The 85,370-nt window shown below is 37.7% G+C and carries 112 protein-coding genes, 2 tRNA genes, 2 rRNA genes, 2 pseudogenes and 1 riboswitch; of the genes and pseudogenes, 20 read left to right on the forward strand and 98 right to left on the reverse strand.

The features are described from left to right. Positions 1–28 precede the first annotated feature (28 nt). Positions 29–2,077, reverse strand: coding sequence for a methyl-accepting chemotaxis protein (locus NST02_RS23110; protein ID WP_340949881.1), 2,049 nt, complete (start codon positions 2,075–2,077; stop codon positions 29–31). Positions 2,078–2,217: 140 nt separating this feature from the next. On the opposite strand from NST02_RS23110, the gene NST02_RS23115 reads away from it, so the two are divergent. Further along, positions 2,218–2,445 (forward strand): hypothetical protein, encoded by a 228-nt coding sequence (locus NST02_RS23115; protein ID WP_340949882.1) that lies wholly within the window; start codon positions 2,218–2,220, stop codon positions 2,443–2,445. Positions 2,446–2,555: 110 nt separating this feature from the next. Then, a riboswitch (adenosylcobalamin (AdoCbl) riboswitch) is annotated at positions 2,556–2,706 on the reverse strand. A gap of 196 nt (positions 2,707–2,902) precedes the next feature. Here the strand turns inward: NST02_RS23115 and NST02_RS23120 are convergent. From NST02_RS23120 to NST02_RS23155, 8 genes are all read right to left on the reverse strand, one after another. Next, positions 2,903–4,027: a 3D domain-containing protein gene (locus NST02_RS23120; protein ID WP_340949883.1), complete on the reverse strand. Its 1,125-nt coding sequence runs from the start codon at positions 4,025–4,027 to the stop codon at positions 2,903–2,905. 234 nt (positions 4,028–4,261) lie between these two features. After that, entirely contained in the window at positions 4,262–5,695 is a 1,434-nt protein-coding gene (locus tag NST02_RS23125) for a glycoside hydrolase family 1 protein (protein ID WP_095312920.1), read from the reverse strand. Between the two features lie 40 nt (positions 5,696–5,735). After that, entirely contained in the window at positions 5,736–6,647 is a 912-nt protein-coding gene (locus NST02_RS23130) for an ROK family protein (RefSeq protein WP_095312922.1), read from the reverse strand. A 73-nt stretch (positions 6,648–6,720) separates the two neighbouring features. Further along, positions 6,721–7,737, reverse strand: coding sequence for a LacI family DNA-binding transcriptional regulator (locus NST02_RS23135; protein ID WP_095312924.1), 1,017 nt, complete (start codon positions 7,735–7,737; stop codon positions 6,721–6,723). 93 nt (positions 7,738–7,830) lie between these two features. Further along, on the reverse strand, positions 7,831–8,679 hold the full coding sequence (locus NST02_RS23140) for a carbohydrate ABC transporter permease (RefSeq protein ID WP_095312926.1): 849 nt from the start codon (positions 8,677–8,679) through the stop codon (positions 7,831–7,833). Then, positions 8,672–9,628 (reverse strand): carbohydrate ABC transporter permease, encoded by a 957-nt coding sequence (locus NST02_RS23145; protein WP_095312991.1) that lies wholly within the window; start codon positions 9,626–9,628, stop codon positions 8,672–8,674. The genes NST02_RS23140 and NST02_RS23145 overlap by 8 nt, the downstream gene beginning before the upstream one ends. A 285-nt stretch (positions 9,629–9,913) precedes the next feature. Next, complete coding sequence (locus NST02_RS23150; protein ID WP_095312993.1) at positions 9,914–11,200, reverse strand: ABC transporter substrate-binding protein; 1,287 nt, start codon at positions 11,198–11,200, stop codon at positions 9,914–9,916. Positions 11,201–11,806: 606 nt separating this feature from the next. After that, entirely contained in the window at positions 11,807–12,466 is a 660-nt protein-coding gene (locus NST02_RS23155; RefSeq protein ID WP_095312928.1) for an OmpA family protein, read from the reverse strand. Between the two features lie 98 nt (positions 12,467–12,564). Between NST02_RS23155 and NST02_RS23160 the strand changes: the two genes are divergently transcribed. From NST02_RS23160 to NST02_RS23170, 3 genes are all read left to right on the forward strand, one after another. Continuing rightward, on the forward strand, positions 12,565–12,711 hold the full coding sequence (locus NST02_RS23160; protein WP_340949888.1) for a hypothetical protein: 147 nt from the start codon (positions 12,565–12,567) through the stop codon (positions 12,709–12,711). 151 nt (positions 12,712–12,862) lie between these two features. After that, on the forward strand, positions 12,863–13,381 hold the full coding sequence (locus tag NST02_RS23165) for an RNA polymerase sigma factor (protein ID WP_212934322.1): 519 nt from the start codon (positions 12,863–12,865) through the stop codon (positions 13,379–13,381). After that, positions 13,378–14,193 carry a hypothetical protein gene (locus NST02_RS23170; RefSeq protein WP_340949889.1) on the forward strand — a complete coding sequence of 272 codons (816 nt, stop codon included), beginning with the start codon at positions 13,378–13,380 and terminating at the stop codon, positions 14,191–14,193. Before NST02_RS23165 ends, NST02_RS23170 begins: the two co-directional genes overlap by 4 nt. A 133-nt stretch (positions 14,194–14,326) precedes the next feature. On the opposite strand, the gene NST02_RS23175 is transcribed toward NST02_RS23170, so the two are convergent. The 5 genes from NST02_RS23175 to NST02_RS23195 all read right to left on the reverse strand — a co-directional run bounded on the left by NST02_RS23175 (position 14,327) and on the right by NST02_RS23195 (position 19,852). Continuing rightward, complete coding sequence (locus NST02_RS23175) at positions 14,327–16,072, reverse strand: methyl-accepting chemotaxis protein (protein ID WP_340949890.1); 1,746 nt, start codon at positions 16,070–16,072, stop codon at positions 14,327–14,329. Between the two features lie 383 nt (positions 16,073–16,455). Continuing rightward, complete coding sequence (locus tag NST02_RS23180; protein ID WP_212934325.1) at positions 16,456–17,148, reverse strand: ABC transporter permease; 693 nt, start codon at positions 17,146–17,148, stop codon at positions 16,456–16,458. Beyond that, on the reverse strand, positions 17,141–18,064 hold the full coding sequence (locus NST02_RS23185) for an ABC transporter ATP-binding protein (protein WP_095312938.1): 924 nt from the start codon (positions 18,062–18,064) through the stop codon (positions 17,141–17,143). The genes NST02_RS23180 and NST02_RS23185 overlap by 8 nt, the downstream gene beginning before the upstream one ends. A gap of 158 nt (positions 18,065–18,222) precedes the next feature. Further along, positions 18,223–19,158, reverse strand: coding sequence for a sensor histidine kinase (locus NST02_RS23190; RefSeq protein WP_340949893.1), 936 nt, complete (start codon positions 19,156–19,158; stop codon positions 18,223–18,225). A gap of 1 nt (position 19,159) precedes the next feature. Next, positions 19,160–19,852 carry a response regulator transcription factor gene (locus tag NST02_RS23195; RefSeq protein WP_212934352.1) on the reverse strand — a complete coding sequence of 231 codons (693 nt, stop codon included), beginning with the start codon at positions 19,850–19,852 and terminating at the stop codon, positions 19,160–19,162. A gap of 841 nt (positions 19,853–20,693) precedes the next feature. Between NST02_RS23195 and NST02_RS23200 the strand changes: the two genes are divergently transcribed. Next, on the forward strand, positions 20,694–21,260 hold the full coding sequence (locus NST02_RS23200; RefSeq protein WP_137744714.1) for a TetR/AcrR family transcriptional regulator: 567 nt from the start codon (positions 20,694–20,696) through the stop codon (positions 21,258–21,260). Positions 21,261–21,402: 142 nt separating this feature from the next. Next, positions 21,403–21,828 (forward strand): YvaD family protein, encoded by a 426-nt coding sequence (locus NST02_RS23205; RefSeq protein ID WP_137744715.1) that lies wholly within the window; start codon positions 21,403–21,405, stop codon positions 21,826–21,828. A 438-nt stretch (positions 21,829–22,266) separates the two neighbouring features. Here the strand turns inward: NST02_RS23205 and NST02_RS23210 are convergent, their stop codons facing one another. Continuing rightward, complete coding sequence (locus tag NST02_RS23210) at positions 22,267–23,001, reverse strand: DUF6060 domain-containing protein (RefSeq protein WP_137744716.1); 735 nt, start codon at positions 22,999–23,001, stop codon at positions 22,267–22,269. Between the two features lie 162 nt (positions 23,002–23,163). After that, positions 23,164–23,616, reverse strand: coding sequence for a hypothetical protein (locus NST02_RS23215; RefSeq protein WP_137744717.1), 453 nt, complete (start codon positions 23,614–23,616; stop codon positions 23,164–23,166). A gap of 298 nt (positions 23,617–23,914) precedes the next feature. Between NST02_RS23215 and NST02_RS23220 the strand changes: the two are divergent. Beyond that, positions 23,915–24,046, forward strand: a pseudogene (locus tag NST02_RS23220) (DUF4372 domain-containing protein); the annotation flags it as partial. Between the two features lie 396 nt (positions 24,047–24,442). On the opposite strand, the gene cydS reads toward NST02_RS23220, so the two are convergent. The 10 genes from cydS to NST02_RS23265 form a co-directional block, all read right to left on the reverse strand. After that, positions 24,443–24,550 carry a cytochrome bd oxidase small subunit CydS gene (gene cydS / locus NST02_RS23850; protein ID WP_373315148.1) on the reverse strand — a complete coding sequence of 36 codons (108 nt, stop codon included), beginning with the start codon at positions 24,548–24,550 and terminating at the stop codon, positions 24,443–24,445. Positions 24,551–24,562: 12 nt separating this feature from the next. Next, complete coding sequence (locus NST02_RS23225; RefSeq protein ID WP_212934354.1) at positions 24,563–25,588, reverse strand: cytochrome d ubiquinol oxidase subunit II; 1,026 nt, start codon at positions 25,586–25,588, stop codon at positions 24,563–24,565. Positions 25,589–25,590: 2 nt separating this feature from the next. Beyond that, complete coding sequence (locus NST02_RS23230; protein WP_340949894.1) at positions 25,591–26,931, reverse strand: cytochrome ubiquinol oxidase subunit I; 1,341 nt, start codon at positions 26,929–26,931, stop codon at positions 25,591–25,593. Positions 26,932–26,944: 13 nt separating this feature from the next. Next, a complete protein-coding gene (locus NST02_RS23235; protein ID WP_170943635.1) occupies positions 26,945–27,085 on the reverse strand; it encodes a hypothetical protein in 141 nt (46 codons plus the stop codon). Between the two features lie 289 nt (positions 27,086–27,374). After that, positions 27,375–28,079 (reverse strand): ferredoxin--NADP reductase, encoded by a 705-nt coding sequence (locus NST02_RS23240; RefSeq protein ID WP_340949895.1) that lies wholly within the window; start codon positions 28,077–28,079, stop codon positions 27,375–27,377. Between the two features lie 207 nt (positions 28,080–28,286). Continuing rightward, a complete protein-coding gene (locus tag NST02_RS23245; RefSeq protein ID WP_212934332.1) occupies positions 28,287–29,039 on the reverse strand; it encodes an iron ABC transporter ATP-binding protein in 753 nt (250 codons plus the stop codon). Further along, on the reverse strand, positions 29,036–30,097 hold the full coding sequence (locus tag NST02_RS23250) for an iron chelate uptake ABC transporter family permease subunit (protein ID WP_340949897.1): 1,062 nt from the start codon (positions 30,095–30,097) through the stop codon (positions 29,036–29,038). The genes NST02_RS23245 and NST02_RS23250 overlap by 4 nt, the downstream gene beginning before the upstream one ends. Continuing rightward, complete coding sequence (locus NST02_RS23255; RefSeq protein ID WP_340949899.1) at positions 30,094–31,110, reverse strand: ABC transporter permease; 1,017 nt, start codon at positions 31,108–31,110, stop codon at positions 30,094–30,096. The genes NST02_RS23250 and NST02_RS23255 overlap by 4 nt, the downstream gene beginning before the upstream one ends. Positions 31,111–31,129: 19 nt before the next feature. After that, complete coding sequence (locus NST02_RS23260) at positions 31,130–32,158, reverse strand: siderophore ABC transporter substrate-binding protein (protein WP_212934335.1); 1,029 nt, start codon at positions 32,156–32,158, stop codon at positions 31,130–31,132. Positions 32,159–33,153: 995 nt separating this feature from the next. After that, positions 33,154–33,417 (reverse strand): YolD-like family protein, encoded by a 264-nt coding sequence (locus tag NST02_RS23265; protein WP_340949900.1) that lies wholly within the window; start codon positions 33,415–33,417, stop codon positions 33,154–33,156. A 103-nt stretch (positions 33,418–33,520) separates the two neighbouring features. Between NST02_RS23265 and NST02_RS23270 the strand changes: the two genes are divergently transcribed. From NST02_RS23270 to NST02_RS23280, 3 genes are all read left to right on the forward strand, one after another. Next, positions 33,521–33,859 (forward strand): YolD-like family protein, encoded by a 339-nt coding sequence (locus NST02_RS23270; protein WP_340949901.1) that lies wholly within the window; start codon positions 33,521–33,523, stop codon positions 33,857–33,859. A gap of 329 nt (positions 33,860–34,188) precedes the next feature. Next, the gene (locus NST02_RS23275; RefSeq protein WP_137744526.1) at positions 34,189–34,368 is read left to right on the forward strand and encodes a hypothetical protein; all 180 of its coding nucleotides are present in this window, start codon (positions 34,189–34,191) and stop codon (positions 34,366–34,368) included. A 1-nt stretch (position 34,369) separates the two neighbouring features. After that, on the forward strand, positions 34,370–35,380 hold the full coding sequence (locus NST02_RS23280; protein WP_137744527.1) for an SDH family Clp fold serine proteinase: 1,011 nt from the start codon (positions 34,370–34,372) through the stop codon (positions 35,378–35,380). Positions 35,381–35,427: 47 nt separating this feature from the next. Here NST02_RS23280 and NST02_RS23285 read toward each other — a convergent pair whose 3' ends face one another. From NST02_RS23285 to NST02_RS23435, 31 genes are all read right to left on the reverse strand, one after another. Further along, a complete protein-coding gene (locus tag NST02_RS23285; protein WP_340949363.1) occupies positions 35,428–36,216 on the reverse strand; it encodes an N-acetylmuramoyl-L-alanine amidase in 789 nt (262 codons plus the stop codon). Positions 36,217–36,331: 115 nt separating this feature from the next. Further along, on the reverse strand, positions 36,332–36,817 hold the full coding sequence (locus NST02_RS23290) for a phage holin family protein (protein WP_137744824.1): 486 nt from the start codon (positions 36,815–36,817) through the stop codon (positions 36,332–36,334). 91 nt (positions 36,818–36,908) lie between these two features. Next, positions 36,909–37,016: a CD1375 family protein gene (locus NST02_RS23295; RefSeq protein WP_340949365.1), complete on the reverse strand. Its 108-nt coding sequence runs from the start codon at positions 37,014–37,016 to the stop codon at positions 36,909–36,911. After that, positions 37,016–37,342 (reverse strand): hypothetical protein, encoded by a 327-nt coding sequence (locus NST02_RS23300; RefSeq protein WP_340949366.1) that lies wholly within the window; start codon positions 37,340–37,342, stop codon positions 37,016–37,018. Before NST02_RS23300 ends, NST02_RS23295 begins: the two co-directional genes overlap by 1 nt. A 10-nt stretch (positions 37,343–37,352) precedes the next feature. Continuing rightward, entirely contained in the window at positions 37,353–38,408 is a 1,056-nt protein-coding gene (locus tag NST02_RS23305; protein WP_340949902.1) for a hypothetical protein, read from the reverse strand. Between the two features lie 158 nt (positions 38,409–38,566). After that, complete coding sequence (locus NST02_RS23310; RefSeq protein ID WP_340949903.1) at positions 38,567–39,679, reverse strand: siphovirus ReqiPepy6 Gp37-like family protein; 1,113 nt, start codon at positions 39,677–39,679, stop codon at positions 38,567–38,569. Between the two features lie 2 nt (positions 39,680–39,681). Further along, positions 39,682–40,572 carry a phage tail domain-containing protein gene (locus tag NST02_RS23315; RefSeq protein WP_340949904.1) on the reverse strand — a complete coding sequence of 297 codons (891 nt, stop codon included), beginning with the start codon at positions 40,570–40,572 and terminating at the stop codon, positions 39,682–39,684. Between the two features lie 13 nt (positions 40,573–40,585). Then, positions 40,586–44,272 carry a tape measure protein gene (locus NST02_RS23320; RefSeq protein WP_340949906.1) on the reverse strand — a complete coding sequence of 1,229 codons (3,687 nt, stop codon included), beginning with the start codon at positions 44,270–44,272 and terminating at the stop codon, positions 40,586–40,588. Next, positions 44,273–44,839: a Gp15 family bacteriophage protein gene (locus tag NST02_RS23325; protein ID WP_340949908.1), complete on the reverse strand. Its 567-nt coding sequence runs from the start codon at positions 44,837–44,839 to the stop codon at positions 44,273–44,275. Positions 44,840–44,847: 8 nt separating this feature from the next. Next, on the reverse strand, positions 44,848–45,300 hold the full coding sequence (locus tag NST02_RS23330) for a hypothetical protein (protein ID WP_340949909.1): 453 nt from the start codon (positions 45,298–45,300) through the stop codon (positions 44,848–44,850). A 113-nt stretch (positions 45,301–45,413) separates the two neighbouring features. After that, positions 45,414–45,866 (reverse strand): phage tail tube protein, encoded by a 453-nt coding sequence (locus tag NST02_RS23335; RefSeq protein WP_340949910.1) that lies wholly within the window; start codon positions 45,864–45,866, stop codon positions 45,414–45,416. Between the two features lie 2 nt (positions 45,867–45,868). Then, positions 45,869–46,267, reverse strand: coding sequence for a phage tail terminator protein (locus NST02_RS23340; protein ID WP_340949911.1), 399 nt, complete (start codon positions 46,265–46,267; stop codon positions 45,869–45,871). Next, positions 46,267–46,593, reverse strand: coding sequence for a minor capsid protein (locus NST02_RS23345; RefSeq protein ID WP_340949912.1), 327 nt, complete (start codon positions 46,591–46,593; stop codon positions 46,267–46,269). Before NST02_RS23345 ends, NST02_RS23340 begins: the two co-directional genes overlap by 1 nt. Then, positions 46,593–46,928 carry a putative minor capsid protein gene (locus tag NST02_RS23350; protein ID WP_340949913.1) on the reverse strand — a complete coding sequence of 112 codons (336 nt, stop codon included), beginning with the start codon at positions 46,926–46,928 and terminating at the stop codon, positions 46,593–46,595. Before NST02_RS23350 ends, NST02_RS23345 begins: the two co-directional genes overlap by 1 nt. Continuing rightward, positions 46,928–47,332 (reverse strand): hypothetical protein, encoded by a 405-nt coding sequence (locus NST02_RS23355; protein ID WP_340949915.1) that lies wholly within the window; start codon positions 47,330–47,332, stop codon positions 46,928–46,930. The genes NST02_RS23350 and NST02_RS23355 overlap by 1 nt, the downstream gene beginning before the upstream one ends. Before the next feature lies 1 nt (position 47,333). After that, positions 47,334–47,804, reverse strand: a complete 471-nt coding sequence (locus NST02_RS23360; protein WP_340949917.1) for an Ig-like domain-containing protein — start codon at positions 47,802–47,804, stop codon at positions 47,334–47,336. 73 nt (positions 47,805–47,877) lie between these two features. Further along, on the reverse strand, positions 47,878–48,768 hold the full coding sequence (locus NST02_RS23365; protein WP_340949918.1) for a phage capsid protein: 891 nt from the start codon (positions 48,766–48,768) through the stop codon (positions 47,878–47,880). Positions 48,769–48,785: 17 nt separating this feature from the next. After that, the gene (locus NST02_RS23370; RefSeq protein WP_340949920.1) at positions 48,786–49,358 is read right to left on the reverse strand and encodes a phage scaffolding protein; all 573 of its coding nucleotides are present in this window, start codon (positions 49,356–49,358) and stop codon (positions 48,786–48,788) included. A gap of 126 nt (positions 49,359–49,484) precedes the next feature. Beyond that, positions 49,485–49,820 (reverse strand): phage minor capsid protein, encoded by a 336-nt coding sequence (locus NST02_RS23375; RefSeq protein WP_340949922.1) that lies wholly within the window; start codon positions 49,818–49,820, stop codon positions 49,485–49,487. A 132-nt stretch (positions 49,821–49,952) separates the two neighbouring features. Then, entirely contained in the window at positions 49,953–50,624 is a 672-nt protein-coding gene (locus NST02_RS23380; RefSeq protein ID WP_340949925.1) for a GIY-YIG nuclease family protein, read from the reverse strand. 138 nt (positions 50,625–50,762) lie between these two features. Continuing rightward, positions 50,763–51,623 carry a phage minor capsid protein gene (locus NST02_RS23385; protein ID WP_340949926.1) on the reverse strand — a complete coding sequence of 287 codons (861 nt, stop codon included), beginning with the start codon at positions 51,621–51,623 and terminating at the stop codon, positions 50,763–50,765. 114 nt (positions 51,624–51,737) lie between these two features. Then, positions 51,738–53,297, reverse strand: a complete 1,560-nt coding sequence (locus tag NST02_RS23390) for a phage portal protein (protein ID WP_340949927.1) — start codon at positions 53,295–53,297, stop codon at positions 51,738–51,740. Between the two features lie 11 nt (positions 53,298–53,308). Then, complete coding sequence (locus NST02_RS23395) at positions 53,309–54,670, reverse strand: PBSX family phage terminase large subunit (protein ID WP_340950042.1); 1,362 nt, start codon at positions 54,668–54,670, stop codon at positions 53,309–53,311. Then, entirely contained in the window at positions 54,660–55,421 is a 762-nt protein-coding gene (terS, locus tag NST02_RS23400; RefSeq protein WP_340949928.1) for a phage terminase small subunit, read from the reverse strand. Before terS ends, NST02_RS23395 begins: the two co-directional genes overlap by 11 nt. A 74-nt stretch (positions 55,422–55,495) precedes the next feature. Next, the gene (locus NST02_RS23405; RefSeq protein ID WP_340949929.1) at positions 55,496–55,915 is read right to left on the reverse strand and encodes a hypothetical protein; all 420 of its coding nucleotides are present in this window, start codon (positions 55,913–55,915) and stop codon (positions 55,496–55,498) included. Positions 55,916–55,930: 15 nt separating this feature from the next. Next, complete coding sequence (locus tag NST02_RS23410; protein WP_340949930.1) at positions 55,931–56,104, reverse strand: hypothetical protein; 174 nt, start codon at positions 56,102–56,104, stop codon at positions 55,931–55,933. A 198-nt stretch (positions 56,105–56,302) separates the two neighbouring features. Further along, positions 56,303–56,737 (reverse strand): LuxR C-terminal-related transcriptional regulator, encoded by a 435-nt coding sequence (locus tag NST02_RS23415; RefSeq protein ID WP_340949931.1) that lies wholly within the window; start codon positions 56,735–56,737, stop codon positions 56,303–56,305. 62 nt (positions 56,738–56,799) lie between these two features. Beyond that, the gene (locus tag NST02_RS23420) at positions 56,800–56,928 is read right to left on the reverse strand and encodes a hypothetical protein (RefSeq protein ID WP_340949933.1); all 129 of its coding nucleotides are present in this window, start codon (positions 56,926–56,928) and stop codon (positions 56,800–56,802) included. Next, a complete protein-coding gene (locus NST02_RS23425) occupies positions 56,928–57,122 on the reverse strand; it encodes a hypothetical protein (RefSeq protein WP_340949934.1) in 195 nt (64 codons plus the stop codon). Before NST02_RS23425 ends, NST02_RS23420 begins: the two co-directional genes overlap by 1 nt. A gap of 41 nt (positions 57,123–57,163) precedes the next feature. After that, the gene (locus NST02_RS23430; RefSeq protein WP_340949935.1) at positions 57,164–57,532 is read right to left on the reverse strand and encodes a hypothetical protein; all 369 of its coding nucleotides are present in this window, start codon (positions 57,530–57,532) and stop codon (positions 57,164–57,166) included. Positions 57,533–57,536: 4 nt separating this feature from the next. Then, positions 57,537–57,677 carry a hypothetical protein gene (locus tag NST02_RS23435; RefSeq protein ID WP_170943584.1) on the reverse strand — a complete coding sequence of 47 codons (141 nt, stop codon included), beginning with the start codon at positions 57,675–57,677 and terminating at the stop codon, positions 57,537–57,539. A 118-nt stretch (positions 57,678–57,795) separates the two neighbouring features. Between NST02_RS23435 and NST02_RS23440 the strand changes: the two genes are divergently transcribed. Further along, a complete protein-coding gene (locus NST02_RS23440; RefSeq protein WP_340949938.1) occupies positions 57,796–58,254 on the forward strand; it encodes a hypothetical protein in 459 nt (152 codons plus the stop codon). Positions 58,255–58,324: 70 nt separating this feature from the next. Here the strand turns inward: NST02_RS23440 and NST02_RS23445 are convergent, their stop codons facing one another. Genes NST02_RS23445 through NST02_RS23455 form a run of 3 tightly spaced genes read right to left on the reverse strand, consistent with a single transcriptional unit; the run spans position 58,325 to position 59,027 of the window. After that, positions 58,325–58,528: a hypothetical protein gene (locus NST02_RS23445; protein ID WP_340949939.1), complete on the reverse strand. Its 204-nt coding sequence runs from the start codon at positions 58,526–58,528 to the stop codon at positions 58,325–58,327. Positions 58,529–58,564: 36 nt separating this feature from the next. Further along, on the reverse strand, positions 58,565–58,783 hold the full coding sequence (locus tag NST02_RS23450) for a hypothetical protein (protein WP_340949940.1): 219 nt from the start codon (positions 58,781–58,783) through the stop codon (positions 58,565–58,567). A 37-nt stretch (positions 58,784–58,820) separates the two neighbouring features. Then, entirely contained in the window at positions 58,821–59,027 is a 207-nt protein-coding gene (locus NST02_RS23455) for a hypothetical protein (protein ID WP_340949941.1), read from the reverse strand. An 86-nt stretch (positions 59,028–59,113) separates the two neighbouring features. On the opposite strand from NST02_RS23455, the gene NST02_RS23460 reads away from it, so the two are divergent. Next, on the forward strand, positions 59,114–59,713 hold the full coding sequence (locus tag NST02_RS23460; RefSeq protein ID WP_340949942.1) for a hypothetical protein: 600 nt from the start codon (positions 59,114–59,116) through the stop codon (positions 59,711–59,713). Positions 59,714–59,717: 4 nt separating this feature from the next. Here the strand turns inward: NST02_RS23460 and NST02_RS23465 are convergent, their stop codons facing one another. The 24 genes and pseudogenes from NST02_RS23465 to NST02_RS23580 all read right to left on the reverse strand — a co-directional run bounded on the left by NST02_RS23465 (position 59,718) and on the right by NST02_RS23580 (position 69,833). Next, positions 59,718–60,188: a hypothetical protein gene (locus tag NST02_RS23465; protein ID WP_095310355.1), complete on the reverse strand. Its 471-nt coding sequence runs from the start codon at positions 60,186–60,188 to the stop codon at positions 59,718–59,720. Between the two features lie 10 nt (positions 60,189–60,198). Continuing rightward, the gene (locus NST02_RS23470) at positions 60,199–61,002 is read right to left on the reverse strand and encodes a DNA adenine methylase (RefSeq protein WP_340949394.1); all 804 of its coding nucleotides are present in this window, start codon (positions 61,000–61,002) and stop codon (positions 60,199–60,201) included. Between the two features lie 33 nt (positions 61,003–61,035). Then, a complete protein-coding gene (locus tag NST02_RS23475) occupies positions 61,036–61,251 on the reverse strand; it encodes a hypothetical protein (protein WP_150948616.1) in 216 nt (71 codons plus the stop codon). Next, the gene (locus NST02_RS23480) at positions 61,244–61,417 is read right to left on the reverse strand and encodes a hypothetical protein (protein ID WP_340949943.1); all 174 of its coding nucleotides are present in this window, start codon (positions 61,415–61,417) and stop codon (positions 61,244–61,246) included. Before NST02_RS23480 ends, NST02_RS23475 begins: the two co-directional genes overlap by 8 nt. Before the next feature lie 49 nt (positions 61,418–61,466). After that, positions 61,467–61,637, reverse strand: a complete 171-nt coding sequence (locus NST02_RS23485) for a hypothetical protein (RefSeq protein WP_340949944.1) — start codon at positions 61,635–61,637, stop codon at positions 61,467–61,469. 266 nt (positions 61,638–61,903) lie between these two features. Next, positions 61,904–62,446 (reverse strand): site-specific integrase, encoded by a 543-nt coding sequence (locus tag NST02_RS23490; RefSeq protein WP_340949945.1) that lies wholly within the window; start codon positions 62,444–62,446, stop codon positions 61,904–61,906. Positions 62,447–62,466: 20 nt separating this feature from the next. Further along, entirely contained in the window at positions 62,467–62,637 is a 171-nt protein-coding gene (locus tag NST02_RS23495; protein WP_340949947.1) for a hypothetical protein, read from the reverse strand. A 5-nt stretch (positions 62,638–62,642) separates the two neighbouring features. Next, a pseudogene (locus NST02_RS23500) lies at positions 62,643–63,026 on the reverse strand (DUF1064 domain-containing protein); the annotation flags it as partial. Then, complete coding sequence (locus NST02_RS23505; protein ID WP_340949948.1) at positions 62,998–63,174, reverse strand: DUF6011 domain-containing protein; 177 nt, start codon at positions 63,172–63,174, stop codon at positions 62,998–63,000. The pseudogene NST02_RS23500 and the gene NST02_RS23505, both read right to left, overlap by 29 nt. Next, positions 63,174–63,695: a dUTP diphosphatase gene (locus NST02_RS23510; RefSeq protein WP_340949949.1), complete on the reverse strand. Its 522-nt coding sequence runs from the start codon at positions 63,693–63,695 to the stop codon at positions 63,174–63,176. Before NST02_RS23510 ends, NST02_RS23505 begins: the two co-directional genes overlap by 1 nt. Then, the gene (locus tag NST02_RS23515; RefSeq protein ID WP_340949951.1) at positions 63,696–63,905 is read right to left on the reverse strand and encodes a hypothetical protein; all 210 of its coding nucleotides are present in this window, start codon (positions 63,903–63,905) and stop codon (positions 63,696–63,698) included. 86 nt (positions 63,906–63,991) lie between these two features. Next, a complete protein-coding gene (locus NST02_RS23520; RefSeq protein WP_340949953.1) occupies positions 63,992–64,252 on the reverse strand; it encodes a hypothetical protein in 261 nt (86 codons plus the stop codon). 12 nt (positions 64,253–64,264) lie between these two features. Next, positions 64,265–64,456 (reverse strand): hypothetical protein, encoded by a 192-nt coding sequence (locus NST02_RS23525; protein ID WP_340949954.1) that lies wholly within the window; start codon positions 64,454–64,456, stop codon positions 64,265–64,267. Between the two features lie 12 nt (positions 64,457–64,468). Continuing rightward, complete coding sequence (locus tag NST02_RS23530; protein WP_340949955.1) at positions 64,469–65,320, reverse strand: DnaD domain-containing protein; 852 nt, start codon at positions 65,318–65,320, stop codon at positions 64,469–64,471. A gap of 3 nt (positions 65,321–65,323) precedes the next feature. Continuing rightward, positions 65,324–65,488 carry a hypothetical protein gene (locus NST02_RS23535; protein WP_340949956.1) on the reverse strand — a complete coding sequence of 55 codons (165 nt, stop codon included), beginning with the start codon at positions 65,486–65,488 and terminating at the stop codon, positions 65,324–65,326. After that, complete coding sequence (locus NST02_RS23540; protein ID WP_235879584.1) at positions 65,481–66,302, reverse strand: PD-(D/E)XK nuclease-like domain-containing protein; 822 nt, start codon at positions 66,300–66,302, stop codon at positions 65,481–65,483. The genes NST02_RS23535 and NST02_RS23540 overlap by 8 nt, the downstream gene beginning before the upstream one ends. Further along, a complete protein-coding gene (locus NST02_RS23545; RefSeq protein ID WP_340949958.1) occupies positions 66,238–67,125 on the reverse strand; it encodes a hypothetical protein in 888 nt (295 codons plus the stop codon). Before NST02_RS23545 ends, NST02_RS23540 begins: the two co-directional genes overlap by 65 nt. Next, a complete protein-coding gene (locus tag NST02_RS23550) occupies positions 67,100–67,297 on the reverse strand; it encodes a hypothetical protein (RefSeq protein WP_095310374.1) in 198 nt (65 codons plus the stop codon). The genes NST02_RS23545 and NST02_RS23550 overlap by 26 nt, the downstream gene beginning before the upstream one ends. An 89-nt stretch (positions 67,298–67,386) precedes the next feature. Beyond that, positions 67,387–67,593, reverse strand: a complete 207-nt coding sequence (locus tag NST02_RS23555) for a hypothetical protein (RefSeq protein WP_095310376.1) — start codon at positions 67,591–67,593, stop codon at positions 67,387–67,389. 258 nt (positions 67,594–67,851) lie between these two features. Next, the gene (locus NST02_RS23560) at positions 67,852–67,995 is read right to left on the reverse strand and encodes a hypothetical protein (protein ID WP_340949959.1); all 144 of its coding nucleotides are present in this window, start codon (positions 67,993–67,995) and stop codon (positions 67,852–67,854) included. Between the two features lie 15 nt (positions 67,996–68,010). Further along, entirely contained in the window at positions 68,011–68,274 is a 264-nt protein-coding gene (locus NST02_RS23565; RefSeq protein WP_340949960.1) for a helix-turn-helix domain-containing protein, read from the reverse strand. 145 nt (positions 68,275–68,419) lie between these two features. Then, on the reverse strand, positions 68,420–68,719 hold the full coding sequence (locus NST02_RS23570; protein WP_340949961.1) for a hypothetical protein: 300 nt from the start codon (positions 68,717–68,719) through the stop codon (positions 68,420–68,422). Continuing rightward, on the reverse strand, positions 68,716–69,513 hold the full coding sequence (locus tag NST02_RS23575; protein ID WP_340949962.1) for a Rha family transcriptional regulator: 798 nt from the start codon (positions 69,511–69,513) through the stop codon (positions 68,716–68,718). Before NST02_RS23575 ends, NST02_RS23570 begins: the two co-directional genes overlap by 4 nt. Next, positions 69,513–69,833 carry a hypothetical protein gene (locus tag NST02_RS23580; RefSeq protein ID WP_340949963.1) on the reverse strand — a complete coding sequence of 107 codons (321 nt, stop codon included), beginning with the start codon at positions 69,831–69,833 and terminating at the stop codon, positions 69,513–69,515. The genes NST02_RS23575 and NST02_RS23580 overlap by 1 nt, the downstream gene beginning before the upstream one ends. Positions 69,834–69,906: 73 nt before the next feature. Between NST02_RS23580 and NST02_RS23585 the strand changes: the two genes are divergently transcribed. After that, positions 69,907–70,149, forward strand: a complete 243-nt coding sequence (locus NST02_RS23585; RefSeq protein WP_340949964.1) for a hypothetical protein — start codon at positions 69,907–69,909, stop codon at positions 70,147–70,149. Here the strand turns inward: NST02_RS23585 and NST02_RS23590 are convergent. Together NST02_RS23590 and NST02_RS23595 are read right to left on the reverse strand one after the other, a co-directional pair. Continuing rightward, the gene (locus NST02_RS23590) at positions 70,130–70,312 is read right to left on the reverse strand and encodes a hypothetical protein (RefSeq protein ID WP_340949965.1); all 183 of its coding nucleotides are present in this window, start codon (positions 70,310–70,312) and stop codon (positions 70,130–70,132) included. The genes NST02_RS23585 and NST02_RS23590 overlap by 20 nt on opposite strands. A gap of 11 nt (positions 70,313–70,323) precedes the next feature. Continuing rightward, positions 70,324–70,554: a helix-turn-helix transcriptional regulator gene (locus NST02_RS23595; RefSeq protein ID WP_340949966.1), complete on the reverse strand. Its 231-nt coding sequence runs from the start codon at positions 70,552–70,554 to the stop codon at positions 70,324–70,326. 152 nt (positions 70,555–70,706) lie between these two features. Between NST02_RS23595 and NST02_RS23600 the strand changes: the two genes are divergently transcribed. The 4 genes from NST02_RS23600 to NST02_RS23615 all read left to right on the forward strand — a co-directional run bounded on the left by NST02_RS23600 (position 70,707) and on the right by NST02_RS23615 (position 73,367). Beyond that, positions 70,707–71,063 (forward strand): helix-turn-helix domain-containing protein, encoded by a 357-nt coding sequence (locus NST02_RS23600; RefSeq protein ID WP_340949967.1) that lies wholly within the window; start codon positions 70,707–70,709, stop codon positions 71,061–71,063. Positions 71,064–71,068: 5 nt separating this feature from the next. After that, entirely contained in the window at positions 71,069–71,539 is a 471-nt protein-coding gene (locus NST02_RS23605; RefSeq protein WP_340949968.1) for a hypothetical protein, read from the forward strand. Positions 71,540–71,629: 90 nt separating this feature from the next. Further along, on the forward strand, positions 71,630–72,136 hold the full coding sequence (locus NST02_RS23610; protein WP_340949969.1) for an ImmA/IrrE family metallo-endopeptidase: 507 nt from the start codon (positions 71,630–71,632) through the stop codon (positions 72,134–72,136). Continuing rightward, entirely contained in the window at positions 72,114–73,367 is a 1,254-nt protein-coding gene (locus NST02_RS23615; protein ID WP_340949970.1) for a tyrosine-type recombinase/integrase, read from the forward strand. Before NST02_RS23610 ends, NST02_RS23615 begins: the two co-directional genes overlap by 23 nt. 86 nt (positions 73,368–73,453) lie before the next feature. On the opposite strand, the gene groL is transcribed toward NST02_RS23615, so the two are convergent. Together groL and groES are read right to left on the reverse strand one after the other, a co-directional pair. Further along, positions 73,454–75,088: a chaperonin GroEL gene (groL, locus tag NST02_RS23620; protein WP_095312959.1), complete on the reverse strand. Its 1,635-nt coding sequence runs from the start codon at positions 75,086–75,088 to the stop codon at positions 73,454–73,456. Positions 75,089–75,144: 56 nt separating this feature from the next. Further along, positions 75,145–75,432 (reverse strand): co-chaperone GroES, encoded by a 288-nt coding sequence (gene groES / locus NST02_RS23625; protein WP_095312961.1) that lies wholly within the window; start codon positions 75,430–75,432, stop codon positions 75,145–75,147. A 339-nt stretch (positions 75,433–75,771) separates the two neighbouring features. Between groES and NST02_RS23630 the strand changes: the two genes are divergently transcribed. Both NST02_RS23630 and NST02_RS23635 read left to right on the forward strand, forming a co-directional pair. Next, entirely contained in the window at positions 75,772–76,509 is a 738-nt protein-coding gene (locus NST02_RS23630) for a CPBP family intramembrane glutamic endopeptidase (protein ID WP_095312963.1), read from the forward strand. Then, positions 76,506–76,715, forward strand: coding sequence for a YdiK family protein (locus tag NST02_RS23635; protein WP_095312965.1), 210 nt, complete (start codon positions 76,506–76,508; stop codon positions 76,713–76,715). The genes NST02_RS23630 and NST02_RS23635 overlap by 4 nt, the downstream gene beginning before the upstream one ends. A 58-nt stretch (positions 76,716–76,773) precedes the next feature. Here NST02_RS23635 and NST02_RS23640 read toward each other — a convergent pair whose 3' ends face one another. Both NST02_RS23640 and moaC read right to left on the reverse strand, forming a co-directional pair. Then, positions 76,774–77,427 (reverse strand): redox-sensing transcriptional repressor Rex, encoded by a 654-nt coding sequence (locus tag NST02_RS23640; protein ID WP_095312967.1) that lies wholly within the window; start codon positions 77,425–77,427, stop codon positions 76,774–76,776. Between the two features lie 46 nt (positions 77,428–77,473). Further along, the gene (gene moaC, locus NST02_RS23645) at positions 77,474–77,968 is read right to left on the reverse strand and encodes a cyclic pyranopterin monophosphate synthase MoaC (RefSeq protein ID WP_137744879.1); all 495 of its coding nucleotides are present in this window, start codon (positions 77,966–77,968) and stop codon (positions 77,474–77,476) included. Positions 77,969–78,166: 198 nt separating this feature from the next. On the opposite strand from moaC, the gene NST02_RS23650 reads away from it, so the two are divergent. Beyond that, a complete protein-coding gene (locus NST02_RS23650) occupies positions 78,167–80,089 on the forward strand; it encodes an ABC-F family ATP-binding cassette domain-containing protein (RefSeq protein WP_340950043.1) in 1,923 nt (640 codons plus the stop codon). Between the two features lie 210 nt (positions 80,090–80,299). Here NST02_RS23650 and tsaD read toward each other — a convergent pair whose 3' ends face one another. From tsaD to NST02_RS23690, 8 genes are all read right to left on the reverse strand, one after another. Further along, a complete protein-coding gene (tsaD, locus tag NST02_RS23655) occupies positions 80,300–81,319 on the reverse strand; it encodes a tRNA (adenosine(37)-N6)-threonylcarbamoyltransferase complex transferase subunit TsaD (RefSeq protein WP_340949972.1) in 1,020 nt (339 codons plus the stop codon). Further along, positions 81,319–81,768 carry a ribosomal protein S18-alanine N-acetyltransferase gene (gene rimI, locus NST02_RS23660; protein WP_150917222.1) on the reverse strand — a complete coding sequence of 150 codons (450 nt, stop codon included), beginning with the start codon at positions 81,766–81,768 and terminating at the stop codon, positions 81,319–81,321. Before rimI ends, tsaD begins: the two co-directional genes overlap by 1 nt. Positions 81,769–81,781: 13 nt before the next feature. Beyond that, complete coding sequence (gene tsaB, locus NST02_RS23665) at positions 81,782–82,489, reverse strand: tRNA (adenosine(37)-N6)-threonylcarbamoyltransferase complex dimerization subunit type 1 TsaB (protein ID WP_212934347.1); 708 nt, start codon at positions 82,487–82,489, stop codon at positions 81,782–81,784. After that, positions 82,486–82,941 (reverse strand): tRNA (adenosine(37)-N6)-threonylcarbamoyltransferase complex ATPase subunit type 1 TsaE, encoded by a 456-nt coding sequence (gene tsaE, locus NST02_RS23670; protein ID WP_095312976.1) that lies wholly within the window; start codon positions 82,939–82,941, stop codon positions 82,486–82,488. The genes tsaB and tsaE overlap by 4 nt, the downstream gene beginning before the upstream one ends. A 316-nt stretch (positions 82,942–83,257) precedes the next feature. Continuing rightward, a tRNA-Asp gene (locus tag NST02_RS23675) sits at positions 83,258–83,334 on the reverse strand. A 32-nt stretch (positions 83,335–83,366) separates the two neighbouring features. Beyond that, positions 83,367–83,440, reverse strand: a tRNA-Met gene (locus NST02_RS23680). Between the two features lie 118 nt (positions 83,441–83,558). Next, a 5S ribosomal RNA gene (gene rrf, locus NST02_RS23685) occupies positions 83,559–83,675 on the reverse strand. Between the two features lie 96 nt (positions 83,676–83,771). Further along, positions 83,772–85,370, reverse strand: a 23S ribosomal RNA gene (locus NST02_RS23690); the annotation flags it as partial.

The following is an 85,370-nucleotide window of genomic DNA, read 5'->3' on the forward strand; positions in this document are numbered from 1 at the left end:
TTGTTTTAAGAAGCTTGTCGCTTTAACATTATACTCGGAATTTGCTTATCGCTTCTTGTAATTCTTGGGCCATGCTGCTTAATACCGAGGCGGAAGCGGTGATATCCTCCATTGAAGCGTTCTGCTCTTCCGATGCTGCCGCTACATTCTGAATATTTTCCGCTGATTGTTTGGCAATATCTGATACAGCTTTAATCTCAGGAACCATATTTTGAGTGCTCGCTTGGACTTCATTCAAAATCGCTGAAACTTCCTCTGAATTATTAACAACATTCACGATCATTTGAACAATTTCTTTAAAAGTGTCCCCTGTTTTATAAACAAGTTCTATGCTATCCTGAACGGATTGTTTATTATCATTCATAGCGGAGACGGTTCTTTCTGTCTCATTTTTTATTTCTTGTATAATGTTAAAAATCTCTTTCGTTGCATCACTCGATTGCTCGGCTAGTTTTTTCACTTCATTTGCAACCACTGAAAAACCTTGTCCATGTTCACCAGCTCTTGCTGCTTCAATTGAAGCATTTAACGCCAGTAAATTGGTTTGCTCCGCAATATTTGAAATCATATCAACGATTTGAGTTACCTGGTTTGATTTTTCTCCCAATCTATCTACACTGCTTGCTGTTTCAGTGGTCGCTTGATGAACAAAGTCGATTTGTTTTAATGTATTGGCGACCACCTCACTCCCCGCATTCGCCTTTTTATTTGTTTCCGTTATTAATTTCGTAATTGTGGCAGTTGCATCCAGGGCCTCCTCAATGACATTTGATATTTCATTCGCCCGATTGGTTGAAATCGTTGTATTTTCAACTTGTTGTTCAGATCCCGTTGCTACATCCTGAACAGCCAACGTAATTTGCTCAGTAGCTTTGCTTGACTCCTCAGCGCTGGCGGATAACTGTTCAGAAGTAGCAGCAACCTGCTGGGACTGTAAACTAACTTTTTGAATAATTTCTGCCAAATTATCTTTCATTCGATTTAAATGCGCTGCCATTTGACCAAACTCATCCTGACTATTCGTCGTTAATGTATAACTCAAATCTCCATCTGCAATTTTTTCGGCCATTCCGTTTACATCGTTTATATTTTTTACGATCCATCTACTATAAAACAGAATAATGACAACTACGAACGCTACTCCTATTAAACTTACAATCATTAGATTTCTAAATAATGATGTCAAAGAAGCGTATAATTCTTTATCTGGAACGACAAGGCCGATTGTCCAATCTGTAAGCGGTTCTTTTTTAAAAAACAGTGAATAATCTCCTGTCTGATCTTGAAAATGGAGAATTCCATCGTCGTTCTCAACTATTTGATTTCCTAATTTTGCAAGCGCTGTGTTCGGATCGTCTTGTATGTTTACTTGCATTGCCTTTTCAGCTTCAAGATCTGCTATATATGTCCCATTCTTATCTATTAAAAAGGAGTAACCGGTTTCCTCTACTTTCGTATCACGAATCATTTTTTGGATTTCACTTAAATCAATGTCGCCTGTTGCGACTCCCATGAAGTTATCCTGATCATCATAAAATGGAGCACTTGCTGTAACCATTGATACATCAACATTCGTATCCAAATAGGGACTTGTAAATACAACACTTTGATCAGTCTCCTTGACAATCGTGTACCAATCCTGCGCCGTATAATTGAACGCTGAATCACTGTACTCCTGAGTTGTTTTTATAGAACCCTCGTCCCAATAAGCAAATGCTGAGAAATACTCAACGTCATTTTTATATTTGAACGGCTCAAAGAATATTCCACCACCGAACGTTGAATCATTTGACGGAATAGCATTTAATAACATTTCTTCATAGGTGCTTAAAGAGTAATCCTTTGGGGATATTTCAACTTGTCTCGCGATTAACTCTGGTATTTTACTATGTGCTACCAAGCTTTTGCCAATTGTCTCTGTAATACTCTCCAGTTGATTATTCATGCGCTCTTCAATTTGCTGCTCCAGTATATTTTTTGAACTGATATAAGAAAAAACAATTATTGCCCCTAATATGAGTAATAATAACGGCAGAATTAATGATAGAGTACGCATTTTCACACTTTTGAATTTCACTATTTTCCCCACTTTCTAAAAGTCATTTCATCTTCTTTAATCGATGTTTCTTTCTAACTTAAATCATGGAGTTTTCATTAGGTTTGCCAATCCCCTTATATTACCACCTTCTTTTCGGCTGAACTTTGAGTTCTCCAATTGTGATAGACGGTTTAATAGTTTGGCCCCCTATGCACTATTTCGGTCTAAATTTACCATCTATTAAACAGGCAAATAGACCTATGCCTTTTAGTCTGCAACTAAAGGTAAATGATAATTTGCAATTGCGTGAAAATAAAAAAAAAGAAGCTTTAATAGAAAGAATTTCTTTCCATAAAGCTTCTTTGCTTTGTTTACACGCCATTGTGCCTAACTCAACTTTACAATAAGGGCCCTTTTTCTGTCAATAATTTGACAGCTGGAAGCATCTTCACTTCATACAAACCACAACATTGTGATTTTAAACAAAAAGGCATAGTGAGGTTCTTTTCACTACGCCGTTAACAAAAAGATCCTACCTCGAGATCATTTTGTTTTTTCTACACGATCTTCAGATAAATGACCTGACTTAAGGCTAAACCTTTCACAGTGGCGGGACCGTGTTGGACTTTCACCAACTTCCTTTACCTGAAACCGTTATATTTTTGTTTATATTTTTATACTAACAAATTCATCCATAAAATTCATCTATAATGATCCGTTTTTCGCAAATCATTCATAAGTTTTTTCCTCCTCCATTTACACCCATACATCATTGCCGCTCCTGGTTGAAAAATGAACAGTTAATCAAACAGTCATATAAACTAAACGACGAGGGCGCTTTTTCTTAAAGCGCCCTCGTCGTTACTAATTTAATATAGAAATTTTAACTACTTTTCGTCCCCATCTTATTGCTTGAGCATCGTTTGGCATTAATACGTCAATTTTATGACCCTTAATAGCACCTCCCGTATCACCTGCGATCGCTTCACCATAGCCTTCCACCCATACTTTGGAACCGAGTGGAATAACAGAAGGGTCTACAGCGATCAATTTCATATTTGGATTTTTTCTAATATTATAACCCATATACGTTAATCCTGTTTTTGAACTTTCATGACTATAGGCAGTAGCGGTGACATACATGGTATTTTTAACGGTGCTATTTTCCTTTGATGCCCTACTTTTAGCCTGTGTTTTATTTTGATTAACGACATTAGCTGTCTTAACTGCATTTTGACGTTCTTGTTTTAACTTGTTTTGAGCTTGAGTTAATTGTTTTTGAAAAAGTTCCTTCTCTTTTTCCGCGAGATGGATCTCATTATTCACCGCATCATATTTTGCTTGAACAGCAGCCAATTCTTGTTGTCTTTTCTGCAAACTGTTATCCAAGGTTGCTTGATTAGCAGCTAATTCGGTATATTGTTTTTCCAAGTTTTCTTCTTGTTGATCAATCGCTATTTTTTCTTCTTCAATCTTTGCAAGATCCGCTCTCTGTTGTTCTAGCAAATCTTTATCCGCTCCCAGGATCGTCGTAACTGCTGACACCCGTTCAAATAAATCAGTAATACTCTCAGCATTGAGTAGAATGGCTACAATCGCATTCACCTGATCATTATGCTGCAAAGAAACCAGCCGATCTTCCATTACTTCTTTACGGGTATGTACCTTATCCTGAAGCACAATGATTTCTTCTTTTTTATCTTCAATTATTTGTTTCGTTTTATTTATTTTTTCTTCAAGAGCATTGATCGTTTCAGTCGTCTTTACGATTTCCGTCTCGATGGCTTTCAACTCTTTTTGAACATTTTGCAGTTCAGCCGCTATTTCCTGCTTTTCAACTTTTTTTTCATTTATCTTTTCAGCATTTTGCTGAAGTTTGTTTTGACTAGAAGTGATCATTCCTTGACTTGTTTCTGCATTTGCCACAATACTTGTTGAAAATAAAACTACACTTGTTAGAGCGATGGCTCCCCTTTTTAAGGAATGCATAAGACAACCCCTTCCTAATACATTATTTATAACATAGGAGCAGGGGTATTTTGATTACAATTATATTAAAATAGCGATACAAATCGTTGCAAATATTAAATTTGAATGTTTACGACACTTATTCTTGCAAAAAAAGCCCCGCAAAAATTCATACCATTTTCGCGAGGCACCATTTAAATATTAACAATCCATAAAGTTTACTTTAAATCCTTTCGCAAAAGCGCTTTTCAATCATTATAGCTTGCGCCCATTCGTTTCAATCACTTCTTTATACCAAAAAAAACTGTCCTTTTTAATGCGGCGGAGATCGTGTTCCCCTTCTTCATGTTGATTCACATAAACAAAACCATATCGTTTTTGAAAGCCGTTCAACCAGCTTAGAAGATCAGTAAACGACCATGTACAGTAGCCAAGGACATTGACTCCGTCGGAAATAGCTTCCTGAACGGCTTTTATGTGTACTTGCAAGTAATTGATCCGATAATCATCCTTGACGAGACCCTCTTCCAGCTTATCGTATTCACCTAAGCCGTTCTCGCTAATTAAAATTGGCAATTTATAGCGATTGGCAATCCGTCTCAAAGCAATCCTGAGACCAGTCGGATCAATATTCCAGTCCCAATTCGTCCTTTCTAAATGGGCGTTTTTAACTGTTTTAAAAAGGCCGGGTACCCCGGTATCTTGAGAGGAACCTTTTTTTCCGGTTGTATTCAATTTTCCTTCGGCAATACCATCAAGCGGATTCTGTTCAAAAGTTGTCGTTTGATAATAGTTTACTCCCATGAAATCCGGTTTCCCATCCTTGAGTAATTCGAAATCCCCGTCTTCAACAGATGGTGTTAAACCTTTCTCCTCTAAATACTTCCACGCAACTTGTGGATAGGTGCCCCACGCATACACATCCATCCACCAATGGGCATTTAGTTCCTCAGCATTTTCCGCAGAAAGAATATCATCTGGTTTTGAAGAAGCTGGGTAAGAGGGTGAATAGGCAAAGCTCGGCCCGATCTTGCCATTTGGTACATACTTTCGAAATTCTTTAATAGCACTAGCATTTGCTAGATTGGCATGATGATTCACCTGATAAAAAAGCTTTTCATTTTTTACCCCTGGAGGATGCAGAGCTGTTCTATATCCAAAACTAGTAAAAATATTTTGCTCGTTTAGACTCACCCAATACTTTACTCGGTCGCCAAAATGCTCAAATAAAGTAATCGCATAGTTTGTGAAATCCTGAATAATTTCCCGCGATTCCCAACCGCCATATTCATCCTGCAATGCTTGCGGCAAATCCCAATGATAGAGTGTTAATATAGGTTCGATCTTATTTTTAATAAGCTCATCTATTAAGTTACTGTAAAAATACAAGCCTTTTTCATTTATATCCCCTTTACCTTGAGGATAGATTCGTGTCCAAGCAACAGAAAAGCGATACGCTTTTAATCCCATCTCTGCCATGAGACGCACATCTTCTTTATATCGATGGTAATGGTCCACAGCGATATCACCTGTTGTCCCTTTAAACGTTTTTCCGGGAATACGGACGAATTGATCCCAATTGGATGGCCCTTTTCCGTCTTCATCCCATGCTCCCTCTACTTGATAAGCGGCAGATGCCGAACCCCATAAAAATTCATGCGGAAATGGTTTTAGTCTTTCATGTATCAATTTCTAACACCCCCGTGCTTAAATTTTGATCGTTCACATTTTACTGGTTAGAAAGATTCGCTGTTCTTCGCAAAAAATGATATAGAGCTCCAATTAAATTGGAGTCATTTCCAAATCGGCATGGTTCAACGTGAATATCCAAGCACTCATGATTCGGTTTCATAAGTTTTAACTTTTCATTAATTTGCTCAATAAGCCCTTCACGTTTGCTAATCGCACCACCGATTAAAATTTTTTCCGGGTCAATAATATACTGTAAATTATAAATACCTACAGCCAGGCGCTTCATAAATTTCTCTATTTCATCCTGCACTTCCTGATCGCCTTCATCCGCCATCTTAAATATTTTTCGCCCATCAAGAGCAGCAGGTTCCAGGCCTTTTCGCTTCGCAACTTGGATAATCAGCCCTCCTGTTGCAGCTAACGCACTCCACGACTCCCCGATTGGCTGGTTTAAATAATCTTCAAGCAACATGTATCCAAATTCCCCGCCGAACAGGTTTTTACCATGGCGAATTTTTTGATCGAGGACAAGCGCTCCTCCAATGCCAGTGCCGATGATAATGCAAATATAATCCTTAATTCCCTTTGCAGCGCCAATCCACCCTTCAGCTAACCCTGCGCAATTTGCATCATTTTCTAGCTCAACACGGAGCTGTGTCCGTTCTTGAATCATTTCTTTTATATTGGGTCCATGAATATATTCAATGGCTGTAATTCCTTTAATAAAGCCCGAATCCACATCTACTGCTCCAGGCATGCTTAAAGCAATGCCGCTTATTTCATGGTTTTTTTGAAAATTTTTAACCGTGGAATCGATAATATCAAGAAAGGAATCAAGCCCGTCCTTCGGAGTAGCAACAGAAGATTTCTCTAAAAATGCGCCTGTCTCATCCATTAGAGAGTATTTTATTGCAGAACCTCCCACATCAAAAACTGCAAAATAGTCCACCAAAAAACCTCCTATCACCCCATACAAATCTTGTTGTTAATGTATAATTAAAAGGTTTGAAGCTTTGAACCAATTACCAGAAGGTTTTATTCGTGCCGCATGATTCCCTAACGATGAGTTCAGAGTCAGTAAACACAGGCTTTAATTTTGATTGTCCTTCAATCAAATCATTCAACATATAAGCTGATAATTTACCGATTTTCTCCTTATCCTGTTTAACTGTAGTCAGTTTTGGGGCGCTGTATCGGCAAGCAGCAATATCATCACATCCAACAATTCGGATATCTCTTGGTGTTTGAAGATCAGCTTCTTCAATAGCCCTTAACGCACCCAATGCCATTAAGTCGGATGCAGCAAAAATAGCTTCTGGATAATTCTTTAACTTGAGCATGTTCTTCATGGAGACATAACCGCTCTCTTCTTGGAAATCCCCATATTGAATCCATTCCTCATGAACTTCCAGGCCAAACTGATTCATAGCATCGGTGAATCCTTTCAATCTAAGATTGGAAATAACGGATTCACGCATTCCACCAATATAGCCAATTTTTCTAATGGAATTCAAATAGAAATGCTCTACCACTTTTCTCGATAAATTGACATTATCTGTCATGACATAACTTGCTCTTGGTCCGGTTAATTCGATATCAATCCCAATACAAGGAAAACCGCTTTCTGCGAGCTCATATGTCGCACTCTCTACTTCTTCACCAGCAATGATTAAACAGCCGTCCAAATTAAAATGCTTACATCTTGCTAAATAGCTGCCTTGAAAATGTTCATTGGAAAACATTAACAAATCATAACCTAACAGACCAATATTTTTTTTAAAGGTCGAAATAACTTCATTGAAATACGGATGGGTCATATCTACATTGATCTTACCAGCGTAGATAAGACCAATGAGATTTGACTTCTTTGTTGCCAGTGAACGTGCAGAAAAATTTGGTGCATATCCCATTTCAGTAATAACGGTCATGACCTTTTTCTTTGTTTTTTCACTGATTCCGCCATAGTTATTTATCACTTTTGAAACCGTTGAACGTGATACTCCTGCCATTTTTGCAATATCATCTATCGTTAAACTCATTATGTTATCCCTTCTATTTCCATCTAAATTCTCTCTTAATGTTAGATTACAGGGAGTTTGAAAATGAAACAATAGCAGGGTAGGAAAAATTGGTTATTTTACAGACCCTTCCGTAATACTAGATATAAATAAGCGGTTAAACAGCAAGAAAATAACTAGTAATGGAACAGTTGCCCAGAAAACACCAGATAAAATCATGCCAAAATCAATATTATTGGTATTGCTCAACTGAGCCAACGCTACCTGAATCGTATACATTTCTGGATCCCTTAAAATGGTGAACTGCCATAAGAATTCTCCCCAAACAGCAGTGAAAACGATAATTCCTAAAGTAGCAAATGCCGGTAAGATAATCGGCAAGACAATGCGCCAGTAAATTTTAAAATTGGAGCACCCATCCAATTTCGCCGCTTCAATTAATTCATCTGGAACACCCTCAGCTATATATTGCCTCATGAGAAAAATTCCTAAAGGATTTAAAAAGAATAGAATCATTACTCCTGGTAATGTATCCAAAAGACCCGCATTAGAAATTAAGAAATATTGCGGAATGAGCCCTAGCTGCGGAGGGATAATCATCGTAACTAAAATTGCTACAAAAAGAGCATTTTTGCCTGGGAATTTAAACTTGGCAAACGCAAAACCAGCTAATGAACTAATGAATAGAACGACAATGGTCACCACAGCACAGAGAATAAAAGAATTCCACATTCCGCCAAAGAAGTCAATTTGATTCAGCACCTTTTTAAAGTTTTCAACCATCATATTTCCCGGTGTAAGAGTTGGTGGAATCGAGTTATAAGCGGCGCTCGGCCTTGTCGCCATCACAAACATCCAATAAAAAGGAAATAGCGAAACAAGGGAAGCGAGCGTTAAAAATAAATAGACGAATATTCGGCCGATGGAGAATTTTTTACGTCTTTGATTGTGTTGTTTACTCATCTGCCCCACCTCTCTTTTTCCTTCCAAATCCTTGTGTTAACTTAAGATTGAAAACAGCAAACACGGTGATGATGACCAATAAAATAATGGCGGTTGCTGACGCAGTACCAAAGGACTGCAATCGAAATGCATCTCGATATAAGTACATAACAATCGTCATTGCTTCGTCCCTTGTAAAGGCATCCCTACCTAAAAACACAGTTGGCTCAGAGAATAATTGCATTGCTCCGACCGTTGAAGTAAATACCGTTAAGATGATAAAAGGCTTTAGCATTGGGATCGTAATATAAAAAAGTTGCTGAAATTTATTGGCTCCATCAACTGTCGCTGCCTCGTATAAATCATTGGGAATGCTTTGAATTCCCGCCAGATAGATAATCGTGTTATACCCGACCCAGCGCCAGAAAACCATAATTGAAATGGCAATTTTTGTTCCCCATTCCGATGCTTTCCATGCGATTGGATCAAGTCCAAAGAAGTTGGTCAACACGAAATTGGCCAAGGAGGATTCATGATTACTGAACAGCACACTAAAAATGAGCGCGACCGCAACCATTGAAGTTAGATAAGGCATAAAAATGGTGACACGGAAAAAACTTTTAAACTTAAGAAAAGCCATATTCAATAAATAAGCGAGGACTAGACCAACCACTAATTGCGGAGCAGTGCCCAGTATCCCCATGATAATCGTATTGTAAACCGACTTCCAAAATAGGGGATCCGTTAATACGGTTTGAAAATTAGCCAACCCGTTAAATGTCATTGGACTTAAACCGTTCCATTTCTGGAAGGCCAAGAAAATGCTAAAAAGGGCCGGATATAGACCAATAAGTGTAAAAATAATGAAGAAAGGCGCTATATATAAATATCCAGAAATCATGTCCTTTTTCTCTTCTGACCTGTATTTCTTTCTTTTAAATATAGTTGCTTTCTTACTAATCGAGTTCATTTTCACGCCTCTTTTCTCTTCGCTGTTTTCGTAATGAATATCGTTTTTTGTAAACGTCCGACTTTTTTCTATGATAGAAAGCAAACATTTACACCTGCATATTATTTAGGTACGGCACTTTTCGCCGCCTCGATGCTAGAGCAACCATTACGAAAAAAGCCTTTCTATTTCAACATAGGACAGTCCTTCCAGTTGTGAAGTTGTCAATGTAAAGATGGTCGGCTTACGTCTCAAGCTTTTTTCAAAGGCTTGCATCTGTAAGCCGACCGCTATCATTCTAGTAAATTATCGATTTAATAAATCTTGAGCGCGCTTCACAGCAGCTTCCCATTCTTTTTCTGGATCTGCTCCTTCATTTTGAACGTTCTTAAGAGCATTCAAAATTTCGTTATGAATCGGGAAGTACTTTTCACCTTTATATGGAATGCCTGCAATGTCTTGTGCAGCTTCAGCAAATACAGGCGCTGTTGCTTGCCCGCCGAAAAATTCATCTGCATTTGACTTGAATTCGTCCATATCATATACCGATTGGGCCGATGGGAATAATCCATGGCTTTGGAATGACTTTAATTGATTTTCCGGTGAAACAAGCCATTCAATAAAGTCATAAGCTGCTTGTGCATGTTTCGTTTCCTTTGGAACAGCAATATAAGAGCCACCCCAGTTTGCAGCAAATTCAGTTGGCAATGTCGCAACATTCCACTTCCCAGCAGCATCAGGGGCATTTCCTTCCATCCAACCTTTTAACCAGCCTGCACCAAGCTCTGCCGCAAACTCACCATTATTAACCGCGTTAGCCCACTCCGGACTCCACATTTCAAATTTTCCTACAATTCCGAGATCATTTAAACGAACCGCATAGTCGTATGCTTTTTTAACCTCACTGTCAGCTCCTAAATTCAATTCATTATCAGGAGTTAAATACGCTGTTCCTGCAGCATCTAAGTACGCTCTGAACGCCATTTCGATACTATCAACAAAAGGCTTTCCAGTTTTTTCTTTCACCTGTAAACCGGCTTTCTCGAATTCTTCTGGAGAATTAATGAGAGTAGCTACCTCTTCTGGATCAGTTGGCAAACCGGCTTCTTCAAATAAATCGGTACGATAGTACAATGCTTTCGGTCCAATATCTGTTGGCAAACCAAATAAGAAGTCACCTTCCGTATTTTCTCCACTCTTCCATTTCCAATCCAAATACTGATCCTTCACATCGTTTGCGCCGAGATCATATAAATTCTCGAATCGATCTTGAGCAACCTTAAAACGGTCAAATTGATCAATCTCTAGCATCGCAATATCTGGTGCGCCACTTCCAGCCGATAATGCAGTAAACAATGCATCATGATGATCGGCTGTTTCAGATGATTTTACTTTAATTTTTATGTTCGTATTTTCCTTCTCATATTCCTTTGCCAATTCTTCATACCCAGTCGCACCAAAAGTCCAGAAATCCAACGTAATTTCTTCATCACTATCCTTAGGATCACTTGTTGCATCCTTATTGTTTCCGCTACAAGCTGCTAGAGACAGCGCCAGCAGTGACGAGATTCCAAATATGGCCATTTTCTTCATACTTTTCAAGTTTATGCCCCCTTAAACAATTTAATATTTTTATAGTTTTTATCCTGTAAAGATTTGTTAAAGAAATGAACACCTCCAATATAAAACCATCACATTTTAGGAAACCGGTTTCGTAAAAGACCAAAACTCAACAAGTAATCGCTTACATTTCCATAATAATGGCATATTATTTAAAAATCAACCCTTAAAATTAAATAAATTAACATAAATTATTTGAAAATAAACAATTCAACATCTTTAAATCTCTTAATTACCTTGATAACCATCATTTTTAAAAAGATTTTTTACATTTTTTTATTATTTTAGAAACCGGTTTCCTTGTTGTCCCAAAAGAAGCCTCTCACCTAATTAATTACCTGCGAGAAGCCCCTCGATTTACTTTATTGACTTACTCCCTAAGAGAAGTTTACTGACATTATTCTTTAACTCTAAAAGTGTCCTTGCTTCTAAACCAGTTTTTGAATCGTATGTAATTCTTCATCACTAATTTCGATTACTTCTTCAAACATCTCCACCGATACCCGTGATATCGATGCTATCTCAACGATTATTGAAGAAGAGGACTTGTCAAACTAATTTTTTAGACTTGAAAAGCCATTATTTTTTCTGCAAAGGTTCTACTACAATCTCCACTCTGCGGTTTTTCTCTCTTCCCTCTTCCGTCTCATTCGATGCAATCGGCATTGTCTGGCCCAACCCTTTTGTTTCAATGCTTATTGTTTCCAAATTTACTTTTTTCTCTAAATAGCTTTGCACTTCTCGTGCTCTCTCTTCCGACAACTTTTGATTATATATTTCGTCTCCTTGACTATCAGTATGACCATTTATCCAGACATTGGCACCTTCATACATATTAAGCTCCTCACTTAACTGATCAAGCGTTTCAATGACATCCGATTTTAATTCACTTTTGTCAAAATCAAATAATAGATTGCTCGGAACTTCAATTACGATTTCACTCTCTTCTACCGAAATCGTTACATTTTCATCAAAATTACCCGGAGAAAACGTTCCCGGTTTGAACGTTCCCGGCTCAAAATCGCCTGGTTCAAACGTGCCCGGTTCGAAGTTGCCTGGCTCAAAATTACCCGGCTCGAATGTGCCTGGCTTAAATTGTGAGTCCTCTTCATCCTCCGCAATTTCGTTCACATTATTAGAACCTTCATTATTTTTAGCTGTTTCTTGGTTTTTCTCACTGCAGCCTGTGATCAAGAAAACAGTAAAAACAAGCAAAAAAATAAAATTGAATAATTTCACGTTTATTATTCCTCCTTAATCATAAAAGCTTAGCTATTTTAATTTTACTTTATTTTCTAAAATAAAATTAAATATTCACCCAAAACAGGAAGGAAGTTATGGTAGTGAACAAATTAAATAGAAGAGAATGGGAGAAAAGTTTGATGAACGAAGACAGGAGGGACGATTGGGCAGTGGCTCCTTATATAACTTCTATCATGCCTTTTGCATTTGCTCCAGTTAACTTTGACTCAACCTTTCATTGACAAGCGAGCAGCATCCACTTAGCAAAAGCTGCTATAAAAATTAAAACTCTGCCATCAATTCTCCATAATGACCATTCTAAAAATCTTTGACACAAATTAATATTTCACCCGTCTAATAAGGTGAATTCAATTATAAGGGGACCCTCACTTTATGACAAATGTTAGAGAGACTATTTCAGAATGGTTTTACCTATACAGCAATGATGTCTACAACTTTTTGGTTTACTACACCTGTACAACAGATGTAGAGGATTTAGTGCAAGAGGTTTTTATAAAAGCTGGGCGCGGTCTTCACTCTTACAAGAATCAAGCCTCACCCAAAACTTGGCTCTTCACCATTGCCCGAAATACAGCGATAGACGAAGCCAGAAAAAAAGAGACAAAGATTAGCAAAAACAGTACAACATTCGATGAGCGCTTTTGGGAGCAGCAAACAAGCGCTAATCCGGAGCATATCCTTTTAAAAAATGAGGAACAGAAAGAGCTTTATCTCACCATCTCTAGATTGAAGAGGAAATTTCGAGAGGTGATGATCCTAAGGGGTATTCAAGGATTATCCGTACGGGAGACAGCGCAAATATTAAATTGTAAGGAAACAGAGGTACGCACAAATTATCACCGCGCCATAAAGGCATTGCGGCAGCAAATCAGTGAGGAGGACCTCAAATGAAAAATAACCAAAATAATTTAGAGGATAAGCTTAGTAAATTACCCACTCATAGCATGAGTAAATCAAAACAAGACCGTATGCATCAGCATATCATGAATGCCCTAAACGATGTAGAGGTCCAACAACCGGAAGGGAGACATCCGCTCATGAAAAGGTTACAAATAGGAGTTGCATCAGCAGCGGCAATTGTTTTAATTAGTATATTAGGTTTAAGCTTTGTGATGAATCATGGAGAGCAAATAGGAGAACAAACTCAAACACCTAACTTGAATGAACGGGAAAATCTGCAGGATCAGGACAAAAAAAATTTGGAGATTACCGAAGAAAAGCAGGTATCCGTTGAAGAAAAAGCAACAGAAATATACGATGCCCTTCGCAACCGAGATATGGATTTATTATCAAGTTTCGTCCATTCAGAAAAAGGGCTGTTCTTATCCCTCTATGACTACATCGAACAGTTTTCCGCTGTTTTTGAAAAGGATGAAGTTCCTGCACTTTTAGAAGATAACACGGAGTATTTTTGGGGCTATGGTGACGCCAATATGGAGCTTAAATATACGCCGACAGGTTACATGGATAGGTACTTAAAACCAGATACTTTCCTTAACTCTGATAATAAAATGTTTGACTCGCAAACACAGCGCAGCGACTTGAACGAACGCATTCAGGCAAAATTCCCTAAAGCAAAAATCGTCGAGTTTTATAAAGAACCCGTGTATGAAGATTGGAAAAGTGTATTTCTAGTATTTGAACCTAATAATGCTTCAAATTGGGAACTCGTCGCGATTATTAGTGCAGAATGGACACCTTAACTAAAGAGAATTTTGTAAAAATAGAGAACACTGTTTGTTAAAAGGGTTCAATGTCAAATGTTAACCGTGAATACCGAGAATCATTCCTCTCGGTATTCACGGTTATTTGTTACATCCTTAACCCTATTTATTATTATTTCTCAACCTTTTTAAAGCTGTTAACTTGATTGTCTAAATCCATTACGATTTCACGATTTTTCGCAACCTCATCGGAAATAACGGAAATAGAGCTTAATAAATTCGCTGTATTCTCATTAGATAGAATCATTGCTTCTGTACTTTCCTCAACAGCAGCTGTAATTCCTTGGATGCCATAAGCCATATCTGTAGATATCTTTCTTAAATCTCCTGAGGCTTTTGTTAAACGAACGAGCATTTCGTTGATCGTATCCACATCCACCTTATATGTTTTTGCCTGCTCCACAAAAACGTCATAATCGTCCAACACTTTCTTCGTTATGTAAGACATGATTTTATTAGCATTTTGAACAAGATCAGCTACTGAGGTTGTAACCAATGCACTCGTATTTTGGATGTCTGTTGCAGATTTCTTTGTACTCTCTGATAATTTCCGCACCTCTTCTGCCACTACTGCAAAGCCTTTTCCGGCCTCTCCTGCTTTTGATGCTTCAATAGATGCATTAAGCGCTAATAAATCGGTTTGTGATGAAATCGTTAAGATATCTGCAGTAAGCTGCTTAATTCTCTCTACAGACTGGCTATTCTTGATCGCCGTATCCATTGCCTGCTTAATCTCCTCTACCACCGATGCCATCTCTAATTTACTCTGATTGGACTGGGCGAGAATCTCATCAGCACGCTCGACGATCTCAACAACCTGATTGGAGTTTGACTCTGCATGATCGGCTAGAACATTTGCTTCTGACAGAACTTCTTGTGCTCCAGCATCTATGTTCTGTATCATACTACTCACTTCTTCCATCCCTGCCGACAGCTCATTTAAGCTGGCAGAAATATTAGAGGTGGCGTCCTGACTTTGCCCTATTTGCACACTAATATTTTTCGTGGACTTATTAATTTCGTTGGAACTCGTTTTGATTGCAATGATTACATTTTGTAAAGTCTCTAAGAAACGATTAATGCCAGTTATAATTTGACCCACTTCATCTTCCGATCTGCTTTCTAATCGAACCGTCAGATCCCCTTCATTGTTCTCCAGTTTTGCGATGATATTCCTCAGATTTGTGTGAGCATTTTTCAGAGGAGTAATGATCGTTTTCAAAGACAACCAAAAAGTAACAGCAACTGTGATAATAAAGATTGCCGCCATTGACCACACAATAACAGTCGATCGACTTATTCTTGAATGAATCAAAGAGTTTTCATGGTCGATACGTTCATTTAGAACTGTCTGAAAATGATCTCCCGACTCTCCCATAGCAGCAGACAATGTTTCTAAAGCATTATAGCTTCCATTAGCTGCTGCCACATCATCCTTTTGAATATGTTCAGCCATCGTCCCAGCCTGTTGGAGGAAACCTTCCATGTCCTCCATGTATGGTTTATAGGCATCATGAAGTATACTGTTCATTGCTTTTTCCGAGAGTTCATTCGTTATGCTTTCAATCTCATTTAGGCTGATATTTGCCTGTTCCGTATGAGTTAAAATCGCTTCTGATATTTCTCCTTTGTCTTTTTCATTCCCTAAAATATAGGTTTGTACAGACAAATCAATCTGACCCATTTCTTTTGCCAATTTAACCTGCTCTTTTTCCAGTTTGAGAAAAGACTCTACCATGATATCCGCAGATAGTTTTACTTGTGTGTTTGTTACTCCACTTAATATCGTATTTAATGCAATAAGAACTGTTAAAAATATTAGGATAAACAATATACGATATGCAATCGATTTTCTCACAATCTCCAACCTCTTTCTACGATAGTTGATTAAATCAAAATCCATATATATTATAAAGACAGTACGCTCGCTGCGTCCCGTTAATTACATCATCCTGTTTTCAGTGATATTCCCCAACAACAGCAACCGCTTACATCAGACGACAAATTTTTTAGCCTTTTCTTTCCAGTTGCTATATTTAAATTGTAGTCTAGCATAATTTCCCTTTCATTTTGGAATTTGTTCATGAACGGTCGTTATTTTTTCATGAACGGTAAATTACACGGTGACATAAGAGCATTTTTAAGTTAGCTGGGCTTAAACTTCCTACTTTTTTTTCAAATTTTACTTATAAAAAATCCCCTCTAATTTCAGAGGGGATATTATCCTTGGCACCATTTTATTTAATTAACGTCAACTTTTTCTATATTTTTAAAAGACATATAAGCGACCATGAATCCAATCGCTGCGAGAGTGACAGGAATTATGATCACATTAAATAATGAGAATCCATTAATGTCAGATCCAACTACACCAACTAATAGAACCGCAGTTACAATGGTTGTCGATACAGACTTTTTTATCATTCCGAAATAAAGGGGGATTAATCCTAGCCCTGCAGAAAATAATGCAGTAAACAATACTTTTACCGCCTGCTCCGCAATAATCCTCATCGTGATTGTATCTGTGATAAAATGAGCGAATGAATTTATTCCGTAAAAGGCAGCAGTAACAATAAAATTAGATATCACAATCGCTATAAATGTGAAGCTTGAAATTAAGATAAGCTTTGCCAACATAATCGTATGTCTCTTTATAGGGTACATAAACAAGAGGTGCATCGTTTTATTTTTATATTCGTCAATGATCAACCTTGCAATGAGAACCCCGGAAAACACAATAAACGTTCCCCTTACCATCGTGTCGATCGCTATCAACATCATTTTATAATCTATAAAGTAAGAATCTCCTTCGATACTATCTATAATAGGTAATATACAGGCCAATACGATCATCATGATGTTTGCAATAAACGCAGCTTTGACATATCCAAACATTTTATGTTTTTTTATTTCCAAACGAATTAATTTAAGCAATTTTTCCGCCCCCATTTATTAAAGTTAAAAAGTAATCTTCTAAAGAATGATTTTTAACATTGATCGAATGAATGGAAACGTCCTGCAAAATCAATGATTTTGCAACTTCATGTTGCGATATATCTGTTTCATATATTCTAATCATCGATGGATCGACAATTTTGTAGTTTGAAATATTCAAGGAATTCTCAAGAACGAGAGCAGCCTTTTTACTATCATTTGTACGAATTTCAATATAATTCGTATTTTTGTTTCTAATGCTTTCCATCGATACTTCTTCAACTAAACGCCCTTCACTAATAACCCCAACCGTATCTGCCATCAATTCTATTTCTCCAAGAATATGACTTGATATCAGCAGCGTGATCCCGTACTCCTTTGAAAGCAATTGGAATAAATTCCTCAACTCCTTGATTCCCACTGGATCAAGCCCGTTTATAGGCTCATCCAGTATAAGCAATTCAGGCTTAGTAATAATGGCTCTAGCAATCCCCAACCTTTGTTTCATTCCGAGAGAAAAATCTTTTACTGCCTTATCGTCAACATTATGCAAATTTACTAAATCTAACGCCTCATCAATGGCTTTTTTATCATAATAGCCCATATACTCGCAGTGTAAATCTAGATTTTCTTTTGCGGTAAGTTTATCGTAAAAGACAGGATACTCAATAATACAACCAATTCGTTTCAACAACTCATAGGACTGATTTGTTACTCGCTGACCAAACATATTAATTTCGCCACTCGTGGGTTTTATTAAATTCATCAACATTCTCATAACTGTCGTTTTTCCTGCTCCATTTGGGCCAAGAAACCCATAAATTTCGCCTTTTTTCACCCTCATATTGACATTTGAGATGACTTCCTTCCCTTGAAATGTTTTGGTTAAGTGATGGGTCTGTAAAATGTATGTCATCAAAAAAACTCCTCTCTATTTCTTCTCTTCATCATACCGAGGAGAACTTTCATTTTTATTAATCAATTCTTACGCATTTCTTAAGAATTTAAACTTTTTGATCAAACAGCTTCATCTCTTGTAAAACGAATAAGCAAAAATCAATACAAAAATTGAAGTTAGTATTTAGCCCGTCTAAGTTTAATCGTGAATATGGTTTTTTCAAATGGAATACTGGAGAGCGTTATTTCGCCTCCCATTTCTTCTACTAATCTTTTGGTAATAGTCAGCCCTAATCCGCTTCCTTGATACTGTTTATTTCGAGAGTCTTCAAGTGTATACAATCTTTCAAATACTTGGTCTTTATGACTTGCTTGAATGCCTTTTCCTTGATCCCAGACGTCAATAAAAATAGACTCCTCATCATCTCGAACTTCAATGCCAATGATGTTTCCATCACTTCCATATCGAATGGCATTTGAAATTAGATTTTGTAGGATTCTGTTCATGGCTACTTCATTAGCAAAAATGTATAGAGGTTGTTCAGGTATAGAAACATCTACTTGAAACCCTTTTGCTGTTAAAATATTATAAAATGATAATATATTATTTCTGCAAAGTTCATTTATATCAAGACGGCTAATAGACAGGTTCCGATCACCAGACTCTAATTTTGCTAACTCAAAAAACTTATTCATTACATCTAACACTTCCTGCGATTTACGATAAACTTTTTCAAGCTGAGCATTTCTTTCAGCTTCGGATAGCTTTGCATCTTCCAGTACCATCTCAATACTGCCTAACACAACAGTCAAAGGCGTCTTTAAATCGTGCGAAATATTTGACAGCATTTTGCGCATCGCTATCTCTGTTTTATTATATTGGGCCACAGTCTTTTGAATATGTTCCAATAGATGATTGATTTCAATTAGCAAAAGCTTCAAATTGGCATCATCCGTTTGTAAAATCAACTTCTCATTCGTTTTTTCTGTAAGGATCTGCTTTAGTTTCTTGTGGATATATTGAAGATCTGCCTGTTTTTTTCGAGCAATTCTCACCTGTAGGAAAACGATTGTAAGTAATATAAAAATAATGGTACCTAATAAAATATTCATATTAAATTTCTCCAAGCTTATATCCAATGCCCCAAACCGTTTTAATGTACTTCGGATTTGAAGGGTCATCTTCAATCTTTTCCCGCAGCCGCCTCATATGTACATTAATGACATTCTCATCCTTATAATAGTCATCATTCCAGACAGATTGATAGATTTGCTCTTTAGTAAAGACGCGATTTGGTGAACTGATAAACATTTTTAATATCAGAAATTCCTTCGCTGTCAACTTAATTTCCTGATTTTCTTTTTTTACTGAAAAATTTTCTAAGTCTACCGTTAGCCCACCGATGCTAGCTGTCACATCTTTCTCAACAGCTTTGGAGTAGTTATTGGCACGGCGTATAGCAGCCTTTACTCTTGCTGTCAATTCAATCATCGAAAAAGGCTTTGCAATATAGTCATCAGCGCCTAACCCAAGACCTATTGCTTTATCCACCTCACTATCTTTTGCCGACATAATTAAAACAGGAATCACACTTTGCTCCCTTACGAACTGTAAATAATCCATTCCATTCATTTTGGGCAACATGAGATCTAGCAAAATTAAATCAAAGCCTTCAGCAGAAAAGTATTGAAGAGCAGACTCACCATCAAACGCTTGAACGACCTTGAATCCTTCCTTCCCCAATTGCGTCTTTACCATCTCACTAATTTCTAAATCATCTTCCACCAGCAATATTGAATGTGGCATCATCGATCTCCCCTATCAAAAACCTTAATAAGATTATCATTTCATACTTTTTACTATTTTTGCAATTTTATTTGATGTTGGGTTACTGCCTGTTTACCAATTTATACACTATAGGCACCTTTTCATGTCGCACAATCAAGCGCTAAATCTTCCCAACTCTATGCAAACCTCCCGCAATCCAATCTGATTGCAGCTTGTTAACCGCTTCTTTTTTTCACACAGTGATGAGCCATCCCGTTTAATGCTGCACCCACCCATTGCAAATTCACGGACACTGAACCAAATATTGCGTGCTGCATATCGCTATGGCGCAAAATTCCTTTCCGATGAAAATCAATGTTTTTTATTAGCCCCTGCAATGTTAGCAGAACCGCCGAACTTATGGATCACTTAAATCATCTAAACAGCTTCACAAGTTTTCCTGCACATCAAAAAGAGAAGCTTTCCACAATTTTTCTCAACTCATGAAAAGCTTCCTTTTAAATCCTTAATATTAATGTTTTAGACAAAACCCTTATATATTTGAATTGTAATGCTTTTAGAAGGACTCGATAAATAAGACACTATCAAATGCTGTAAAAATATCTCTTCCACCAAAAACATTAGTGCTCTTGATGAAAGAAATTAAGTTCTTTTATTTTATCGATTTATCCACCGTAGTAATCTCTCAACATTCCTTTTACTTACTTTCCCACCTGTAAAGCGGTCAATTTGCCTAAATGGCATGTTAATAACAATTCAATAAATTTAGCAAATGTTGTTGTGAAAATCTGGATATTATAATATAATGGTACCAATAAAACCTAATTGGTTTCTTTGGTTTCAACAGGAGGGATTTTCATTGCGTAATAGGATTATTAATGAAACGATTAGTTTAATTCAAGAAAAAGGGTTCAGTTTTACTGTGAGTGAGTTGGCAGCAAATTTAGGAACAAGTAAACGAACAATTTATCAACATTTCTCTTCAAAGGATCAAATTGTTGAGGAGGTTATTGAAACATTTATTCATCGCATAAAGCAAAATGAACAAGAGATTGCATTGAATGAGAATTTAAATGTGTTAGCTAAACTAAAACTTATCCTTTGTAGTACCCCTGAAGAGTTCGAGTTTATGAACATTCGCTTATTGTCTGATTTAAAAAAGAACCATTTTCAACAATGGGAAAAATTAGACCATTTCTTAAGAGAGGAATGGTCAACTGTTCTTACTTTAATGAAACAAGGTATTGAACAAGGATTCATCCGAAATATAAATCTAAATATCTTTATTGAGTTATATTTAGGTGCAATTAATCAAATTTATAAATCTCCGATGGCTTTGCAAGACACATTAACTATTAAAGAAAAATTAGAAGCGGTTATGGATATATTGTTGCATGGCATTTCAAAATCAGAGGATGACAACTAACATGCTAAAGGCATACCGACGATGAAAATTATTCAAGCACTGTCTGTCGCCTTGCCATTACATCTCTTACCTGTAGAATAAACATTTGTTTTCAATAAGTGCTTTTTATTCATATTTCAAAAATAAGGGAGAATTTTTATTCATGAAATTTTTAAAACCATTTTTCCTCGTTACAGATATCGGCTTTATCATTTATTGGATTGTTACATATTTCAGTCTTATTCCTAAAGATTGGGCATTTAAGGATTATGATAATCCTATTATTATCGCTTGGAACTGGTCGTTTTTTCCATTAGATATTTTCATTTCAGCAACAGGACTTTATAGCTTGTACTTATATAAGAAAAGCAGCACAAAATGGAGAGCGTATGCCTTAATTTCATTAGTGTTAACCTTTTGCTCAGGTTTACAGGCTATTGCTTTTTGGGGATTCAGTTTAGATTTCGATATAAGTTGGTGGGCAATGAATTTGTATTTAATGATCTATCCATTGTTTTTTATTCCATTTTTTATTAATCATGACACATCAGGCTTTGAAGAGTTGCCTCGTAAAGTAAATACAGTGTGATGGTTGATGAAATTGTAACATCAATTAACTGAAAGAGTTCTAGGGGGACAATAATACTCAATGGTTAAAGTAACTAAGTCATAGTCAATACACCCCAACATGCTTCAAAAGTTTGGTGAATCAACGTTTTGGACGTTGTTGATTGTAATAACTTTAACGATGATTTACCGTTTTTACAGGATTGAACTAGTCAGTTCTTTTAAAGTCCTTCAATTAATCCCATAATGGCTAATCCGGTTAAGGATTTACTTATCGATCCAATCGTAAAGGGAGTTTCAGTTGTTACTATTTCTTTTTATTCCCCTGTTAACTCTAAGACTATTTTTCGAACAATCCCTCTGTTTTTATATTAGCAACTTACTCTTCCTAACAACAGCTTAAAAACACCTTGATAAATCATAATTCGATTAATTAAGGTGTTTTTAGTAACTTTAAGTATTAATAATGTACGAAATAATAATACCCATCTGCTTCACCCGAGGCTGTTTTTTTAACTGAGTATCCAATACCAGTTTTAGAGATTCCAAGATATCCATCCCAATTAGAATATTTCTTTAGAGTTCCTCTTACTCTCTTATAATAAGGTTTAAAACCGATATATCCTCTATCACCTTTTACAAGGGAAAAAGAATAAACACTAGAATCAGAAGCACTATTAGTCCAAGTAAATCCTGCGTTTGCTTTAATTGCACTAATTTCTAATGGTGCAGAAACGTTATAGGATGCGCTAACTGTTACAGAAACATTCTTATCAATTCTACAAGTAGGTGTCGTACATCCTATGTCTGCTGTTACCTTTATGGTTGATCCAACATATGTGGGCATTGTTTCAAATCGTTCAAAAATCCAATATTCTCTGTAGTCAGCCATAATCCTGATATCTGAGTCAGTATTAAATTCGTTATAAAGCTTTTCAGTCTCATCAATAGCTTTCACATCTTTAGTTTCAACTTCATATTCCTCGATTGACACGGGAACTAGTTTCCCATCAACCTTTTTAAGTGGAGTTACATATTTACCTAACTCCGAATCATAAATTGCATTGTCTTTGCTGATAACTTGAGTATTATCTTTTATTTTTTCGATTTCATTTGCAGATGCTGAACTAACAAAAAGAGAAAATAGAAGACAAGCACTCAAAAAAACTACCACAAATTTAGACTTCTTTACCAAATTTCTTCCTCCTTCACTATAATATATCCAAATTTTACAACAATTAACAAAAATAGTAAAGCAAATTATCTAATTTTGTCAAAAATTAGATAATTATGTCATGGGATTAATCTCTTTATTTATTCTTTTTAGAATAATCAGAAATAAAAAATGATACTTTAGTCACTGTAGAGATTCAACATGATAATATATTCCAGTTTTTTGGTCTATTATTGGAGAAATACCTTCAGGTATATCTTTCGAATCCGCCATGCCTACATAAATTTTGTATTGATTTCCAGTTTTCGTATTTAAGATCCAATTTACATCAAAATTATGATTATTACCTTGAATTACTACATCTTGCTCTGAGTCGTACCAAGAGTATTTATCGTTCTTTTTATAAATGCTTGAAACTCCAACACCTAATCCATCCTCTAAATTTTTTTTATAAAACACAAAGATTTCACCATTCTCTAAAATTTCCCCCAATATATCTTCTTTTTTTAGTCCCTCTGCCTTTATACCTTGCCTTATCGCCTCTTCTTTATCGGTAAAAAATTCAAGGGTGCTACTACCAAATGCAGAACAACTTACCAGAAACATGACGGTAATAATTACAAACATTTTTTTCATCCATTCTTCCCCCAATAAATAAAAGATATAAATATATTACATCAGTTTACAATTTCTAACAATCGTAATTAATGCTTAATAATTTAAAGTTGGACACAGATACTAGCATATACTTCCATCCTCTTAATTGAGGGGTTATTTTTTTTACAAAAAGTCACTAGTGTTGCATTAATTTAATTTCTCTATTAAAAATACTTAAAATGTTCAATAATTTCATTTTGTGCAAAGAAAAAATCCTTTATATATAGATAGGTCAGGTGGTAATCCCGTCTAAATCCAATAATAAAGGAGCATACAGATGGATAATATTACACGAAAAACTTCATTTGGATAATGGTTTTCACCAATAAATATGAAATTATTTGATGAACAGGTGAAAACAAAGAAATTAAATTACTATAAGAAAAAGTTAGCGACAGAATCATTTCTAAATAGACCGATGAAGAAAATATTGTGGTGACAATTTATGAGCAATATAACTTTTAATGCTGGGAGCCAAGATAGGTTATGATTAATGTAAAGAATCCGATAACAAATAGTATTCCTTTCCTATCTTTTATTTTTCGGAGCTGTTTATTTTCAGAATAGCAAATCACTAAAATATGCACTTCCAAATAGTCCTAGACATAAAAAAAGCGGAAGGTCCACTAGAAATGAATGATCGCACTTCTAAACCGTCTGCTGTTTATGTTTCAACAAGTATTAAGTTAACTATTCCAAAGACACACCCTAAAAAAGCATAAAACACGTTTAAATTATAGTCAGCAAGTTCAAATCACGCACTGCCTTCACAGTGTCCAAAATGCATGCCGCAAAACATCGTTTTTCATTCTTCCTTTCGGATAACCCCATCCTTTTGTACCCACCAGAACGACACCGCTATCCCTGTTCCAATCACTAAAAACGGTGCGACAAAGATTAAAAATGCATCCATCCTATAACCCCCTCAATGCTTATGTTCTGAGTTTCCTCTAACATAATCTTTATTAAATAAGAATAGTTTCAATAATAAAAACAGGGAAGGGATGAGTAAGGCTAAGCCTGCAATAAATGCAATAATAAGAGACAAAGCCATTGCCTCATTCGTAAAGCTATCATATATCGTTAGATGTGGGTAGAGTAAATATGGGTAATGAGATATCCCATAACCATAAAACGCAAATGCAAATTGACCAATCAGCAAGCTAAAGGCAATACCATAATTTTTCCGTCTCCAGAGCAGCCATACTGTGCCTATGAATAATAAAGCTGAAATTAAAAACATCCACCAAACTGATAAAATCTTCTCATAATGATCCGCATTATGAAATCTTAACTCGTAAATAATTCCTCCTGCTGTAATGATTGTAGGCAATGCCCAAATTAATGCATAACGGCGGAGCAATTCAGTCGCAGGTGTATCATTTGCTTTATCTGCATACCAGGTTAAAAACACAGCAGAAATATACAATACAGCTGATAGGCTCAACACGACAATACTCCATGTAAGCGGACTCATAAATAAGGCCATATAATCAAGAACCGGGTTCCCATTTTCAATAAAAATGAAGCCGCCCTCTGAAATCGTTAAGACAATCGAAAGTGCTGCTGGTAATAATAAACCTGACAAACCATACATGAAAGCATATCCCTTATGTGAACGTGCTCCATATGTTTCAAACGCATAATACGAACCGCGTATCCCCAATAAGATAACAGCAATACTAACAGGTACCAATAAAGTCGTTCCATAATAGTAGGCGGTCTTTGGAAAAAAACCGACAATTCCAACAAAGAAAAAAACTAAAAATACGTTGGTTACCTCCCAAACAGGGGATAAATATCGCTGAATAATTTTCGTAAGAATATGTTGCTTATTGGTAAAGATTCCATATGCATTAAAGAAACCAGCGCCAAAATCAATGGAGGCTACAATAATATAGCCGAATAGAAATGTCCAGAGAACAATAATCCCAATAATTTCTAGGTTCAGATTCATCTATGCACTTCCCCTTTTCTATCCATCAATTCTCTTTCCACTGGATTCATCCGAAACATTCTAACCAAAACAACTACTGATCCCACACCTAGAATTAAGTAGAGACCACAGAATAAAAACAACATAAGATCTACATGATTACTCGTAGTAGCTCCTTCTGCTGTACGCATGATTCCGCGGAGAATCCACGGTTGTCTTCCTACTTCTGCTAACCACCAACCCGCTTCAATAGCTATAATTGCTAATGGTCCGCCCAAAACGATTAACCATCGGTACGGCTTTGACTCAACAATAGACCACCCTTTAGCTTTGCCAATAAGAAATAACAAGGATACCCCAATCATCATCATCCCTATTACAACCATAATATTGAAAAGATAATGGATATACAATGGAGGTATATCTTCCTCAGCAAACTGATCCAAACCTATCACTTCTGCTGTCGGTGATCCATGAGCTAGAATACTCAATGCATACGGAATTTTTATTGCATACTTAATTTCTTCGTCTTCATTCATAAATCCGAGAAGAATCAGTTCAGCACTTTCACTCGTTTCAAAATGCCATTCTGCCGCTGCAAGCTTTTCAGGTTGATATTCCGCCAAGTATTTTCCAGACAAATCCCCAACAATTAAAGAAGTCAGAGAAAAGATTAATCCAATCTTCATAGTTAAAAGGAGTGCCTTTTTGTGATAGATATGGTTCGAGCCTCTTAGCAAACGAAACGCTGCAATAGAAGCAAGAACAAATGCAGATGTCATATAAGCTGTACCCACGACATGGGATACTTTAGTAGGCATCGCTGGATTAAACATCGCCATGATTGGATTGACATTTGCCAGCTCTCCATTTATTAAATCAAATCCTTGCGGGGCATTCATAAATGCATTTACAATGGTAATAAATACGGCAGAAAATGATGCTCCGATTGCAACAGGAATTAATAGTAATAAATGCTTTCGTTGATTTTCAAACCGATCCCAAGTATACAAGTATATGCCCAGAAAAATAGCTTCAAAAAAGAACGCAAACGTCTCCATAAATAACGGTAGAGCGATTACATTTCCCGCCAACTCCATGAAATTCGGCCATAATAAAGAAAGCTGTAGTCCAATTGCTGTACCTGTAACCACCCCCACAGCAACCGTTATAATAAACCCTCTTGTCCACCTTCGAGCAAGCAATATATAATGTTCGTCATTTTTCTTTATACCTACCCAGTGGGCAATCATGATCATAAGAGGTACGCCTACCCCTAAGGTTGCATATATAATATGAAATGATAATGTAGTTTCTGTCAGGATCCTACTGTAGTAAACTGCCTCCTCATTAATCAATCCATTCCCTCCTTTATCCGCCTACAACTCTGCCAATAATAGATAAAAGCATAATTGCCGCCACAATAAAGGTGAGCCATACTAGTTTCCTTTCATGTCTTTGATACATGGCATTGCTTTTTCTAGGTTGTGTGTGTTTTTTCATTTGTTTCATCGTCGTTCATCCTAACCTTCTATTGTTATAACGATATTATTATGTGCAAGTTTCCATATTTTACCCTTCCAAATAATAAAAAAACACGGATTACTCCTGTTTAAGAGCAATCCGTGTTTTTTCTAGAGGAATGAAATTTTCTATTACTAGTAGATTTGTCGATCATTAGATTAGAAAGCGAGATACAGCAAAGTAATGTAAGTTTCTTATGATATTTAATTAAGTGTACAGCAATCCGTCAATAGAAAACGGCCATATTCTCGTATTCTTACCTTAACCCTCCATTCCATTAAAATGATAAAAACTCTGCCAATTGTTGCTCATGCTTATCGAGTATAATCTGTCCCGCCTTGATCCCCTTCTCACGCAGAACATCAAGATTCTGTACGATAAATTCATTACTGCCAACAACATAGTAAAGTCCATCATTGTCTGCAGCAAGATTCTTCACTTCTTCATAGTAGTCGTGACGATTATCGACAAACTGTGATGTAAACTTCTTATCAGGTGCTGATACAAAAACATCTGTAAATAAGAACTCTTTTGCTGAACGGATGTTTAAAGAATGAACACGACTCACGTTGTCTGCTCGTCTAAAATATTCAAGTACAATTGATCTGAAAGTGGCCAGACCTACACCAGATGACAATAAGTAAACATTTTTCCCTTCTCTTTTCAGTGGTACATTTGAATGCGTTTTAAATATGGCAACTTCATCTCCGACTTTAAGATTCTTTAATATCGTTTTAAACTCAGAGCATTGCTCTCTAATACGAGTTGTGATGCCAATCGCTTCTTCATAGGGTAAAGTGGAGATTGACATATGGCGAATCAAACTGCGGTTTGGTTTATCTCCAGCATTAAACCCCTCCAGTGCAAAGTGGGTGTGAGAACCTTCTTCCCATGTAAAGTCTTGCGGACAGGCGAGCAGGTACGTTCGAACTTCCGGCGTTTCTTCAATAATCTTATTTATTTTTGTCCAATATACTTTCATTATATATCCTCCCTCCATGATAAATTGCCTTACCATCTAATATAGATATAAAAAATAAATGGATTGAAACTATAGCTCTTAAGAAAATGCACCTAATAGGAAATTGAATATTCCTTCTTCTAAACACCGCAAATAGAATGGCGGTTATAATTTGGGCTAATGATCTATTAGATTTCTTGACTATATGAAATTTTTAAAACTTAGTGACTAATATACAGCTATCGGTCCATACGGACCCTCAATAATTTCTATTTTCGTTTCAAAAATGTCTGTCAAAAGTTTGGGATCCATAATCTCTTCTACTGTTCCAAATGCCGCAATTTGCCCATCTTTCATAGCACAAATTCGATCAGAATATTTAGCTGCAAAATTTATATCATGCATAACAGTCAGAATAGTTCTTCCAAAATCATTCGCAACATGTCTTAAATACTCCATCATTTGAACAGAACGAGCAACATCGAGATTGTTCAGAGGCTCATCCAATAGTATATATTCCGTCTCTTGGCACAAAACCATTGCAACATATGCTCTTTGTCTTTGACCGCCTGATAGCTCATCTAAATATCGATCTTCCAAATCTGTTAAATCTAAAAAATCGATATATTTAGAAATAATTTCTTCGTCTTCTCTCGTCAATCTCCCCTTTGAATATGGAAATCGTCCAAATCCAGCTAGTTGTCTAACCGTAAGCCTCGTTACAAAATGATTTTCTTGTCGCAAAATAGTGACGATTTTCGCTAAGTCATTTGATTTTGAAGAAGATACATCCATACTAGAAATCATAATTTGACCTTCATCCATGTTTAAAAGTCTTCCAATCATCAAAAGAGTCGTAGACTTTCCAGCACCATTGGGTCCAATTAAAGAAGTAAACCCAGCCTTTGGTATTTCAATATTTAATGGTCCAATCTTTACTTCATCCGTATACATCTTTCTAGCATTATCAATTTTTATCATAGAGACCTCTTCCTTAAAATTACAATTAGAAATAGGATTCCGCCAAACAGTTCAATAAATACGGAAACAGCTTGAAGATTGATTACATGGTACATGAAAAAGTAGGCAGCTGTTAAGACAAAGAACCCTATAGCAAGAGCCATTGGAAAAATATATCGATGGTCATAAGTTGGCGCCGCTTGATAACTCAAAATGGCAACTAAAAATCCAAAGAAAGTAAGAGGGCCCACTACAGCCGTTGAAATGGACATCAAAACAGCAACTAATACAAGTGCATAAATAATATTAGATTGGTATTTAACGCCAAAAGTAGTAGAGACATCTTTACCAAGTGACAATATATTTAATTTCTTAGAAAAAACAAAAAGCAATAAGGCAACAGCGGTGACCATCGGAATAACAATTGGAAAATATTCAGCATCCGCATTATTGATAGAACCAATCAATCTTGTCTGCAATAGGTCAAACTCAGATGGCGCAAGAAGTTTTCTCATAAAAGCCGACACCGTATTCAACCCAGTTCCGATAATAATTCCAACTAAGAGCACAAGCTGTAAATTCCCATATTTCCCCGAGAGCAGCCATCCATATAGGAGCAAACTCATTAAAACCATAAGACTAACTTGAAGAAAAAATGGCCCAATCCCACTGAAGCTCACCATTGCACTAGCTCCAAATAAAAACATTGTACTCGTATGAATAGCTGAGTAAAGTGATTCGAAGCCTAAAAGTGAAGGAGTGATAATTCGATTATTCGTAATCGATTGAAACGCAACAGTCGATAAGCTGTGGCAAACTGCTGCAATAAGCATGGCAACCACAGCTCCGATTCTTCTTTCAACAACGGGAATAAAAGAAGGTGAATCGATCGGAACCGGATTGTTATACACTAAAAGTCCGTAGGAAAAAAGAAGACCAAGAGCAATTAATGAAATGAGCAGAAACCAATATCGTTTTTCATCTTTCTTCGTACGAAAAGCTCTAGCAGTTCTACTTTCATTATGAAGGCTAATATCGAGCTTAACATTCTCTTTCTTTCTATACTTCAATGCGTTCATCTTAGCCTCCTTGATTTCCTTTGTCTCATTAAAATCGTAATAAATACGACTGAGCCTACTGTGCCAAGGATTAAAGAGACCGGCACTTCAAAAGGCATAATAATGGTTCGAGAAATGATGTCACAAAGAGTAATCGTCCCCATTCCGCTCACACATACCCAAGGCAGATTACTTTTAAGATCGTCTCCCCTAATCATGGAAATAATATTGGGAACAATTAAACCTAGAAATGGCAAGTTCCCAATTACTGCTGCAACAATACCAACTGCAACTGCAATAAGGCCATTAGCCAAAAGAAGGAGCGTATTATAATTGACTCCAAGACTTGTGGCAACATCTTCCCCCAGACCAGCTAAAGTTAACCTATTCGCATAAATAAAAATAAGAATTGTAACGATGACAATAATCCATAAATACTCATATCTTCCGGCTTGAACAGAGGCAAAAGAACCAACAAACCATCCTTCAATTACTTGTGTCATTTGGAAAAAGAGTCCTAAAAAGGTGGAAACAGCAGAAATAACTGCCCCTAGCATCAGACCAATAATCGGAACAATTAAAGAGGAACGTAGTCTAACCCTTCTTAAGAATAAAAAGAAAATCATCGTTCCAACAAAAGAAAAAATGATTGCACCAGTCATTCTAAGTACTAAAGAGGGGCCTGGAACAAATAAATAAATAACAAGGAGTCCCAAACCTGCCCACTCCATCGTACCCGTTGTGGTAGGTTCAACTAAACGGTTCTGTGTAATTAGCTGCATAACGAGTCCTGCCATTGCCATGGCGGCTCCAGTAAGCATAAGTGCAACTGTTCTTGGGACACGAGTGATGAAAAACATTTCCATTCCATCTTCTTGCCCAGCTATATGATAAACTCCAGTAAACAGCGAAATAACACCTAAACCAATGACAATGATAATGGCTAATATAAAGGGTTTTGTCCAAATCTTATTGTGGTTATAAAACCGGGATTGAGAATATCTCTCAATCCCGGTGATGATATTTTTAGGCACTGCGTTAAACTCCTTCACACTACTTAGCTAAAGTATTAGCCATGTTTTCAAATAACTCTATAAAAGTTTGCACTGATTCATTTAAATAAGTATCCATTGGTGCATAAATAATTTGTCCTTCAGTAACAGCCGTTGTGTTTTGAAGAGCAGGTGAATTGTCGATTACATCCTGAGCAGGGACTTTATCTGTTTCACCGGATATTGGAGCATCACGGTCTAATACGAAGATCCAATCAGGATTACTTTGTGCAATCGCCTCAACTGAAATCTCATCACCCTGGTGATCTGTAGTCGTATTCTCAACTTCTAAAGCTGGAATCCATCCAAAAATTTCAAATAACGGACCCCAAACACGTCCAGTGTGCGGAGCTGAAAAGTTTATATTTCCACCTGAAACGATAACACTCATCACTCTATCGCTGCCATTATACGCAGACTTAGCTTTTTCAATCGCCTGCTCAAAACTAGCTATCAATTGTTCAGCCTCTTCATTTTTATCAAAAATTTTCCCCAAATTAAGGGTAGTTTCTTTAAATCCATTTACTAAATTTTCTCCAGGCGCACTGGCTTCCTCAGAAACGTCAACATTTAGATCAATAACAGCAGCATTTGGCACTAATTTTTTTATATCTTCATAATATCCGGAAAACCTTTGACCTACGATAACAAGCTCAGGGTCTACAGCCGCTATTATTTCAAGGTTTGGCTCACGGTGATTCCCAATATCTTGAACGTTTTCATCTATTACATACGGTGAATCCGAGGTCATTACCGCTTTTGGTACAGCAGCTAACTCAATATTCCAATCTGCCAACGTTTCAAACGTTCTATTATCCAAAGCTACTACATTCTTGGGATTTACAGGAACCGTAACCGTTCCGTGTGCATCAGTGATTTCAACTGTTGCAGGTTCGGTTGCCTCCTCTTCTTGCTCACTTGCTTCAGGTTCATTATCCTCAGTTTCACTATTTGCATTATCCGCACTTGAACATGCCGCCAACATCAAAATAAAAATGGCCATAATGACAGTTAATTTAAACTTCCCCATCTCTCTTACCTCTTTCCTTATGTATTATAAATTTTTAAAATTCAGAGCCTATTGAACTGATAAATTGACTATCTATGTTCTTTTTTATGCCCTCATAAAATACTCTTTATCTCTATAAAACACAGGCATATCTACAACATAAAACAAGATAATAATTATCGCTTTCAAGCCAGCTCCAACTTTTTCAAATAATCATTTCAATTATTCCTTTTTGATTGATAATGATTATCATTACTATCACACAACTATTATCTTACTTCTAATTGATAATGATTGTCAATATCATTTATGGGAATATTTATAATAAAGGATATTTTATCTGAAAGCGCCTCCATCTATTTTGCTTATGGTCAATCGTACCTAATCGAAAAGGAGGAATACAAGCGTCTATTTATTTTATTTTCATAGACATTAACTTCCTCGTTAATACAATAAGACAGTTAAGACAATCATACGAATCAACAATGTCCACATCTTGGTTATAGCCATACGGTTCACTACCAGAGGGTAATTTTCCACAAGCTCCACCCGGACATAAAAAAAAGGATCGAAAATATCCCCAAAATAAAAAAGAAGCCTCTCAAAAGTTCAATGAACTAATGAGAAGCCTCCGTTAAAAACCTCAATGTTAGCAAAATGTTAACTTTTCACTCTTATCTTACATAAAGTCCTTATATATCAAGGGTTTGGTGACATAATGTCTAGCTGCAACGGCTTGCCCCTCGAGGTCATAAGCCACTCTAGGAATGAAGGAAAAGAGCGCCTTCTTTCCTAGATCGTCATATGCTTGTCGGGGCTGAACAAGCCGTTTCCGCTTTTCGTTATTACATCATGCCGCCCATCTTTGGCGCGTATTTCGCACCGTTTCAGCACCTTTCAAACCCTCTATTTTATTGTATTTCTACTAACCTATATTTCTAGTCATTTTCGTGTTTTTTCAAAACTTAACAGAAAATAAGTGATTTTTATGTGATTAATGTGATTAATGTGATTACTCAACCAGGAGCGCTTTCCACTTTCAAAATATCAATAAATTTTACTTTCTCTGTATTATACCCTACTTCAATATGCACCATCTGTGTTTGGCCATCAAGTTTCGAGATTTTGCATCTTGTTGGCTCACCTTTCCAGATGTGCAAGATCACTACAATACCCTCATTGTGCGCTTCAATAAGTTGATTTGCTAAGTCTTCAAGTTCAAATTCATCCCTTTTTGGTCTAGCTGCTTTCTTAACTTTTTTTGGTTTCGCTAACATCATTTAAAATCACTCCTTTTTAAATATTTTAAACGAACGTATATTCGTTATCAAGTTGATTTTCGAACAAATGTTTGTATAATTAAATCATAAAGGAGATGGTTAAATGAATAAGTTAACGAAAGGTAGTAATTTACGATGGGAATCAAGCCGGATAATGCTACCGGAGCATAAAGAAGAACTTATTAAGTTGGGGAAAGATAAAGAAAAAGTACCTAAGCCAATTTTAGACGAACAAGAACTTGAGCAAATAAACATTGATATTTATAACTCACTTAATTACACCATGCCTATGCGACTTACACTATGGGATGATGGATATTTTAAAGACATTGAGGGCGTAATCGACAAAATTGATTACGTCACTAAGACCTTATTAATCGACACAGACAAGGAGATATTAAGGTTATCGATTAATGACATTAGCAAAACGGAGATGATTTAGTTGGCAATTATCCCAGAGGATGACCGTAAAATCATTGAGCAATCCATTTTATTGCCGATGCTTTTAACAATCCTAGATAGAGACAGGCGAATTTTTGAGTAGCTATCTGTTAAGTTTAAGCCGTCCTATTTTGCTCTCATTGAAAGTATCATTTTTCACAAAAAACATAATAATAATAATAAATGAGTTATGCATAATATTGTAATTTCTTTTGCGACTGAAATTTTTTTATTAATTTCTACAAATTTCTGCACAAGTGATTTTTCAAAAGGTATATTATTTTTATAATTGATGTTAATATATTATAAGAAATAAAGGGAGGTATTAATTTGAAGAACGATGAAATCCGACCAGAAATAACCGACATTTTTAGGAAGTTAAATATTAATAGCAAAGAAAATAGAAAAAAGTATACTTTTGGTTCAACACTGTTAGATGATGAAACAAATAGTAAATTTGTCACCAAACATATTGTTGTAACTCCAACCGAAAGGGGGGAACAAAGATAAAATGCCTAATTGGAGTGAAATTTTAAATGAAATCAATATTTTTAACAATCCTTTTGATTCAATTAGAAGAAAATATCTAAGGGCCTTACATGAAATTACTGAGAGAAATGTAATAGTTTATTATTCAGGATGGCTTCAAAAACAAGAATTAGTTGCTGAACGTTATAATGGTTTTTCTGTTGACGATAGTGACAAAAACGGTTTCATGACAGTTATGAATGGATTAGACAAGACAAAAGGACTAGATTTATTCTTACATACCCCCGGTGGTAGTATAGCAGCTACCGAATCCTTAGTTGAGTATCTAAAATCTATTTTTGGAACTGATATTAGAGTAATTGTACCACAGATTGCAATGTCAGCAGGTACAATGATTGCATGTGCTTCTAAAGAAATAATTATGGGCAAACATTCTAACCTTGGACCTATAGATCCACAATACCGGGGCTACCCAACACATGGAATTATTGAAGAGTTTAATAGGGCAGTAAAAGAAATTACTGAGGATCCAAAGAAAATTCCAATTTGGCAACCTATCATAGCTAAATATAGTCCTACTTTAATAGGAGAATGTGAAAAGGCAATTGACTGGTCAAACCAAATGGTAAAAGAATGGTTAATAACTGGAATGTTTAAAGACTCTTCTAACAAAGAAAAAAAAGCTGACTACATTGTTTCTGAACTAGGAAATCATGCTTTAACCTATTCTCATGATCGTCATATTTCTCTGGGTAGAGCAAGAGATATTGGGTTAGCAGTTCAAGCACTTGAGGATGATAAAAAATTACAGGATGCGGTTCTTTCCGTTCACCATGCATGCATACATACTTTAACTGCTACTCCAGCTACAAAAATTATTGAAAATCATAATGGAGTGGCATTTATCTCTCAAGTTCAGAGAGCAATTCCAGTATTACCACACCAAATTGAAAAGCAGCCTCCTGGTCCCCCAGCTGCACAAGAAGTTAGCAGCCCTCAATTTGGAATAGAAGAAAATAATATCATACTATGACCCAATATTAAAAGCCCCTACTCAAAAAGAGTAAGGGCTTTAGCATTTTACTCACTTTTACCAGTGATATAACCGCGATCTACAGCCACATAAAGTATCCCTAAAGCATCTGCTCCTGTTAACTCGCCGTTGATAAACTTGGTACGCCATTCTTTACCGAGTGCCGGGTCTTTTTGCTCAAAGCGACCGAGTACACGTAGCAATGCATTTTCCATCTCTTTCACTGAAAATTTAACTGGTTCCATCAGCCAATTCACCTCATCTTCTTTTTCTGGTTTTGGTTCTGCTATTCCTGATTTAACTTTTTTTAACCCTAAAGCTTTAACAAGACCATTCACATGCCCTTGAGCAATTTTATCGATAAAATCTGTTTGTTTAAGCTTCGCGGCATCACTTGCATTGTCAATAAATCCATTCTCTGTGAGGATGGCCGGCATATTTGTCTCACGTAATACTGCGTAATTAGCACGTTTTTTACCTCTGTCCTTAAAGTCCAAAGGTTTTAAGATTTCAGTATGAATCTCGTTTTGATTAGCAACTGACGCATTACTCGCATTGGTATGGACAAACGTTTCAAATCCTGTACCGCCGCCTGCGTTAATGTGGATGGACATAAAATAATCGGCTCCCCATGCATTGGCCAGTTTTGCCCGTGCTGACAAAGACAAATATTTATCTGTCTCACGGCTTAATTTGACTTGAACATTTTCATATTGAGACAGTAAGGATTTAATTTTCAAAGAGATTGCTAAGGTAAGATACTTTTCTAATAATCCATTTGCCATAGATCCTGGATCTGTTCCTCCATGTCCTGGATCGATAAAAATTTTGAGCACTATTTTTCCTCCTCACATTCGGAGCAAACTGGTTCCCCATGTTCCCCTTTAGCAAACAATTCCTGATTCCATTCGATTTCCTTTCCACACACTACGCATTCAGTTACTTGCCCCATCACTTCCCAACTCCCTTTTCCGTATATTTTCTTACCTTCGCTGTGATTTCTGACTCTAAAATCTTAAATGCCCACATCGGAAAATATTTGTCCCATCCAAGGACATATAAGTTCGCACAAAACGATTGGAAATTATGATAGGTAAACGCTAGTGCAAGAACACTAAAGACAAATGCACCTGTACCTAGCATCTGGTCAATTATCCATCCAACTGCCACTACAGCTAATATGATTCCATCTCGTATGACTGCATCAATGCCTTTATTACTTTGATACTTTCCATTCTTCTTGGCTGCTCTTACCCCTACTGTAAAATCAAGTGCGATGATAATCAGCAAAATGGCTGTAATATACGCATGTAAGTCAATAAACCCTTTGGCATTTAACATCACATCTACAAATGTTCCGATAGACGCAGCGATAAATCCAAAGCTAATACTATGATTCGAAAGCATTTTTTGAAAAACTTCTGTTAAATTAAACATGTCTCACTCTCCGGATTCAAAATAAATAGCCCCGATCGGTTCGGGGCATACTGATATTTAGGCATAAAAATAACGCTAGCTTATGCTGCGTTTATCCTTCATTTTCTAATTCAGAACGAACATCCTCACGCCACAATGTTGGTACTTGGTCTATCACACGTAACCCAACTTTGATTAAATCGCAATAAACTTTTACCATTATTCATCGCCTCCGTGTAATGATTCTGCTAATTCAGCAAGAGCTAATTGTGTTTCAAGTTTAGCTTGTTCTTGAGTTTCTGCCAACTCAGCAATTGCAAGTTTAAGCGTTAAGTTTTCTTCTTTTAACAAATCTGTTTCACTTGGTGGAATATCCTCCAATATCGTTTGATGTGGAGTTGTGGTAGTATCAACACTTAAAATTCGTTTTCCATCAGGTATATCCACCCATAAAAAAGGTACTCCGATTGGTTCTCTTGGTGCAGGTTTCCCATGTCTAATTGATAAAACATACCCTGTCTCATCGTAAATAATTAAAGTATTCATTTTATGCCTCCTACTCAATAGCTTCCCAATAAATATCCGTAGCACTAGTATTGTTTGCTATCAATTTAAATGCACCGAATTGAACATAGCAAGCAAAATCAGATAAATTTCTCGACGCTCCAGTTGATAAATATCTAGTAGTACTGACATCAGCATTATAAATAGTTGAAAGGACGCCGTTCGTTATTTTTCCAGCAACGATAGTTCTTGGAGTGAAATCTAAGCCAGTTATTTCAATTATTCCATTAATGTTAGATGACGTTATTCCACTATTCTGCTTTTTCCCCGTACTAATCTGTCCTGTTGCATCTTCTATTTCTTCCCATGTACTGTCATAAGATATTGGTAGACTTGGGTCAACTTGCAATAATGCGTCTACCATAGCGATTTTTACATTATTGCCAGAGGTAAAAACCTCTTTTATCGCCTCTTTTACATCCGTTGCGGTCATGTTTGGATCAGAGAAACTTATATTTTCAGCTCTGTGAGCATTAATTGCATCCGTTGCCTTATGTGCGTTAAACTCTTGCTCCAGTAACAATATCTTGTTTGCAAGATTCGCGGCAACGTCACCATCCAAAATTACTTGCAGAGAGTTAAACCAATCCATAAACTGTTGTTCGGATGCTGCTTGCCATTCCCTGATTTCTCCTTCAACGTTTGACGTAACTTGATTAAACCACGCTTGATATTGATTAAAAATCGTCGTTGTATCAACTTGATTAACCGTACCATGTACAATCCCGCATAGTTGCGTATTGAGGCGTAAATCTGTGATGTTTGCCTGAGTGATGTTTATTGCTCCGTTATTGATTAATACATCAGCAAGGGCAAGTTCGTAAGCGTTGGCATCTCTTTGGAGAGATGGAGCAACAGGGGTAGAAGCGAAAGCACCCTTCTTAACAGCAATTTCAATTTCACGAGTTAGGTGATTTAACCTCATTACAACTCGGTCGATCCGCTTTAATACCCCGTCAGCTATATCCAACTCCAAAATATAATCACTATCAGAATATAAAAAATAACCGTTAATCCAACCTAACCCTGGTTTAACGATTACTGTCATATTGCTATTTTCAACTACTTGTAGGTTTGTGCTTGGGTTCGGGAAAACACCATTACTAATAAAGGTACTAAAATATTTGGCGAACCACCATTCATCATAGTACCTATCCCCTCTGCCTGTACTATCACGTACACTGTTAAAAATACCGCTATAAATAGTCATTGATTCACCTTCTTTATTATTCTTTCAAATAAATTCGGGATATTGCTGCCAAAATTAACTTGCAAGTCAATACCATTGCGATCGCTTTTTATAGTGGCACTTATGACTCTTGTGTGTAGGATTTTTTTGATCTCGTCATTTCGAATCGAGACTTTATCTCCTAGTCCATAATCAACACCATAAGTAAACTGACTATACATATCTACTTCGCTCTCGAATGTCTCTATAATCTGATATTCTGGTAACTTTTCATTTCCTCGTTCTTGGAGTAACTTTTCATATTGAGAAGGACTCAAAATAATCTCGTTGCCATTGTCATCAGTATATTTACTTTGTAAGTCTCGAGCATCGACATACAACTCTCTACGATTAAAACCACTCAATTCGTTGTTCACAATTACAACTTTTCGAGCAATTCCTTCACCTTCTCCAGCAACAATGGCGACATTTTTAAAATTTGTTTTGTTGTTTACGTACTTTTGATTAATGATGTTATCAAACTCTTTGCTAAAAATGACATGTGGATTAGAGTGTTGCAATGTACTCCTATCTACCCCCTGCCATGTAACAACATCAAATTTTTTATCTTGATGATTTATGAGTACATCAACACACATTTCGTGCGTATTACATAACTCAAAACAATGGTTGGCAACATTTTTTCCTGTTGCTGTTGACTCAGTAATTACATTAACCCCGTTATTGCTTGTTAAACGTAAATTAGGGATGACTCGATTTGGATTTGCAGGATTAATGCAATTGCTATTAATAAACGCTTTTACAACATCTTCAACATTTCCTACAAAACGTTGCTGTTTTTCAATTTCTCTCCAAGACAACAAATAATTTAGAGAGTATGCGTAAATTTCAATTTCGGTTTCATCTTCATCTGTGTAGAAAAAATGTTCAATGATATAACCATATTTAGCGTTATCTTGTGTAGTTATGATGTTGTCGTGTTTTAGAAGTCTTAAGTTCTCCTTTGTTGCTGCCACTCTTAGTGTTAACTCGCTTACCTTGGTATAGTGCCGCTCTATTTCTAATTCCTTGTACTCGCTGATTTCTCCAAGTAAATTGATTCCTAAATCAAATACATATAAATCTATCATTTTTAAACTCCTATCCTCGTTGGAGTAAATTCAATAGACACGTCTAAAAAATCTAATGCTCCTGAGTCAGCATCATAGCGAAAGATATTATCGCCAGGATAAAGCTGTAAAAATGTTGATGTCTCGAAGGCTAATGTATTAAAAATGTTTGACTGAACATTGTTGCGCATAAGCGTTATTGAGCGTTTTCCTCGATATGTCGAGACGTTAACGACATCACCTGGTAGCATTGTAAAATTGAGTTTCAATTCTTCGTAGGTGTTAACATTAATTAGTTTAGGATTAACTATTTCTGACTTTGCAAAGAATCGAATTAACATTCCTGATGTTTCGCTACCGCCGTTGTAGACATTTCTGAAAAGTGACTGACTACGATAACCAATTTCAATACCTCCGACTGGAATTTCAAGCGGAAATTCTAAATTTCCTACCCATTCCGCAATCTCAACTTTGTGTGATACTGCTTCATAAATAAATGGGTCTGTTGCAATAAATTGGAGTAATGCTTTTTGCCATACTGCATTATTATTACTTTTATCTGGCGGCATAATCGGTGCGCTAATTAATTCAGCCATCAAATAGTAGGGTTGGTCGTTGCTTGTCATAAAATCAATGCGCATGGGGTTAAAATTAGGGTTAAAAACCTTATACATTTGCCCTCGTTTATCGTCCATCATGGCTTCGCTGTAGTTATGTCGCCTGATTTGAAATTCGATATCAAACTCTCTTTCTTCCACTCTCGTACTTTGATACCTCGAACCAGGTAAATTAGATTGAGACCGATTGACTGCTGCTTGTAGACCACTTAAATCTATGCCATTCGTTAAACGGTTAGATGAGTTAAACTCAAATTGATCCCCTCTGCTATTTGTAATCTTTATATTTTTAAGCAATCAGAATCACCACCTAAGCATACCCGAATTTTAATCTTCGGAGTGTGCGATCAACTTCTTTTGCCGCACTGTCATCTGTTTGTATTGTGATATGGTTTTCCATTTTGCGAGAATTGTCATAATGAGAAGTTACGGAACCACCATTTATAGATGTTCCAGTTGAATATGCCATCCTGCTAACTCCTAGTGCTTTCTCAGGTGTCGAGATAACCATTTTATTAGCCATCTCATCCAATTCTCGATACACTGATTTAGCGTTGTCCCTAATACCTAGCGCAATCCCCTCTGGTATCCAGCGACCAACGTCATTACGCATGACTCTGGATGGTGAGTTGATGTCTAAAGCTTGTTGCATAGTCCTTGCAACCTCATTGGCGATACTTCGAGCAGTAGACAACACCCTACTCTTTCCTGCCAACAACCCCGAATTCAGACCATTCATTGAGTTTATCCCAACACTTCTTAGGTCAGATGGAAGTTTATTAAACTGCAATAATATGTCTCTCACTAAATTTTTCATTAGATTTAATTGATTTGTTGCGCCACTCTTCATTCTCTCCAACATGTTTTGAATGGACTCTTGGGTGATAACGGGTAACTTATTTAAAGACTGTTCGATTAACTTAACTGAGTCGTCATGGCTCTTAGTAATTAGCTTTAAATCCCTGTTCGATGCATCAATGACAGAACGGAACATTTTTTCAACTGCATTTATGACACTGGTTGTGCCGCCATTTATACCCAACACCAATCCTTCGGTGATATTGGTACCGATATCTGTAAAAACTTTAGATGGGCTGTTGACACCTAGTGTATGTTTAGCAGCTCTCGTTGTATCTTCGGCCATTTTCTTGGTTGCTTTTTCAGCATTTTTAGTACCTTTTTCGACACCTTTTGCTGTACCGTCAGGGATTGCAATTCCGATGGATTCGAAATTGGCAGCTCGGATTTGTTCTCTCATCGTTTTAGCACTATTATCAACCATATCGGTGACAACTCCGTGTATCCCCTCAAACCCTTCACCTAAACTAGCCTTTCCGGCATCTGCAGCAACTTTAAATCCATCCTCATAGGTCTTTGCGAGTCTTTCTAATTCACTACTTTGTTCTCCTCCTGAATCTTTAAGATTCTGCGCAAGAACTTTTAACTCACCAGCATGATCAGGACCAAGTTGCTCAATCCATTTCATGAAGTTGGTATGGCCATTTTCAGCAGCCCATTCCATTAAAGCACTTTGATTTTCGCCCCATTCCTTCACAACTTTTTGATTATGTTCAAGATTTTTCTGCATCTTTGACATGGTAAGTTCAGTTTTGGTGTCAATTTTATCAAAAGCGTCAGTTGCTGCTTCTGATAACATAGAATACCTTTCAGTGAGGCTATCAAAAACCTCCATATGAGCATCATCCAAACGCTCGTAATCTATCACTTGACTTGTGACACTATTTTTTGTTGCTTCCGCAATCGCTGCTGACGACTTTTTAATTTGGTCTTCAGCGAGCACCTGTTCAGCCGTTAAACCGGATAGACTTTCTTTTAAAGAGTTCTCCTGCTCTTCTAATCCCGCAAGAGCTTCCTTGTGTTCACCCGATTTCACAGTACCTTCTTCAAGCTTTTTATTCCATTCAGCACGCAGATTATTAATCTCGTCCAATTGCAGTTGTACTTCTTGTTGCTCTTTAAAAATTTCCGTTAAACGTTCCTCAGCAGCTTGTTGGTTTTCGGTTTCTTTCATGAGGTTAAGTCTTGCTGCTAACTGTTCAGATGTCATATTAAGGGCGTTTGCCTCTTCGTTATAGGCAAGGTTTAGCCCTTCGACCGAACCATTTAACTGCTGAATGTAAGAGTTCAGCAAAGCCTTATCTTCTACTGATTTCTTCTCTTTCCCTGCTAGTTCTTCAACCTTTTGGGCTAATTCACCATTAGCCTTGGCAGCAGCAAGAATTTCTTTTTGATTGTTCTTATAAGTTGTTTCTGTATTTAACAAGTTGTCATTCAACGATTTTGTTGAGTCGTTCAATTTTTCTGTTTCCGCATTAAGACGCTTCGATTCTTCTGTTTGTTTGTTAAACCACTTTACAACAGCGATTATCCCCGTGGTTAGTACCGCAATTCCGGCTGTGACTAGTCCAATTGGACCCGTTAAGAATTTCCATGCAGCACCTAATGCGTATGTTGCTGCTGTTTTAACAATCATTGCAGCAGTAGAAAGCTTCATTGTTCCAGTCAGTACACCTAGTGCAACTGTGCTCAATTTAATTGTGGTTGTTTGCGCTAATCTTGCTGCGATATCAGCCGTGGTTGCTCCCGTCGCTGTCATTTGTGCTGTTATTTGAGCATGAGTCAATAAAGTAAGTGTTCTAGTAGCCGATTGCGCTGTTACAATAGCTGCACTCGCTGCATCTAGCGCCGCTTTAGCTTTAGTAATTGCAACATAAGCTCCATATGCCGCCACGAGTCCAATGATGGCAGGGGTTAAGGCTTGTACAACAGGTATAGTAGCACCTACCGCAGAGCCAAAGGCAACCACAAAAGGAGTAGCCCCATCAATGACCGATTGCATCACTTTAAATGATTGGTTTACAACTGCCTTTAAGCTATCAATGTTTTGAGCAATGTCTTTGCCTGTTACTGCTATTGATAGTCGATTAAAACTATCGATGATATTAGCGATTCCTCTTGCAGCCGCATTCTTTAAGTTTCCTAGCGACGTTGCAATACCTAAGCTGTTTTCTTTGGCTAGTTTTGCCATGATACCTGTGCCAGTGCCAACCTCAATTAACTTATCGTTAAAATCTTCCATGGTGATAACGCCGTCTTTTAAAGCATTGTATAAATCTTGTTTTGCGGTTTTTCCTGCAAATCCAAATCCCTCAGCAATCTTTATCAAACCGATGTCCATAGTCTCTTGTAGAGTGTTCCAAGAGTCCATCTCCATCTTGCCAGTTTGCAATGCTTTTATATACTGCTCCGATCCCCTTGCTGCATCAGCCGCACTCGAACCCGATCCCAATAAAGCATTGTTTAATGCAATGGCTGAGTCTGTCGCTTTATCCATGTCATTAAATGATGTGTACATCCGTTGGGCACTTCCAGCAATTTCATTCAGTGTGGTAGGTAAACCGTCAATACCCTCAGACAATCTGCTCATGGCTCGTTCAGAATCTTCGGCTGATACACCAAGAGCTTGAAGTACTTTCGGAAATTTATTTAACGTGTCGAACCGAGTAATTGCTGCATCCAATGAGTTTTTCAACTCATTAAAAACTGCTACACCAATCGCCACTAAACCCAGCGAGGTTGCTAATTCTTTGATGCCTATAGACGCTCTTCCCGTTTCATTACCAGCGTTCTGTGCTTGGCCAGCCATATCATTTAAGTTTCCCGCGGTATCACGAAGATTTGATGATGCGTCAGCACTGCTATCCGCTAAGTTGTCCAGACTACCTTCTGCACCCCTTAAGCTTTGTCCAGCGGTTGCCCCGCTCTCCCCTAAGTCCTCTAAGGCGTTATCTGCACCTCGAATACTTGAGCTAGCTTGAGTGCTACTATCACTGATATTGTCCATACCTCTTTCCACGATTGACGCTGTACTGCCTGCTCTTCGTGCTGCTTCTTCTAATCTATCCAATTCATTAGAAGCAATAGTGATTTGCCTTCCGTCCACTTCAATCGATATTTTAATAGAGCCATCTGCCATCTAGTCCACCTCCTCGCTGTCGTTTAGTGCGTATACCTTTTGCAGCTTTCGCATTGCTTCTTTGTATTCTTGAGATTCGCCTTTACTCGGTTTCCATGCTCTTATTTCGATGATTCGCTTCATAATGGTGTCACTAGGAAGTCCGTTTAGTAGCGCCTGAAATTCATGCCAATGCAGCTTCCCTTGCTGTTCATACAGATTCATGTTGTAGGCTTGCTTAAAAGACGCAAAAATGTATTCTGCATCTTGTTCCAAGTCGATCATCTTTTCTTTTTCGTCTTCTGGTTGAACCGGTAACGGATTGCCTTTCAGGTCATACATGACAGGCTGTTCATTTTTTACGTAGATGTACTGTTCATAAATGTGGTTCCACAATTCAACCGCGTTTGCTCCTTTAAACTGCTTACCTAAGAGCAATTCAAGGCAAATTTCGGCTTTTTCGTACATTCTTAGGGTTTTGTCCTCAAGAACGTCAAAAACGTCTAGGACGTTGTCAAAAGCTAAATCAATAGCGTATTCTTTTCCGTCAAACGAAAAGAAGGTGACTAAAGCGTCATTTAAGCGCATTTAACCACCTACTTTTTTAAAGCTTTTTTATTCAGATATTCTTTTTTCTTTTCTTCAACCTGTGCTGAGCGCTCTGCTTCTTGTTCTTCAATTCTTTTTGCGATCGCCACACCTACAACGTCTAATGCCTGTTCGAGAGCAATAATATCCGTATACTTTTGATAAATCCGCTTAAAAGTGCCATCCCCAAAAATAATGTCGTATTGAGCAGCAATAAACTCTTTATTGAGGTCAAAGGCTGCGTCAACCATTGTACTGTCAACGTCATCTATACTTTCGATTTTTTCTGGAAAATGCACATGTTTTGCTTTTTCTTGCGCTTCTTTTAGCTTCTCCTGCGCTAGTTTTTCGATATTAAAAAATCGTTTTAAATTCTCAATCGAACTATCAAACCAAAGTTCAATTGAGCCGATTTTGACTGGAAATCCTGTTCTTGAAATTTCGATATTTACTTGATTCATGAGTTACCCTCCTAATTAAAAAGAGACACCCTAAAAAGAGTGTCTCTGCTATTAATCTAGTGTTACATTTGCCCCATCTGTAGTGGGTTGTACGTTTTGCACAGATGGGGGATTTACTCCCCCGATAAGTCAGTTTCCTTCGGAATAGAGTCGAAACGAATGTTGCAGCTAAATGTTTCATATGCAGATGCATCCCCAGCTCCTGCAACGATGGCAGACACAGTCGCACGACCTACCCACTCTTTTTTACCATCTGCAGATACGACTCTATGCCAAATCTTACGCCCATCACCGACATTATATTTAAGGCTTGCGATAAGAGCCTGTGCAGGGTCTTCTGGATCATAAAATCCCTCTGGTGTGTATGCACCAGCAACCGAGATAACATCTGTTTCCGGTGTGCCATCTCCATCATAGAACGCTTGTTCTTCCGTTCCTTCCTGTGTATCGTCACCGATAGTAGAGATATATTTTGCAAGTTCCAACCATTCTGTGCCTGGTTCTTCTTGTCCTGGAGTATACGCTTGTACAAAGTGTCCTCGTAATGCGTTCTTTTGTCTTGCCATTTCTATTCACTCTCCTTAAATACAGTTATTTTTGCTTGTACATCCAATAAAAAAACAAACCATCCTTGATCATCAATTTGATTGATAAATGGTTTGTTCGTAATGATTAATTCATCAAATTCATAGCTGCCATCCTTGCTTTCAAGTTGTGACAGCCCCTCTAGCTCATTTTGTATGAGCCACAGGGTTTGATGTATTCTATTTTGTGATTTTGACTTCATGGCGATTTCATAATTCAGTTGCTGGTCTGTCGTACCATCCATAAATCGTTGTGTAACTTGAGAGCCTGGTAATGGATAAAGTACGAGTGATTCATCAGTACCCAGATATCCCAATTTACAAACTACTGGCAACTGATTTATTGCATTTATTCTTTCTTGCAATCGTTCCATAAAATCCATTACCAATCAGCTCCTCTCTCAAATGCTTTAATCCAATCAGATATAAATAACCTTTCCGCTCTCATATCCCAGCGCGGTCCTGTACCTGGTGTGGTGTAATTGTACATATAGTTGTAAAACATACGTTTTGCATATGCTGTGTTCCATGTTATTGCTTTTCCATCACTATCCACATGTCCAGTTTCTCTTAGAATATTTTCTTTTTTTGGTACAAACTGATTCATGTCTGCTAGTGCTTGGTTTGCAAGAGCATATCTACCACGATTTAGGTTATCCTGACTGAGTTTTTGCCTTGGTATCCGTAGATTGATATCGACTCGAGCCATCAGACCACTTCCAGCTCGTAGGAATAGATTACCTTTTCATATGCTTCGTAGATTGGGATAACCTTAGTTATCACATGGTCTTGGTCATCAAACCGTAATACTGATTGAGTTTTAAATCTCGGCAATGGAGTTGTTATCCCCTCATAACAAAAAACAATTGCGTTATACAGCAACTGTTTTCCAGAAGTTGTAGAAGTGTATTCAGCACCTCTATCAATACGACAATCACTAATCAGAACTGGTCTAGCGTATTCTGGTTCAGACCAACTATTTTCGCCCATGTATTCTTTATACATAAAAGAATCTATACAAAAGTCTTTAGGTGGCTTTGGCATTACCATGACCTCACCCCAATTCCTGCATAAAGTAGTCCAGTTCCCTCCAAATAGATAAACACGTCTTCAGCAACTAACGGCTTGCTCTCATTAGCACCGCTTGGGTTGTATCGACTAGCATTAGACACGCTCGTTCTGCCTGCCTGAAACGTCTGTGGAGAGTTGTTAATACTCTCGAATGTCGTTGCTCCCAAATCGTAAAAATACTCAATTTGAGCGCATAATGCCTCTTTAAATTTGCGTACCCTCCAAGGATTATCTGATTCGATAGATCGTCTATTGTAAAAATAGTTTGTGACGTTATCAAGTATTGCACTTGCTTTGGGCAACAATTTATCAAACGCCTCTTTGTCAACATCAGCATTATTGAGTTCTTTAAATTCTTCGTATGTGAGATACGGCATATTATTCACCTTCTGGTGGTGGCTCTGGTTCGGTCAATGTCAAAACATGTGTATCCGTTTTTGCTCCATCATTTGTGGTTACTGTAGTTGTGTATTGTCCTGCCGGCACTGCATCAGTCCAAGAAATTAACCCGCTATTGCTTACACTTAATCCTGTTGTAGTTGGTGCAATGGAGTAAGTCACAGACTTATCAGTTGCGTTTGCTGGTGATACAGTAGCTGACAATTGTCGAGTTCCTGCGGTTCCAGCAACAGCATTTGATGTTTTAGGCGAGACTGTAACCCCTGTCACTGCAATTGGTAGCGTGGTAAATGCAGGGATATCCACTCTTTCGGATTCGCGATCTCCATCTACTCTAGTAGCTTGATACTCTCCTGCTGCCACTGTTGTATTTGGCTCTAATCCTGTAATAGCAAGAGGGCTTTCGCCCTCCGCTATCACCGTGCTGCCTTGATAGATTTTAAAAGGCATGTAAACCCTCCTTAAGTTAAATTGATGACTGCCCCGTCAGTCGTTGGCGTGACATTGTTAATATCGGGGGTTGTTACTCCCCCGAACCACCAGTGACTTTCACAACTGCTTTTTTGTTGTCATCTAAGATAAATTCGCCAGCTTTACCAGCACCTTGTAGAGCTACACCGTCAAAGTCCTCTGATTCGATTGTGCGAGCTGTATTAATGCCCGTAAATGCTTTTCCGATACCAGTGATATAAACATAAGCGACTTCTCCATCTTGCAATAACTCGTCTGGTACTTCGTTGATAGTAAAACCTTTAAATCGTACAACATTATTTTCATCAATGTTTGCTGTTGAGTGTTTTCCCGTTGTCATTAATGGATGGTCAACAATAGCGTTATACAAATCAGCATTTACGTTAGCCACTTTATTTCCGATGGCTTGAATGTTGATATAGTACTTTGACAACTCATTAAATAAAGCAAGTACATTGTCAGCGCTGTAGTCTGCTAGTGTTTCAGTTTTAGCAGCAATACTTGAGATAAACTTACTGTGCTGTGAATTGAACTTCTTAATTTTGGCTTGCGCCTGTAAATCTAGACGATCAGCGACTGCAGCTTGAAAATCATTGTTAACAGTGTGACGGTCAATCCCTTCGTGGTAAACCCATTCCCATGTGTAAGGTACTGGTGTATCTTGATAGATTATTTCAGTTCTTGGACCAAATCTATTACTGTTGCTTGTTCCTGTTCCGAATGCAGTATTTGGATCTTTGTCATACTCTGTTCCTACAACTACAGGGATATCACTTGTTTTAACATAAAAAGCTGTTTCGTTATGCTGAACTCCGTCCAATGCTTCGATTTCCCCGCCGAAAAAGTCGCGGAAGTATGCTTGAGTACGGAATACTGCTTGTAAAAGCTCTCTAAATTGTTTTTGATAACTACGTGCTGCTAAGTTTTGGTTTGCTGTTGACATAATTTCATTCCTTCTTTCTATTGATTAGTGTATTTAGCCAGTTTTGCGGCAAACGGATCGCTTTCTCCGCCGCCTTTGCCCCCATTCGGATTGCCTGGCGCCACAATCTGCGGGGGTGTATTGGGTTCTTCCTCTTCTTCAAACAGATAAGGATCGCTTTCTTTGATAGTTTTAAGTTGATCCTCTAAACCAAGAAGCTTGTCCCCATCCAGTTTGATTGACTCCAAGTCTAATAGAGCCTTGGCTGCTTTAGGATTACGAACCTTGGCAGCAGTCAGCGCATCCTTTAATGAGTAATCAAAGGTTTGTTGCTGCAACTGCTTTTCATATTCACTCTTGGTGTTTTCATTTTCCTCTTGTAACTCTTGGATCCTTTGTTGCAATCCTTCGGCGTCCACTTTTTTAAGCTCTTCCAACTGACTGTCACGTGTTTCGAGATCTGCTTTTAAATTCTTAATTTCTTCCAATTTGTCATCGAATTTTTGTTTCGGAATATAAGATCCATCCGAAACAATTGCAATTTTGTTATCACCCGCCTTTTCTATGACTTGTTTATAAAGTTCTTCACCCAACAATTCTTGTAAATCCATGCTACCAATCTCCTTATTAATGTTTTTTTGCGTGTCGCACCTCACGCTTAAGGTTGCGCTTAGTTTTACCCCAAGCCTTTAAAATGGGCATAATAAAGCGCCTAACAACTCTCATGTTAGGCGCGATTATTCATAATAAGTAAAGCCATCCAACAGCGTTTCAAGTGGCGTATACACCTTTTCTCGCTTGTAATTCCTGCTCAAGTATTTCTCATTCTTTGCAATAAGTTCCCTTATGGCTGCTTGTCTACGTCTGACCATCATACGCCAGTAGTCGGCTTTATCGCTGCCTAATTCTTTAGCAATCATGAGATTTTTCTTGTATTTCACGATTTCTCGTTCTATACGACGCTGCGTGTCTCTTGCTTGAGCTACCTTTTCGTTTAATTCTTCATCAAATTGCGGCTGATTGTTTGTATTTACTCCAGGTATAAATGGTACATGTAAGTGTCTACAATTCACCTTTTTTGTTAATCTCCTATTGCTAGGAGTGTCGGACTATATCTTCACGTTTTTTAACGTGCGATGCGCTTCGAGTGGTAACTCATCTCCCACCCTACTCTACTCACTAAAAAAAGCACCCATCATGGATGCTTAATCGTTTTCGATAGTCTCTACACTTTTCTCTTGGGAGTATTTCCAAACAAATCCACCGGCTGTTTTTCTTTGACCTAGAGCCACTTTTGATATTGATTGCGAGTTAACACCAGTCTTTCTCTCAGCTTCTCTAGTACCGTTATATTCAGCAACTAAGTTTCCTTGTTTGTCGTATTGATAGACTTTCTTCTTAATGGAATCTGTATATTTTTTCAATTGTTTAGATTTCTCAGCTAAATATTCGGGGTCTTTCAACCTTTCTTTTTGAACTAGCGAAGAATGCTTAGAACGTTCCTTGCGATATTCTTCGTCTTGCCACTGTTTTTTATTCCATTCCGAAAAGAACTTACCGTGAACCTTCTTATGCTCTTCATCCTTCATGTTGTGCGCTGTTGCCACAACATTATATCCCTCTTTAACAGAATTAAACTCCTTAATATAATGTTCTTCCCTTTCATCCAACTTATCGGCTGTAGTTTCTTCGATGATTTCAAAAGAAAAATTCTCTCTGCCAAACTCGTCTATAGCTTGATACAAAGGCAAACTATCTTTATATTTATTTATTCGATAAGGTTTGAAATGTTGAGTTTTTCTATCTAAAATATTTATACTAGCCCCGATATACATTTTTCCATTAATTTTATTCGTTATTTTATAAACGCCTATCATTTTTATACCCCCTCAAGACTTAGCACGGGATTGCCTTCGTGAGGTTTCCCCGTTAGCTTAATTATACCAAACAATTGTTCTTGTGTCGACAATTGATACCGTATAATTAAACACCCTTGAGTAATAAGGTTCACATCGTTACGTGGCATGAATTTGTTTACCACGATGACCGCCTGGTGTACCATATTCTGCTTGCCAATATGGATCGTAAATGGACTTATACTCGCTCTCCTGTGGTATCTCACTAGGTTGTCTTAAATCGACCACATGCCCTTGAATAAGCGAGCATGCTTTACGTGCTCCTACATGACTTGTAACAAGCACCGTATGCACTCCATATTCGCTCATACGCTCTTTTCTGAGTGTGTCATAGGTGTTTCCTAGGGTTGACTTTAAAACGGTTCTGACGTACCCCTCAAGGCTCCATGTGTGCCCCCCTCGGTCAACCATGCCGCTTTTAATACCCTTTTGTGCTAAATCAGTGATAGCACGCTCTAATGACTGCTCAAAAGTATATAATCCTGTGTTAAACATGGCAGCAGTGTTATTTAAAACAGTTTGATAGGCGATTTGTGCTGTTCCTATGCCGTAAGCAGTGGTAACAAGAGTTTGATTCACAAAATTATCAATCTCGCTCCATACTTGCTCGTAATATGCCTGCATCACTGCATCAAGATTGTTCGGCATTGGCTTTGGTGTATAAGGCATTGCTCTATCCGTGTCCTGCACAATCTCTTTGCCAGCTTCTTCAAACATTCTTTTTATCTGAGTTTCTGCAACATTCGTAACCTCTGATAAGTACTTTATGACGTCTCGATTAAACAATCGCAACTCAGATAACTTTTGAGCCTGCCACTCTGTGATATCAATCGAGCCAGTTTTAAGGCGCTTAATGATGATGCGGATGATTTCGCCTTCTAAGCTGTTATACAGTTCTGTCATATTGCTGGACCAGAGATCGAGTTGATTTGGAGTTATTCTAGGTTTTTTCGGGTCCATTTAAACCATCCCTTTTCACCAACACATAATCATTACGAGACATTCCCCAATGCCAAAACAACCACATTGATATGATACCTAAGATAAATACGGAGACAAAAATCAGCATCTCTATCACTCCTCATCACCAAACATTTTCTTTGATGACCGATCGCTTATATTAATTGGGTCTATTACTGCCTGCTCCTCATGAATCATTTTTAACCATTCCTCAGCAGTTTCTTTTGGAACCTTAAACACACGTTGAATCACTTCGACTGTAGGGATAAATCCAAACGTCTTAGCTTGCCCATAGAACTTAAGCAGCGCTGACCTGTCCTGAAACACCCCATCGTCAAAATCGACACCAATATGCTCAAATGTTGGTATCTCACCGCTAAACAAATTAAAAGCCTTTGCCAACTCCAATACAGAGACGACCAAGCCTTTTATAAATTGCTCAACAGCATACACATGTTCATTTCTAGTTCGATAGGTCAAATCATTCTCGCTGACCACTTCTGTAGCTGTTTTCATGCTTCTTCCGTCAAAAGAGAATGTACCCACAGACAATTTCATTTCCATTTCCAGCGTCCTAAGTGACTGGTTAATAGCATCAATATATTGTTGAGTACGGATATCTCTTGTTACATCCTTGATAACCTCTTCATCAGCACCCATCCTCATTGATTTATACACGTTTACATCAGGGTCAAACACTTGGATAGGAGGGTTTCCACTCTCATCCGGTAGTGTTGCAAGCATTCGGTCGCTCACAAACACAGTGCGTTGCCCCATTTTGATTTCCCACCAAAACTGGTCGTAAGTGTCATTAATTTTTTGAAGTGTATGCACCGAATTATCAGCAATCCCCAAACCTAGTGGACTATGAGGATTGATGTTGTTAAAGCCTGCTGGTTTAAGGTAATTAAACAACGGTCGAGACAATCCTTTTATTGTCGTGGTTTCCTCTAATCCTTCGTATACTTCGTTTAATGGCACTCTTTTTCCGATGATTTTTGGATTTTCTGATTTATAGAGTTCATTTGTTATCACATACAGACTCGTACCATCTTCACTCTTTTTCCATTCATGAAACTCTAACAATGTATAATAAACTGTTTGCTTACCCACATTTTTAGTCGTGACAGACTTTAAAACACCATCAGATATTCCGCTGCTATTGCTTCGTAACGGGAAAAAGGCATTTGCGATCGCCCAGGAGAACTCAATTTCCTTAGCTTGGACATCGACATAAGGTCTTACTGCCAATCCCCCCAGTGCCAGTGTAGGATCCAAGTATTCAGCTAAATTTTTCTTGAATCTATTATGTTCGAACACATGCTGAACAAGATCGTTTGCTGTTTTAAAGGTGTTTGGCTTGTTATTTTCTTCATCCGCATCTGATACTACAATTTCGCATTGTTCATTAAAGATGAGACCAGCCAGTACACTAGCACTTAACTTTCGAAGGTTGAGCGTCATAAAATCGCGCTCCTTAGTCTCTCCTTGAGAATTAACGTATTTGACTGGTGGATAGTCACCTTGATATTGCCTAAGATTTCGTTCAATTCTCTCTAATTCTTTTGGATCTATGTTTATTTTGGGATGGTCGTTAATGGTCATAAGAGTTTGTCCACTCAATGCATAACCTCCTCTCTTAAATAGGTTTTTGATGCGCTGAATCACCTTCACGGCTTCACCTCCTAGACTTTTAACCGCAAGTCTCTAGCGTTGGCTGTACAGAAATATTGAAATTCATCGACTGTATGGTCATCCTCTTTGATAACTTTAGGATCATCAGAATTTAAGGTCTTTTCATCCCATTGGTACTTCTTATGTTCTTCAACGAAAATATCATTGCTATCAGCATGCTTTAATCCTGTTGGGAATGGATTTTTAAGATAATAAAAACGACCTTGCGCTAACAGGTCGTGAACATAATCAATCATATCTACTTTCTTTTTCTTTGCTACTGGGTCCCAATGTTGACCAAAGTCCTTATAATATTGGTTTCTTAATGCTGCTTCGGCGCTATCAATAGTCCTTTTCATGATTCTAGCGCCTTTCCAGTACTCTTGAGTTGATGTGGCTTTAATATAATCGTGAATATCCTTAGACAACTCACTAGGCGCTTTCTTTCTCACTTGCCCTGCTGGACTGTAGTAATAGGTGTTTAAACGAATCACTTTACCCTTGGCTGTTAAACCATAGAAACCACACGAAGTAGCTGACACCGAATGCCCAGTATCCATTGAGTAGTAAAGCGCTATGATTCTATCGTCACTCGGCAGTTCATCTAATCCCTTGAATAGATTCATGTTGTAAACGTTCGTACCAAGTCCTACAGGCTCACCCAAGTAAATATAACGATAATAATCATAGTCATTGCTTTTTATACGCTCAATATCCGCAAGCATCTGTTCGGTTACAAAGCCTAGTTCATCATTAAGGTAACTGGATTCGTGTACCAAGTAGTTATCTTCGCCTTTTAGACTGTCTGACCACTCGTTAATCCAGTGATACGGATTACGTGGTGGGTTGTAAGACCAGAAGAATTGAACGAACTTTGCTAGCTCATGCTTTTGGCGCATGAACGTAACATTCGATTGGTCAAAGTCCTCCACGCTGTTGAACTCTGATGCTTCTTCGTACCAAACAGCAATAATATCTTCAATATCGTTCGATTTAAGCTTCTGGAAGTCATCCTGCCCATAAAAGTAGAATGTCGATCCTGTTTTTCTGTGCGTAATTTTAAAAGGTGCTACGGTAGGCTTAAACCGCTTGGTCATTCCAAAAAGTTTTATGGCCCATTGGATTTTATTGAACACGGAATCACGAATAGTGTTTCCTACTTTACGAATCACGACTACATTCGCCTTTTGTCCTCTCATGATGTACATAATCATCATGAAAACGAGTTTTAAGGCAATGACAGACGACTTAAACGAGTTACGCCCACCTTTTAAGATGTTATATGGCTTATTTGATGTCCAAACATCTTTAAAGTGCGGATTGACATTCTTTTGGACATCAAAAACAACTCTATTTTTCTTCTTAGTTGCCATCATCATCGCTCCATTCATCGACAATGACGATTTCTTCTAAGTCATCAACTGTATTTTCTTTGGACAATCTTTCAGCTTCTACCTCAGCCTTTTTAATATTAGCCTGCATAAGCTGTAATTTTAGTTTGCGCTCGTCGTCGTCATTCGCCAGTTCATTAAACTGCTTAATGAGGTTCCTTAACTCAGACATTGCTCTAGATTGTGCTGTTAAAAATGTGGCTTGCCTATCCCAAGCAAATTGAAATTCGTATTCTTCTTCAGTGACTTGTTTTTCAAATCCACCGCCCTGGTCTTTAGGCTTTTCAAAATACTCATACTTAGCTTTTTTCAATTCCTTAATCATTTCTTTTTTAGACTCAACATTCATAATTTGTTGCGAACGAATAATAGCAGCATACTGAATCATAATCTGGTCCCATATTAAATCAGCAGGACTCTTATCTTCTAACATTCCCATAAGCTCTAATGTCTCTTGTGGAATGTATTTAGAGAAAAGACCATGCGTGACTGCATTTTGATTTCCTTTAGGAGCTCCACCATCGTTACCTATTGCGTTCTTATTTCCTTTTGGAGCACCCCTCTTTTTTGTGTGCACACTTTTTTCTTGTGTACGCACACCATCGCGAGACCATTTATAACGAGTTTTCCAAGACTTCACTGTATTAAGAGATACATTGTGCTTTTCAGCGATCTCTTTATATTTCATACCCTTTAAATAATCTTGATAGGCTAGTTCTTTTTTGTCGGCCATCTACATCATCACCCACCTCCAAGGCTTTTTGAGTTGTTTTGGTGCAAAAGAAAAAGCACCCTTAATGGATGCTGTTAAATACCTTCTAGCAAGTTAAATATATCCTGTATTTTTTCCTTCATTGTCCTTGCTCTATTAACATTGGTATCTTGTTCACTATCGAATTTTAATACTTCTCCAGTCTCTAGTTGTATTTCTAACTTCAAATATTCATAACTGGGTATAATCAATTTATAAGATAAAATTTTGCTGAGTTTCCATACCTGTGTATCAATAGTTTTGCCAAATGATACTTTTGCTATTTTGGAATCTGTAAAAAAATAAAAGTTTCTCAAACCTTTTTCAGTAAAGATACCTTGAGGATAGAATATCCTATGCTCTTTTACGAAACTTGGCTTATTAATTTCATGTAAATAATCTGATAGCAAATTACTAGTTTCTGCAAACTTTACTTGATGAAGGTTAGTAATTATATCTTGGTAAGTTAAAGTCATTTAATCACCACCATTTTAGTCAATTAGACTCTTAAATCTATCTTCATATATTTCTACAATCATATCAATCATCTCTGGTTTACTCTTATGAGTATCACCCAGAATTAAGATGAAATCGGTCAACGCTTCCTTTGCTTCGTCCTCTGACATATTATTAATATACTTTTCGAGATTATCTTGAACACTCACTTTATCACCTCCCATCGAATCTATTCGACAAAAGGTGATTTTTTCCTGCAACTATTCACCTATATATTTCTAAAAATAACAATGAAGAAACGCCACCGAAAGGTGACGTCCAAACAGGAAAATGGCTTACCAACCAACGAGAGAACTTCCTCCCCGTCCTGCCTTCCATGATAAAACATAATTTTTGGTAAAAATACTTTACGACGTTTTCGGCAAATTCGGCATTTCTGACATTTGTGCAACGATTGAATCCTTTAATCGTCTTATATGGCGCTCGGACAATCCCATATGACGAGCAATCCAACTATACCCTTTGCCTTCTAAAATCCAATGTAGCACCTCTTGTTCTCTGCTATCCCGAACTAAGTGGATGCGATCTTGAATGATGGATATTTTATCTCGATATTTATATATCACCTTCCAGCGCTTCTCACGACGAACAATCTCTCTATATACAGGGTCACTTGTGGTTCCTTGAGGTTTCGGCATTCCTGCCTCTTCGCCATACTGAGCAGTCAATCCCTCCCCTGCATCATCCATTGAATCTCTAAGGACTTTAATGGAGTTCATCATCCAGTGGTAGTCCTTTAATATATTTTCTATTTCTTTTTGTTTGCTGGCAGCTTCTTTCACTAGGACCCCTCCCATATGATATAATTAACATTAGGGTTGGCTGGGAGAAGTCCTGGCTTTTTTTATTTCTCTTCGTATTCAATCCAATGTTTCTCGCATAGTACAAGACTTCCGTTCTTGGTCTCTATGAAGAAATCCTCACCTTTTTCAATGCTCAAAATTTCTCCGCATTTATCGCACTTTTCGTCCATTACGAACCTCTTTTACTACTAAAATCGCTATATCCCCACCTTGGTTTATGGCTAGCATGACTTAATTGCGCGGCCGCCTCGCCAAACGATGTTCCCTTTGGCTTTTCAGTTGGTTTGATTGGATGCTTTTCTATATATGCAAGACGTTCTTCCTCTGTCATGTACCAAACCGTTACTTCTCCGATCATGGACATTCTTAACACCTCCTTCTATCTTGTGTTTACTTAAATTTTGGTCATTCAATTTCGATTAATTTAGTCCATTTTTTCCCATTGTCCAGTGTGATTGATGATATAACTTCCCTTTCCTTCTTACTTTTGTTTCTTACATCTGCAGAAATAATTTTTGCTAATGTTTCTTTATCTTTTTTCAACTTTTCAATTTCCTGCTGCTGTTGCTCAACAATTCGCTTTAATCCATTTGCAAGCTCAATAAAATCAAACGGTTCAACCTTTTCAATCCGATCAGTTCCGTATCTCCAATTGCTACGCCATTTAAATTGATAACGATTATGCTCCCATTGAATTACTGAAATAACCTCGTATTGCCCCGTTTCTAAATCCCTTACTATATCGCCCTTTTTTATTGTTTGCTCCCAACTCACCAAATTAACTCCTCCTACTAATTTTTACATATCCGTTACCACTACAATTTGGACATTCGGGATGACCTTCCGAAGCAGTATACCCCCGACCGTTGCAATGTTCACACTTTTCAGTTTCGCCACCTGTTATATAACGTTCACTCACTGTCTTTCCCTCCTTAGCAAAATGGTTATATTCAACAAATCCTACCTTTTGTTAACATTTACTATTCAACTTTGTTAAAATACTATTAAAACTATTAAGAAAAACACGAGGTCAAAAAATGAAAAAAAGGATACTAGTAACTGATACAATTTTAAGAACAATCTTAAGGTCTTTGCCTCTTCCTTTCGCTTCAGGAGAACCTATATTAGATTTACTAGATGAACTAAAGAGATCAAGAAATTCCATTGACCAGAAAATACAAAAAGTGCACGAATCCTTGCATGAGACTTCAACAGTTATCAAAGAATTAGAATCTGAACTAACAACAAGAACTGAGAATCTAAAGATACTTCAATCGGAATATGAACGCTATTCCACCCTTAATGAAATCGAAGAAGAAAAGGCAAATGCTCTACTTTCTCAAGTTGAACATTCACTTGGTAAGGATAAAAAATCAGAAAGATGGATTAGTTTTTTAATTAGCACTGTTTCGGGTTTGTTAATTTTCTTAGCAGGACTTTTGTTAAGCCCAATATTAACCCCCTTTATTAGTAAGATGTTTAACTTTAACCCGTAAATCTATTTATCTTTAGGCATTTGGACTTTTTTCAAATGCCTTATATTATACTTACCTATCAATTTGTTAATTATTGAAATAATTTCTTTCTTATAGAGCCAAATGATATTGCTACATCTTCTGATAAACCTAATAAACTGTCCATCATATCAGCCATATAACACTCTTCATCAGGCTTTTGGAATTCTTCACGCAATTCCTTAACAATATCGATCATTTCTTCCAGTGCTTCTGCTTGCTTTTTTGTTATCTTTTTACCTTCAAATTTAGACAAGATTATTCCCCCTAATTTACATATTGCTTAAAACATTTATAACGCTTGTTTTAGCTGTTCTCTTGCCTTTACAGCTTCTCTTTTTGCCTCGTATCTGTTTGCACATTCTATAATCCCACTCGGTGTATCATCCTTGATAAACACCATTTCACCGTTAACTTGTATTTTTGGAGATATAAAAGACCTCAATTTATTGTCATGTATTTGTGTGATTTTTTTGGTTCCAATTGAATCTCCGATTATTAAATCAGGCATTATGATCAACCCTTTCGTTTGGGAGATTGGTTGCTTATTATGATGCGTCAAAGTGCATTTTGAACGTTTTACCACAACCGTCTTCCCATTCATCATCGCAAGTGATTTCATAAGTCCTTCCGCATTCACTCATATCATCTTCTTGCCATTCCATTCCGCAATATGGACACTGAATGCTCGTTGCTAATACCGAAACCTCAGTGTCAGCATAAGTACGATAAATTTCTTTCATTTTTTTGGACATTTAGGAACCTCCCTTACTCTTTTGTTTCATTATTTTTTTGTAAAAGTTATACTTTAGTTATTCAATCAAATCAAAGGGTGATAACAATGAATCCATATATAGTTCAGACAGAATATGCAGTGACAAATATGTTTAATCTATTGAATAATGAACAAAATAATCTATCTAAACTAAAACAGATTCAAAGCCATCTAGATAAACAGCATCAAATTCTCTATGATGATTTCTACCGCAAAGATTTGGATCCAGATGAGAACTTTACTGAACAACAAATGATGCAGGCATTTACAACTCAAGCATCGTTTTATGAAGCACGTCTTGAACCTATCCACAGAGAGATTGAGAAAACACAACAGTTAATCGTAGCTCAACAAGAATCAATTAAGGCCCTATCGGGAGCAATTCTACAGATTGCAAAACAAGGAATAAGCATTGTTCACGGTGGTCTGTCAAATTGTCCTAATGGAAGATTTTTCAATAACGAGCCTATAAAAAATATCATCTGGCAAGGTAGAAATCAGTCTATGCATTTTGAAGAAGGAAGGTTTAATCACCCTGTTGTATCTTGCTTTCAAAATATTGGAATACCCTTAACCAATAAAAATCTTGCAAAAGAGATAATTAATCTTCTAAACTGGAAATCTTATAAGGATTATGAAGCTGATATGACTCTATTATTGGGATAAGATTTCAAATTAACATTTCATGTTCAAACAAACTTATATCTGCTGGCTGTAACGGAGGAGGCATCCTATTTCTAGATAACTGTAAAAGTGGAAGGCCTCTCTTTTTGCTTTCTCCAACTTTCTTAAAACCAGCTGCGTGAAAAGTTCCACCTTTCAAATGCTTCCCTACATAGGTGATAATTCCGTCCTTTGGAGGTTCGCCCCATTTGGCTGCCGTTACACCTAATGCAAGTACTATAAGATGTGAAGAAAGAAAATTCCCTTCATTCCTAAACAACGTACATTCCCATGCTTCAAAGCCATCATCACGAATACCTTCCCATGTAACCCACAAAGCTTTCTCATCTTTTGATAAGAGCACTAAGTTTTTACCAGGGCGGCAAAATTGGTTAGTGCCTGGTTTCTGCCTAGTGTAATGTCGATCTGCTAATGCAAGTGCTCTTGGATCTCCTTTGTTTATTTCAACCCAGCACATATTCTCACCCCTAAAATAGTGACTCTTGATAAACTCCGTACTCTGCAGCATAAGGATTAATCCAGAGGACTTCTTCACGAATTGCTCCAGCTTCTGCCTTTGCCCTTTTGGTTTCCCTTCTCCAATGTTTGAGTCGTTCATCGTATAAAGGATGGGAATAGCCTGACAAGATTACTGGCCCTGGATGTTCTTCTAAAGTTGCAAGAAGTTCCTCATGATCATCCTCAGACATTTCATGTTTGTAACTTGAAGTAGTTCGAGTTGCTAAAATATACGGTGGATCTGCGTATATCAAAACACTCTGCCTCGAGTATCTTTTAATCAATTCGACAGCTGGCTGATTCTCAATTTGAACTCCGATAAGCCGTTCAGCTACTGCGGAAATCTTTTCAGGAAACTTCAACCACTCTTTACCTGGTAATGGCCCATTCATTTCAATCATGCTGCGCCAACCAGTTCTATGTGATGTCTTTCCTCCACGTCCCTGCCACAATCGAACAATCAACCTTCTTGCACGTTCTAGATCATCTTCTGCATCGAGGTAACTTTGATAATATTCCTCACGACTATGTGGAGTAAGAATAATTGCTCTAGCAAGCTCATCGGGACGTTCTCGAATAATGCGAAAAAGATTAACAACTTCACCGTCTAAATCATTGACCGTTTCCAGCTGACTCCTTTTCTTCGAGAAGAGCACCGCACCAGAACCGAAGAAAGGCTCAAGATATGTTTGATGTTCGGGAAAATGACTAATAATCCAATCGGACATGCTCCACTTGCTACCTGGATAATGCAAAATTCTCGGTATGGCCACATCGCCACCTCCTAACCTAGTAAACTTAATAATTCAAGAGTCAAGTAACTCTGGATTTTCGTAAATGTTGCCGATTCTCACATTTTTGTTATCTTTGTCATGGTACACTTCCCAAAACTTACCTTGTCCATCGGTTAATTCGATTAGTTTCTTTTTATGTCTGACAAATATCCCTTTTCGAATTGGGTTATCTTCACTTGCCCATCCATTTTCAATAATGTCGCCGAATTGAAACTTTATCTCACGCACGTTCATTCCTCCTTTGGAAAACCCCATGTCTTTCCATCCATTTCAGAGCTTCATCTTTCGTTTTGAAACCTTTAATACCGATGTAGGAAATATCAGTTATCCAAGAACCTGATTTACCTTGATATAGAGATCCACTTACATATCTGCCATGAAATATTTGCTTCATAAAATTTCCCCTCCAATTTTTTAAGAAACATATTACAAATCCAGTTGAATCAAAACTCTACAGATACAGTAATTTTCATTGGAATTTCTTGAGATAAATAAACTTCCCGATTACCCGATTTATATAATTCTTTTACATAATCCTGTGCGTCATCCAATGTCTCGAACTTATGGATAGTAAAACCACCAAACATTGAATTTCTAACGTTAACTAAATACATTTAATTTCCTCCTCATAATGTAAATCCATCTACAAACTCTATCTAACTGGACTTATAAAACTCCGAATAACAAGGACCGCATACACCTTCTGTAGCAAATCCATTAGGCTTCCCGCACTTCCTGCAAGTGCAAGACAGTGTCTTCCATGTACTCTTACATTTAGGACATTCGAGTTTTACAAATGTTTTTCTGTGGTTAATAACAGTGCCAATCGTTTTACATTTTGGACAGTCAGGTACTGTTTTTGACAAGATTTCCAACCCCCTCACAACGTAAAATTGTCCACTTTTTCATCGATAATATCTTGAGTTATCCCGATATAGCGCATAGTCACCGCCGGACTGCTGTGATTAAATATCTGTTGCAGGACTGCTACATCCTTGTATTGCTGGTAAAAATGATAACCAAATGTTTTACGAAGCGTATGGGTTCCTATCTCAGTTAATCCAACTTCTTTAGCAGCTGCATTAAGAATCTTCCATGCTTGGACCCGATGTATTCTGTCCTGTCCTCGCCGCGACTGAAATAGATACGCTGCTTTATCCTTGTGAATCGTAAACTTACTAATATGCTCTTGGAGATCATTGTTAATCCGAAACCGTTTTAACTTACCTGTCTTTTGTTCCGTGATTACGATATGGCTTTTACCCCTTACGTCACTTACCTTTAGAGCAAGCAAATCACTTATCCTTAAACCGGTATTGATACCTAACGTGAATAAAAAGTAATCTCGATAACAACGCTTGAACAAAACTCTTTTCATTGCTTCAATGTCACCTTTATCTCGTATCGGCTGTACGGTCTTCATAACACTCACTCCTTCAAGTTTTACTTAAATTCGTAAGTTCCAGAAGCTTTATACAAGACACCGTGCTTTTTACAGTAAGGATTCTCTTTTCGGATCTCTTCCTTCGATTTCCCTTCCTCGTAAACAATCAAGACTTGCAATTTCTCCTGGTCAAAATTGACTGCATTCGTTTCTACGACTCGCCTTGGCACACTTACACCTCCACGAATTGCCCGTTTTCGTATTTTAAGAGCGTTATAGTCTCTAGGTACTTTAACTCAAAGAGTTTGCGTTTAAGCTGGAACTCCTTAGTCAAGGCTCCCTTGATGTCAATTATTTGAACAGTTCCATCCAGATTAATAACTTCGAAATCAGCCTTGTAAGTGATGGGTCGGAACGTTTTACCGTTCTTCTTGAAACCCTCTTGAAGTATGTACTTAGGCTGTAGTTTAAAATCTTTAATTTGCTTGTTTTGCTTAAGCCACTTTAGCTGATTGTAGTAAATTGCTTCTGCATTTGAGTCAAACGTGATGCCATCAACAACCGTTTTTCTATTGCCATATTTCGAACGTTTAGGCTTTCTGTATTCCTTGTAGGACATTCTCTGCATTTGCATCTAACTCCATTTTCAATTGATCATCATCCGCGTTATCTTTCAAATTTTCTAGCTTTCGAGCACAAACAGGACCGATACCCTTTGCGATGCTCTTAGGACTCTTTAACGGACGACCACATACTGGACAGTTCATCAATAGCCTTCCTCCTGTCTTTGATGATTCACAGCATTTTTCGCATAGTAGGCTTGTTCTACTTCGTCCCATGTAAAGCCGAGCATTTCGCCCAACCCAAAGTACAATTGAATTAAATTTCTGTAATTATGCAACGAACGATCTAATCTATCCTGAGCAAACAAATCCGTTGTAGCTCTGTATAAGTAAATAAATTGTTTTTCTACACTGTCACAAATAAATACAGCGTATTTAAAATCGTTTAATTCATACTCGAGCCCTAATTCAAGAATAAAATGGAGCCCGTCCACATACTCTTCAAGAAGTGGGTTTTTATGAACTATTGGATATGCATGAGGGTCTTGAACCTTTGTTCTCGGCTCCTGGTTCTTACTCCAAAACTTAAACCCTCGCCATTCATTCGCACATTCTCCCAGCTCCACCATTAGAGCAAGGATTAGTTTTTCAAGTCTATCCGAACCTTGATAATTAACTCGTTCACGAAATTTTCTTTGTGTTTCAAACAGTTTTATTAAGTTCATCTAATCAACCTTTCTCAACTGCGCTTTCCAACAACTGCTGTGCGCATGTTCTACAAAAATCTTGCGATTGTAACTATCCCTATCAAAAACCTTGCCTTCCCTTGAAATTTCCGTTAACGGGAAAACAACCTCAAAACCCCTTGCAATTAAATCTGATATTGCCTGTTCAGCTTCATGCTTTCTTTGTCTGGTAATCGTTATTGGTTTCAAGAGATATCCTCCTTTGCAATTCGGTTAGAGCAGCAGCCTTTAACTCTGTAAATCTCGCCAAGTAATACAGTTGCGCTAACGTCGCTTTATTTAGTTCCAAAAATACTCCCCTTTCTGAATGAAATTTTATTTCTTCTTGAAAGATGGAATAATCCTAGAAAAACCTCATCCTGATCACGTTTGAAATGCTTCTCCATTGAGGAAATGCTCTCACCTTGTTCCCACATCTTGGCTAGATCATTGAGTTCCGGAGTGTCCCAAATAAAATCAAGGTCCTCCAATATCACGACTCTTTTCTTCCTCGGATTGGCAAATAAATGTTCATTTTTCACAACATTACTTCTCATAATGGGCGCTTCCTAGTACCACTTATTTTCATCCGAATCGATTCGGATTCTTGCTACTGATAACGCATGTCGCAGCGTGTAGTAATCTAACTCATCAAGGCTTTGACCTTGAAATTCTGTAATACCTAACGTGTGAAGTTCTTGTATAAATCCTTGACTTTTTGATTCCTGACTCATCATGACCTTTTCACGTAAAACTCCCACAAAACCACATCCTCAGTTTTTATATTTTTTAAGCCGTTCCTCAAGCGCCTTTCGTCTTGCTTCTGTCTCTTCCGGATGTAAAGGGGTGACATTATTGGGCTTATTTTCGTTCTCTTCAAACCAACCTGGAAGTTGTTCTGTTCGAATAGCGCCTTTTCTTTGTCTATTTTTCTGTTGTTTAAACTTATTTTGTTCGGCTTCAACATCAGCAAGGGTACGAACCCCTTTCTTTGCCCAACTGTTCAAAATACTTCTTGCATAGGGATACTTCGCTCCTACTTCTGCTGCCTTTTTGAATGCAGCGCATATTACTTCATCGGATAGCCCATCTTGGTCTATAAAACTATTAATTTCTTGGATTTGGATGGCACTTGGCTGACCACTAAAACAAATCATGTATTCATCAAAATAATTCACTCGTGTAGCAGTAGCTTTATTTGTTTCGTTTAGTTTCGTTTCGTTTAGTTTATTTAATGTGGAACTACCTGTGACATCACCTATGACACTATCCGTGACACTACCTGCGACACTATCTGCGGAATTTATTTCCGTAGGTATGAGAGCTACGGAATTATTTTCCGTAGAAAAAAACGATATTATTTTGTAAATGGGAGCTCTTCCCCCTTTGCGTGAAATAAAATCAATTCTTTCTTTTTGTTTTAATTCATTTCTAACTTTCCGGAGGGTGCGATCGGTTAATCCTGTCTTCACGCACAATACTGATTCTGCTACCGTAAATGTTTCTACCCATCCAGCCTTATTATTTATGTGCATCAATGCGTACCATAAATTAATTGCTGATGGAGATAGTTCATTTAGTTCGAGCCAATCATAAAATGCGTTCAGTTCTTTGATGTAATTCACGCACTAATCCCTCCTTTCACATATCGCATATTTACCTTTTACTTTCTTCACGTCATAATTTGGGTAACGCTGCATATAATCTAGTACAAGCTCTTTGAAATGCTCTTTATTTTCTGCCTTCTCCCATATCCAGCTGGGGAGAAGGACTTTTGTTTCGAAATCATTCATAAATCAACTCACCGACTTCGATCGTGTCTTTCAGTTTCTTTGTAGCTCGGCAATAATCACATTTGTTGCAACGAACTGGCTTAACATCACCTTTTTTTACCTGAAACACTCTCTCCATCTTCATTTCTAAATACTCATACTCGAAATCGAAACGACTTTCATCGAAGTGTATTACAGCTTTATTTGGTGGTGTTTCCTTGGTTACTGCCACAATGTAAGGAGTGTAAGTCTCGCCTAAATTCTCTTGCAGCACACGCCTATAAACAGCCATCTGGAGAACGTAATCCCAAGCTTCGATAAAAGACACCCAACCGTCATATTTTTCACTCCAGTAGCGTTTATGAAGGTCTTGAGTTGTTTTCAAATCACTGAAAGTCTTTCTTGAGTGATTTATACTATCGACTTTTATTTTCCAATCCATTCCCCATAAATGTGCTGTATAGATGATTTCCTTATCACCATCCATCGCAAATAAGGCAAAAGAGTCATTTTTTAATGCTTCAATCATATTGTCTGCTGTTTCAAAATCTGAGTACTTCCCACCACGAGCTTTGAAAATGGCTCCGTTGTTTTCTTCTATAAATGCAGCGAAATCCTCATCACTTTCAAATGCTGCATGTACATAGGAGCCTACTAACATTGCATTCGAACTTGGCTCCTTATATTCTCCACTTAACTTAGCCATTGTTTTTGCTTCACAATCACGGAAGTTTTTAAACTGGGAGACGGACATATAATGCTTATCCGCCTCAATCGAATGGTAGTTCTTCTTGTCCAATTGGAATTTCTTTATCTTCTGCTTTGTCTGATTCATCAGCCTTCACCTCATCTTTCTTTTCTTCCTTGAAGGCTTTTGATAAGTCGCTATTACTTTCTTTTTTTACTTTTTTATTGAACCAATCATCAACTTTGCTCATGCCATCTTTAAGAGAGTTAAATATTTTAATCAGTTCCAAGTAATCTACCTCAGTGAAAGCATCCGCGTTGTAACCAAATCTTTCCTCAATCATTTCCTGTGTTACTTTGTGTTGGTTTTTAAAAATTGTGAGTGCATTTGCAATTCGATCCTTTAAAGGTCCATTGTTATTGCCTTTTAAAGTACTGTTACACTCTTCTACGGCTGCCTCTACGATATCCCCAGGAATAATCCCCAGAATACAGGACCTTAATCTCCTAGCTCCCTGATTGGCAACTAATTCATAGATATCTCTTGGATCATCTAATTTAGTAATTTTTCCTTTTGCCTTACGACTGTGTGGAACTGTGAAAACTTTTTCTTGCCTCACATTCGTTTCGAGGTCCCATGCGTAAGCCATAGCAACGGATTCTCCTGGTCGTTGTTCTAGTTCTTTTACTCCGAAAGCTAAATTACCCCAATTTTGAGCTAAGACCTCTGCAAGACGAATGCTAGGACCCTCAACTTTTGTTCCGCCTCTTGGATAACTATAAATAGCTGTTTGAGCAAGTGATGGACGTTTACAAGCATCTAAGATTCTTTGTTCAGACTGGAAAACATTACGTGGAAACTGACGAGCCATAAAGATTTGCCCTTTTACCTCTTCAATTTCACGACTACTGGAAGCCTGAGCAAGGACTCCAGATTGTTGTTGGTTATATTGCTCTGACAATTGGTTCATTCGTTTTTTCCTCCTTTAAATCGAAGTCTAGTGCTTCGTATACTTCAACTAACTCCTCAAAAACTCTTGAGCCGTCTAGTACCGGAGCGTTCTTTTTGAGGACTTCGTATAAGCTTTTCAATTCAGGATTTTTTGGCTCGTACACAATCCCTTTTTTCGTTTCAAACGACATAGGCTTGTCCTCCTTTAAAATTTGAAGTAAAATAAAGGTAACTAAATTTTCTAAAGCCGTTGATTCGTGTTGGTAGCACGAATCAATTTTTATTCTCCTGCCACTTTGCATAGTGATTTGTTAGCAATAAACTCCATACAGCAACTTGATTGTTGATGTACTAACTCGCCGTCAAAGTCGTAAACATCTTCTCCAACTAAGATTTCCTCTCCACAACCTTCACAAGTACCCACGACCTTTGGGGTTCGTTCAAGATGTCTCCAAAGATGATCTACGACCATTGGATTTTCAATCAAGTTAATTCTCCTTTCTTATTAATTTCAGACCGCAGATTTTACAGTATCTATGATCCGTACTGATTTCTTCATTTTTGCAACGTGGGCATATCTCTTTATCCATTCACTTCCTCCTCTCGTATGTAATTGATGCTTTTATTCGCATCGTTGAAGCCAAAAAGAGCACGGGGGATATTAATCTCCTTCTGACCTCAACGACGAGAACAAAAGTTCTTGTCGCTTTATTTTGAATATGTTAAAATAAAGTTAGCTATTGAATTATCGATCGAGCAGTGAGCTTTGCCGAGCTTGCTGCTTTTTCTTTTTTCTCTCTTGAATCACTTTCATTCTTTCGTCACTCAAAAATCCTCCTAGCATCATGCCGAAAAAGAAAACTCCTAAAAATGCGAAATATAAAGCCATATCTTGCTCCCTCCTTTAAAACCATTTGATAAAACCACCAACAAGCATGGATATATTTTGTATTAAAGTGTTTACATCCACTCCGCACAGTAAAGCCGCAAGTGCTTCTGGTGTTTGTGTAGTCGTAAACCATCTAAGAGCATCTTGGAATTTTAAATCCATTTTTCCATTCTCCACTTTTGAGATCGTGGTGCGTGGCATATACAATTTTTCTCCTAATTCCTCCTGCGATAGTCCTGATAGTTTACGAACTTTTCTTAGTAATGCCGGTATCCCCAACTTTTCTACCCTCCTTTTAAAATGTTCTAAATCAGAACATGTTCTAAATTGGCAACAGCAATTTCTTATAGAATCCATTAAAATTTATATATGTAGGAACTAGCACCGATTTTTTAAGCCTGGCAGCTTCTCGGTGCTGCCCTTTTCAATAAAGTATTAAATACCAATCTCCTTCATTGTCCTTTGAAATAATGGATATATTCCTATCAGCTAATTCAAGTTCAATAATGTTTTCTTTATCACTAAAGAAAAAACTCAAGGACCTAAGATGAATCAAAAGCGTGTTCTCTTCATTTTTAGTCTCGATCTCGATATTCTCTATATAATCACCAGCTACCAAAACGAGTTCGTGATCCTGATAAAAATGAACATAAATTTTCTTATTGCCTAGCTTTTGTAAAGCTTTCAATGCCATTTTTATAGGTGAAATAGTTGCTACACTCATACGTTGTTACCACTAACTAATCTGAGGTTTCTATCCACTTCAACATCCATAACTGGATAGATCCCTTTCTGTTTTAAAGTGTCATAAATGAAGAGTCTTCCTTTTTGAGTCCACTGAGTATTCATGACCACCTTGTTAGTTCCATCTTTTCGCTTTACATCAGTGGTTTTTGATTTTGTGTAACCTTCTGATTTATGTTTGCCGTATAAGATCCACTGGCCATTGACCTTATATTGCACACCACATTCATTCAGAATTTTGTTAAACCTCTGAGCACTCATTCCATAATCAGCAGCTATTTGAGTGATTGTGACAGAATCTGACGAAGCGAGAATTTGGTCTAGGTAAGTAATCTTTGGCTCATACTCAGCTACTCGCTGTTCTAACATGAGGTTCTGAGCTTCTAATTGTTCTTTCTCCTCTTCTTTGACTAGTAGAAGTTGGAGTGCTTCTTTGAAGTTTGTTGGCAATTTATACGGTTGGCTTAATTTCTCTTTAATTTTTTTGAATTCTTGTATGAACTTTATTTTCATTTGAACAGCTTCTTTGGTGTTATAACTCATTGCTATTAGAGTGAAAGCATCTTCCGTTAAGTTGATCTTTGGTCTACTTTGCTTATTTTTATCAAGGTAAGACCCGGGCTGAAAATTTAGCTGGGCAAAATCTTCTCCAGCGTATTCAATTTGCTTTCGAATATCAGCCAAAACATTTTTATGTTCTTTGTTAAAGACTTGCGCAACAGTGAGACTGTCTGTTACAGCTTGGTTATTTTCAATAAAAACAAGTTGTTTCATTAAATCGCCTCCTGTTCAAAATAATTGGTGTTCTTTTCAATCCAATTGGTGTTTCTCTCGATCCATTTCATTAACATGTGAGTTGGAATTTTAACACCAAACTCTCGAATAACTGGAAAGTCTGGTCGTCTCATTAACTCTGACATTGTGGTTGAGCCGCACTTTAAAACTTCCATTGCTTCATCTCTCGTGAGTATAGGTGGAAGGTCAGTTTTCATCGACTTGGAACGTTCCAAAATTACTTCCGTAGCTCTGTCAGCGATTTTTTGAGCTACAGCATCGATGAATTCATCACTGATTATCATGTCAAGTTTTAGCACTTTGGCACCTCCTGTTTTAGTAGGAATTTAGTCTCCTTCTGTCGAATATTGACAAATAGAAGGAGGTGTTTTAATGGTTAAGAAAAATGTAAATCTAAAAGTAGAAATGAAAGATATTTTCAAGCTAGTTCACCATGAGATATCTGACACAATCTATTCACAGGCTTCTGCATTAATCGATTCAAAAAAGGACAATTACACAACAGATGAAGCTATTCAACTTTTTGCAAAGAATGCCGCAAAAGCTTATGAAATAGAACTAACTCACAAAATGAAACAGAAGTATGATGAAACTATTAATCGAGTATCTTTTTAAACTCTTGAATTAAATCCTTTGCTATCACTTTATCGTTAAGTGTAAGTTGAACATTTATGGTCGTCGTTGGCTCGGCGACCGACTTCTTTAATTTCAATCCACATATTTTGCAATAGTTATCACTAGCAGTAATTTCAATGTTTTTACAGTAGGGGCATTTCAAAAGATCACCTCCTATATGGCTTGGTTGTCTCTGGACATTTCGTCCAAGTTTTGATTAAAAAAAATTTCGTCTACAGTTTTACCCAGAACGTCTGCTATATTTTTTGCTAAAATGATTCCTGGTGTTCTCTTTCCTTGTTCAATTTTGTAATAGTAAGATGCGGATATACCAAGTAAATTTGCCAATTCCTCCACATCTTTAAATCCTTTGGCGATTCTTTGTTGCCTTAAATTTTGTCTCACAATCTCACCACCTTTTACTGGACGTTACGTCTTATTAACTATAATAATAATGGACGTTATGTCCAATGTCAATACTTTTTTACCCTTTTTGTCCAAAAATATTTATAAATTGGACAAATAGTATAAAATTAAGGGTAATGGAGGAGTTAGTAATGAAATTTAATGATAGATTAATGCAATTACGGAAAGAAAAGAAACTTAGCAGGGAAGATTTGGCTACTAAATTAGGAGTTTCCTACTCGACAATAGCAAAATACGAGTCAGGAACTAGGGAACCAGACCTTAAAACTTTAGAAATAATATCTGATATATTTGATGTATCTTTAGATTATCTTTTAGGTAAAAATTCTGATGAGGATCGCTTAGAGTACTACAAAAATAAAATTACAACTGAATTTCCCGATATCGATCTTATGTTTAAAGACATGGAGTCTTTGACAGCCGAGGATATGAAGGAAGTTTATGAGTATATAAAATTTAAGAAAAGTCAAAAAGGAGAAAAGGAGTGAGTAGATTGAAAAAAATCGCATTTATTTTATTATTGTCTATTTTACTAACAGGTTGTGGACAAAATGAATTGGATACATTTGTTGACGAATTTAATCAAAGCGCACGAAAATATGATACAACAGAATTAATGGAAAATGAATTTGGTAAGATTGAGTCAGAAGACGGGGAAGAATGGAGAAATCTTTTTGAATCAAAAGAATATTTAATTCGAGTCTATTATGAAAACAATAGCATTTCTGGTTACCATATTAATGTAGAGTCTGACACAACATCTATTGATAAGAAAGGAAAAGGATATAATGCTGTCCTAACACTCGCTGACACATTAGGGTTGAATATTAGTGACTTAGAGAAAGGGATGCAGGAAGGTTTCAATAAGGATTTTTACGAATACGAAGATGGAGATTATAAAGTTAGAATATATGTAATAAATATCATTTCTGCATCCATGGGTATTACAATTGAGAAAAAGTAATGTTTTTTCTATATAGGTGTACAAAAATATGTACACCATATTTTTTAACCTAATAAAGAACATATGTTTGTGAAAATTGGGGGAATGCCAATGTACACACATCTCGAAGATTATATTTTTGACCTTTATACATCAATAGGGGTATATACCCCCGCAGATTTAGACATGCATACTATTGCCAAGAAAATCGGAGTCAAGATTTCGTATAAAAGTAAGCCCTTTCGCTTCGATAATGAAATTATTTTAAATGAAGGTACTAAATGTGAAGAATGGATGGATTTTGGTCATGAAACGAGTCATTACTTAAGACACTGCGGCAATCAATTGAGTATGCCTAAATTATTTATAGATTTGCAGGAATGCCAAGCAACTCATTTCGCTTATCATTTCTGTGTACCTACTTTTATGCTGGACAACCTTCGTGTGAGAAATGTCTACGAAGTGATGAACCTGTTTAATGTTGATTTTGATTTTGCTCTTAAGCGACTTGAAATGTACAAAAATAGGCAGTATTACCGCAAAATGTGGCTGATACCTGCTAATAATAGAATCTTAGAAAGAAAGGAGAATTATTATGGCTTACTTTCAAAAAATTAAAGCCAATAATAAACAAGGGTATAAATGGAGATGTGTAAAAGATGGACCTCCCGATCCAGTAACTGGCGAACGTAAACAAATCTCCAGAAGAGCAGACACAAAAAAAGAAGCAGAAGCAAAAGTAGATGATGCACTTAGAAAATTATCAGAGCACGGGATAGACGAAAAAAAAATAAGAAATATTCCGTTTGAAACCGTCGCTTGGGAATGGTTAGACACATACAAAAGGACAAAAGTAAAAACGAGCACAGTCCGAGTTAGAGAAAAAGAAATAAAAATAATCCTAAAGTATTATGCAAAAGTAAATATTGATAAAGTTACCTCTCGTATGCATCAAAAGATGTTAAATGACCTAAATGACACCGGATATGCTGTTAAAGGAAAAAATGGAGATATCATCTATAAACCTTACACAAAAACAACCATTGAGGGTGTACATACAACAGCAGGTATGATTTTTAAGTATGCAATTAGACAAAAAATGAGAAATGATAATCCATGTGTTGGAGCTGTAATTCCAGAAAAGAAGTTGACTGTTGAGGATATCGAAAATAATTCCATTACGGATAAATATCTTGAACATGAAGAATTAACAGAATTCCTAAATGCAGTGAAAGAACATGGGATGGAGTTTGATCTAGAACGATTTTATTTACTAGCATTTTCGGGGATGCGCTCCGGAGAGTTATGTGCTCTTAAATGGTCGGATATCAATTTTGAAACGAATGAAATCCGAGTGACGAAAACAATATATAATCCTGACAATAACATGCAAAATTATGAATTGACTCCTCCAAAAACAAAAGGATCGATTCGAACCTTTGACATGGACGAGGATATTATGAAGTTATTAAAGGCTCATAAAGTCAAACAAAATAAAATTAAACTACAAAAAAGGAACGATCCTAATTATCATGATGGGAATTTTGTGTTTTGCCGAGAAAATGGATACCCATTTATCCAAAAAACACTCATTATTAGGATGAATCGTATCTTAAAGAAGACTTCGATCACCAAGCGTGCTACTCCTCATATCTTTCGTCATACACATATATCCATGCTGGCCGAGGCAGAAGTTGATTTGGCAACTGTCATGAAACGTGTAGGCCATGACGACGAAAAAACAACCTTAAAGATTTATACGCATGTTACGGAAAAGATGAAAAAGAATGCAAACGAGAAGATTAAAAACTATTTCAGTGACGTTTTGAAAAACGTAAAAATGCAATAAATGTGACTGAAATGTGATTTTATACAAAAAGAAGGCTGGATAAACAGCCTTCTTTCCTTGATATATAAGGGTTTTGTTGATGTAGACTACATCATGCCGCCCATTCCACCCATTCCGCCCATGTCAGGCATTGCAGCGCCGCCAGCGTTTTCTTCTGGCTTGTCAGCGACAACCGCTTCTGTTGTTAAGAACATAGCAGCGACTGAACCTGCGTTTTGAAGTGCAGAACGTGTTACTTTTGTTGGGTCCACGATACCAGCGTCGATCATGTTTACCCATTCGTTTGTTGCAGCGTTGAAGCCAACTCCGATTTCTTCGTGCTTTAAGCGCTCAACAACGACAGATCCTTCAAGACCAGCGTTTGCAGCGATTGTGCGAACTGGTTCTTCGATGGCACGAAGGACGATGTTAACACCTGTTTGCTCATCGCCTTCTGCTTGAATAGCAGCGACTTTATTGTATACATTAAGTAGGGCAACGCCACCACCAGATACAATACCTTCTTCAACTGCAGCGCGAGTTGAGTTTAATGCATCTTCAATGCGAAGCTTGCGCTCTTTAAGCTCAGTTTCTGTTGCAGCACCCACTTTAACAACTGCTACTCCACCAGCTAATTTAGCAAGACGCTCTTGTAATTTTTCACGGTCAAATTCAGAAGTTGTTTCTTCCATTTGAGCACGGATTTGTGCAACGCGTGAAGAAATTTGCGCTGAATCTCCAGCACCTTCCACGATTGTTGTATTTTCTTTTGTAACGACAACTTTAGCTGCACGTCCAAGATGCTCAATTGTTGTAGATTTAAGCTCTAATCCTAGATCTTCTGTGATGACAGAACCACCAGTTAGGATAGCGATATCTTCAAGCATTGCTTTACGACGGTCACCAAATCCTGGAGCTTTTACCGCTACAGCATTGAATGTACCACGTAGCTTATTCAATACTAATGTTGGAAGAGCTTCACCTTCAACATCTTCAGCAATTAATAATAATGGCTTGCCTTGTTGAACTACTTGCTCAAGCACTGGTAAAATTTCTTGGATGTTGCTGATTTTCTTATCAGTAATTAAGATATATGGATTTTCTAGAACTGCTTCCATTTTGTCTGAGTCTGTTACCATGTATGGAGATGCATATCCACGATCGAATTGCATACCTTCTACTACATCAAGTTCTGTCGTAAATCCTTTAGACTCTTCAATTGTGATAACGCCGTCGTTACCAACACGCTCCATTGCTTCTGCGATTAGTTTTCCTACTTCTTCGTCAGCAGCAGAAATCGCAGCAACTTGAGCGATTGCTTCTTTGTTTTCAACTGGCTTGGAAATAGCATTTAATTCTTCAACAGCAGTAGCAACAGCTTTTTCAATTCCTTTACGGATAACCATTGGGTTAGCACCAGCGGTTACGTTCTTTAAGCCTTCACGAATCATCGCTTGTGCAAGTACTGTAGCTGTAGTTGTTCCGTCCCCAGCAACATCATTCGTCTTGCTTGCAACTTCAGCAACTAGCTTTGCTCCCATGTTTTCAAAAGCATCTTCTAATTCGATTTCTTTTGCAATGGTTACACCGTCATTTGTAATTAACGGAGATCCGTATTTTTTCTCAAGAACCACGTTACGACCTTTTGGTCCAAGGGTTACTTTCACTGCATCTGCAAGAGCATCTACACCACGTAGCATCGCGCGGCGAGCATCTTCACTGAATTTAATCTCTTTTGCCATTTGAAAAAAACCTCCTTAAATAATGTTTATATTAAAACAGCCATAATTTTAAAATCTTATTCGCCGACAACAGCTAAGATGTCATTTTCACGTAAAATTAAATACTCTTGACCTTGATACTTCACTTCTGTACCAGAGTATTTTGAGAAGATAATGCGATCACCTACTGAAACTTCAAGAGCTACACGCTCACCGTTGTCTAGTACACGACCAGTACCAACAGCTACAATTTTTCCTTCTTGAGGCTTTTCTTTAGCTGAATCTGGTAAAACGATACCGCTTGCAGTTTTTTCTTCCGTTTCAACAAGCTCAATAACAATGCGATCACCTAATGGCTTTAACAAGTGAAACAACCTCCTCAATTAATATTATGTAATATTTATTAGCACTCGCACACTTTGAGTGCTAACACAATTAATATATTAATGAATTCTCTTTTTTTTTGCAAGTATCATGCACGATTTTTTTAAAAAATTAACACAAATTTTTACATGAATTTTCAGATCGTACTACGCTTCATTTCCTGCCGGTTCTTTCTTGTGTATAACCTTTCAAAGTATGTACTACTTTTGAAAAAATATCCATCGACAAATATTTTAAGGCAACTATTTGTACGTTTAGCAATTTTATTAGTAGAATGGTTTTAGTGCATCATTAGTTAGGTTTAAAAGGGGAATCATAATTTGAAAAAAGAATATTGGTACATTTTAATCATTTACATTACGATGCAACTTTCAACTTTTGTTGGGGTGCCGGCTTTAACATTTGGCGGCGTGCTAATTGGATATAGTATTGAGGAGATGGCTGTTTACGCTGTCGTTATTTGGATTGTCTTCAGCTTTTCCGTAGCCTTGCTCGCGACTTTATTCCTTTTGCGTAAAGAAATGAAGCAACCAAGCTTGGATCGAGAGACTGCTTCTGTTTCAGCCTCAATCTTTTGGGCGATCGCTGGTGTATTTCTCGCGTTATTTGCTCAAGGGTTAGCTGCCAATATTGAAAGTTGGTTAGGAATAGATATGGGCTCTGAAAATACACAGCAAATCCTCTCTTTGATTGAATCCTTTCCAGTTGTTGTCATTGTCAGTTCTGTTATTGGACCCATTCTGGAAGAAATCGTTTTTCGTAAAATTATTTTCGGCTCACTTTATAAGCGGCTGAACTTTTTTCTCTCAGCCATAATAAGCTCCATTATTTTTGCCTTAGCCCATGCAGAAATCGAACATTTATTGCTTTACTCAGCAATGGGCTTCACCTTTGCTTTTCTTTATATTAAAACAAAACGAATTATTGTTCCAATCATTGCTCATGTTGCCATGAACACCTTTGTTGTTCTCGTGCAATCTGTTTTTAAAGAAGATATTGAACGAATGCTACGAGAAGCAGAATCTATTCAGAGCTTCATTGGAGGTCTTTTTCTATGATACGAACACCTTTGTTCTCAGGTATCCTTTATATTGTTCTTGGACTTTTATTTACCTATTTTGCCGTCCAGGATGTTCAGCGTAATGGCGAATGGGGAATTTTCACCTATTTATTCGTCATTTTAGCTACCTTTGATTTCGGAAGTGGGATTCGAATGGTTCTCTTTCACTTCAAAGTAAAAGCCATTCAAAAAGATAAAAAATAAACAGCATAAAAAAAGGCATGAACTTAGTTATACCGAGTCCATGCCTTTTGTCATAAAATTATTCCTCTTCCTCATCTACTCCATAATGCTTAAGGAAATACACCAATGATTGAAGCTCCACAGCCAGATCAATATGGTGAACTCTTGTTGTCGCCGGTACGGTTAGTCTTGCCGGTGTAAAATTAAGGATTCCTTTAACATTAGCTGCTACGAGTCGGTCTGTAATCGTCTGGGCAAATGGAGCTGGTACCGTTAAAATTGCTACTGTAATGCCCATTTCTGTAATTATTTTTTCAAGCTCGTCCATATGATGAATAGGAACATCCCCGATCGATGTACCGATCTTCGCCTCTTCAACATCAAAGCCAACAGCAATTTTTGTATTATTATTTTTCAAGAAATTATAATGAAGCAGCGCAGTACCTAGATTTCCGACACCAATCAACGCAACTTTTGTTAACTCATCTTGATCAAGGGTCTTACGAAAAAAGGTTAGCAAATAATTAACATTATAACCATAGCCTTTTTTTCCTAAGGCACCGAAATAGGAGAAATCTCTCCGGATTGTTGCTGAATCTACCTTCACCGCTTCACTTAGCTCAGCAGAGGAAACCCTCTGTTTTCCTGAAGAATGTAAATTCTTTAAAAAGCGATAATATAACGGTAGTCTCTTTGCCGTTGCTTGAGGTATTTTCACTGTATCGTTACTCATTTTATTTCCCCCACCCCTATATAGTCCTTTTTTAACGAGTTAAACCTTATCTTACTTCTTCTTCCCTTTTAAAATCGCCGTTTTTCCCACCAGTTTTTTCCACTAAATACGTTTGACCAATAACCATGCCCTTGTCAACAGCCTTACACATATCATACACTGTCAGAGCGCAAATCGAAGCCGCTGTTAACGCTTCCATTTCTACTCCCGTATTTCCTTTTGTCTTAACAGATGCAGTAATTTTTAACTCATAATTCTCATCTTTTATTACCCACTTGAATGAAATATTCACTCCTGTCAAGGGAAGCGGATGACACATTGGTATAATATCCGCTGTTTTCTTACAAGCCATAATTCCTGCTACTTGAGCAACTGCAAGTACATCCCCTTTTTTATTTTGCTGCTGGGTAATTTGCTCGTAAATTTGTTTATTTACTGTAATACTAGAGTTAGCAATTGCCGTTCTTACGGTTTCCTTCTTATTGCTAACATCGACCATTTTTGCTCTGCCTTCTTCATTAAAATGGGTAAACTCTGCCATTATCAAACACCTCACTTCAAATGATACACTATTTTGTGATCTTTGTGAAAACATTGTTATTATCTTCACAATAAATTTTTCCTTTCACGAGGAAAAAAAGTGTCTCGTAATAAAGAAGAGTGTCAGGAAAAATCTTCTTTAATTGCTGTTCTTAATGTTCTACGTTACACTATTCCTAGACATACTGAGGTGAAACGAATGATACTATTACAAGTCAATCAACTATCAAAATCATATGGGGCTGACCCCATTTTAACGAATATAAAACTTGAGGTACAAACAAAGGATCGGATTGCACTCGTTGGACGAAATGGTGCTGGAAAATCAACACTCCTGAAAATTATCGCTGGACAGCTGTCTTATGAAAGTGGCGAAATTATTAAACCAAAAGGTGTCGAGATTGGATATTTAGCACAAACCACCGGACTGGAATCGGATTATTCCATTTGGGATGAAATGTTGACGGTGTTCCAGCATTTGAAATCACAGGAACGTACGCTGAGGCAATTGGAAGAAAAAATGGCTGATCCGGCTATCTTCAATCATTCAACTGAGTACGAAAAAATTATAAAAGAGTATGATCAGCTGCAAGTATCCTACAAAGAAAACGGTGGCTATCAGTACGAAGCAGATATTCGCTCTGTCTTGCATGGATTAAATTTCCATTCATTTGATTACTCAACAAAAATTTCGAGTTTGAGCGGCGGACAAAAAACAAGACTCGCCTTAGGAAAGCTATTGCTAACGAAACCTGATATTTTAATTCTTGATGAACCGACAAACCATCTTGATATCGACACTCTTTCATGGCTGGAAAACTACTTACAGAGCTATTCTGGTGCTATTCTTATCGTTTCCCATGATCGCTACTTCCTAGATAAAGTCGTGAACCAAGTGTATGAAATTTCGCGTTTAAACATCACAAGATATACAGGGAATTATAGTGCGTATCTAGAACAAAAGGCATTGAACTACGAGCGCGAGATGAAGCAATATGAGAAACAGCAGGAAGAAATCGCTAAACTTCAAGACTTTATCCAACGCAACTTGGCACGCGCTTCCACAACTAAAAGGGCGCAGAGTCGCAGAAAACAATTAGAACGAATGCAAGTGATGGACAGGCCTCTTGGTGATGAAAAGTCAGCCTCATTCGGCTTTGACATCGAAAGACAAAGTGGAAATGACGTATTAAAAGTAGACTCTTTAGCAATCGGTTACGACAGTGAAAAAATTAGTGAAGGGCTCTCCTTTCGCCTCACAAGGGGAGACAGTATTGCCCTTGTTGGCCCAAATGGAATTGGCAAATCCACTCTATTAAAAACAATTATCGGTCGATTACCCCAACTGGCTGGTGATATTCACTTTGGTTCAAACGTAACTATCGGCTATTATGATCAGGAGCAGGCTGAATTAACATCCAATAAAAGGGTTTTAAATGAATTGTGGGACGACTATCCTTTAATGAACGAAAAGGATATTCGCACAGTATTAGGGAATTTTCTTTTCTCTGGAGATGATGTATTAAAAACTGTCTCAACTTTAAGCGGTGGTGAAAAAGCGCGACTAGCTTTAGCCAAACTAATGATGAAAAAGGCTAATTTTCTTATTTTAGATGAACCGACAAACCATCTTGATTTAGACAGCAAAGAAGTATTGGAAAACTCTTTAATTGATTACCCTGGAACCATTTTATTTGTATCACACGATCGCTATTTTATTAATCGGATTGCGACAAAAGTATTGGAGCTTAGCCCCCATTCCGCAACCGAATTTCTCGGTGACTATGACTATTTTGTTGAGAAAAAGCTTGAATTTGAAGAGTTAAAAGCATTGGAACAAAAAAATATATCAACAGCAGGTTCACAAATAAAGCAAGAAAAGACAAGTTATCAACAGGATAAAGAAGCAAAAAAAATAGAACGGCAAAGAAAAAGAAGAATAGAAGAAATCGAACAACTGATTGAGGAGCTCGAAGGAAAAATTGAAAAAAATGAACAATTGCTGTGCGAGCCTGAAATTTTTCAGGATCACGAGAAGGTTTTAAACCTTACTACAGAAACAGAGCAGGCAAAAGAACAGCTGGATCATCTCCTTGAAGAATGGACTGAATTGGCAGAATAATTTTCAGAATGAAGCACCGGGATAGCAACACTATCCCGGTTTTTATTTTCCACATATTTGTCCACATTTAAAACCCTTATATTAATGCCCTCCACAAACTTTTCCACATTATCCACAAAAAATCATCTATTTATCCACATTTTCCACAAGGAATAAGGTCTTATCCACAGAAAAACCCGATTGCTCGGGTTTTTCTCGCTGTTGTATTTATTAGTTGTGAATCGTAATATCTAAGCCTGGGTTTGCATTTAAATCAAGCTTTGCACGTTGCCCTTTATCATAAAAGATACTTCCCGCTGCAGCAATCATTGCTGCATTATCCGTGCACAAATACAACGGCGGAATCACTAGTTCAACTTTTTCTGTGGAAAACGCTTCTTCCAACCTTGTTCTTAGTCCTTTATTCGCAGCTACTCCGCCAGCCAACAATACTTGTTTAACATTATATTCCCTTGTTGCTTTTAATGTTTTCGTAACTAACACATCAATGACACTTTCTTGAAAGCTAGCGGCTAGATTTTCAGGAATTAGCTTCTCTCCACGTTGTTCAGCATTGTGGACAGTGTTGATAACTGCCGATTTTAATCCGCTGAAACTAAAATCATACGAATCCTCTTCCAGCCATGCTCTCGGCAATGGAATCGTCGCCTCTCCAGCCTGTGCCATTTTATCAATATGTGGCCCACCTGGATATGGGAGGTTTAGCGTTCTTGCAACTTTATCATAAGCCTCTCCAGCAGCGTCATCCCTTGTTTCCCCAATTACTTCAAAATGGCCATGCTCCTTCATATATACTAGTTCAGTATGTCCACCAGAGACCACTAGTGCTAATAGCGGAAATTTCATTTCTGCCACAATTCGGTTGGCGTATATATGACCAGCAATATGATGTACGGGAACTAACGGTATTCCATGTGCAAACGCTAAAGCCTTCGCAGCATTAACACCAATTAGCAATGCCCCAACAAGTCCAGGCCCCTCTGTTACAGCAATTGCATCCATGTCCTTAAACTCTAAATTAGCCTTTGTTAGCGCCTCTTCCAATACAATCGTCAATTGTTCAACATGATGCCTTGATGCAATTTCAGGAACAACTCCGCCAAAGCGCTTATGGCTGTCAATTTGTGACGCAACGACATTCGCGATGATTTCTCGACCATTTTTTATAATCGCTACAGCGGTCTCATCACAGCTTGTCTCAATTCCCATAATATATTGTTCTTTTTTCATTACAAATTCACCCACATTACTAATGCATCTTCATGATTATCGGTATAATAGCTTTTTCGGATTCCTCCATTTTGAAAGCCAAGTTTGCGATAGAGAGATTGGGCAATATGATTGGACACTCTTACTTCCAATGTCATTGTCTTCGCACCCTTTTCCTTCGCAATCTCCATTACTTTCTTTAATAGCGCCTCCCCTAATTTTTTACCGCGGTACTTCGGCAGTACAGCAATATTGGTAATATGTGCTTCATCAACAATAATCCATACCCCACAATATCCAAAAACCCCATCCTCATCCTCTAATACCGTATATAACGCAAATCGATTTTTCGTTAATTCATTTACAAACGATTCTCGGCTCCAAGGACTGGTAAAGGACTCATTTTCTATGAACACAATTTGATCGATATCCTTCTCTTCCATCTCACGAAATGTAAGTTGTTTAGTCATTTCTCTCTCTTCCTTAGTTAGAGTTCTTTGCTTTGTTCGCTTCGATCCATTTAGCTTCCGCTTCCGCCAGTCGAATATAGTTCGGGGCAAAGGAATGAATATCAACGCCATTTCTATGCATACCGAGAAAGGCTAGCTCCGCAGGCCGTGGATTTTGCTCGGTGATTTCAGCAAATTGAGCCTTCTCCCCCATTATTTCCGCGATTACATCTTGATGTAAAGGCAGGTCATTCCCTACAAAAAGAATTGGCTCTGAAAAAGAATACAACTGGTCCGCCCAGTCTCGCGATTGAAGAATTTGGTCGCTTTCTACCGTTTCTAACTTTCCTTTTTTATATTGATACAAACCTGTATAAATTTGTCCACGTCTCCCATCAAAAAGAGGTGAGACCGCTCCCGAAAAGTATCTTCCAACAGCGGCTGCTAATATTTCTAAGCTAGACACTCCAACGAGTGGAATATTTAATGTCCAAGCTAACGTCTTTGCAATTGTCACACCTATCCTTACACCTGTATAGGAGCCGGGGCCTTGGGCAACCACAATTTTGTTAATATCTTTTGCAGTAAGATCGCAATCTCTTAATAATGTTTCAATTGAAGGCATCACACGAATGGAATGATTCTTCTTTACATTCGTTATATATTCTCCAATTACCTTCTCTTCATCGATGACGGCAATTCCTAAAGCGTAATTTGATGTATCAATGGCTAAAACCTTCATATTCCTAACTCCTTACATAATTCCTCATAACGGGCACCCTGTGGCATCAACGTAATTAACCTTGTATCATTGGCTCCATGCCTTAAACGAATCATTAACTTATCTTTTGGGAGCTGCTCTTCAATTAAATGGGCCCATTCAACAACGGTCACTCCATCTCCTTCAAAATATTCATCAAAGCCTAAATCTTCATCCGAATCCTCTAATCGATAAACATCCATATGATACAGTGGGAGAGCTCCATTATACTCTTTAATAATTGTAAATGTTGGACTGTTGACCGTTTTCTTTATGTGCAACCCTTCAGCTAATCCCTTTGTAAAAGTGGTTTTCCCCGCGCCTAAATCTCCTTCTAAGGTAATGACATCCTGCGGCTTTAATAGAGCAGCTAATCGTTTTGCCAACTCCATTGTTTCGGCAGGATTTTTCGAAGTAATTGTATATTCACTCATATTCATATATCACCTGAATCTATTTAAAATATAAACATCGTTGTTTTTACATTATCGCACTAAACATTATGTGCTGTTTTAAACTATTTTACTTTCTCAAATATATGTGCTGCATTCAATTGTATAAAACAGTGCTGATTAAAAATGCAACAGATATGAAAAAACCTTAGGACTTCTGCTCCTAAGGATGTTTTTAGTACTTGTAAGACAAGTAACTTTCCTCTATCTGTAGTTTACCTTAAATCACAAGAATGAGCAAAAACATGCGTATACACATAAAAAAAAACGAAACTAAGTTTCGTTTTACACTCATAAATGGCGGTCCGGACGGGACTCGAACCCGCGACCTCCTGCGTGACAGGCAGGCATTCTAACCAACTGAACTACCGGACCAAAGTAGTTTCAGCTTTGTTGAAACTACTCGATTGCGGAGGCAGGATTTGAACCTGCGACCTTCGGGTTATGAGCCCGACGAGCTACCAGACTGCTCCACCCCGCGATAATAATATTAAGTAGCTTATGCTTCTAGCATGGTAAAGGACTGTTCCGATTTCAGTTAGTACTTCCAAGAAGACGCCTAATCGGTATGATTCGCAATTCTTTAATTAAGATGTTTCGCCCGGCAACGTCCTACTCTCACAAGGGGACAGCCCCTCACTACCATCGGCGCTGAGAAGCTTAACTTCCGTGTTCGGTATGGGAACGGGTGTGACCTTCTCGCTATCGTCACCGGACTATTTGATTGAAGGAAATCGATTTTGCTTACGCAAAAAGCTTTGTCCCTTCAAAACTAGATAATGGATGAAGAAGAAAAAGACCGAGTAACCTATTTGGTTAAGTCCTCGAACGATTAGTATCAGTCAGCTCCACATGTCACCATGCTTCCACCTCTGACCTATCAACCTGATCATCTTTCAGGGTTCTTACTAGCTTGCGCTATGGGAAATCTCATCTTGAGGGGGGCTTCATGCTTAGATGCTTTCAGCACTTATCCCTTCCGCACATAGCTACCCAGCGATGCTCTTGGCAGAACAACTGGTACACCAGCGGTGCGTCCATCCCGGTCCTCTCGTACTAAGGACAGCTCCTCTCAAATTTCCTACGCCCACGACGGATAGGGACCGAACTGTCTCACGACGTTCTGAACCCAGCTCGCGTACCGCTTTAATGGGCGAACAGCCCAACCCTTGGGACCGACTACAGCCCCAGGATGCGATGAGCCGACATCGAGGTGCCAAACCTCCCCGTCGATGTGGACTCTTGGGGGAGATAAGCCTGTTATCCCCGGGGTAGCTTTTATCCGTTGAGCGATGGCCCTTCCATGCGGAACCACCGGATCACTAAGCCCGACTTTCGTCCCTGCTCGACTTGTAGGTCTCGCAGTCAAGCTCCCTTGTGCCTTTACACTCTGCGAATGATTTCCAACCATTCTGAGGGAACCTTTGGGCGCCTCCGTTACATTTTAGGAGGCGACCGCCCCAGTCAAACTGCCCACCTGACACTGTCTCCCTGCCCGATAAGGGCAGCGGGTTAGAAGGTCAATACAGCCAGGGTAGTATCCCACCGATGCCTCCACCGAAGCTAGCGCTCCGGTTTCCAAGGCTCCTACCTATCCTGTACAAGCTGTACCAACATTCAATATCAGGCTGCAGTAAAGCTCCACGGGGTCTTTCCGTCCTGTCGCGGGTAACCTGCATCTTCACAGGTACTATAATTTCACCGAGTCTCTCGTTGAGACAGTGCCCAGATCGTTGCGCCTTTCGTGCGGGTCGGAACTTACCCGACAAGGAATTTCGCTACCTTAGGACCGTTATAGTTACGGCCGCCGTTTACTGGGGCTTCAATTCGCACCTTCGCTTACGCTAAGCGCTCCTCTTAACCTTCCAGCACCGGGCAGGCGTCAGCCCCTATACTTCGCCTTACGGCTTCGCAGAGACCTGTGTTTTTGCTAAACAGTCGCCTGGGCCTATTCACTGCGGCTTCTCGGGGCTTTAACACCCTAAGAAGCACCCCTTCTCCCGAAGTTACGGGGTCATTTTGCCGAGTTCCTTAACGAGAGTTCTCTCGATCACCTTAGGATTCTCTCCTCGCCTACCTGTGTCGGTTTGCGGTACGGGCACCTCTCACCTCGCTAGAGGCTTTTCTTGGCAGTGTGGAATCAGGAACTTCGCTACTAAATTTCGCTCGCCATCACAGCTCAGCCTTTACGGGAAACGGATTTGCCTATTTCCCAGCCTAACTGCTTGGACGCGGATATCCAATACCGCGCTTACCCTATCCTCCTGCGTCCCCCCATTGCTCAAATGGTGAGGAGGTGGTACAGGAATATCAACCTGTTGTCCATCGCCTACGCCTTTCGGCCTCGGCTTAGGTCCCGACTAACCCTGAGCGGACGAGCCTTCCTCAGGAAACCTTAGGCATTCGGTGGA

It is taken from the genome of Robertmurraya sp. FSL W8-0741 (assembly GCF_038004005.1).
GTDB lineage: Bacteria > Bacillota > Bacilli > Bacillales > Cytobacillaceae > Robertmurraya > Robertmurraya siralis.

Bases quoted from the DNA above. Each gene is read 5' to 3' on its own strand.
- NST02_RS23120 (WP_340949883.1), bottom strand. From the start codon at position 4,027: ATGCATTCCTTAAAAAGGGGAGCCATCGCTCTAACAAGTGTAGTTTTA.
- NST02_RS23135 (WP_095312924.1), bottom strand. From the start codon at position 7,737: ATGAGTTTAACGATAGATGATATTGCAAAAATGGCAGGAGTATCACGT.
- NST02_RS23140 (WP_095312926.1), bottom strand. From the start codon at position 8,679: ATGAGTAAACAACACAATCAAAGACGTAAAAAATTCTCCATCGGCCGA.
- NST02_RS23145 (WP_095312991.1), bottom strand. From the start codon at position 9,628: ATGAACTCGATTAGTAAGAAAGCAACTATATTTAAAAGAAAGAAATAC.
- NST02_RS23150 (WP_095312993.1), bottom strand. From the start codon at position 11,200: ATGAAGAAAATGGCCATATTTGGAATCTCGTCACTGCTGGCGCTGTCT.
- NST02_RS23160 (WP_340949888.1), top strand. From the start codon at position 12,565: ATGGTAGTGAACAAATTAAATAGAAGAGAATGGGAGAAAAGTTTGATG.
- NST02_RS23165 (WP_212934322.1), top strand. From the start codon at position 12,863: ATGACAAATGTTAGAGAGACTATTTCAGAATGGTTTTACCTATACAGC.
- NST02_RS23170 (WP_340949889.1), top strand. From the start codon at position 13,378: ATGAAAAATAACCAAAATAATTTAGAGGATAAGCTTAGTAAATTACCC.
- NST02_RS23185 (WP_095312938.1), bottom strand. From the start codon at position 18,064: ATGACATACATTTTACAGACCCATCACTTAACCAAAACATTTCAAGGG.
- NST02_RS23190 (WP_340949893.1), bottom strand. From the start codon at position 19,158: ATGAATATTTTATTAGGTACCATTATTTTTATATTACTTACAATCGTT.
- NST02_RS23195 (WP_212934352.1), bottom strand. From the start codon at position 19,852: ATGCCACATTCAATATTGCTGGTGGAAGATGATTTAGAAATTAGTGAG.
- NST02_RS23205 (WP_137744715.1), top strand. From the start codon at position 21,403: ATGAAATTTTTAAAACCATTTTTCCTCGTTACAGATATCGGCTTTATC.
- NST02_RS23215 (WP_137744717.1), bottom strand. From the start codon at position 23,616: ATGAAAAAAATGTTTGTAATTATTACCGTCATGTTTCTGGTAAGTTGT.
- cydS (WP_373315148.1), bottom strand. From the start codon at position 24,550: ATGGATGCATTTTTAATCTTTGTCGCACCGTTTTTAGTGATTGGAACA.
- NST02_RS23235 (WP_170943635.1), bottom strand. From the start codon at position 27,085: ATGAAACAAATGAAAAAACACACACAACCTAGAAAAAGCAATGCCATG.
- NST02_RS23240 (WP_340949895.1), bottom strand. From the start codon at position 28,079: ATGAAAGTATATTGGACAAAAATAAATAAGATTATTGAAGAAACGCCG.
- NST02_RS23245 (WP_212934332.1), bottom strand. From the start codon at position 29,039: ATGATAAAAATTGATAATGCTAGAAAGATGTATACGGATGAAGTAAAG.
- NST02_RS23250 (WP_340949897.1), bottom strand. From the start codon at position 30,097: ATGAACGCATTGAAGTATAGAAAGAAAGAGAATGTTAAGCTCGATATT.
- NST02_RS23260 (WP_212934335.1), bottom strand. From the start codon at position 32,158: ATGGGGAAGTTTAAATTAACTGTCATTATGGCCATTTTTATTTTGATG.
- NST02_RS23265 (WP_340949900.1), bottom strand. From the start codon at position 33,417: ATGATGTTAGCGAAACCAAAAAAAGTTAAGAAAGCAGCTAGACCAAAA.
- NST02_RS23270 (WP_340949901.1), top strand. From the start codon at position 33,521: ATGAATAAGTTAACGAAAGGTAGTAATTTACGATGGGAATCAAGCCGG.
- NST02_RS23280 (WP_137744527.1), top strand. From the start codon at position 34,370: ATGCCTAATTGGAGTGAAATTTTAAATGAAATCAATATTTTTAACAAT.
- NST02_RS23290 (WP_137744824.1), bottom strand. From the start codon at position 36,817: ATGTTTAATTTAACAGAAGTTTTTCAAAAAATGCTTTCGAATCATAGT.
- NST02_RS23295 (WP_340949365.1), bottom strand. From the start codon at position 37,016: ATGGTAAAAGTTTATTGCGATTTAATCAAAGTTGGGTTACGTGTGATA.
- NST02_RS23300 (WP_340949366.1), bottom strand. From the start codon at position 37,342: ATGAATACTTTAATTATTTACGATGAGACAGGGTATGTTTTATCAATT.
- NST02_RS23305 (WP_340949902.1), bottom strand. From the start codon at position 38,408: ATGACAGTAATCGTTAAACCAGGGTTAGGTTGGATTAACGGTTATTTT.
- NST02_RS23310 (WP_340949903.1), bottom strand. From the start codon at position 39,679: ATGATAGATTTATATGTATTTGATTTAGGAATCAATTTACTTGGAGAA.
- NST02_RS23320 (WP_340949906.1), bottom strand. From the start codon at position 44,272: ATGGCAGATGGCTCTATTAAAATATCGATTGAAGTGGACGGAAGGCAA.
- NST02_RS23325 (WP_340949908.1), bottom strand. From the start codon at position 44,839: ATGCGCTTAAATGACGCTTTAGTCACCTTCTTTTCGTTTGACGGAAAA.
- NST02_RS23330 (WP_340949909.1), bottom strand. From the start codon at position 45,300: ATGAATCAAGTAAATATCGAAATTTCAAGAACAGGATTTCCAGTCAAA.
- NST02_RS23335 (WP_340949910.1), bottom strand. From the start codon at position 45,866: ATGGCAAGACAAAAGAACGCATTACGAGGACACTTTGTACAAGCGTAT.
- NST02_RS23340 (WP_340949911.1), bottom strand. From the start codon at position 46,267: ATGGATTTTATGGAACGATTGCAAGAAAGAATAAATGCAATAAATCAG.
- NST02_RS23345 (WP_340949912.1), bottom strand. From the start codon at position 46,593: ATGGCTCGAGTCGATATCAATCTACGGATACCAAGGCAAAAACTCAGT.
- NST02_RS23350 (WP_340949913.1), bottom strand. From the start codon at position 46,928: ATGCCAAAGCCACCTAAAGACTTTTGTATAGATTCTTTTATGTATAAA.
- NST02_RS23355 (WP_340949915.1), bottom strand. From the start codon at position 47,332: ATGCCGTATCTCACATACGAAGAATTTAAAGAACTCAATAATGCTGAT.
- NST02_RS23360 (WP_340949917.1), bottom strand. From the start codon at position 47,804: ATGCCTTTTAAAATCTATCAAGGCAGCACGGTGATAGCGGAGGGCGAA.
- NST02_RS23365 (WP_340949918.1), bottom strand. From the start codon at position 48,768: ATGTCAACAGCAAACCAAAACTTAGCAGCACGTAGTTATCAAAAACAA.
- NST02_RS23370 (WP_340949920.1), bottom strand. From the start codon at position 49,358: ATGGATTTACAAGAATTGTTGGGTGAAGAACTTTATAAACAAGTCATA.
- NST02_RS23380 (WP_340949925.1), bottom strand. From the start codon at position 50,624: ATGATAGGCGTTTATAAAATAACGAATAAAATTAATGGAAAAATGTAT.
- NST02_RS23385 (WP_340949926.1), bottom strand. From the start codon at position 51,623: ATGGACCCGAAAAAACCTAGAATAACTCCAAATCAACTCGATCTCTGG.
- NST02_RS23395 (WP_340950042.1), bottom strand. From the start codon at position 54,670: ATGGCAACTAAGAAGAAAAATAGAGTTGTTTTTGATGTCCAAAAGAAT.
- terS (WP_340949928.1), bottom strand. From the start codon at position 55,421: ATGGCCGACAAAAAAGAACTAGCCTATCAAGATTATTTAAAGGGTATG.
- NST02_RS23405 (WP_340949929.1), bottom strand. From the start codon at position 55,915: ATGACTTTAACTTACCAAGATATAATTACTAACCTTCATCAAGTAAAG.
- NST02_RS23420 (WP_340949933.1), bottom strand. From the start codon at position 56,928: ATGGACGAAAAGTGCGATAAATGCGGAGAAATTTTGAGCATTGAAAAA.
- NST02_RS23425 (WP_340949934.1), bottom strand. From the start codon at position 57,122: ATGTCCATGATCGGAGAAGTAACGGTTTGGTACATGACAGAGGAAGAA.
- NST02_RS23440 (WP_340949938.1), top strand. From the start codon at position 57,796: ATGAAAAAAAGGATACTAGTAACTGATACAATTTTAAGAACAATCTTA.
- NST02_RS23450 (WP_340949940.1), bottom strand. From the start codon at position 58,783: ATGCCTGATTTAATAATCGGAGATTCAATTGGAACCAAAAAAATCACA.
- NST02_RS23455 (WP_340949941.1), bottom strand. From the start codon at position 59,027: ATGTCCAAAAAAATGAAAGAAATTTATCGTACTTATGCTGACACTGAG.
- NST02_RS23460 (WP_340949942.1), top strand. From the start codon at position 59,114: ATGAATCCATATATAGTTCAGACAGAATATGCAGTGACAAATATGTTT.
- NST02_RS23465 (WP_095310355.1), bottom strand. From the start codon at position 60,188: ATGTGCTGGGTTGAAATAAACAAAGGAGATCCAAGAGCACTTGCATTA.
- NST02_RS23480 (WP_340949943.1), bottom strand. From the start codon at position 61,417: ATGAAGCAAATATTTCATGGCAGATATGTAAGTGGATCTCTATATCAA.
- NST02_RS23485 (WP_340949944.1), bottom strand. From the start codon at position 61,637: ATGTATTTAGTTAACGTTAGAAATTCAATGTTTGGTGGTTTTACTATC.
- NST02_RS23490 (WP_340949945.1), bottom strand. From the start codon at position 62,446: ATGAAGACCGTACAGCCGATACGAGATAAAGGTGACATTGAAGCAATG.
- NST02_RS23505 (WP_340949948.1), bottom strand. From the start codon at position 63,174: ATGAACTGTCCAGTATGTGGTCGTCCGTTAAAGAGTCCTAAGAGCATC.
- NST02_RS23510 (WP_340949949.1), bottom strand. From the start codon at position 63,695: ATGAACTTAATAAAACTGTTTGAAACACAAAGAAAATTTCGTGAACGA.
- NST02_RS23520 (WP_340949953.1), bottom strand. From the start codon at position 64,252: ATGAGAAGTAATGTTGTGAAAAATGAACATTTATTTGCCAATCCGAGG.
- NST02_RS23535 (WP_340949956.1), bottom strand. From the start codon at position 65,488: ATGAATGATTTCGAAACAAAAGTCCTTCTCCCCAGCTGGATATGGGAG.
- NST02_RS23540 (WP_235879584.1), bottom strand. From the start codon at position 66,302: ATGAATCAGACAAAGCAGAAGATAAAGAAATTCCAATTGGACAAGAAG.
- NST02_RS23545 (WP_340949958.1), bottom strand. From the start codon at position 67,125: ATGAACCAATTGTCAGAGCAATATAACCAACAACAATCTGGAGTCCTT.
- NST02_RS23550 (WP_095310374.1), bottom strand. From the start codon at position 67,297: ATGTCGTTTGAAACGAAAAAAGGGATTGTGTACGAGCCAAAAAATCCT.
- NST02_RS23560 (WP_340949959.1), bottom strand. From the start codon at position 67,995: ATGGCTTTATATTTCGCATTTTTAGGAGTTTTCTTTTTCGGCATGATG.
- NST02_RS23570 (WP_340949961.1), bottom strand. From the start codon at position 68,719: ATGAGTGTAGCAACTATTTCACCTATAAAAATGGCATTGAAAGCTTTA.
- NST02_RS23575 (WP_340949962.1), bottom strand. From the start codon at position 69,513: ATGAAACAACTTGTTTTTATTGAAAATAACCAAGCTGTAACAGACAGT.
- NST02_RS23585 (WP_340949964.1), top strand. From the start codon at position 69,907: ATGGTTAAGAAAAATGTAAATCTAAAAGTAGAAATGAAAGATATTTTC.
- NST02_RS23600 (WP_340949967.1), top strand. From the start codon at position 70,707: ATGAAATTTAATGATAGATTAATGCAATTACGGAAAGAAAAGAAACTT.
- NST02_RS23610 (WP_340949969.1), top strand. From the start codon at position 71,630: ATGTACACACATCTCGAAGATTATATTTTTGACCTTTATACATCAATA.
- NST02_RS23615 (WP_340949970.1), top strand. From the start codon at position 72,114: ATGGCTTACTTTCAAAAAATTAAAGCCAATAATAAACAAGGGTATAAA.
- groL (WP_095312959.1), bottom strand. From the start codon at position 75,088: ATGGCAAAAGAGATTAAATTCAGTGAAGATGCTCGCCGCGCGATGCTA.
- NST02_RS23635 (WP_095312965.1), top strand. From the start codon at position 76,506: ATGATACGAACACCTTTGTTCTCAGGTATCCTTTATATTGTTCTTGGA.
- NST02_RS23640 (WP_095312967.1), bottom strand. From the start codon at position 77,427: ATGAGTAACGATACAGTGAAAATACCTCAAGCAACGGCAAAGAGACTA.
- moaC (WP_137744879.1), bottom strand. From the start codon at position 77,968: ATGGCAGAGTTTACCCATTTTAATGAAGAAGGCAGAGCAAAAATGGTC.
- NST02_RS23650 (WP_340950043.1), top strand. From the start codon at position 78,167: ATGATACTATTACAAGTCAATCAACTATCAAAATCATATGGGGCTGAC.
- tsaD (WP_340949972.1), bottom strand. From the start codon at position 81,319: ATGAAAAAAGAACAATATATTATGGGAATTGAGACAAGCTGTGATGAG.
- rimI (WP_150917222.1), bottom strand. From the start codon at position 81,768: ATGACTAAACAACTTACATTTCGTGAGATGGAAGAGAAGGATATCGAT.
- tsaB (WP_212934347.1), bottom strand. From the start codon at position 82,489: ATGAAGGTTTTAGCCATTGATACATCAAATTACGCTTTAGGAATTGCC.
- tsaE (WP_095312976.1), bottom strand. From the start codon at position 82,941: ATGAGTGAATATACAATTACTTCGAAAAATCCTGCCGAAACAATGGAG.